Below are 115343 nucleotides of genomic sequence, written 5' to 3' on the forward strand. Positions count from 1 at the left end.
CCTTCAATTGCTTTATCTAAGTATGAGTCGTCTTTTTCCATAACATCGCTAAAGAAGATATTAGGTGATTTCCCCCCAAGCTCTACCGTTGAAGGAATAATATTTTCGGCTGCACATTTTAAAATATGTGAGCCCACAGGGGTTGAGCCTGTAAAGGCAATTTTAGCAATGCGCGTACTGGTTGCCAGTGCTTCACCTGCTTCTTTACCAAAGCCGTTTACCACATTTAAAACACCTCCTGGGAGTAAATCGCCAATAATTTCCATTAACACTAAGATTGAGGCAGGTGTTTGCTCGGCAGGTTTTAATATTACACAGTTACCTGCTGCAAGTGCAGGCGCTAATTTCCATGCGGCCATTAATAATGGGAAGTTCCACGGAATAATTTGCCCTACAACGCCTAGAGGCTCATGAAAATGATACGCCACCGTGGTTTCGTCTATCTCGCCAATACTGCCCTCTTGAGCACGCAAACAACCGGCAAAGTAACGAAAGTGATCGGCGGCTAGTGGAATATCAGCGGCAAGGGTTTCACGAATCGCTTTGCCGTTATCCCATGTTTCGGCCACTGCAAGTAGCTCCAAGTTTTGTTCAATACGGTCGGCAATTTTTAATAGTATATTGCTGCGCTCGGCGACTGAGGTAGTGCCCCACTGGGTTTTTACTGCATGGGCTTTGTCGAGTGCAAGGTTTATATCGTCTTTATCTGAGCGCGGTACTTTACAAAACACCTTGCCATTAACTGGGCTTATATTATCAAAGTACTGGCCGTTGACTGGGGCAACCCACTCGCCGCCAATGTAATTACCATACTGCTGTTTAAATGTGACGAGTGCGTCTGGTGAACCTGGGTTTGCGTAAATCATATGTGTGTTCTCTTGTTGTTGTTAGCTAAAAGTCTAAGCCGAAATTTGTTAGAGTAATGTAGCAACTTGTTTTATATTTAATCGGTATTGATTGACATTAGACCATTAAGCGCTTAAAAACTTGCTTAGCTGTCCAAAAAAGTTGTCTGTGAGTCCACATTAAAAACGCTCTATAACGATTAAAAAAGGCTGAACATGCACACATCTCAGTTAAATAAAAAACGCCAACAACTTGATGTACTGATTGAAAACAAAGTGACCTTTGCTGCCGATAACTCTGAGCTAAGTATTTACGATACCTATAAAAGTGCGCAAAAAGTGGCGTTGCACTCAAACGAATTACTGTTTTGTGCCATGCTCAGTGGTAAAAAAATAATGCATGTTGAGAGCAGTCAATACCACAAAGCGTTTTTACCACATGAATCGTTTGTATTAGCACCCGAGCAAGGCGTACTAATTGATTTTCCGCATGCATCTATGAACGCACCCACAACCTGTTTAGCCATTGAAATAAGCACCGATAAAATAACCAATGTGGCTAATGCGCTTAATATGCAGCAAAATTTTGCAAACGATGCCTTGTTTGAATACAACCCTAATTTAGTGCATACCCAACATAATACTCAAACGCAGCAGTTATTAGAGCGCATGGTGCATTTATTTAGTGAGCAAGGCGCTGAGCGACACTACTTGATTGATTTATCGTTAAACGAATTGATCACCCGTTTATTACAACAACAGAGCCGTGATTTATTGCTGGCAAACTGCGATAAACTACGCCTAAAAAGTAACGTGAGTGATGCACTGCATTATATTGAAGAGCATTTAAGCGAAAACCTCGACATAAACACCCTTTGCAAAATAACCTGTATGAGCCGTAGTAAGTTTTATCAGCAGTTTAAACTTGCTTTTGGTACAAGCCCTGCGCTTTGGCAACAACAACTTAGGCTTAAAAAGGCCCGTACGCTTTTATTAGAAGGCCACGCTATAAGCAAGGTGTGCTACGACCTGGGTTTTAATAGCGCCAGTCATTTTAGCCGTTTATTTAAGCAAACTTTTGGTATTGCACCAAAAGCGTGTCGCCACTAACCTAACACAACAGTTTTTGTTATATTAAACAGCCTAATATGCTAGATTGTTTGCAATGTTGTAAGTAGTAATGAGTCACCGATGAGTAAACCCACCCGCTGGACATTAAAGAGTATTGCCAAAGAGTTAGGTGTGTCTAATGCTACGGTATCAAATGCGTTTAATCGCCCGGATCAACTCTCTGCTAAACGCCGCGAAGCCATACTTAAAGCGTGCAAAGAGCTGGGGTATTATGGCCCTAATAAAGCGGCGCAGTCTTTGCGAAGTGGCACCTTTAATATTGTTGCATTAGTCCTTCCTGATAGCGTGGAATACATGGTATCAGACCCTGTTGCGAGCAGTTTTATGCGGGGAGTAACCTCGGTACTTGAAAAAAACAATATTAATGTTTTATTGTTTTCAGGCAATAGTGACAACCTCAACAGCGTTGTTGATTTTGTCGATGGTTTTATTTGTTATGGTCGCCCGCGCAATAAAGCACTAGTAGAGCAACTAAAAACAGTCTCCAAACATGTGGTGACGGTTGATTTTGACATTGCCCGTAACGCCTCAATTAATGTTAATAACGAGCAAGCCAGTTATGAAATAGCCAAACATGTTTTACATAATCAAGATGATAAAGTGGCTATATTAGGCTTAAGATTACTTGATGAAAATGTATTGTGCCGGGTATACGAACATCACGAATTTGAAACTGGCCAATCTATTTCGCATCAACGTTTGCGTGGCTATCAACGCGCCTTAAGTGAGGCTAATATAACGGTTGCCGACGACCGCATTTGGAATATTCCTGAAAGCAGTGAGCGCTTTGCAAATATTGCCGCAAAAGAGGTATTAACAGCCTCCCCTCGCCCTAACGTGATTATATGCATGAGCGATTTAATTGCCCTTGCCACCATGCGAGAAGCCATAAAACAAGGGATAAAAATAGGCAGTGAGCTGCGTATTGTGGGGTTTGATGGCATAGAAGAAGCCGCTCGTTTTGTACCTCGCCTCACTACAATTCATCAAAATAGCCAAGAAAAGGGCGTTATGGCTGCTAACTTATTTATTTCTAAAGAAGAAAAACAATATGAAGTAGGTTACGCACTCGATATTGGTGCAAGTAGCTAAGCACTGTTAATAAAGCAAATAAAAAAGCCAAGCAGAAACTGCTTGGCTTTTGGTTTTCAACAAATAAAGCTATTAAGCCAATAAACTTTGTAAGTTTAGAGTGCTTTCTTGAGTGCCATTAAGCTGCGTAATAAGTGCAGTACGGCTTGCAAAGTCAATCCTCAAAGAAATTGATTGTTGTTCAAGCTTCCACATTAAACAGCAAACACTTGCGCCGCCTTGAGCCGAAAATTCACCTGCAAATGCGGGATGTTCATTACGCATTTTAATTAGCTCTATGAGCCCTTTTACTACCGGTTTATTAAGGGCTTGCTCTATTTTAGCCGCGTTCAAATATGGGCGATTTATATCACGGCCAACATTGGTTTTTGCTAACAGTTCCATATCGTTTTCACAGGCAAATAAGCCGCCGTAATAAACTTGCGGTACACCTGGCGCAAAAAATTGAATTGCGCGCGACAGCAAATAGTCAAAATCATTAGCGCCTAATGCATTGTAATAAGTACAGTTTACTTGATATAAATCGACATTACTGGCAGCCGCGCCTGTTGCTTGGCGGCTTTGATTGTTACTATTTGCATGCATGGTTTCTACTAGGTTATCAATTTGCTCTGCATTTAATAAGCCTGGTTTTTCGCCCATTGGGCCTGCATCAATTATGCCTATGCCATCATGGGTGTCTAGTACCGTTAAACAATTACGCGGCGATATTTTTAGCCATTTGAGTAATGCATCCGCATTGTTATTAAATAAGCTATGTAGAATAAGTGGTGGCAACGCAAAGTCATAAACCGTATTAACGCGCTTAGCTACATCTACTTGTGTTTGATAATGGCTATGAATTTCTGCAATGGTTTCCATGCCTAAATCGTTGGCTTGCTTTGATAAGTTATCTAAGTAGCCAAATGTTTCATCTAGCATAAAACAATTAGTACCCGCCTGCTTAATGGCATAACCCGCTGCATCTAAACGAATAATATTAACGTTGTTAGCAGAGAACTTAGTAAGCACATTATTTAAATACGCAATTCCTGCCTCTACTTTTACGTTTATATCAATTTGATTATCGGTAAAAGTGGTCCAAAAATCATACGTTTGACCATCACCGCATTTCATTGGCGTAAAACAACTGCCTGGGCGTGGACGGTAAATAGCTTGCTGCTCAGCCTCGCTCATGCCATTGGGGAACACGTCCTCTTTGGTTAAAAATAAATCCCAAAATGCTGACGCTTTACCTTTAGCCAGTACATCTTGAAACTGAAAAGATTGCGCCGACACATGGTTCACTATGAGATCAGCCATTAAATCATGGTCTTTACCGAGTGCCTTTATGTCGTCCCAAGTACCGATTCGAGAATCAACTTCACTATGATCAATCGGGTCAAAGCCTGCATCGCTGCCATCAATTGGGTTATAAAATGGCAATAAGTGCACACCACCAAAAACGCCCTCTAATGGGCCATGTAAAAGAGTGGTAAGTGCATTTATATCTTGGCCAGTAATTCGATCAGCGTATGTGATCAATTGAACTTTATTCTTCATCATTGTGTGATTACCATGTTGAAACTTAATCGATTAAGATATATCTTTAACTAGCACGTACGAATTTACAAGTTATTTTTATAAATTTTACATACAAATATCGTGGCGACATTAATACTATAATCAGTAACTGACTGACTTACTGGGTGTTAAGAACGCATTTAACGAGGAAAAGCACATGACAAAATCACACACACACGTAAGCAGCGATCCGTTGCAACAAATTCGCTGGCTCACATATATGATGTTTTTTATGTTTGCCATGACCTCCGATGCCGTTGGCATGATCATTCCCGAGCTCATAACTGAATTTGGTTTAAGCATGACCCAAGCCAGCGCATTTCACTATGCGCCTATGGCACTCATTGCCTTTAGCGGATTATTTTTAGGCTTTTTAGCCGATAGCCTCGGGCGTAAAAAAACGATTATGCTTGGGTTATTACTATTTTCTGCGAGTTGCTTTTTATTCGCCATTAGTAGCAGCTTTATATTTTTTATTTTTTTGCTTTGCTGTATTGGCTTAGCTATTGGCTTATTTAAAACCGGCGCTTTAGCGTTATTAGGTGATATTTCTCATAGCAACGCAGAGCACACTAAAACCATGAACAAAGTAGAAGGCTTTTTTGGTATTGGTGCCATTGTTGGGCCTGCACTTGTTGGTGTATTACTGGTACAAAATGTAAGTTGGACTTATTTATATATTATTGCCGGTATTATGTGCTTAATTTTAGCGTTTTTAGCGTGGCGTGCAGAGTATCCGAGCGTTGTTAAAAGCACTGAAAAGCCCGCTTCACTTGCTACCACCATGAAAATGATAAAAAACCCCTACGCGCTTGGCTTTTCGCTCGCCATTGCGCTTTATGTTGCAACCGAGGTTGCCATTTATGTATGGATGCCGACATTATTAAAAGACTACACGGGCTCTTGGCCCCTTTTGGCAACCTATGCACTCACCATATTTTTTATACTGCGTGCCGCAGGTCGTTTTATTGCGGTGTGGTTATTAAACCGCTATAGCTGGCAAGGTGTTATGGCTTACTTAAGTTTAGGTATCGCATTATGTTATGTGGGTACTTTAGTCGGTGGCGTTGATTGGGCTGTTGGTTTATTGCCGCTTTCAGGGTTATTTATGTCGATGGTTTACCCGACCTTAAACTCCAAAGGAATATCGTGCTTCCCGGTACAACAACATGGCGCAGTTGCTGGGGTTATATTATTTTTCACTGCACTTTCAGCCGCATTAGCACCCTTGTTCATGGGTATGATCAGCGATTACTTTGGTCATGTACGTTATGGTTTTTATCTTGCAACCGGCTTTGCCATTATTTTATTTTTAGCGATGCTTTTTAACTATTTCCGTGACCCATCAGCCAGCGCTTTACAAGAGAGCAACCTAATAACTGAGTAAATCAAAAAATTGGGTGCTAAAAAAACACTATATAAATCAATAGATGAGTAAAAAAAACAGCAAATAAAGAATAAAATAATTTGCTTATTGTAAAAGATTTGTTATTTTTACTTAATCGATTAAGTAAAAATAACAACCCCTTCGGGCTCACAAAACGAGGCGTTCACATGACAACACACAACACACCTTTATATTTAATGAGTGCTTTAGCGCTGGCTGTAAGCCAAGGCGTTTATGCACAACAAGAAGAGCAAAACACACAAGCGCAAGCTAACAAAGGTCTTGAGACTATCGTTGTAACCGGTGTACCACGTCGTACAACCATTATGGCATCAAGCTCATCAGTGAGCAGCCTATCGCTTGCTCAAGTTGAAGTATCTACACCCCGTTCAACTGCTGAAGCGTTTAGAATTATTCCGGGCGTACGCTCAGAATCAACCGGCGGTGAAGGTAACGCAAACATTGCTGTACGCGGCTTACCTGTGGCCTCTGGTGGTGCTAAGTTTTTACAATTACAAGAAGACGGTTTACCCGTTATGCAATACGGTGATATTGCTTTTGGTAACGCTGATATATTTATGCGCCTAGATAATACCGTACAAACTATCGAATCAATTCGTGGTGGTTCGGCCTCGACTGCAGCAAGTAATGCACCGGGCGGCATAATTAACTTTATTTCTAAAAATGGTGAAAACGAATCAGGCAGTATTTCTACAACACTGGGCCTTGATTACGACACTATTCGTACAGACTTTGAATACGGCACTTACCTTAGTGATAGCGTACGTTTTCATGTAGGTGGTTTTGTGCGCCAAGGTGAAGGCCCGCGTGAAACGGGTTACACATCAAATAAAGGTGGGCAAATTAAAGCCAACCTTACAAAAGACTTTGAAAACGGTTACGTGCGTCTTTATTACAAACATTTAGATGACAAAAGCGTGGGTTACTTACCAATGCCAATGTATGCAAATGGTGACTCAATCCCAGGGTTTGACGCACAATCGGATACCCCGCATTCGGCATTATTTACTAAAACAGTACGTTTAAATGGCGAAAATCAAATTAGTAGCGGCGATATTCGCGATGGTATGAACCCGCAAGTTGACTCAGTGGGTTTTGAAGCCGTGTTTGACTTAGATAACGATTGGCGTATTGAAAACCGTTTTCGTAAATCCTCTGTGAGCGGTAACTTTAATTCACTTATTCCTGCTGAAGTAGGCAGCGCGACTGCTATTGCACAAAGTATTGGCGGCGCAGGTGCAACGCTTAGTAATGCAAATACCGGGGCTGCATTTAATGACGATTTAGCCATGCGTATTCATACGTTTGACGTCACAATGAACGACTTTGACTCTATTGTGAACGACTTCAAACTAACTAAATCACTAAACGATGATACAAGCGTTACGTTTGGTTACTATGCTTCAACGCAAAATATTGCTATGTCATGGTTATGGAACTCTTACCTAATGGAGCTTAAAGGCGATAATGCGGCGCTACTAAATGTAACAGCTGCTGATGGTACAGCGTTTTCTGAAAATGGTTTATATGCATACGGAACGCCTTTTTGGGGTAACTGTTGTCAGCGTGATTACGATACAGAATACGATACCCGCGCCCCGTACGTTTCATTTTCAACAAAAGTGGGGGATGTAAGTATTGACGCCAGTGCTCGTTACGATAGTGGTGAAGCACGCGGCAACTATGCAGGTGCCGTTACCTCAACGGTCGATATGAATCGCGATGGAGTGATTTCAGTTCCTGAACAAAATGTAGCAGGCATTGATACCGCAAATGCTAGCCCAGTAAATTACGATTGGGATTATGCATCCTATTCAATTGGGGCTAACTACCAAATAGACTCAAGCCTTGCGACATTTGCACGATTGAGTAAAGGTGGCCGTGCAAATGCTGACCGACTTTTATTTGGTAAAGTACGCGCTGATGGTTCGGTTGCTGATGAAGATGCCGTTGATGAAGTAAACCAGTATGAATTTGGGGTTAAAAAACGTTTTGATTCACTCTCAGTTTTTGCAACAGCGTTTTATGCAGAAACAGAAGAGCAAAACTTTGAAGCAACATCGCAAACCTTTTTTGACCGTGAGTACGAAGCAAAAGGGATTGAAATTGAATCAACTTACTTCATCGATGCATGGGATTTTCGTGGTAACTTAACATGGACTGATGCAGAAATTGCTAAGGATGCACTTACCCCTGAAGTGGTAGGTAATACGCCACGCCGCCAAGCTGATTTAATCTACTCTTTAATGGCTCGTTATAGCTTTGATAAAGGTGCTGCCGGTGTCAACTTTATTGGTACTACTGATGCTTACGCTCAAGACAATAACGACCTTAAATTTGACGGTTACACTCAAGTAAATGGCTTTGTAAGTTACGATTTATCTGAAAACCTTAATATTGCACTTAATGTAAATAACTTATTCGATACGGTAGGTATTACAGAAGCTGAAGAAGGCTCAATTCCAGATAATAACATTATTCGCGCCCGTACTATTAATGGCCGCACAACATCAATAACGCTTAAATACGCGTTTAACTAACCATCTTTAGTGTAACAAACGCTGAAGCTATGTTTTTCAGCGATTGTTACACTAACTTTAATTAGTTTTAATAATTCTCCCTTGAATTTTGACCTAGCTCTGCTGGGTTTTTTAGGATTTACACTATGACCAAATTACTTAGCCTCGGCGAGCTACTTATTGATATGCTGCCACAAGATTCTCAAAACAGTGCTTATTTGCCCATTGCAGGAGGTGCCCCTGCCAATGTAGCGGTAGGTTATGCAAAGTTAGGCGGCAAGGCTGCTTTTTGTGGCGGTATGGGTGATGACTACTTTGCTAAGCAATTAAGTAAATCGCTTGAGCAATATAAAGTAAGTACAGAGTACTTATTTACGATTAAAGACTCTCAAACGGCCGTAGTTATTGTGAGTTTAGATGAAACCGGTGAACGCAGCTTTAATTTTTATCGCCACAATACCGCCGATTTACTGTTAACGAGTGATCACTTAAACCATATCAAATGGGATGAATTGAGTACCCTACACTTTTGTTCCAACACGTTAACCAATCCAGCCATTGCAAACACCACCGTGTGTGCTTTAAAGCTGGCTAAAAACAACCATAAACTCGTTAGCTTTGATGTAAATTTACGCTATAGCTTGTGGCAAAATAGCAATGACATTGAACACAATGTACACGCGTGTTATGCCTATTGCGATATTGTTAAGCTATCGCGTGATGAGCTGAACTTTTTAGCTGAGCAAACACAGCATGCACCTGATGATTACTTACAATCTATTTTAAATATAGGTGTTAAATTGGTATTTTTAACCGATGGCCCTGCACCGGCAACGGTTTACCATAAGGCGTTTATATTAAACGAATCGGCGCCAATCATTAATGCTGTGGATACTACCAGTGCCGGTGATGCGTTTATTGCAGGCGTGTTATATTATTTAAATCACACCGATGAAAATAGCCCGCTCATCGAAAAAATTAATAATGAGCATCTAGTAAAACACGCTTTAAATTTTGGTTTGCGCTGTGGCTCTAAAGCCTGCTTAGCCAAGGGGGCATTTCCCGCATTACCTACACTTCAAGAGGTATAATACCAATCCGCAATAATACTTAATCATTTTATGGGGCTAAACGTGTCGCTATCTGCGTTAAAAAATTCTCATTTTGAACAACTAAATAGCACACTTTTTGCCTAGCTATCAACACGTTTTTCCTGCCTCAAAATAGATCACTTAATTAAGCGAATTGGTATAAATACTTTAAAAATAAAGGCCGATTATGGCCTTTATTTAAGCATCCGCTTCTTCATCATTACTTTTTAACCATTCTAAAGCCGCAGTGGCGTTCTCAAAATATTGAATTTCACCTGATACAAACCAACTGCCTAATTTAGCGATGGTTGATTGCCAGTCTTTGTTGCCGTATATGGCTATTTTTTTAAACTCTTTGTTGTGTTTTAAGCCAAGTTTTAAATCATCCCATGCGGCTCTAAGTTCCCAGCCATCAAGCTCAGTACCATCTATGAGTACATTAACAATAGGATGTTTAACTTCGCCAAGCGCAGAGTCTATCATCGGCGTGATCACTTCATAATCTTTATGAGTGAGTGTGCCTATGGCTTTTAAGGTTAAAAAAAACTCGCAACCAGAGCGCTCAATACCAATAGATAAGCCGTGTGTTAAATTTACCATAACCCGAACTCCGCAATAATATGAGCATCAAGTATAGGTGATAGCTTAGTAACCAATAGTGAAGTAGATCAAAAAACAGGCACATATACTTTTATTGTGCCCATTTTAATTAAATGCTTAATTATGCATTTTTAAGCCGTGCTATTTGGTTTTCAACATCTGTTAAATGACCGATTTTAAGCCACACTCTGGCTCCTTCACTGCCTGCTGTTGCTTTAATTTCGCTGTTAAGCGGCACTCTTAACCAGCTGTGCTTTACTAATGTATCGCCCTGCTCTTCAAGCGAGCCTTCAAGAACTAAAAGCTCGCCCCCACCTAAGGCGTTTAACGATATTTCACTGTTAGGTGCAAATGCTAAAATACTCACCTCTTCAAAGGCATCTTTATAAAGAGAAGCCACATTTACATTACTAAACTCAGGGTGAGGAACACCGTGCATGGTATTAGTTTGCAAGCGAACATGCTCTGTGTCCTCTGGCTGAAACTGCCATAATTTTACAAATATAACGCACCCGTTTTCAGAGCTTGGTGTATGTTTTGACTCAGGCGGATTACGAATATAAGAACCCTTGGGGAAATCACCATGTTCATCTTGAAAAACACCTTCAAGCACAATAAATTCTTCACCGCCGGTATGTGTATGAGCAGAAAAATGGCTGTTTGGCGCATAACGTACAATGCTGGTTGCGCGTGCAACCTCATCGCCCACTCTATCAAGTGGACGCCTATCAACACCCGCCATCGGTGAGGCTATCCATTCTAACGATTCGCTATGTACAACAACACGTTCGCTAAAATCAGCTGCAATTTTCATATTTGACTCCATATCTAAACAGCAATGCTTGGACGTTGAGCGACCTTTTCTTGCCATGCTATTAAATGTGATAGCTCCTAGGAATAGCTATTTTTGCAAAGCCTGCAAACACCAGACCGGCGTACAAAGTAATATCTGCAACACTAAAATTCTCACCGGTAACATAAGCAGAGTTGGCTAACACTGTATTAAAATAAACAAAGCCTTGGCGCGCTTTTTCACCTTGCTTTTCTCCACAAGCAACATTTTGATAGGTTTCAAGCGCTGGGCCTAAACCATCCGCTGCATGATAAAAGTAAGTGGCTACAGCATCAAGCACCATAGACTCCGCACGCTTTTGCATCATATTAATCACCACGCGTTCTTTTGCCTTAACACCGGTTAATGAAGGGCCTGCAAAAGCGGTATCAATATATTCAGTAATCGCGGTGCTTTCTGTTATGAACGTTCCATCATCTAGCTCTAAAACAGGTACGCCTGCTAAGGGTTTTTAGTTAAAAAAGCCTCAGTACGGTGCTCACCATTTAATAAATCGACAGCAACAAACTCTACTTTATCAGTCGCCTTTTTTTCAGCAAGCGCAATACGTACACGTAATGGATTAGGAAAGTTTTCTACGTCATAAATTTTCATAATTATCTTTTTATATTTTTACCACAGTTTGAACTAATACTGGCAAGAATAAATTACCTACCTTCTGATAGGTAATTTATATTAAGATCTCGACCTTTGCAAACTAAAAATAAAAGAGCTTGAAAATAACTACCTACTGGTTGATAATTTTTTGCAGCGATATGAAGGAAGTTTAAAATGACAAAAAAAGCGGCTCTGTTAAAAGCAGCAGAAAATAAAGTTAGACTTGGTGGCTATAGCAATTTTAGCTTTAGAGAGTTGGCCAGTGAAGTTGGTATTAAAAGTGCCAGTGTGCATTATCACTTTCCAACTAAAGCTGATTTAGGTGCAGAGCTTGCGCATCAATATACCGATGCCTTTATCGCTGTACTTGGTGAACCAGAGACACACAAAGCAAACGGTAAAAACCCTATTGATATTTACACTCAGTTATTTAGAAATGCACTCGTGATTGATAAAAAAATGTGTTTATGTGGCTTGCTCGGCGCAGAAAGCGACAGCCTACCTGATAAAGTGCGGGTTGAAGTTCAGCGGTTTTTTAATAAAAATTTAGCCTGGTTAACCCAAGCACACGCTGCGAATGGTGAAGAAAACCCTGCTCGCGCGGCAATACAAACAGTGAGCTTATTAGAGGGTGCGATGATGATTAGTAAAACCCTAGATGATATCAGCTACTTCGAACAAGCCACTTTTTAGCGATTGGCGATCAAGTATAAAAAAAGCGAGCCTTCATAAGGCTCGCTTTTACATTTTTAAGATTACGATTTATTAAGCCGTACGCACTTTATGCTTTGAATGCACAACAGCTAATACAATAAACCCTATAACAGCCACCGCTGCACCAATCGGTTTACCTAAATCACTTGATAAGTTTAACCCTATTGCCGCGGTCATTATGTATGACAAGGTCACTGCTGTAGCGATTACTGCTGGTATACTAGTGATCCAGTGGAATGTACCACGGTCAAATAAGTACTTGGTCGCAAGCCACAACACACTAGTAGAAAGCAGCATATTTGAGAATGCGAAGTAGCGCCAAATCACAGAGAAATCGAGCTTAGTCATAAAGTAGGCAATGGTTAAAATAGGGATTGCTAGCAATAAACGATTACGTAAACTTTGCGGAATACTAAACGCATCAACCACAGTCAAGCGCAGTGAACGAAACGCCGTATCGCCTGAGGTAATAGGGAAAACAGCAACAGCAATAATTGCCATAATACCGCCAAATACACCTAAGTAGCTGTTTGCAATATGGTTAACCACCAAACCTGGGCCACCAAGATCAAGCATAGCTTTTAAACCCGCATAGCCTTCAGGGAATGCAGCAATACCCGCTAATGCCCAAACACAACCTACAATGCCTTCACACATCATCGCACCATAATAAACTGGGCGTACGTATTTTTCGTTGGTTAAACAACGGGCAATAATAGGGGCTTGCGTTGAGTGAAAACCACTAATAGCACCACAGGTAATGGTTATAAATAGCAGCGGCCAAGTGGGCAGTCCATCAGGATTTGGTGCTAAGAAGTCATGAGCGTGATCAGCCTCAAAGTATGCTAAAAAGTCGCCCGCTACTGGTAAATGTGGTGCGTTTATTAGCAGTGATACCGCAATAGCTACTGTCATTACGATCATTAACAAACCAAAAATAGGGTAAAACTTAGTGATGATTTTATCAATGGGTAATAACGTGGCTAAAAAGTAGTAAGCTAAAATGGCCAAAACCCAAAAGGTATTATTTGCAAATATTGTATCCTTAAATATATCAAGGTTACTTAATAATCCTGCCGGGCTCATAATAAATACAACACCAACAAAAAATAGTAGCATCGCAGTAAAAATAAGCATAAAGCCTTTAAATACAACGTTGTAGTAGTGCCCAGCTATTTCCGGTAAGCTTTTACCGTCTTCTTTTATACTCATTACTCCTGAGAAGAAGTCGTGTACAGCGCCACCCAAAACATTACCAAGCACAATCCATACAAGCGCAACCGGACCATATAATGCACCCAATATTGGGCCAAATATGGGGCCTACGCCTGCTATATTTAAAAATTGAATCAAAAATGCACGAACAGGGTGAATTGCAACGTAATCAACACCTTCGCTAAAGCGTTTTTGTGGTGTGTCGACCGTTGAATCCATGCCCGCTTGCTTTTCAACAAACGGGCTGTAAAACTTATAGCCTAATATTAAAATAGTTAGGCAAATAAAAAAGATGATCATAAAGCACGCTTCTCTTTTTGTATGTGTGTATAGGGCCAATTATTACAGCCCAAATTTTAAAATAACAATTGAACGTAGCATATGAAAAAGCACGCAACAATGAGACGTTTGGCTAATGCTCTGGCAAAATCAAATTTATTCAAAAAATAAAACTAAGTAACAGCATAAGTTACTTATAAAAAAGCGTTAAAAAACGTTAAAAGTACTTATATTGCGACTAAAATCTATACGCCAATTTGCAACAATAGCTACACCTGAATGATTAATTAGCCTACGATAAACATTATTACTACTTTAAATGTACTGCCGTTGGCCTACGTGGCTTTACAAAAAAACAAGGATGCCCTCAATGACACAGTTTACTACGCCCGATTTATACGATGAACATCGCGACCATGTGCAAGTCGCTGACAGTGGCTTGCAACACTTTGGTAATAAAACTCTCTTTTATGGTCAAGTAGTGACTGTCACCTGCCCAGACGATAACTCGTTTGCTGGCAATATATTACATGAAAATGGTGAAGGCAAAGTGTTGGTTGTGAATGGCTTTGCTAGTAAACGTTTTGCCTTCATTGGCGATATGATTGCAGAGCGAGCCCTAAAAAATGGCTGGCAAGGCATTATTATTAATGGTTGTTGCCGCGATATTGAAATTCTTGCCACGCTTGATTTACCCGTGATGGCACTAGGCGCTACGCCGCGCTGCACCACTAAGCGCGGTTTAGGTGCCAAAGATCACCCGGTTAATATGTTAAACACCACAATTAATACCGGTGATTGGGTGTATGCTGATGTCAATGGATTAATTATTAGTAATAAAGCCTTGTTTTGAACAATAAAAGTGACTGTTCGCGATCCACGAGCGGTGCTGGCAAAGACACAAAAATATCCGGTTAGATATAAACGAAAAAAACACCACTCGTTCTTAAACGAGTGGTGTTATTATTTAACAACGGCTTTTTATTATAGATTATGGATAACCCTATTCAGCATTAACCATGTCTTCAAACTTCATACCGGTTAATTTAGTTAGTACTTTAATTACATAAACAAAAATACCAATGAGCATGAGCATAGACGGAATAGCAATTACCGGATAACTCAGTAACGTCATTTCGCCAAGCTGTTCGTTAAACTCAACGGAGCCTGCAGGGCTGGTAACAATCCATTTAGCAAGGATGTAATTCATCGTAGATGAAAACACAAAGGTAAGCGCTAATAAGTAATTAGCATTAGTAATCTTTTGTTTAAAGCTTTGTGTATTGCCTCGTGCATCTAAGGCATCGTAAATAGTATCTAGCTTAAATAAAAGTGAGTTTAATAAAAGTTTGGCTAGCAGGGGTTTACCAAAAAAACCCGACATCAACACGGTAAAACCAATGATTGCCGGAATAGCTGCTTCTTTTATAGCTAACCACTCAACGTTTAGCTCAAACAAGGCAATACCACCGGTAAGCAAAGTACTTAAAAAGCCTAAAAGCGAGATGAAGTTTAATGAGCCCGCTTTTATAAAATCATAAATCCCATAGCTAATGGGGAATATAAGCGCGACAATTAAACCAGCCACACTGCCTAAATATTCAGGGCCAGAAAACTTCATTAAAATGACTGAAGGGATGATGATATTAAAGACTATTTCGATAAGCGGATTATTTTTTTTACGCTTATTTGTAGCTTGATTATTACTGGTCATTTTTAGTTCCAAAAAATATTACTGCTGCCATTAATTTCCCCTTATGTGGAATAAATAATGCTAAACATTGCTTCTTTGCATAATACTCGCAATACGCTCGCCATTCTAGCATGGCACTTAGTCGTATTATTTTATTATGTAGCGCTTACTCTGCAGTAATATAGGTATAAATTTAGGCGTTAATTAAATCACCAGTCGTATTTTCAGCCCTCAAAGACTATATTAAAGCTACAAAAAATGTAACTCTTCACCAAGAAAAACTATTTTCTAAGGATCATTTTTAGCTATTTGCTGATCCTGCCAGTATGCCAAGCTAGAGCGATTACCCTATCGCTCTAGCTTTAATGAATTTAAACAGCATAAATATCACTGAAATAGTTGAGCAAACTAAAATTCAGTTACAAGAAGATAAAACACTCTCGCCAGCGTTGAAGATGTCTATTGAACTCATTCTTGTTGTCGTTGTTATGCTAGCTAACCTGAACTCCGGATAATAAATCCATCTCAAGCAGCTACTTTCAGCGCTAACTGCGTTGAATTTACTTGCAATAGGCGACTATTGACACGTAATTTCGCCTTGTTTTCACTAAAAACCTCTAGCTAGAGATAAATAAATAAAAATATCTTTTATTTATTTATTGTGTTAGTAAATCTCTTAACCAGAGTTCAGGGGCGCTTACCCATCACATTTAAACGCTGTAATTGATACTCATAAAATGTAGGGGTGGCATGTAATGTTTTTGTAATTACATCTTTCGCCCAATCAGGTAGTGATTTATTTAAGCTATAGAACACCCATTGATTTTGCTTACGATCAGCAAGAAAACCGCATTGACGTAATACAGCTAAATGCCGTGAAATTTTAGGCTGGCTTACATCAAGTGCCGCCACTAATTCACATACACATAACTCATCTTCATGCGCAATAAGCAGTATTGTCTTTAAGCGGGTGTCATCAGCAATACATTTAAAAAAATGCAGAGGATTTAGTTTATTAATACAGTGTAGTCTTGTTTTGCATACAACAACAATATATGAAAAGAAAGACATATGGAGTAGTGAAAATATGAAATTTCATATATACAGGTAAAGTTATCTATTTTCCGCGTCAACTCAAGTTTGGCTTTTTAGAGATGTGCCCAATAAAAAACACGCAATGATCACTCATGGCGTGTTTTTATAAACAATATAAAGGGGTTAATTAAATAACCGACAACTCTACTTCAATATTGCCGCGAGTTGCATTTGAATATGGACATACTTGATGTGCTTTCTCTACCAAGGCTTGTGCCGCTGCTTTGTCCATATCACCTAGTGATACAGCCAACTTTACAGCAATACCAAAACCGGCATCAATCGCACCAATAGACACTTCAGAGTTAATGTAAGTATCACTTGGCAGGGCAATTTTTTCGCTACCCGCTACAAACTTAAGTGCACCAATAAAACAGGCAGCATAACCTGCTGCAAATAATTGCTCTGGGTTTGTGCCTTGTCCGTCGTCGCCACCTAGCCCTTTTGGGGTTGATAGTTTTACATCTAAACGGCCATCGTCAGATTTAGCTACACCTTCACGGCCACCGGTTGCAGTTGCTTTTGCCGTGTAGGCAACGTTTTGTAATACATTCATAGTGAACTCCAAAGTTTATCAATTAATTTATTTTGCATGCAAAATAGTAAGGCAAGTGATTAGAGATTGCAAATACTTTGCATGCAAATTAAAATGTTTTTTGAATTTAAGGTATTTAGGAGTTAGGTATGTCGTTTGAGCAATTAAAGTTAAAAAATCAGCTGTGTCATAGGTTATATATGGCATCAAATAGCATTGCACGCGCTTACCGTGAGCCTTTGGCTGCACTTAACTTAACGTATCCGCAATATGTAGTAATGATGGCGCTGTGGGAGCAAGACAAAATAACCATAGCGCAGCTAATAGATAAAACCGCTATTGATGGCGGCGCTATGACCCAAATACTCAAAAAAATGACCGAAAAGTCTCTGTTAGCCGTTATTAAAGACGAGCACGACAAGCGCAAGCGCCTAATTCAGCTTACCCATCGTGGGCAAGCCCTTAAAAACGAAGCCGCTGATATTCCAAAAAATATATTATGTAAGTTTGAAAGTGTAGACCCTACGCAAGCCAAACAGCTTATGCAGCTGCTTGATTTAGTAGTAAACGATTTAAATACTAAAAGCGACGATGAGTTAGCCAACTAACGCGGTTATTTTTTGTTGAATAAACGCCCTAAATGCGGTGATCACCGGAGTCATTTGGCGTCGGTCGGCGTACATCATATAAAGCGGTAGCGGATCGCTTTGCCACTGTGGGCATAAATGAACGAGCTCCCCGCTTGCTAAATTATCAATGACATCCAAGTACGATTTATACGCAATGCCTTTGCCCTCTAGCGCCCAGCGCCTCACCATTTCACCATCGTTTACTATATGTTGGCAATTTAGATGTACTTTTTGTACTGCGCCATTTTTATAAAAACGCCACTCTTTAAACACTTCACCAAAACGCATAAAGGTAATGGTGGTATGCTGCGTTAAGTTAAGGGGGTGTGTAAGCAATCCATTTTTTGCTACATATTCAGCAGAGGCCACTAAAATACGCGCATTATTTAAAAATAGTGGCGCTGCAATTAACTGCGACTCTTTTGGTACACCAAAGCGCAGTGCAATATCAATTGATTGGCTATAAATGTCGCTTACTTCGTCACTTAAGTGCAGTTTAAGTTTTACATTCGGGTATTGCGCTAAAAACTCATTAAGCCATTCACTTAGTTTATTTCGCCCTAAATCACACGGGGCCGATACCTGTAGTGTCCCTGTTACTTCGCCTACTGCAGTTTGCACTGCGGCTACCCCTTGTTGAATAAGCGAAAGTGAATCTTTGGCATAAGTTAAAAACTGCTCTCCTGCCACACTTAAGCGTAAGCTGCGGGTTGAGCGAATAAACAGTACGTTTCCTAAATCTTTTTCTAGGCGCTTAATAGCTGCACTTACCGCCGCTGGGGTTTGCGCGTTTTGCCGTGCGGCTTCAGAAATACTGGCGCAACTAGCTACATCTATAAAAGTTTGAATATCGTTAAATGATCGCATATTTTCAATTAAAATTTGAAAGTGCTTTAGTTTTTCATGTCTTTTTCTATTTTTCAACTGAGCTATAGTACTTATTAAGTTAAAAGTACTTAGTTAAAATCATCAGGAACGCACATGAAAGCATTTGGATACAGCAAAAACACTAAAACGCTTACAGCAAGCTCTATACAAGAAATTGAGCTTGATACCCCAACCGCTACCGGGCACGACCTACTTATTGAAGTAAATGCTATTTCAATAAACCCAGTAGATACAAAAATACGTGCAAATGTAGCGCCGGAACAAGGCTACAAAGTATTAGGTTGGGACGGCGTAGGCATTGTAAAAGCCGTTGGCGAGTCAGTATCGTTATTTAATGTGGGGGATCGTGTATTTTACGCCGGCGATTTATCGCGCCAAGGCAGTAATGCGCAATTTCAATTAGTTGACGAGCGCATTGTAGGGCGTGCGCCTAAAACATTAACCGGCGCACAAGCCGCAGCACTGCCTCTAACCAGTATTACCGCCTACGAAATGCTGTTTGACCGCCTGCAAGTGCCTAAAAATAAGCAAAATACTCAGCAATCTATTTTAGTTATTGGCGCCGCAGGTGGCGTTGGTTCTATTTTAGTACAGCTTGCCAAGCAACTTACTGGGCTAAATGTGGTTGGTACTGCATCACGCGAGCAAAGCGTAACCTGGCTTAAAGAGTTAGGCGCCGATCACGTGCTCGATCATTCTAAAAACTTAAACGAGCAGCGCAAAGAGCTCGGTTTAGCTGAGTTTGATTACGTTATTGGATTAACTCATACCGACCAATACCAAGACCAAATAGTGGAGTGCATTAAGCCCCAAGGTAAATTTGCGCTAATAGATGACCCTACATCGTTCGATATTTTAAAATTTAAACCTAAATCTATATCGGTTCATTGGGAATTTATGTTTACCCGCTCGCTATTTACTACACCCGATATAACAGCGCAGCACACCTTACTTAATGAAATTAGTGAGCTGATAGACTCAGGTACGCTTAAAACCACACTTGGGCAAAATTTAGGCCCAATAAACACCGCTAATTTATATAAAGCGCATCAAATTTTAGAATCGCACACCTCACGCGGTAAACTTGTTTTAGAAGGCTTTTAAACATGATCAAGATTAAAAAATTACTTTTAGTTGCAGCCTGCAGTGCTGCGTTTTTAACCAGCAGTGTGTTTGCTAATACCGCTAATCAAAATGCTGATTTAAAAACAGTCGCCACATTTGGCGCGCAACACCCACCGGGTAACATTGCTATTACGCCATCGGGTCGTAAGTTTTTATCGGTACATGGTTTTTACGGCCAAAAACAAAAAATTATGGAGCTATTAAGTGATGGCACCACCAAACCCTACCCTAATGAAGAATGGGCATACGCGTATAAAAACGGCAAAGGGTTTTACGATGTACTTGGCATAAATGTATCAGCCGATGGCGTATTATGGATGCTTGATACATCAGGCCCTGATCATGCTGGGCGTTTAGTCGGTTGGGATACCAATAAAGAGCAACTATATAAAATAATTTACTTAGCTAAACCCACCATTACCGACACCTCGTTTTTAAACGATTTAGTCATCGATAATAAACACGGTGTTGTATACATTGCCGACACCGCACAAGGCAGCCAAGCCGCTATTATTATCGTAAATTTAAAAACTGGTGAGGCGCGCAGAGTATTACAAAATAGCTCATACACCACAGCCGAAAACATCGACATGGTCATTGAAGGGCGCACCATGAAACTAGGCGGTCAACCAGCTCGTTTAGGCGTAAACCCAATCACACTCGACCCAAGCGAACAGTGGCTTTACTTTGGCTCTATGTCTGGCACGTCGGTTTACCGTATTGCCACAAGCGATATTAACAATAAAAGCCTGAGCGCAAGCGCCCTTGAGAGTAAAGTAACGCGTTACGGCTCTAAACCCATGTCAGATGGCATTATTGTTGATGGCGGCGGCAATGTGTATGTTACCGACATAACCAATGGCGCAATTGGCGTAGTAAAGCCAAGTGGTAACTACCAAGTATTATTTAAAGACGAGCGCTTAAGCTGGCCAGATGGCTTTAGTTATGGCGCCGATCATAAAATATACTTTACCGTAAATGAGCTACATCGCTCGCCAGTATTAAATAACGGTAAAAATGCCAGCCAAGGAAAATTTAGTGTGCTGTCGTTCGACCCGCTAGTAAAAGGTAAGGTAGGTCGCTAATTACAGCGTAAAAACCCAAGCCACGCACCTGCTGCGTGGCATTTTGGTGCAACTTTTAGGCCTTTTAGCCCCAAAGTGGTGCTAAGCGTTTAAAAGTTATTTTTTAGTTGTTTAATAAATACCTGATTTATATTCATAAAATATTTACTTAACAGTTGGCATAATTCTTCCACAGTAACAATGTGTTCAGTGAAACTTTCAAGGAAAATACCATGGCTAACCTATACCACACCCTCTACCTACTCTGGCGTTTAGACATTAGCGTATGGCAGGTAAACGATCCGAGTAATACCCATACTACGTGCGACAAAGAGCGAGTTTACAGCCAATAGATTTGGTATTTATATACTTTGCAAGCACAGCCATTGCGTTGTATTGTTAAGTAACTAAAAACAATATAATTGGAACGTGTATGCACGCCTTAGAAGTAAGTTTTGATGGCTTAGTTGGCCCTACTCACAACTATGCGGGTTTATCGTATGGTAATGTTGCCTCGTTAAACAATGCGGCGAGTATTTCAAACCCACAAGAAGCTGTGTTACAGGGCCTTGAAAAAATGAAAGCCATGCACGACAAAGGCTTAACACAAGGTGTGTTTGCACCCCACGCACGCCCCGATTTAAACGTACTACGTCGCCTAGGTTTTACTGGCAACGACTCGCAAGTTATTCAAAAAGCATTTAAAGCCGACCCTATTTTATTGCGCGCGTGTTATTCGGCCTCTGCAATGTGGACCGCCAATGCCGCCACTGTGTCACCTTCGCCAGATACCCTCGATGGCAAAGTGCATTTTACTTCAGCTAATTTAAACAATAAGTTCCATCGCTCGCTAGAGCCAGCTACCACTACCCGCTTACTAAAAGCCATGTTTAATAACGATAGCTACTTTGCACACCATACACATTTACCCGATCAGGGCTTTTTTGGCGACGAAGGGGCCGCTAACCACACCCGACTTTGCGACAGCCACGGCGAGCAAGGCCTAGAAATGTTTGTATTTGGTGCAAGTGCCTTTAACAGCCAATTACCAAAACCGGCTAAGTTTCCTGCAAGGCAAACACTTGAAGCCTCAGAAGCCATTTGCCGATTACATAATTTAAAAGAATCGAGCCAAATTTTACTGCAGCAAAATCCAGATGTAATAGACCAAGGCGTGTTTCATAACGATGTAATTGCAGTAGGTAACGCAAACGTATTGCTTTGCCACCAGCAAGCATTTTTAAACCAACACGATGCCCTGCAAGAAATTCGCGATGCCTACACCGGCAGCAAACAGCTATACATAATTGAAGTACCTACTGATAAGGTAAGCATTAGCGATGCAGTAAGCAGTTACTTGTTTAATAGCCAATTAGTAAGCCTAGATGATGGCTCAATGCTATTAGTAGCGCCACAAGAGTGCCAACGTAATAGCGCAGTAAACGCCTACATTGAAGAAATGATTTTAGCGGATAACCCAGTAAACCAAGTGCAGTTTTTTGACCTGCGCCAAAGTATGCAAAATGGCGGCGGCCCTGCCTGCTTACGTTTACGTGTAGCTCTTAACGAGCAAGAACTTGCTGCGGTAAACCCAGAGGTTATTTTAACCGATACTAAATACACTCAGCTTTGTGACTGGGCAAAGCGTAACTACCGGGATAAGCTAGGTGCAAGCGACTTTGCCGATTCAGCCCTACTTACCGAAAGCTACCAAGCACTGGATGAACTAACCCAACTGCTTAACTTAGGCTCGGTGTACGACTTTCAATTAGAAGGTTAATACTCGTCAGCAAAAAGCTAATACAAAAATAGCGAGCCAAGGCTCGCTATTTTTATTTGTGCTTATGCTAATAGTGTTTAAAGGTTTTATTTACCGTTATTAACCGTTACTGCCGATGCCATCGACTCAGATATATGTAGTGTTCGCTGCGGAAACGGAATACTCAGCCCCGCGCCTTCTATGGCTTCTTTAACGCGTTTATTTAAATCCCACACGGTTTGCCAGTAATCGCCATTTACAGCCCATGCACGTAATTGAATATTTACTGCGCTTTCGCCTATTGAAGTAACCATTACTTTAGGCGCTGGATCTGCGAGTAATCGGCTTTCTGATTCGGCAACTTCTTTAAGTACATTTAAGCCAACATCAATAGAGTCGGCGTACGAAATTCCCACCACTATATCCATGCGCCTTTTACCGTTGCGGGTAAAGTTTTTAATGTTGCCGCCCCACACTTTACCGTTAGGCGATGCGATATAAAGGCCGTCGGTGGTTTTAAAAATGGTCGTAAATAAGTTTATTTCGTTTACTGTGCCAAGCGTACCGCTCGCATCTACAAAATCGCCTATTTTAAATGGCCTAAGTATTAATAGCATAATGCCAGCGGCAATATTACTTAAGGTGTTTTTAAGCGCCAAACCAATCGCTAAACCCGCCGCGCCCATTAGCGCTATTAAACTTGCCGTATTAACGCCAAAAATATCTAAAATAAACAGCCCAGCAATTATGTAAACTAAATACCCCGCAATGCTCGATAAAAGCGGCAGTAGCGTTTCGTCTACTTTTTTTAATGGCGACTTAGAATTTTTAATCGCTTTTTTTACTGAACGCGCAATAAGCGCACTCGCAACTAAAATAGCCAAGGCTAATACCACTTTGTAACCTAAAGTGATGATTGTTTCTGAATGGCTTTGCCAAAACACAATAAGTTTATCTTTCATACATATTCCAACTATGGGCTGATTATCAGCAAGAATTAAATCTATACACTTCAAAAGAAGTGGCGGGAGTATATAGTAAAAATTTTAAAGCGATAGCATTAAAATAAGGGGAAGGTGTGCCTAAATCAGCAAATTAATTGGGCAAAGTTTTTCTTTTTTTCGCTTAAATTTTCACACTTAAAACCTTTGTGCTCACAAACTAGTTAACCTATGGCGTACATACTTTTGTTCAAAAATGCGCAAAGTAAAATAAAGATTAATTTCAAGTAACTATTCAAAAAACCAGTTCAATCTAAATTCAGCTTAGCCCTTCTACAATCCGCTTTATAAACTAAAGGAGTAAATCATGAATTTTAAATCAACATTAGTCAGCAGCGCCGTTCTTTTTGCATTAGCCGGGTGTGGCTCTTCAAGTGATGACAATGACACAACACCGCCACAATCTAGCGACAAGTCAACCTTTAGCCTTGGTGTGTCAGATGCGCCGGTTAGTGGTTTAAAAGCGGTTAACGTCGTGTTTGATTCAATCACTATTAAAACACAAGGCGATGAAGAATTTAGTTTTGAAACCCGAAGTGAAACTGACGCATCTCAACCACAAATGGTTAATTTGCTCGATTACACCGGGGATGATGTTTTTGAGCTGCTTGACGATCAAGAAGTGCCAGCAGGCGAATACTCGTGGATCCGCGCTCAGGTTATAAATGGCGATACTAATAACCTTAGTTTTACATCTCACGTAGTATACGAAGACGACAGCATTGCTCCGCTCGTGGTAAAAAGAAAAGGGAATGATGGTGTAGGCGAAATACAACTCGATGGCTTTACACTTAACCAAACTGATAACGACTTTGTTTTAGAATTTGACCTAAAAAAATCGCTGGTCGATCCCCAAAATAATGAGGCGATCTTTTTAAAACCTAGAGGCGTACGATTACAAAATCTTTCTGAGTCACAAGAAATTGAAGGCACAGTAAGCCAAGCGCTTATTAATAACTGTGAAACAGACAATATCGCCACTGCTGCTGCAGATTCAACGTTTGGACACGCCGTATATTTATATTCATCAGATGCTCAAATACCTAAAGATATATACGAAATAGATGAGCAAACCCCAGAAGATGCCCCACTTGCGACCGCAAATGTTGTATTTGACCAAGACGATAACCAATATGAGTTTGAGCTTGCTTTCATTACACCGGGAGACTACCAACTTGGCTATACGTGCACCGCACATATAGACGATGCAGAGCTAGAAGATACTGATTTCACTGTTTATCAACTTAAGCAAATTAGTGTACCGCAAACTGAGGACCTTTCAGTTAGCTTTGACATAACACAATAAACGTATAGCGCACTTTAAGGTGCGCTTTTTTTATAAAAAGTATAACAAAAACGAACTCTCCACCTTTGCAAAAACCCATTAAAGCCACTCACCTAACATCATCCAAATAATTCATTCGTAAAGTGACCTGCATTCAAGCCCCGTTAACCCAGAACTGGTACAGTTAATAGCACGTATTAGTTAAACCGTTCTTATCATTTTGAATATGTAAACATAGGAGAAATAATCATGGCGAAACAAAAAGTAGTTCTAATTACAGGTGCCTCTAGTGGCATAGGTGAAGCGAGTGCAAAAACATTAGTTAATAATGGCCACAAAGTGATCTTAACCGCGCGCAGCGAAGATAAACTCAATAAACTAGTTGACGAGTTAGGCCATGAAAATGCATTTAGCGTTTCAGCCGATGCCACTAAATTTAATGAACTTGAGAATGTAGTGAGTAAAGGCGTTGAAAAATTTGGCCGATTAGACGTAGCATTCGCTAACGCAGGCATGGGTGTATCATCACCTGGTACAGAGAATGGCGACCCCAATGAGTGGTCAGCCATGGTTGACCTTAATATTAAAGCATTGCTTTGGACTGCTAAACTCACTTTGCCTCATTTACGTGAAAACCAAGGACATTTTATTTTAACCAGCTCTGCAGCAGGGCGAAGACCCATTGACGGCTCTATTTATGGTGCGACTAAATGGTTTGCCCATGGCTTTGGTCAAAACCTTGCAGAAGAAATGAAACCTTGGCATGGCCGATGTACAACCATAGCCCCAGGCATGGTGAATACACCATTTTTTGATGAAGCAAAACCAGATAAGCTCGACCCTCAAGACGTGGCCGATGCCGTTTTGTTTGCCATTGAAGCTAATCAGCGTAATAGCGTACGCGAAATCTATTTAATGCCCACCAACTAATAATAAAATGTAAAGGCCAATGTTTATTGGCCTTTACTATAAAAGTGCTTACCTGTGTTTTATTCAAATCACTATCTATTCAATCAATAAAAAATCACTTATTGAAACGCCGCTTACCATGCTAAATCACAATTTTATGTCTATTATATAAATAAAGTAATTTAATAACTGGAACCCATTTAATGGCTCCCAATAAAACTAATAATATACCGACTCATCAATATGTTACAAATGACCCATTGCACCAGCTTTTTGATGCTGTCGATTCTATCTCAGTACAAGGTTACGATGAGCAAAGACGTGTTATTTATTGGAACAAAGGCAGTGAATTGCTTTATGGGTATACACACCAAGAAGCCATTGGCAAAAAACTCGAAAATTTAATTATACCCGCACCAATGCGAGAGCCCGTTATTAAAGCGCATAGTAATTGGATTAAGTATGATATTGAAATTCCCGCATCAGAACTCATACTCAGACATAAAAATGGCAATGATGTAGCCGTATTTTCAAGCCATGTTATGTTTACCAATCAGTACAATACCAAACAAATGTACTGTATTGATATTGATCTGTCTGAGGTTCACAAAGCACAAGCAGAAGCCGTATTTAATGCCACCATGCTCAAAACTTTATTTGAGGCAATTCCTGATTTATTTTTTGTACTAGAGCAAAATGGCACTATTACTGACTACCATGCAAACAATGAAAACGATTTATATATTTCACCTAACCAGTTTATTGGTAAAAAAATGGTGGATGTATTACCTGAAAAAATAGCGCAAAAGTTTCAGGTTCATATAGAAAAAACGATAGCACAAGACAGTATGGTCAGTTTTGAATACGAATTAAGCATGCCTGAAGGCGTAATTTATTACGAAGCGAGATTGCGTTTATTGCCCAAAACAAACCAAATTATGGTGATTATTCGTGATATTAGCGAACTACACCGCTCCGCTGAACTAATTCGCCATCAGGCCCACTTTGATAGTTTAACCGATTTGCCTAATCGCTTTTTATCTCTAGACCGCTTATCACAAATATTACTGGAAGCACAAAAGAGCCACGAAAAAGCCGCCGTGTTCTTTTTAGATCTTGATGACTTTAAAAAAGTAAATGACTCTTTAGGCCATGAAGTGGGGGATAAATTATTAATTGCGGCAGCAGCAAGATTACAGCAAACACTTAAAAAAAATGACACAATAGGCCGATTGGGCGGCGATGAGTTTATTGTTTTAATATCCAATTTAAATGATGAAAGCGATGCTTTAGCGATTGCTGAGCGGTTACTTCAAGCATTTAAGAAACCATTTAAACTTGTAGGCAGAGACTTAATACTGACATTAAGTATTGGTATTGCTATTTCCCCTAAGGATGGCACCTGCGCCTCGGTGTTGTTACGAAATGCCGACACCGCTATGTACCAAGCAAAAACCATGGGGCGAAACACGTTCTCTTTTTTCACCCCACAAATGAACGTCGCCATGCGCCGCCGCTTTGAAATAGAAGAGCAAATGCATGGTGCACTAGAGCGTAATGAATTTGAGCTTTATTACCAACCACAAATAGATGTAAAAACAAACACTATCGTTGGCGCTGAAGCTTTGCTTCGTTGGCATAATATAGTGTTAGGGGAAATCACCCCAGATGAGTTTATCCCAATTGCAGAGCAAACCGGCTTAATTGCGCCTATTGGTGTATTTGTTCTTCAACAAGCCTTACGCTTTTTAAATGAATGGCAATCAATTAACAAGCAAAACTATACCATGGCGATTAATTTATCACCGCGCCAATTCAGAGACCCGGAACTGGTCAATATAATTAAACACACTCTGCATAAAAATAGTATTAATAATGAATGTTTAGAGCTGGAAATTACCGAAGGGGTGCTGATGAATAGCCAAGCGTCAATTCATGATGCCTTATTGCAAATTGATGAGCTGGGCATAAAGCTGTCAATGGACGACTTTGGCACAGGGTATTCATCATTAAGTTACTTACGAGAATACCCTTTTGATGTGCTAAAAATTGACCGCAGCTTTATTACTGGTATAACAGATAACAAGGCAGACTGTAATTTAGTGAAAGCGGCCATAGCTATGTCACACAGCCTAGAAATAAAAGTAGTAGCTGAAGGGGTAGAAACCAAAGAGCAGCTAGATTTACTCAACGAGCTAAACTGCGATATTGCTCAGGGATTTTATTTAAGTAAGCCCTTGCCGGCCGCCAAGCTGCTCAATTTTTCATTGCGTTACTTAAAAGCACTTTAGTTAAAAAGTGCTTTTATAGTTATGTTTTAGCTCATGATTTTAAAGAGTAAATCGCGCACCGTAGCAGGCTCAAACGGTTTGTCACATATTGTATCCACACCCGCTTGAGCAATATTAGCTAAATGGGTATCGTTAGCTTCTAAGCTCACCATCAGAATTGGAATAGGCGAGTACGCATTCGATTGCCTTACCGTTTCAGCTAATTTTTTACCATCCATTTCTGGCATATTGTAGTCTGTAACAATTAAATCAAATGATTGGCTGTTTAACATTTCAATCGCTTGTTTAGCGTCTTCGGCCTCTACCGGTGCTAGAATTCCCATCCCCGCCAAGACACGTATTATATGTTTTCGCGCAAAACGGCTGTCATCAACCACAAGCACTCTAAGAAGCGTCACATCAAAGTGCTCTAGTTCCACTTGTTGCTCGGTATTACTATTACTGCGTATTGCCTGTAATAAAGAATCAGCTGTGCCATCACTTAAATACAGGCTGCTAATGACTAAATCAGGGTGATAATTTGATAAAGCAGCCAGCGCGTTTTCTTGAGTGCTGGCCGTTTCAATTTGTGTAACACCGCACTGAGCCAGTGATTTTTTTATTAGCTTTTACTGAACTTCAGAAGGCTCAACTAATAAAATAGATAAGTTGGCTATTGCCGTTAAATCACTCATTTCAATCCTGTTATTATTAATTCTATAATTTTTATAACGCTCATTATAAAGTAATAACTTACAAGAAAAAGCTAAAACAGCAACAAAGCAGCTTGTTTACCCAAACTCAACACACTCAGCTTAAAAACGGTAGTTTATGCCCGCATAATAACGTCTTCCCGAATAGCTTGAGTTTAATAACCGAGACTCTGTATCATTGCCTAGGCGCTTTACCGACTCAGATTTAGTTAAATTAATAACTGCAGCGGTCAAACTCAAATCCTCTAATAAATTAATCGAAGCATTTACATCAACTTGCTCGTATGGGTCTTGGTATACATTTAAGCCGCTGTTTAAACCCAACACGGTTTCACCGCGTTTATTATAAGAAGCACGAACATTAAAGGCATCTCCCTCATAATATATCGAGGTATTGTATTGATACTTAGCACTGCCTATTAATGGTGATTGGCCAAATTCTTCACCATTTACACTTACATCGGCTTTATTGGTTTTGTTATAAGTGTAGTTTGCATAAAAACCAAAACCACTATCAAAGGCATGCTGTATAAATACTTCCGCCCCTTTAGATACGGCATCAGTGCCGTTACCTACTGTGCTATATGGCGATACAGTAATATTTCCTGCCTCAACTATGCCCTCTTTACCAGCAAAATCTTGTTGTACGTCAATAACTAAGGGAACAACAAAATTATCAACAGTTTTATGAAACAGTGCTAAACCAATGGCAGAGCCTTCGCTGTAATAATATTCAATAGATAAATCAGCTTGCACCGACTCAAATGGCTTTAAGTTTTTATTACCGCCACTGCCACTAAAACCCGGGATTTCATTAAACTCAGCTCTATCGTCTGCCCACTCATCTGAGACAAACGTAATGCGTTGTTGTGCGCCTAAATCGGCATAATCAGGTCGTGACATCACTTTAGCAACCGCGCCTCGTACCACTACATCATCACTTATATCCCATGCAATATTAAAGCTAGGAAGAATTTGAGTATCGGTACTCTCTTGAGTAATAAGTTGATAGTCTTCAACAAATCGATCATCTCCGGTTACCGGCTCGCCGCTGTCATCATTGGTATGATCTAATAAATAAGTATATAGGTCGGTTGATGATGTCATGGTTTTAGTGCGCACCACCCGCACCCCTAAATTACCTCGCACGCTATTAAACTCAAAGTCACCTTGCAGATAAAACGCCGCTATTTGCTCTTCAATATCATAAATAAAGTTATCTTCTTTGCGTGTATACGGCACATAATGACTAGTCACAATATCGCGGTATTTTTGCCAATCAATCCCGGGCATTTGGTTTATATTAAAACCACCCGCAATGTTACCTTCGTTAATAAACACGTCTTGTGCTAGTGGCATACCGTTGTTCCACTGATAACTATCAAAACGTGTGATCCCCCCCTCGCTAGCTTCTGCTGCAGCAATATCAAAATTAGGATCTAAAAAGAAGGTATTACCGGTTTCGCGATGCAGCGTAGCTTCTCGGTACTTAACCCCTGTTTTAATTGTTCTTAAAATACCCCAATCGGTATAAATATCAAAGTCAGCTTGATAGTAATCTTCTTCGAGTTCACTGCGCACAAAGCTTGAATTTGACGAGCCTGGATCACGCCCACCGCCCACACCACTTAGTAAGTTAGCTAGCGTATTAGGGTCTATATTTAAACTAATATCGTTTTCATTAATTTGCCAACCCGCTGTTTGCGATGCATTTTCTATACGGCTTTCATTTTCACCGGCGTTTGAACTTTTATACGCCGCTTCCCAACTCTCCTTTGGCCCGCCTTCAGAGCGCGTATTGCCCGCCACAAAACGGGCTTTAAAATAATCGCCTTCATAGGTTAAATTAAAATCAAAGGTGTCTGAGGTCGACTCTTCACGCACATAACGGCCTCGCATCCACGGCAGTTGCATATCATTCTCTGCGCCACTCGCAGCTGCATCAAATTGCATCCCATTGATAATAGTGCCCGACTCATCCAAACTTACATCGGTTAAAAAGTCAGGATTTAAAGACCATTCAGGTATATCAATCACCGACTCAGTTCTATTTTTATCAAGTGAAAATCCAAAATAGTTAAAGCCAATTTCAACACGGCTGGTTGGGCGCCACTGCGTGCTAAATTGCACTCCTTCTCGCTCACGTAATTCGTTTACAATTGAGCCACGAACCACTTGAGGAAACCAAACATCGTCATAACTATTACCCTGAGCATCACTTATTGAGCCCCACTGATTATTATTATCAACCAGCTCGCCATTGGTATCTATCGGGTTATCACCGACAAAGCGCCATACGTTTGCATCTGTGCCTCCTGAGAGAGTTCGGTTAGTGCGTTTTTGTGAGGTGTAACCAAACAACACACCAAAAGTATCAGCATCGTTCTTCCAAGAATAAAGTGCGGTTACTTGGGGCTCAGACTCTTCAGTCACATCGGCATAAGTGCTTTCAATATTAATCACCCCTGAGTTTGCATCCATACTTAGCGGCTTACGACTATGCATTAATACCGTGCCGCCCACGCCACCTTCATCTAAACGTGCCTCTGGTGATTTATACACTTCCACGCTTTCAATCATGGCTGAGGGCAGTAATGCATAATCAAACGAACGAGATGGCTCACCTGGTGATGACGCAATAAAATTACCATTTAGCTGAGAAAAGGTTAGCTCAGATGATAACCCCCTAATACTTACCGATGAGCCCTCGCCTCCGTCACGGTCAATCACTACCCCTGGTACGCGTTGTAATGAATCTGCGACATTTTTATCAGGAAACTTACCAATATCTTCTGCTGTTATGGCATCAACCACAGAGCTCGATAAACGCTTTATATCTAAATTAGCCGCCATACTGGAACGAATACCACGCACCTCAATGACTTCCATATCTTTGCTTTTTAATGTTTTATCTTCTGCTTCATCAGCATATGCATGATTAATCACAGATAAAATAGAGATGCACAGCGTTGATTTAATAAAAAGTGGAAGAGAGTGATGTACAGCGTGGGTTATCCGATGAGCGGTCATAGTTTTAACAGTTCCATTTAAAATACAGTTAATACTTAAAGATGATCGTACTAGTTAAAGATGGTACGAAAAAAGTAGCTGTATTTTACATAACCAAGCTTAATAGCTTGTTAATGCAAACTGATAAGTAACTGAATACCTTGTCAAAAAATAGTCAACTCAAATAAAGGTAGGAAGTTAAGCAGCAAAATTGCTATTTAGCTGCTTTTTAAAATGGCATAAAAAGGAATGACGCGATTAAACAGCAATACACCGTTATTTATTATCACTAATAGCTTGAATATAATAGCCTAAACTCGCATGAGAAAGCTCTCCCATATGACTGGTAACTAACTCACCTTGGCTATTATAAAACAAAGTAGTTGGTAAGCCCGCAGCACCTGATCCGCGACTCACATTACTACTTTGATCAAAAAACACATGATTTAGGTCGAGTTGCTGTTCATCAAGGAACGCTTTTACCGTGTGTAAGTCTTCACCTTGGTTTACAAATGCCACCGTAATATTTGGATTATTTTTTTGAGCCGCTTGTAGCACCGGCATTTCTTTTCGACACGGCGGACACCACGACGCCCAAAAGTTAATCACCACCGGCTTACCTTTAAAATTTTGTAAGTTAACCTGCTGCCCTTGCATATTATGCACAACCGACTGCGGTAATTGCACACCCGTTTGGTAAATAGACAGCGCAAAGTTAGGAATAATCATTGAACAAAAACCAACAAACCCAGCAATAGCGTAGTGTTTCATTACCGCTTTTTTACCACGGGCATAAAACGCTAAAACCACTATGCCGCTGAGCCAACCATAATAACCAATAAAACCACCGTCGCTAATATTAAAAAACTGCCACCAATTACCTTGATAAGCATCCCACATAGTAAACACAAACGCTAAACGCGAGACTAAAAAGCCCACCACAATTGCTTTAAAAACCGTATCTAAAATCGCTTTTTGTAATGGATGTTGGCGCGTTAATAAATAGGTGAGCCCCCAAAAAATGCCTAACCCTAAAAAAATAATTAACTGAGAAATGGAAATAACCAAAGGTCCAAGAGAAATACTTAACATTGCTACCGTCTTCTTAATAATGTATTTAAGTACCTAAAATAACGAGTACCAGCGTGAATTAAATACCAACAATAACATAATGTAAGTTGTACTGATTATTAATAACGCATAATAGGTTATGTATACCAGCAGCAATACATAACCTATTTACCTAATTAACCTTGTTGCTGTATGTACTCCAATGCAGTCATTTTTTTATAGCTTACGTTTGTATGCATAACGTGAACTGGATCAGGGTCAACAATTTCAATTGGAATAGCATAATTACGCGCAATATCCAGCGCCATTTGAGTAATGTTCACGCTAAACGAAGTACCCATAAACACCATTTTATCGGCATCAATCATTCGCTGTTGTGCTTCAGTAATACGGTAAAGTTCCGTGTAATATTCATCAAATAGCAGCACATAGGGTTTAAACGAGCGATTGACCTTAGGATTATTATTTTCAATGTTAAACAGCTCAAGTAATGAGTCATTTAAACGATTTTCATCGACCTTATCCCAAGGTGCTGTTTGCGGTTTTACCAGACCATTTTTATGAAATAAGGTCATTTGATCAAGCCGCCCATGAATAGCAATATAATTTTTATTACCGGATTTGCCGTCTAGCCCGTCAATATTTTGGGTAATTAGGTTTTTGTCGCTAAGCCAATGATGCACCTCGTTAGGGCCATGATTACGATAGGTAGCAAAGCGATGATAATACCAAGCTAAAAATTCTCGCGGATTATTTTTATACATGGCACGGGTTGCCATTTGCATGGGTGTATAATTTTTACTGCCAATGGTCCAAAAGCCATCCTCACCACGAAAAGTTGGAATACCACTAGCAGCACTCACACCAGCTCCTGTAATGTATAACGTATTCATAAAAATATTCCTGTTTACTTGCAAAGCTCACCACTCGCCATCACAGCGTTTAGAACCCTTTTGATTTTTAGCCAGTAAATTAATTTGTGTAATTGCGCGTTCCATTTTAATTCGTGCTGAGCTATTGGCTGAATGAACGGCTATTTTTGGCGGTACAAAGCCATCAATAAACACTGCCTGCTCAATCCAAAGTAAAACGTCATAGCCAGTGCCTTTATTATCATTCCCTAAATCATGGTCAAGGCTAAGCAGCTTTACTTTACCAGTCTTCAAAAGTTTAATCACTTCACTAGGCCAATAGGCTCTGAACCAACCGGTTGGTGTTTCTCTTTCATCATCTAAATATACATTCATAGGGTTATCTCACTGAAAAATGTATTCAGACCCTCAAAGCAGTAACTAGGGCCTGTTTATCTTTCGAGGTTGAATTTGCAGCAGTCTGTTTGGTAATTAGGCAAGACAGAGCCTATGTAGTGTGGTTGTTCCCCATAAATAGGCGATAACGTAGCATAAATGCCAAACAGGCGCTGCCCGAAGGGTTTCTGCCTAGGGGTCATTTACTCTTTGTTGCCTACATGGATGTAGGTAAGGGGCGTGAGCAGGACGCGGAAGCTTTGCTCGGTTTTTACTTAGCCCACTAGGTTACAAACCTCGCGCCGCGATTAAATGGCCCCTAGATTGAACAAATTTTAATCCTGAAAGGTCAACAGGCCCTAACATAGTTATTTTCCACAAGGAGCTGGTGCTTGATTACGTATAAACGCTGGTATGTCAAAAATATCAGAAGCTTGAGGTTTAGCTCTTGCAGCTGGCGATTGTTCGGTTTCGCTACTAGGCGCATTATCGAAAGGTTCAACAATCATCTTAGCGCTTGCACCGGTTGCGATGATCAACAGTTCATAATTCATTGCTAAATTTTCAATTTTAGAAACACCACAAATAACTAACGCGTTTGGGCTGACCCGCTGGCGCACTGTATCGGTAATGAGGTTATAACTACCGAGTGAAATTTCATCTTTGCAATTTACTTGTATTATTACACCCGTACTTGATGACATATCTACCTGATTAACTAACGGGTTATTGAGTGCACTATCCAATGCAGTCGTAAGCTCGCTTTCTTCATCACATTTACCAACACCTAGGACTGCATCACCCTGGCAATCCATAATTTTAGCAAAGTCATTTAAATCAACATTTATAAGCCCTTGAAAACAAAGCATATCGATGAGTGATTTTATCAGTGAGTGGAGTATTTGGTTTGAGTGTTTAAACGCATCAAATAATCCTATATCGTTACCAAGCACTTCAATAAGTTGATCGTTAGGGAGCGTAATAACCGCATTAGCATGCTCTTTAAGCTCATTTAAACCTGCTTGCGCTATATTATTTCTAAACTGTCCTTCACTACTAAATGGCAGTGTAGCAACAAATATAATGGGCTTACCTTGCTCACTAGCAAGCTCTGCAATATACGGGCTAGCGCCAGTCCCAGTACCGCCACCCAACCCTGTTGCACACAGAATTATATCGCAGCCATTAATAAGCGTTAAAAGCTGCTCTTTACTCTCTTCCGCCGCTTGCAGCCCAACTTTAGGGTCGGCTCCTGCACCATACCCATGAGTGAGCTCTGCACCTATCAGTACTGCTTCATCACTCTGTGTATGCTCAAGCACTACTTTGTCGGTATTAACGCTGTACAAGTGCGCCTGCTCAGACTCGCGTTGTTCAAAAATACTGTTAAGCGTATTACAGCCACACCCACCAATGCCAAATACACCAATCGATAAACCATCATTTTGCTGAATTAATTGAAACATAATACCTCCTTAACTTTTAAAGGAGCATAACAAATAGGTGCGTCAAAAATTGACGCACTCAAATTAATTAGCGTTATTGATAGTTACTAGCAGCCGCTTTAAGCTTTGTGGTAATTCTTTTTCTAATGCGCTCAGGTTTAATAACTTCCAGCCAATGAGCACATTTAAATAGCTCATCGGTTAATTGCTCGGTATCAATAGTTTGATAGGTAAGTAATACATTTTTTTCATCAATATGTTGCTTGTCAGTCAGCTCACCAAGCTCAATAAACCCTTGATTAACCGCCGAGTGGCTGGGTACTTTTACAATTAACTCAATCGCTTCTTGCTTCATACCTTTATTAATCGCACTGCGTAACGACTTTAACTGCTCAGCACTTGGCTCACGTCGTGTTTTTTGCAGGATATGAACATTGCGAATGCGATAAACCGGCATCTGGTAACACTTATCGTGAAGCGACCCCACCATAAACTGCGCCATCAACACGCCACCTTGCTCAACTAAGTTATAAAAGCTTAATTCAGCAAACTTTAACCAATGTGCCTCATCGTACAGCACTCTATAAAGCTCAGCGCTCACAGCACGCTTATGCTTAATCGCATGCTCAATTTGCGCAACTAATTTGCTATCAATATTCACTTTTAACGACGGTTTAGGCAGGGTTGCAAGCCAGTCAGGCACATGCCCATTAACACGTTTAAGCGCTTGTTCTGCTTTAATATGTACCGAGCGTTTAACATCGCTCGGTATAGATTGTGGTAGTAACTGCTCTAGTAATAAATAATGCTCAGCCACTTCGGTACTCATTACTCTTGAGTTGCTACTTCGCCACTGCGCATTGATAGACCAGCCATAGGGCTTACTGCGGCTATCTTTTTCAAGCCCAAAGCAACCTTGCTCGTAAAGTGATTGTAGATCGCGTTGCAGCATACGAATTGAAATATCAAAGTCACGTTCAAGCAATTTTTGCTGCAACTGTTGGGTCGAGATAGAGCTTGGTGCTATTGGCACAAGCTCTAAAATTGATAAATGGCGGTGTGAGTTCATTAAATTATTTAACTACTTTCTTGGTAAATAACTATAACCTTGCTGCATTGACGGTATCGGATAACCATCACTGTCAACTAACAACCGTCCGCGAAGATGATGCTCATCCTGAGCTTGGCCTACAAACTCCCATCTATTTGGCTTCCCTTTATTCGCTCTAGTAGAAAGAGTAGAGCCAGCTTCAAACCAAGCCTCAATTTTATAAACTTGGATTACAACCCCATCGACTACTGCTAATGCTATGTTGTACTCATTTTTTTCTCTAGTTTCCACTGATACACCATGCCAAAACTGTCGAGTCATATCATACATCTCAGGTTCGGACAATGTGGGTGAATATGTTTGATTTATATAAAATAAAATACACTTTTCTTTAATATCATCAACTAGAACTGGCTTCACCGAATGTAATCTTTCAAGCTCTTCAATTGTTAGGCGCCCTTTAACTACCCCATGCCCTCTGACCACATTTGTCAGATTCTCTAAACCCAATGCATCAACGATAGCTGCCTCAACTTCAAAAGCTGTTTGTTCATCTAATCCATATCTTAATATTTCAACTCTGGGCTCTTCATTAACAGCTCTAATTTCTGCTATTTTTCTTGCTTTATCAGACTCTTTACCTATTTCTTTTAGATGATCAAAAGCTCTGTTATTGTGAGACGCCTTTCCTACATAAAAAATCTTATCATTACTTGGGTCAATTAACCCATATACATAACAACCGAGTTGCTCTTTTACTAATTTTGAAAATTTCATGTTTAAATCCATTCTTTATGATAATCATATACTTGGTAGATAATAGCCGAGCATTATCTCTAAGTAACATATGTAACCTAGCGTATATGATATGACTACAAAACTTTAATAAGTCAGTACTTTATTGTGTTAGACCTCAAACAAACCCAATTTTTTGTTTACCGCCTCCTTTAAGATCGTTTTGCTCTTGTAAAACCGATAACATTCGTTCTTGAGTCATTCGCTTTTTTGAAAACTTCATTTGCCTTTTTACAATCGCGAAGTCACCAGGTGTGAGCTTTGTAAGCTGGAATAACTCATGCATTAAGTGCTTATTTAACACTCCTGGGCCTAATGTATCTTTAAATAATTGCTTAGCCTGTAGCGGAGTTAAATAGGTCAAACTTAAATTAAAATCAAATCGCCTCATTACCGCTTTATCTAAATTTTTAGCAAAGTTAGTCGCAGCAAAAAGTGGGAGTTGAAATTGCTCCATATGACATAGTAATTCATTAACTGTTTGCACTTCCCAATGAGCCTTCGCTTGTTCACGGCTACATAGCAAGCTATCTGCCTCATCAATAAATATTGCACTTCTTTCTTGTGTAGCTTGTTTGAATAGTTGAGCAATGTTTTGCTCACTTTCGCCAACCCACTTGCTTAATAAGTCAGATGCTTTAACTGAAATAAGTTTAAAATCAGCTTTTTCGCATAAATAATTTACAAAGGCTGTTTTACCGGTACCTGGCGGGCCCGTTAGCAGAGTGCGTGAACTCGAATATTCAATTACAGCCTCTTCAACCTGTTCGAGTGATGCATACTCAGACTCTATATTCACCATTTTAGGATTAAACTTTTGCGCTGCTTGATAAGTTAATTCGTGAGCCGAAAAGCCGCATGCAGTTAAAGTATCTTGAATATTCTCTGCTATGCATTCACGCGCGGTTTGTGCTTTAAATCCACATAATCTCGCTACATGTACAGCCTTAGCAATATGAGCTGGCAGTAAGTTTTGTTGAGCAGCTAATTTGCTAATAAAACTATTACCAACACTCAAACCTTTAACATATTTGCCAATCATTTTTTCTTTAGTCGTTTTGTTTAGCTCAGGAATTTCGTAAACAATATTAAATCGCCTAATAACGCTCTGAGGTAAGTCTTCTAGATGATTAGTGATCCAAATACTCACTACAGGGTGGTTCTCAATGTAGGTATGAAGTAGCTCTTTAGAGAAGCTTTTAGAAAATAAATCGCGCTCAAAAATGTTTTCACATTCATCAAGTAACAACATTGTTTTTTTACGCTTGCCTACCAACTTACTAACCACATTAAAGTGCTCTAAACGTAGCTCAGAGCTTGCGCTTCGGCTATCGAGCTCGTTTGTTGGGTTTATTAAGTTACTACCTTTAGCTTGTACCTTAAGCAACTGTGAACCACAGGCTTGCGCTATATATTTCGCCAATGAAGTTTTGCCCGAACCTGGCACACCATAAAATAAAATACTCAATGCTTGCCCACCCGTCTTAGTCGCATTTTGCGTAGCTTTCAGTAAAGTATTTAAATCTAAGTGAGATAAATCAGCAGCGCTAAGTTCAGAAGCTTCACAAGGAGTGACCAAGTTAGATAAGATATCACTTTCACTATTTAACTTACCCTCGAGAAGGCTTTTAGCAATTGCGTTTGGTAATATTAAAAACTCATCTTCCCCAGCAAATATCTCCATATCCATTGAATACATACCAGATTCAATAATTAACCCAATTTGCTTGTTGAGTAGTGCCTCATCAATATCAAGAACATAAGCTATTTTTTCTAAAATAACGCTCGCGTAATCGTCGCGTAAGTACTCAACAAGTTCGCGCAATGGTTTACTGAGCGTCATACAGCACGAAAAAATAATTAACGGAGTGACCGTTTTTGGTAGTCCAAAGGCTTTACAGAATATATGAACATTTTTTTGTAACGTTTTTGGCATTGTGTTGATTGCTAAATGCTCTAATCGCGTGATCAAATCATCAACATCTAAGCCTTGTGAATTAGCATAGTTAAAGCCAGAAACGCTACATAAAGCCTTTTTAAATAGCTTATCGTGCCAAAGCTCTTCTGTGTCGAATTCTTCCAATAATTCAGTGGCAAAGTGTGCAACAATTCGTTTTAATTGAGGGGTTGTGTTCATGCTATGTACCTAGTGGTTATTAACTGATGTAGCTATATTACTAAGCAGAAAAAAGTAACGTACCCACAAACCTGCCTTAAAATAAACGCATAGTACATTGATATTGTTAACTTTTTATTTTTTTATTTTCTTTCGGTTTGTTTTTTTATTAACCCCTTGTTTTTTAGGCCCTGCAGAGGCATAAATAAAGCTATAAAGTTTTTTTGGACCCTTATGAAAAATATAAATCTAGGATCGGCAAAGAACCCGATAGTTCTCAAAAATAAGCATCAAGATATCGAGTCAGAAAAGTACTATGCCAGACATAAAAACGGAGAAATGTATATCCATAGGCCTCTTCTACAGATGCATACTATAAATAATCATGAACTTGATAATAATGACCCTGAAAGTGGACTCTTTGCTTTTCATAAACTAAGAGATGACCAAGACTGTTTTACGAAAAATGTTATCTCCAATCCTCACTTACAACCATTAGAGGTAAAAATCTTATTAGCACTCTATGAATTTTTTCAAGAACATTGGTCTTATGAAATGGTTTATATCTGTAGTACCAATGAAATAAATCTTAATAACTTTGGGGACGATGAGGGTTTTTGGATAGCTGAGGGAAATAAGGAGTCTTTAGCAGAAGTAAATAACGTCCCACTTTATCAATTATTAGGAAAAGCACTCAATACAGATATTAGCAACGAAAAACTTAATAAAATACTCATAAGATTAGATAGTTTTCACTATATCAGTGTCACACCGGTTACATTCGAAAACTCAAAAATTGATATCAGCCAAAAACATAATAAAAACCAACGTGCTTATTTAAAGGTAATACAATTAAATGAATTGATGGACTCAAAGAACCTAGAAAATACTTGGCTTATAAAAGCTAACACTTAATTGTTAGCTTGTTAATTTATCTTATACTGATTGCTTATACCCTCACCTTACATACTAAATCGTACCAATTTTAACACAGCTCAAATCTATTCTTTTTTCACACTGGGCTTCGATATCAAAAGGAACAACCCACAGCTTTAATTTTCCATCTTTGTAATTAAAGCTATGCTCAAACGGTTTTTTAAACGCTTCTGTTTTAGGATAAATAAGTACCAAATTCCCTTTGCCATTTAAGTAAGTATGACCATAACCAAGCATTTGATAAAAATCAGATTGAGATAGACCAAACTTATCTTTTCGTTTAGAGTTTTGCTCGTTTATTAATTTCCATTTTGTATCAAGTACAATGTCATTATTTTTATCAATAGCACCTTCGCGTGAGATATATAAATCAGGCTTTAATGCAAAATAAGAGGTATTAGCATAATCAACTAAAGACTCAGTGCTTACCTGAGCAGATACTTCCCCGGAACCTATAATATGCTGTTTCAAATACTGAGCAACGAAGTTTTCAAATACCGCTTCCATAGGAAACAGCAACGAAAATGCACTACTCTTGCCCTGCAACGTTAAAGGAGAAAATCCATCAATAATTAGCCTTGCCCACACGAGGGGTGCTTCGTAATACTTCATTCCTCTATCTAGCTTAACGCTAGCAAAGTCATTTTTAATATTCCTGCTTAATGGTATATCTGCAAAAGCAAATAGCAGCTCTTGCAGTAGTTTTTGGTTATTAGCACTGCGGCTATAGCCTTTCACTTTTACAAGTGCAGTGTGGATTAACCGATTAATCGGCCTATCTTGTAAATACTCTTCGTATTCAATATAAAACTTATGTTTGTTAATAAAGTTGTGTTTAACTTGCTTACCCACTAAAAGTTTACCTTTTAAAAAGGCAACGTTATCTTCTTTTAGTACATAGTCGCTTTTAAGGCCGCGCTTTATTAAGGTATTTACAGAGGCTAAAAACTGGCTAATAAAAACCTCTAGTAAAGGTATTTTATTTTCAGCTAAATTGGCGTTATTAGTTTGTAAGTGCCTAAACTGCCTGAGTGATTTAAGCATCATTAGTAATGACGCACGCGAGGCGCTGTCATCACTATTTTTAGCTACTTTAGGCAATACTTCTATTTGGGTTCCATCGGGTGTAAAAATCACTCCAGCATAGTTTTTAACTTGTAATACTTCACAGCTATCAACTTGCTTTAAGCGCATAAATCGGCTTTCTGAGTCATCACATAAACATAAGTTTTTTAGATAATTATATGCTTCTCCAGAAATAGATTTTATCTGTAGCGATGCTTTTACTTTGTCACTTTCATCATCACCATTACCTAAATAGCCAAACTCAAAAACAGTAGTTTGCTTTTTAACTTCCGACATTACTGAGCACTCGAAGATGTAACTTCATCTGCATCATCACTAATGTTCACAGGACTTTTAAGCAATGTATCGTCATAAATAGCTTGATAAGCTTTCGGGCTATTCCATACTGAATCTTGAGCGTTAAAATCAGCTAAGGTGTATGTGGTTTTCGTGTTTTCGTAGGTTTCTAAACCATGATTTGCACCAAAAATTTTACTATATTCTTCGTTTTTCGATTTCACAAAAATATATTGTTCTAATTCACTTTTTTCTTTTCGGTTGTCACCTAATACTAAGCGAATTTTATTCCAGTCTTCAAAAAAGTACTCTTCAAGTAGCGGGATGATTTTATTTTTAAACGTGCTTTTAAGTTCAGTAAATGCGCTTGCTTCTGCATCGTCCTCACCACTATCTAAAGCGTTTAAAACAGGGATTAAAAAAGCATGCCCCAATGTATGCTCTCGGTCGTAAAGCACTTCAATGCGCTTATTCATTGTTTCAAGCAGCTGCTCAAGATCAATATCTTTAACTTCTCTACCTTTAAACAATTCTGGCTGTGGCATCATTTCTGTAAAATCAAAACGACGGCGCAAAGCAGTATCCATCATTGCCAACGATCTATCAGCTGTATTCATGGTGCCAATAATATAAAGGTTATCAGGGACTGAAAATGGGTTTCCTGAATGAGGTAAAGTTACTTTTAATGTTTCTAGATTATCTTTTCCGGCTCGCTTAGATGGCTCAATAAGCGTAATAAGTTCGCCAAATATTTTTGAAATATTACCTCGATTAATCTCATCAATAATTAAAACATAATTATCTTTAGACTCTGGAACTGGCTTCTGGCCAAATGATATTTCACTTTTTTCCATAAGCTGAAAAAAGTCTGCTTCTGAAAACCTATCAAGCTCGTAAACTGTTTTTTGAACTAGGTTGGTATTACCATTTAAAGAATGAATATCAAGGTCAAGATCTGTTTTCAACCAATCAACTGGCAGAGTATGGCGAAAGTCATTTCTATCTAAAATCCCTTGTTCTTTATATTCGTAATCCCCCTTAACAACACCAACAGCCTGAATAGTCTTCGCGCTACTTATACATAATAATAAGTCACCTTCATTAATTGCAGAACAAAACTGAGTAATAGTATTTTTATTTTGGCTAGTTAACTCTTCAAAGTAAGTATTTTCTTCAGGAGAGCGCTTATCTTGTGCCATATCACCGGTATACCCCCAACCAATTGCAGCCACTTTATTTTCAAAACAATAGTTTTTAATCTTGCTAGGTTTTACACCATCAATAGATATCTTCCAAATCCTCGGATTAGCATTAAGCTCGAGGCTTTTCTTAATATTTGTGTTCGCTGCATCATCACTGATTTTTTTAAATACACCTGGTAGAACTTTATATTCTATTTGCTTTTCTTCATTTGTAAGAGCACGCAACCCCTCAACAAACTCTTCATACCCGTAGCTTTGGTGAAATGTTACAAAGCGAATACGGTTATCATTAGTAAGTGACTTGTACAGTGTTATCAACTCTTTTCTTTGCGCAACTGTTGCACCTAACTTTTGATCTATTGCTAACGCTTTATATTTTTCAGGTTCTGCGGCTTTTACTGCAGCTTCAATTGTATGGTAAGTTTTGCCTGTACCTGGTGGGCCATATAAGATTTGATTTAAAGGGGAAGGTATTATTTTGTTAGCACATTTATCCATGTCATCTCTCGTAACCATTTCTGAATCCTCTTCATCTTGTAAATATACTATTGGACTATTTTTATTACCTTCCATTTCAACTGTAAATTTATTTTTTATGCCATTTAAAAGGGGCTTGAGATCAAGCGCATCATCTATAAATAAGACTCTATTATCTTTCGGTACACTGTCTTTCTTTAAAGATATCCTCAATTGATTTCGAGTAAATCTTAGTGTAATTAACGGTGTTCCTTTATTTTCATTAGAACCCTTAACACCGAACCTAAATGCACGTTTATTATTATCTTTTGCGTTATTAATTGTATAACAATCACATTTTGGGAAATATTCACGAATCAAGTTAAAAGAATCAACAAATAATTTTTGCTGCTGATTACTCTTTAACAATAGGAAGCTCTTACTTTTATCATCCATATGAATAGTGAAAAACTCTTCAAATTCCATTTGCTTACCTTTTAATATTTTATAAATTGAACAACAAAAACTAGCTGAAATAATAAACAACGACGTATTTACACATCTCTATTTATTAATATTCTTTATACTTACAGTAAAATGCGCATTTAGGCAATTAGTTATTACGTTTCAGAACCTTACTTAATTTTCGTCTTTTCATCTTTCTAATCACTTTTACATTTTGTGCTTGTTCAAATAACTCTATGTATATCTCATCACTGTTTATTATTTAAAAACAATCCGGGAAGTACTCTCGCAATAACTTCATCATATTGCGTTTTTGCTTAAAGTCCTTAATGAGAGCGGCAATCATGTCATACAATAGCGTGCAATCAGCATTGGTATGTTTTAAGTTTTTTTCTATTTTAATTAATAGATTAGTTGCTTCGCGGTAGGCGTTGTTATTGGTTTGTCCAATCATGTCGCTGATTGATTTATGATACAAGTCAATCGACTCTTGCGGGTATTGCATTAAAATTATATCGGCTAATTTAATCAACTGGCTCGACTTAACCTTATGTTTTGCAGCTAATGAACGTGCTTTTTCAATGTCATTTTGATCAATATAAAAATCCAGTAACTCGCTCGGGTAATTAGTAAAGCGATAGTTCTCTTGGTTTGAAAGAGATAGTAATAATTGCTCTACTTTTTGCGCAAACTCCGCATCAATAATGCCAGTTTTTTGTTGTAGCGTTTGTAAATCTTTAAAGCCATTAAAACTCGGGTTATCAATAAATAACTGCCACGCTATTACCCATGCAGCTTTAAACTCTGACAACTCAAGGCGAAGTTCTATTTCATCACGTTTACATGCCAGCACTTCATGGGGCTTATTTGCCCGTTGATACGCTTGCTGTAAATAGTACTCAGCATCTAACAAATCATTCCGCGCTTTGCAAAGCGCCATTACTTTTAAATAATCATCTGAATCATGGGCTGTTAGTTTAATTAAGCGCAGTTGCTCTTGCCAATCATCCTGCTCTTTCGCTTGGTCTATTAATACCGACGTAAGGCGTGTAACTGCGCTTTTTTGTCTCCAGTCATCAAAATCAACGCCTGTTTGCAGTCGTTTTTCTATTACTGCTGCACACTGTGATAAAAACAAGGTATTAACACTTGGCGTTATATCAAAGTCATGCGGCACGCTAGGAAATACATCGTATTTATAGTCTGCAAAATGCTCAAAAATCCACTGCGCTTTTTGTTCATCAGACCAAGGTAGTTGATTAAATAGCTCGCTCAAGTTTTGGTTAAGCTGCCCTTCGATTTCAAAGCGAAAGCCGCCAGAATCATCTATTTCTTCAAGTACATCATTTAAACGCACCAAGGCTTTAAGGGTTAATTTCCATTGCTGTTCAACGGGCAGTTTTGCTATTGCAGGCAATATCAATTCAAACAATGAGTTTGCCTCAGCAAAGTAGCTATTCACTTCACTCCAGCCCCATACTTGCTTATTAGGCAGCGCTTTGGTGATAAGTTTACTTAGCTCCCCTGCGCCCAATGCCTGTTTATCGTTTGTCATCATCATTACCCACTTGTCGTATTCATGCTCTGATTCGTCTAAAAAAGCCATGATTATATTGGTAAGTTCATTAGTGGGTTTATCCATAAACCACGCGATGAGTTCAGTGCGCTCATTGTCTTGCGCTGTTTCATCATTAGCATTTACGTCGGCTAACTCAGCTGCGGATAAACTGTTTACTTTGAGTGCCACGGCAATGGCGTGTTTGCATATCTCTTGATAATCGCCTGCAGGGCAGGTGCAGCTTGCCAAACATTGCCCAGCCGCGTTATTTTCTAAAGTGACTTTGTATTTAAACTGCCCCGCCACGGTTGCCATTGCCTGGTTATCAATAATAAGCAACTTGCTAACATGGTTTGACGCATACAAGCCATAACCCAGATCTAAGCTTTTGCTGCCCGCGCGTTGCTTTATATCATTTAAATCAAACATGGTAGTCAGTCCTTATCCACATAATTAAAATGCATTAACCTTTTTCCAACTCTTACTAAAACATAATCTAATTGCGATTCTAGCCATAGGCTAATTCACACCTCTTTATTTGCTTTCACGCTCTGCGCTTGTTCAAATATTTCTTTGTATACTTCATCGCGGCTGATTGGTGGGTATTTAAATTTTGCCAGCACTAAGATCAGTTCTACTTTGAGTGATGATTTAATGTCTTCGCGGTGGTTCCAATCTACAAATTTCACTTTGTCGTCTACGATTACTTTTACCGCTTGAGCGAGCTCTATTAGCTTATCTTCGGGGTAGTCAAAGTCGTATTTAACGGCAAGTGCTTTTAAAGCGTCGTAAAAGCCTTTTTCTTCTATATCAATGCCTAGTTCGTCGCCGGCGTTCATTTCGTCGCGCACGCTGTAAATCATATCAACCATGCTTTCTGAAAAGTCATCTAGTACGCTGCTTACCAGTACATCGTCTTCTTTTCGCTCGTTGTAGCGTTGAACTAGCGATTCAAAGCGTTTAGTAAAGTCGATGCCTTGGGTTTGGTTTACTTTTTTAAGCTCGCCAATGGCTTTGGCTAACATTTGTTGCAGTATTTTAATTTTGGTATTGGGGAGCTTTATTTTTTCTATTTTGGCAATGTAGTCGTCATTAAAAATGTCGATTTCGCCACCATCTTCATTACCGAGTTTAAATACCTCTTCAACGCCGTCGCTTTGTAGGGCCTCGCTTATCATTTCACGTACTTTGGCGTTCATTTGCGCGGTATCGGGCGCTTCACCTTTGGTTAGCTTGTAAATAATAGAGCGAATAGCGAGGTAAAAGTGAATGTGGTTACGCTCACTTTCGTTAATTTTTTCACTGCCACAGCATACATCGTAAGCGGCTTTTAAACGTTTTACTAAATCCATAAAACGCTTTTGGCGTTTTTCAGTAATTAGCGCAAACTCAGCGGCGTGGTTTAAACAGTTTAACTGGGCAACGGCTTCACCGGTAAAGTATGGGCTGCAGTCGAATTTATGAAATAACTGGGCAAGTAGCGCTAAGTGATTTTTTACTTCAATAACCGAGGCCGCAATGTCTTCAAAATTGGTTTCGTCTGTTTTTGAATACTGCGCTAGTGCTTTATTCATTTCAGATTTAATACCAATGTAGTCAACCACTAGGCCTTTATCTTTGCCTTCAAACTGGCGATTAACGCGCGAAATAGTTTGTATTAAGCTGTGCTTTTGCAGTGGCTTATCAATGTACATGGTATCTAAAAATGGCACGTCAAAACCGGTTAGCCACATATCCACCACTATGGCTATTTTAAAATTTGAGTTAGCATTTTTAAATTGTTTATCAAGCTCTTTACGCTCGTCTTTACTGCCAAGTAAATTATATAACCGTTCAACGTCGTCTTTACCACGGGTCATCACCATTTTTACTTTTTCAGAGGGGGCTGCAATACGGCCCTCGCTAATAGCGCGCTTTCGCTCGGTATCTGATAGTGTTTGCGCGTCATCGGTATCTACTACATCAAACCACTGTGGGCGTAATTCTTCTAGCTCTTGATACAGCTGATAGGCAATGCCACGCGAGCTACACACAAACATCGCCTTTCCTGCAATGGTAGAACCTTCCTCAACGCGTTTTTCGTAATGTTCAACAAAGTCCCTTGCTAATACACGTATGCGGTCAGGATCGCCTAAAATGCTATTCATATTAGCGGTGGCTTTTTTACTGTCTTCTATTTGCAGCTCGTTACTGCCTGCATCGGCACATTCTTTGTAATAAGCTTCAATCTCAGCCAGCTTGCTATTGTTTAAACACACCTTAGCGGCGCGGCCTTCGTACACAATGCGAACGGTTATTTCATCTTTAACCGACTCAGTCATGGTGTACGAGTCAACCACTTCACCAAACACATCTAAAGTCGCGTCTACTGGGGTGCCGGTAAAACCAACATAGGTAGCGTTTGGCAGTGAATCGTGCAGGTATTTAGCAAAACCAAAGGTCTTTTTTACACCCTTTTCGGTAATGGTAATTTTTTGATCTAGATTTACTTGGCTACGATGCGCCTCATCAGAAATACAAATAACGTTAGTGCGGTCGGTTAATAACTGGGTGTCTTCGGTAAATTTATGAATGGTGGTTAAAAATACCCCGCCACTATTACGCCCTTCAAGTAACTCACGTAAGTGAGTACGGCTGGTCACTGTTTTTACCGTGTCATCGCCAATGTAGGTTTTAGCTTTGCCAAATTGCTGCGAAAGTTGATCGTCTAAATCGGTTCGGTCGGTAATTAAAATAATGGTGGGGCTTTTAAGCTCAACGCTTTTCATCAACAAGCGTGTTAAAAATTGCATGGTGTAACTTTTACCGCAACCCGTTGCGCCAAAATACGTACCGCCTTTACCATCGCCTTGTGGCTTTAAGTGGCGTTTTATATTTTCGAACAGTTTATTAGCCGCATAATATTGCGGGTAACGCGGCACAATTTTTATCTCTTTTTTGCCTGCGTTTTTATTATCAGAATCCGGGAAAAACACAAAGTTGCGCATTACATCGCGCAAACGCGCTTTATCAAACAAGCCCTGCAATAAGGTATGTAACGAGTTAATCCCCTCTTGCGCGGTTAGCTCTTGCCCCGTTACTTTTCCCCACGAGTAAAAAAACTGATACGGCGCAAATAAGTTACCCATTTTATTGTTTACGCCATCGCTTATAACGCACAAGGTATTAAACACAAATAACTGCGGAATAGCGCGCCTGTAGCGTACCGTTAACTGCTCATACGCTTCAAAAATAGGGGCTTGCTCGCGTATTGCGCTTTTAAATTCAAACACCACCAATGGCAAGCCATTTACATATAAAATGCCATCGGGAATACGCAGTTCAATGTTGTCGTAACTGGTGGGGCTTTCTATTTCTAACTGGGTAACAAACCGGTAAATATTGTCGTCTTGCAGATAAGTAACGCTGGCTTCACTTACTTTATCTAAAGTAGCCATAGCACTACCTGCTATTAGGCTACTTTTAATGCCTTGCTCAACGTTATCGTAATCTAGCAGCTGAACATATAAATCTTTTTGCGCTGCGCTACCTGCAACCCTGCCTCGCTCGCGTGTAAGCAAAAAGCCATCACTTAGCCACTTACAAAAGGTTTTATTGCTCTCGTATAAATCACTGGCAGGCAGCTTTTCGAGCTTTGCAATTATTGAGTCTACTTCGCCGGTGGTAATATTATTTTTAGCATAACGCTTGGTTAAAAAAGCACGGAGGTCTTCTTTAATTAATACATCGCTGTTACTACGGGTGAGCTCACCACCTAATAAATGCGGGTAGCCTTGCTCGCCTAATAGCTCAACCACCGCTTGTTCTAATTTGGCTTCAGTAAATTTCATAATTCAGTCCTTTGAGCTAGCTACCTCAGTTTAACAACCCTAATAAATTAGGCTTATCATATGCTGCTGAGCCTTCTAAGTAATCATCTACAACACTAGATACCTGCTTAATTAATTGCTTATTTCTAGTAAAAAAACCTAAAGGAATATGTACTGGGCTTAAGTCTGGTATTAAAAGGTGATAGCAAACTCCTGCAAACTCATTATCCAGTAGCATAACTTCAACATTGCCATCAAATAAACCGTTTAAAACACCTGAGCTAGTCGGTAATTGACCAAGCTTATGCTTCCACGCTTTACTTCCATTGACTACAGCATTAGGCCTGTCATCGCATGGTAGGTACATCATAAAATCATAACAGTTTTCGTTCTTATTCTTTTGGTGCGACAACAAACTGTCTTTAGCTTTAGTAAAGCTTTCACTCATTCCCCAGTAACGCGTATTCGCACCTATCCATTTTAATTTTTTTAATCCACCTTGCTGTTTTGAAGGCTTAAGCCTCTTTAGCTGCTCCTCAATCTTTCTCCAAGGCTGACTACTATACAATGAGCCTATTAATAATTCGTATGGTTTACTTCCTGAACTATTAGCCATTTCAGCAATCATTGAACGAAAATCAATTTCATCACTTTTAACAAAACGCTCTACTGACATATCCTTAAACGCATCCCAAGCATGTTTTATGCTCTGCAGGTTGTCACTCAACCTAAGGTTATCCGTATCCTGAGCTATCGCTTGGCTAATTTCCTCATCATTCTCATATATCTTATTTACGTAAAATGGCTTAACTTTATTATCAAAATCTATCTCAAACGTTCGTTTTACTCTATGAGCAACACTTCTTTTTCTTGTTACTTTATCTACGGAATAAAGGCTTGGTAGTGATTTACCCTCAGTCCTAATTTTGCCTAAGTCACCCGACTCTACTAAACGGTGGAAATGTTTACTAAACATGCTTTTTGCATGCTGTTCGCTCATGCTTTTAATCTCATTATTAGCCGCTAACCTAAGCCCGGTGTTCCAACCTCCATGTTGCTTATTGACTTTATTAAACCCTAGTAGCTCAAAAGAAATCGTCGATGAGCGAGATTGAGGCTTTTCTACCATAGGTTTATCGTCTAAAGAAGAAAAATACCCCTTACTTAATACCGTCAGTGATAATCTGCCATCCTCTAAGTAAGTCACCTCATTTTTATTAATTGGCTCCTCTAACGCTACATCAAGCTCACGTGGATTGAATCCAAAAAACGATGCTAACTCAAATTTAGACAATGGAGATATATGCAAAGCACGAAGCAGAAAATCTTTTGTAAACGCAAACCCTTGCTTACTCAAGTAAGAGTATTCAATACTGTATGTTTCAGCTGGAACAATATAATCAACTTCGTTAAATTCTATATAATTATTTTCCATAACAATTACACCGCCTTTTTATGCTTTTGAGGGGTTACATCAACGAAAGCATAATCACCTGGGGCGTTATTTTCTTCCATAAATTTAATTACACGACCAAACGGTAAGTCGCTATTTTTTCCTTGCCACATTCTCTTATCACCTACAATTACAAGTCTGTCCATCGCTCGCGATAATGCAACGTTTATTCTGTTTGGTGATCTTAAAAAGCCTGGGCTTTGTCTTTGTTCAGAACGTGACACTGATAAGATAATTATCCGGTTTTCTTTACCTTGATAACTATCAACAGTATCAATTTTCAGTAGCGACATAAGTGACTCTGAAATCCCTGATTTTTTAATTTTTTGTCGTATACGCTTTTTCTGCTCGCCATACATACAAATAACCCCAATAGCAGCTTCACCTTCTTTTACTTGCTTACTAAGTTTATTAATAAACTCTAGATTTTCGTCAATTTTCTGTAACAAGCCCACAATTGCTTGAGCTTCAGTATCATTAAAAATACTCGTACCAGAGCCGTCTTGGTGATGCGCTTTCTTTCCTAATGAAGAAGTATCTAACCACGTTGAAACAGCATCTAATTGAGGAGTAACATCTGCGTAAATATCTGGGATTTTTCGTTCACCATTCTCAAGCTCGCCTTTATAAAAACATTGCGATACTAAAGTTCCAATGGCCGGTGCCATTCGGTATTGCACTAGTAATTTAGCGCCTATCTGCTCGCCGTAATAAGAATTAAATGCTCGAGCAAAGTCACTTTCAATTAACTCATCAACATCACTGCCCGATTTAATCCCTAACTTTCTAGCTAGTGCTTGCTTATGCGGCTCTGAATACAAAGGGGGTAGTTGTTGATGATCACCAACCAATAAAACCCTTTTACCGGCTTGCATGGCTATTGCCAATTCACTCGCTATTGAGCGTGCAGCCTCATCAATAATAACCCAATCATACTGGTTACTTGCAATATCTATATGCCAATTACCTATACCCACACATGTACCAGCTACGAGTTGGCGAGACCGAGCAAAAAATTCATCTAAGTTTGCATTACCAGAATTCATTACTTTTAGCATATCTTTCGATAATGCTATTAAACGCTTAACGCTATGAGCAACATTAGCCTGTACTGCATGCTCATAATTCAAGTTTTTAACTAAGGTATCGCCCACTGTACTTAAATCGTCGTGCCAATCTTTATTCGTTCTGATATCTCTAGGTAATCGACTATTAATTAAAGTTTTACGTTCGTTGATTTGCTTTTTAAGCTCTTTTTTATCTTTCGGCTCTAGCTCTTTGTTCTCTAGTTCTTTTAATGCACTGAGTTGTTCATCAATAATCGAGAGAACTCTTTTATCTAGTTCTACAAATGCCTCTAAATATTCTTTAGGTGCTTTTAATGATTTAGCTAAAGACATTACACGATTTTTTAAATGAGAAGAAAATTGCTCCGCTTTTTTATTAACCATATTGTGTGAAAACACATCTCGTAGCGAGCAAGAAACAGCCGCCTCACGGCTACTAAACCTCACCACATCTAACGGAGTATCCAATCTACTACAGTGTTTTCGAATACGTTCTGCCGCAGTATTTACCGCCTCGTGTGATTGGCTAACTAATAAAATACGCTGCGTTCCTAACTTCTCCACTAAATAATGTACAAAAGCAGCAATAAACTCTGTTTTACCCGTGCCTGGCGGTCCTTGCAACATTGAAAGCGGACCATAGCGTAATAATTTTTGAAACGCGATTCGTTGCTTATCGTTTAGTTTTATTGTGTTGCCATTATCATCGCTTCTGTCGTAGCGAGCAAAGTCCTCGCTTGTAACATTATGTTCGTAATCAATAGGATCGTGCTGGCAATCAGGTTCAAAATAGTCAGCTAAATTTTCAATAACCGAGTCGTTTTCAATTATGCGGGTAAGCGCATTTTTACGCTTAACAAAAGAAGACTTATCGGCCTTACTCCTAAAAAAGATCACATCTTCTTCTTTTAGTTTGTTAACTCGATACGAAAAGCTTGAAAGAGTAACTTTATTTAAATCCGATTTTGATAAATTAACTTGCCCAATAACAAATTCATCATCCCCATCTACAATAATGGCCTCAACATCATCTTTTGCAGTAAAAGCATCAGTCGGATCTTTGTCTGCTTCATACGGCAAAACAATAAACTCTTTGTTATCTTTGTATGGCGTTGGTTCACTGACGAGCTCAACATAAGGGTGAGACTCCGACTCAGTTTGTATAATAGCTTTCCATAACTCACGTGTAGAAATTGGCTCAACTGCACTTTCATCACTTTTAAGCTCCGAGCCAACTAATGGTTCAACGCGATTATCGCTCGTAGTATCAGCAGGTAAGTTGGCTGCTTTACGTTTTAATTCAAACTGCTTGATTGCATTTTCGAAGCTATAAAGCTGCTTAATTCTACGATTTAAAGTACCTAAATTACTTGCCCTACCTTGTGTAACTTTAATTGCAAAAGGCACCTCAAAGTCTGCACTGGTAATATCTCGTCTTGAAATACTCTCTCTTTTAATAGGCGGCATACCGTGTTCAAATTCAAACTGTGTTCTATTAAAAAATAACTTTTGTATTCCACCTAAACCGCAAAAACTTAAAACTAAGTCTGCTGGGTTTTTATTGCTTTGTTCAATTGATACATACAACTTACCGTTATCCGGATAAATAGTAATATCCTCAAAATCAGTACGCGCGCCACCAATCTCAATATTTATGGTTTCAGCTTTAACTTCTAAACTTTGTTCTGGATTTAAAAAAGCGTCCTCAAAGCGCGTAAGCTCCTTAAAACCATAATCAACATCTTGCAGCTCTTTAATTATTGCAGTGCTTACTGCAGGATGGCGTGAACTTTCTTCACCCCAGTCAATTCTCAATAACTCTGCGCATATTTTCATAACGGCAAAATTATCTCGCTCAAATGCCGTGCAGTTTTCGCTATTTATAGGGCTATATTCTGAGTTGTATACCTCGTTAGCATCATGATGAAAATCGAGTACATCAATAATAAAAACATCGCCGCCATTAACTATAATATTCTCTGGTTTTAAATCACCGTGAGCAAAACCAAGTGAATGCATATGCCTCACATTTGATATAAGAGCTTTGGCAACAATATCTGCCCCCCTAAACCTCAAGCTTGTATCAAGGGCGTTTCCTTCAATCCATTGTGCAACCAAATATAAAGCGCTATCTCGTGCGGTTATACCAATATCAACTATTTTTGGCACAAAACTCAAATTCAAGTTTTGTAGTTTTTCAGCTCGCTCTAAAAAAAACAGCGTTCGCTGGCCAAGCCCAGGGCTTATATCGGTTGGATTAATATTGTTCCAAACCTTAACTAAACCACTTTCGGCTTTGTAAACTTCTTTACTATCGGTTTCTTTAATAAACTCAAGTTCAGGGTGTAATCTGCTTATTTTGCTATGTTGTACAAAACGCTCAAGCTGATTACTCGAAAACGTAAATGCTTCTTCTTGGCTTGGCGCGCTATCAATTAACGCATCAAATAACTCACCTGCATTAGCATAGCTTTTATCAGTAAACGCATTAAGCAATACAGGGCCAAACCACTCATCACAATCACTAAGCTGTTGAGATATACTTTCCTCAAATTTAGGTGTTAAACGCTCAGCCTTAATAATTGCCCAAGCAATAATGGCCAAACGAGAAACGTCATGGCTATAAGGGCTTCTAAAGCTTTCTTTCTGCTCATAAACCGAAAGCTCATCACGTATTTCACCAATCGTTTCTTTTTTACGCTCAAAAGCCGAAATAAAATTAGAAAGCGCCACACGCTGTCCTGTACTCAACCACACACTATGGCTGCCAATATCTCGGTGGGCTAAATGTAATTGGTGTAAATCAGCAAAGCGGGCAATTAACACTCTCACTAGGTTTATTCGCTCATCAATTGATAAGTTTTCCCCGTAGGTAGTAATAAAATCGTTAAGACGCTCTTGCCCTTCGGGTAGCTCAACTACCTCGTTGTATTGTGAAGTTATTTTATCTTTAGATGGGATAGTAAGTGACGAAACGCAATGATCGTATAAGTCACGGTTTTCACGTTTTATTTTGGTTAACACTTCGCGTTCACGCGATACTATTTTATAGCGGCCATCTGGCGTTTTAGCCTCTGTATTAGTAAGTTTATCAAATTCCCACCGCCGTATAATGGCATGATCGTTTTTATCCGACTCACTCTGCGCATAAAACTCTGTATAAATTTTATTAGGGTGTTTAAATATTTCGTCTTGCCCAACCCAGCCATCAACCGTTAATGGTTTCGATTCTACTTTATTAGCACTGAGTAACTGTTTCTCTAATAAAGGTATATCGTTAAGCAAAACAGCAGAATCAGGATGAGGTCTAAAACGATCATTAAAAACACGCTCATTGGTACATAACCTACAAAAATCATTTAAGCTCATTGTCTCGGCTAAATCATTTTTTTGTAACTTAGTAAAATCGCTCGTACCGGTCATAACCACTAATGGGTATACACGCGGTATATGCTGACCATTACTAAATTTGCCCCTAAAAGGCTTGAGTAAATTATCTAACAAAAACTTTTTATTGCGGGTTATTTCAACAGGCGACTTGCCCCTGTCATCATTACCAAAAAACCACTTACCGTTATTTGAGGTAATAGGTTGTCCATTCCAATGCTTTAATTCCACAATTAAAATATTGCAGTGAGTTACAATCAGTAAATCTATTTCGCCTTGCTGATTTTTATTAATAAACCTAAAACCCGCATACCCTTTCCAACCCTCATTAAATGAGGTTTTTAGTGTGTTGAGCGCGTCAAAACCTTGGCTTTTTTTATTATTTTTACCCTTGTTGCTTTGTTTTTTTGGTCCAGTTAATACATTTTTTATTTTTTCAATTGCATCTATTTCATGACGTTCAAGGCCGCCCTGCCAATATTTTATATCCATATTTACTTCTTATTAATTCTAATTATTTAAATGGTAGTTACTTAGTTGTATTTAATTTTGAGCATACAAAAGTAAGCTCTTTGCTTTTATGTGTTATATATTGTTATCACTAACATTTGCCGAGTCAGGTATTTGTAATTCGCCTGAAATGAGTTTAGGTAACAGCGTATCTCTTAGTTCTGTTAGTATATTTATTTCTTTGTTTTTCAAGGGTATAGTTTTGTAGAACTCTTTTACTAATATCGAGTAATTTTCCTGGATGTGGTCCGGAGGTATTACTATCATCCAATCCATTATCGCTTTTTTATCTCCTCTTGGCATTTTTGAGCCTTTGGAGGTTGTCATCATATAGTCGAAGAAAACATCCTGAAAAAGCAAATTAAATAAGTATCCCGTATTTTTTGGCTCTAAAGCTTCAAATCCTAAAACATCATTAGAACGTCCACCACTTGATGTTGCTAACCATATCTTTTTAAAATATGGTCTGATATTAGAAATTAATATATGTCCTGGATGGAACCCAGGTATAGTTTTAACTTCCGGTATCTTAGAAGCTTTAGTAATTCCACCTCTATTAGGGCGCATATTATCTGTTGATATGTAATTATCAAACGTTAAATCATCACCATTTACTCGCTCAGATGTAAACTTTGCAATTTTTGATAAGTTATTAACACTCCAGCCTTTTGGTATCCAGCCTAGTTGTTCGTTGTGTTCGAACTCATTGGGGAAGTGGGCGTGGGTGTTGGCGTGTTGGGCCAATATTTTAGGGTTGGCGTTAAGGCTTGCTTTAACGGGTGTTTCAGCGGCTTTTTCTGATACTTGCACTGCTGATTGTGTTTGTGAAAGTGCTTGTAATTCGTGAGCGAGCGCAATGAGTGATGCTTTGAATTCGGCCGCATTTTCTAAGCTGTTCAGTGCCGCTAAGCGGCGCTGTGCTTTTTGTTTTAACTCATCAGGCAGACTAGTTTCAAGGTTGTCTAATTTAAAATCAGCGCTGGCAAGTAGGTTGTCAAACACCGGATCAAAATCAACAAACCAGCTTTTAAACAATGCCTGCGCCATTTTTTCTAAGGTTTGGTTGGTTTGTTTGTTTAGATCGATCTTATCATCTAAGCCACCTAAGAATTTAGCAATTTCCTTTTCATTATCCACGCCAATATTTCTAACCATCAATGAGCTTAAATGGTTACGATTTAGTGTCGGTACACCACTACCCACATTAAAAATTGAAAAGTCTATACTTTTAAATAAATAATAAACAAATCTTGGATGATGCCCCTTAAAATCCTTTACCCAAAGAGTTGTGTTTAATGGCCAAAAATCATCTTGAATATACTGACCACCACCTATTGAGCCACTTCGACCAATAACAACACCTGGAGCTATTACTTTTGCTTCATTATGATGCCCAGCAACTCCAGTAGAGGCAACAACAGGGATAGCACCTTCAATACGATCACCTTTAGGTAAATCGAACCCCCTTTGAAGCGTAACAAATTCATTCAGCGGGATTTGATTACTTACCATAACCCAGCGCCTCCAAGTTTTTACGAATGGCTTTATCAAGCTCATCGCTTTGGTTCATTTGGTTGTAAAGGTTTTGGCTGAGCTCGGTCATTTTAGTCTCAAACGGAATACCGTCGTCTGCAATATCGGCAGCACCGACATAGCGCCCTGGGGTCAGTACGTAGTCGTTTGCTTTAATATCAGCAAGGGTGGCTGATTTACAGTAACCGGCGATATCTTCATATTTTTGCTCGTTATCTGTCGCAAGCTCTTCGCCGCGCCAAAGGTGGTAGGTTTGGGTAATTTTAGCGATGTCGTCGTTGGTTAGCTCTTTTAAGGTACGGTTAACCATAGAGCCCATTTCGCGTGCGTCTATAAATAGGGTTTCGCCTTGGCGGTCGCGGCGTTTTAGAATGCCTTTTTCGTTATTACCGCGTTTATCTTTACTTATAAACCATAAACACACCGGAATTTGTGTGGTGTAAAACAGCTGCCCTGGTAGGGCTATCATACAATCGACTAAGTCGTTTTCGATTATTTTTTGGCGAATATCGCCCTCGCCACTGGTGTTAGAGCTCATTGAGCCATTAGCCAGTACAAAACCTGCGGTGCCATGCTCGCTGAGTTTTGAGATCATATGCATGATCCACGCATAGTTGGCATTACCGGTAGGCGGTGTTGGGTAACCTGCCCAACGGGCATCGTCGACTAATTCGTTATCGGCGCGCCACTGTTTTTGGTTAAACGGTGGGTTTGCCATGATGTAATCGGCTTTTAGGTCGGGGTGTTGGTCTTTAAAAAAGGTATCGCCTGCTATATCGCCTAAGTTGCCCGAAATACCGCGCACGGCAAGGTTCATTTTAGCCAGTTTATAAGTGGTGTTAGTGTACTCCTGCCCGTAAATAGACACGTTTTTTTGGTTACCGTTGTGGCTATTTATAAATTTAAGCGATTGCACAAACATACCGCCCGAGCCACAACAAGGGTCGTAAATTTTGCCTTCGAATGGTTCTATCATATCGGCGATTAGGGTAACAATTGACTTAGGCGTGTAGAACTCGCCCCCGCCTTTACCTTCAGAGGCGGCAAATTTACCTAAAAAGTATTCGTAAACACGGCCAACTAAGTCTTCTTCTGTTTTTTCGTTTTGGTTAGCAATGGTGTCGATATTATTAATGGTATCGATAAGTGCTGAAAGCTTACTGGCATCAAGCCCTAAGCGTGAAAAGTAGTTATCGGGCAATGCGCCCGCGAGTGATTTATTGTTTTTTTCAACCGCGTGCAGTGCGGTATCTATTTTAACGGCAATATCGCCTTGCTTGGCGTTGGCTTGAATATACGACCAGCGTGCATCTTCTGGTAGGTAAAACACGTTATCCATCGCGTAAAAGTCGACCATGTCGATGTATTCGTCGCCGTACTCGGCAATAATGGCTTTTTTACGCGCTTCAAACTTGTCACTAATAAATTTAAGAAAGATTAAGCTTAAAACAATGTGCTTATATTCGGCTGATTCAACACTGCCACGCAGTTTATTGGCGGCATCCCAAAGGGACTCTTCAAACCCGACTTGTGTTTTTTTTGCGGCTTTTTTTGTAGCAGGCTTTTTTGATGCAGCGTCCATGTGGTCTCTCTTTGCAAGAATATCAATATAAATTATTGGCTTATCATACAGCAAAGGTCGTGGGTTTTTGAGTGTTAATTATAAAATATATGAGGAGGTTTTTATCGATAACAATACGCACTATGCGAGCAGTTTAATTGTTGCGACAGTGTCGCAACTTTAGCTTCGTAACCCGATGAAACATAAAAAACCAATCAACAAACTACCCCGTCAATTTGACATATTTCTCAGCCAGTTCATCTAAGCTCTCACGATGATTAGGGTCGGGCTTTATGCAGTCAATGGGGCATACACTCACGCAGGTCGGCTTGTCGTAGTGGCCCACACATTCAGTGCATTTTGTAGGGTCTATTTGGTAGATTTTGGCGCCCATATAAATTGCTTCATTTGGGCACTCGGGGTCACACATATCACAGTTAATGCATTTGCTGTTTATTAGTAACGCCATGATTAAACTCTCTATTATGAAACAGCTTGTTTGAAAGGGTTGCGGGTGTCTTGGTTTTCATCCAAATTGCGCATCAGTATGGCGTGCTCTAAATCGATGTTGTCAGGCAGTGGAATTTTTACGATATGGCCTGAACCTTTGGCATCAGTAATGCTTTCGCCTTTTTTGTTTTCCATACGTTCAAGCACAAAGCTAATATTACCTTTTGGCGTCATTAGCTCTAATGAATGGCCAACGCAAAATTTATTTTTTACATCTATTTCAACCAAACCAGTGGCATTACGCCCTAGTACTTCGCCGACAAATTGCTGCTTGGTAGAAACTGAATGGCCGTATTCGTAATTTTGATAATCTTGATGGGCGTGGCGTTTTAAAAAACCTTCGGTATAACCGCGGTGAGCAAGGTTCTCAAGAGTTTTAAATAAGTCTGCATCGAATGGTTTACCTGCAACCGCATCGTCAATCGCTTTGCGATACACCTGAGCGGTACGCGCAACATAATAAAATGACTTAGTACGCCCTTCTATTTTAAGGCTATGCACCCCCATTTTTGTTAGCTGCTCTACGTATTGCACGGCGCGTAAGTCTTTTGAGTTCATGATATAAGTGCCGTGCTCGTCTTCAAATGCAGGCATATATTCACCCGGGCGACCTTGCTCTTCTAGCATAAATACATCGTTACTTGGCGCGCCTTCACCTAACGTAGGTATAACCGTTTTAGGGTCAATTTTATGTACCATTTCGCCGGTTTCGTTCTCAGTGCCGGGTTTAACATCGTACTCCCAACGACACGCATTAGTGCAGGTGCCTTGGTTAGGATCGCGCTTATTAATATAGCCTGAGAGTAAACAACGCCCTGAATAAGCCATACACAGCGCGCCATGAACAAATACTTCTAGTTCTGTTTCTGGGCACAGTGTGCGTATTTCGCTGATTTCTTCAAGCGATAGCTCGCGAGACAAAATCACCCGCTCAATGCCTTGCTTGGCCCAAAACTTTACGCTTGCGTAGTTCACTGCATTGGCTTGAACCGACAAATGAATTGGCATATCGGGCCATTTTTCACGCACTAACATAATTAACCCAGGATCTGACATGATCAACGCATCGGGTTTCATGGCAATAACAGGTTCTATATCACGTAAATACGATTTTACTTTCGCATTGTGTGGGGCAATATTAGACACTACATAAAACTTTTTATTTAGCGCATGTGCTTCGTTAATCCCTATTTGTAATGTATCTAAATCGAATTCATTATTGCGAACCCTTAAACTGTAACGAGGTTGACCGGCATAAACCGCGTCGGCACCATAGGCAAAGGCATAACGCATGTTTTTTAAGCTGCCTGCAGGGCAAAGTAGTTCAGGAATAAACGGGATTGAGGAAGAAACAGCTGACATGTGCGCTCCATACATCGAACCGAGTTCAAGTCGGTTGCATGAATAATTATACCAACCCGCAATAATACTTAATCATTTTACGGGGCTAAACGTGTCGCTACCTTCGTTAAAAAATCTCATTTACGACTGCATGGATGCAGAAGGTAGAGCAATGCAGGAGCAATTGCCGAGAACAACTAAATAGCAATTTTTTTGCCTAGCTATCAACACGTTTTTCCAGCCTCAAAATAGACCACTTAATTAAGCGAATTGGTATTAAGGAAAATAAACCGCGCAAGTATAATGAGGGGGCAAAAGAGAAACCTTGATCAAGATCATCAAAATTTCTCTTGTGCGCTAATAAATGAAGAGCAGCAGATTTAAGTTATTTTTTACTGCTTAATTGGTTCGAAAATTGACTAACCGCATCAACAACTTGTTGCGCGCCTTTTTTAATATCACTCATTACATCACCAGATTCTTTGGAGAGCGCTAGGCCTTGTTGCGCTTTATTTTTACCTTGCTCTATTACAGCCACCGTTGATTGGGTTAAATTTTGGTTTTGCTGTACAACATCCACTATTTCTTCAGTCGCTTTACTGGTTCTTGAGGCAAGTAAACGCACTTCATCAGCCACCACTGCAAATCCACGGCCTTGCTCGCCGGCGCGCGAGGCCTCAATAGCCGCATTTAGTGCCAATAAATTAGTTTGATCAGCAATACTGCTAATGCTCTGCACTATGCTCGCGATGAGTTGCGATTGTTTATCTAATGCTGAAATTTCTTGAGCAGCTTGCTCCATTTGCACCGACAATTCGTTCATAACCTGCACTGTTTTTTGTACCACTTCAGCACCTTTGTCCGCGTTGTTATCGGTTTCGATAGACGTGCCATGCGCAATACTCGCCGCTTGCTCTGTAGCCAGTTCTCTTTTTACTTGATCAGTGATCACTGTGGCAAATTTAACTACTTTGTAGAGCTCATTTGCTTCATTAAAAATAGGATTATATGAAGCCTCTAACCAAACTACATGGCCGTGCTTATCAATACGTTTAAATCTGCTCGCAATAAACTCACCATTACGCAAACGTTGCCAGAAGGCCTGATACTCTTTACTACTCGCTACTTGCTCATCACAAAACATACTATGATGCTTACCCACCACGTCTTGCTTTGAATAACCCATACTTTTTAAAAAGTTGTCATTAACACGCAGCACCATACCTTGAGTATCAAATTCAATAACCGCCGTTGAGCGATGCAAGGCTTTAATTAAATCTTCGTTTTCTCTTGAGCTTTCAATTATTTGTGTAAGCACAGTGCAATGCAGGGTTAAATACTCAAGCTGGCCTTGCTCGTTTTTTATAGGATGTAAAATGCAGCGTAACCAGTCTCGTTGCCCGTTTTGGTGTAGCAACTGAATAGCACCTACATAGTGCTCACGCTTACTTATTGCTTGTTTAAATAAATTAAAATCAGGATTATTCTGTGCATTTTCAGGAATAAAGTTAATAATATTCTGGTTAAGCAACTGACTATTTGAATAGCTGAATGTACGTTCAAAATTCTTATTTTGTCTTATAACATGACCTTGCATATCAAGCTCTAAAACTAGCATTTCACTGTCTAAGCTTTGTCTAACCTGCTCTCTAACTAAAAGTTTGTCTTGTAAATCAGCAACTTGATTTTTTAAAGATTGGTTAAAAAACATATGGTTATCCTAGTATTGAGATGTATGAACTATACATTGAGCGTTTATTGTAATTATTACTAACAACTAAAACTGTTTGTTAACATAGACGTGAATATAACGGAAGTATTTAAAACTAATATACGTAATAGCATGGTTATAAGCTCAAAACTAAACGCCCTTAAATCAAAATAACATGGTTGATATAATAAATTAGGTTTTTTTCGTTAAAACGCGTATAATTCGCGCCCGTTAATATTCACACTTTCACTTAAAAATTATTGGAGCACAAAGATGGCTTTAGAGCGTACTTTTTCAATCATAAAACCTGATGCAGTTGCTAAAAACCACATCGGCGCAATCTACAACCGTTTCGAAACTGCGGGTCTTAAAATCGTTGCAGCTAAAATGGTTCACCTTTCACAAGAGAAAGCTGAAGGTTTCTACGCTGAGCACAGCGAGCGCCCTTTCTTTGGTGCTTTAGTATCTTTCATGACTTCTGGCCCAGTAATGGTTACCGTTCTTGAAGGCGAAAACGCTGTTCTTAAAAACCGTGAAATCATGGGTGCTACTAACCCAGCTGAAGCGCTTGCGGGTACTTTACGTGCAGACTACGCTGATAGCATCGACGAAAATGCGGTTCACGGTTCAGACGCTGTTGAATCTGCTGCTCGCGAAATCGCGTACTTCTTCGCTGACGAAGAACTTTGCCCACGTACTCGTTAATTCGAGTTCACAGCTAACCCTGTGATGCAAAGTATGAAAAGGGCTTTCGAGCCCTTTTTTAGTCATTACGTAAAGTATTAATCGTTTAGTTATGATGTTTTACTTAATGATTATAGTGGGTGAATTATGTACAATTCGCCCTTGTAAATTTTTACCATCACCGCCACCGATTGAGGTTGTTACATGACCGAGCAAAAAAAGATTAACTTATTAGATTTAAACCGAGATGCAATGCGAGAGTTATTTGTATCATTCGGTGAAAAGCCATTTCGTGGCGATCAGGTGATGAAATGGATTTATCATTTTGGCGTAGATAATTTCGACGAAATGAGCAACGTGAACAAAAAGCTAAAAGAAAAGCTTAAAAACGAGTGTGAAATCGTTGCACCCGAAATTTCAGTTCGCCAGCAAGCCAGCGACGGTACTATTAAATATGCATTAGTACTAGAAGGCGGCCAAGAAGTAGAGGCAGTTTGGATCCCAGAAAAAGATCGCGCCACCTTATGTGTATCGTCTCAAGTGGGTTGTGCACTGGAATGTACTTTTTGCTCAACGGCACAACAAGGCTTTAACCGTAACTTAAAAGTGTCGGAAATTATTGGCCAAGTATGGCGTGTAGCCAAAGACATTGGCCTTGATGGCAACAGCGAAAAACGCCCTGTCACTAACGTCGTTATGATGGGGATGGGCGAGCCATTACTTAACGTCAAAAACGTCGTACCAGCGATGGAGCTGATGATGGACGACTGGGGCTTTGGTTTATCTAAGCGCCGCGTAACATTAAGTACCTCGGGTGTAGTACCTGCCCTTGATTTATTGAAAGAAAAAATCGACGTAGCACTGGCTATTTCACTTCACGCCCCTGATAACGCACTGCGTGATATTTTGGTACCCATTAATAAAAAGTACCCAATTGAAGAATTTTTAGCGGCCTGTCGTCGTTATATCGATGGCTCTAAAGCCAATAAAGACGTGACTATTGAATACGTTATGCTTAATGGCGTTAACGACAGTACCGACCAAGCACATGAACTGGTTAAAACGTTAAAAGGGACGCCATCTAAGGTAAACCTTATTCCGTTTAACCCGTTCCCGGGTAACGAATACACGCGTTCAAGCAACAGCCGAATTGACCGTTTTTCAAAGGTATTACAAGCTGCGGGGATTACCTGTATTGTTCGTCGTACACGAGGGGACGACATTGACGCTGCCTGTGGTCAATTAGCTGGCGATGTGGTTGATAGAACAAAACGTATGGCTAAAAAGAAAATGCGTGATGACAATGCAATTGCAGTAAATATTCATCAAGCCTAAACGTTATAAAAGACTCCGGTGCCTTTGTGATAACTCGTTTATTTTTAAATAAATGATGCAACACAAAGGCTTTGAGGTAAGATAGAGGCTATGGAAATAAATAAAGAGACAAGGCAATGCGATCTTTACTTGCTTTAGCACTATCAACACTACTTTTAAGCGGTTGTGTTACTGAAAATAGTTACAACGGCAGTGACAAACCCGTCGTCGAAAATAAAATAAACAACGCAGGCGCAGCGCGTACCCGCATTGCTTTGGCATTACAATATTTAAACACCGGCAATAATTCCCAAGCAAAATATAACCTTGAGCGTGCGAGCGAATATGCACCAAACCTCCCCGAAGTTCATTATTCTTTAGCTTATTACTACCAACAAGTTGGCGAAAATGCATTAGCCGACAAAGCCTATCAAAAAGCGTTGACGATTAAGCCTGACGATCCGAATACCCTAAATAACTACGGTACGTTTTTATGTAGTATTGATGAGTATGATCGCGCTACCGATCAATTTTTAAAAGCGATTGAAATTCCGAGTTATATTCGTGTAGCACAAAGCTATGAAAATTTAGCCTTATGCGCCATTGAGTTTAATGACTTTACAAATGCAGAAAGCTACTTTCAACAAGCGCTAAACCACAGCTCGCAGCGTACATCGACCCTAATTAGCTTAGCCGCCCTTTTTTATGCTAAAAGTGACTTACATAAAGCCAGCGACGTTTTAAAGCACCATGACGATACTGGCCGTGTGTCTGCACGGGCTTTATTACTTAGTTATTTAATTAAACAGCGTATGGGTAGAATAGAAGATGCTGAAAAAATTGCAGCTACCATTTTGCAAACATACCCAAATAGTATTCAAGCTAACGCCATTCGTGACAACCAATTAAGGCAAACAGAGTTTGAAGTACTGCGCGAAAAGTACCGCCAAGCACAACTTGATGAATTACAAGAAAGCAGTAATAACAATCAAATTATTGTGGAGCCAAAAATAAAAATTATTCGTAAAAAAAGTCCAACATCTGCGGTAAGCTATGATGATTCAGTAAAGTAAGCTGCAAAAATACAACAAAGACACAAATACCTTTTTAAATTAGGGTCTGTTGACCTTTCAAGGTTAAATTTGCAGCAGCCTGTTTGGTATTTAGGCAAGGCAGAGCTTATGTGGTGTGGTTATTCCCCATAAATAGGCGATAACGTAGTATCAATGCCAAACAGGCGCTGCCCGAAGGGTTCTGCCTAGGGGCAATTAACTCTTTGTTGCTCGGTTTTTACTTAGCCCACTAGGTTACAAACCTCGCGCCGCGATTAAATTGCCCCTAGTTTGAACAAATATTAATCCGCAAAGGTCAACAGACCCTAGTAAAATAAGAGTAAAAACGAGTGTATCGGTTGATATCGCTCGTTTTGCTGTAAACCAATTTAGCATTTCAGTGTGATTCAATGCTAAACTGCTATATGTTAGGTGCATTAAAGGGCTTTAAAAATAAAAACAGCAAAAATTTTAAAAGGACAATAGTAACGTTTTTATAAAACCGCAGCTGATGATACCCTTTAAAAGCGTGCATTCCAGTAGCAAGAATAAACGAACACTAAAAAATAAAAACAAAGTCTTACTCTGGTTATTAAGCCAAAACATTAACTTTTACTCGTGGATCCAGACTCATACATATTATGAATGAAGATAATACACAACCGCAGAGCGACGGACCCTCTGTAGGACAAATGCTAAAATCGCATAGAGAAAACGCAAATATCAGCCTTGCTGAAATCGCCTCGCTATTAAAGCTAACAGAATCACAAGTTGAGCATATTGAAAGCGACGAGTATCATTTACTCGGTGCAAAAACGTTCGTTAAAGGCTATATAAAAAATTATTGCCGCATACTAAGCATAGATAGCAGCGCTATTTTAGCCATGCTGCCTGCTTTTAGCACATCAGATAAGCTAGTAGATATGCAAAGCTTTTCAAGGCGCACAGAAAAAGAAGCGCATGACAGTCGACTGATGACGGTAAGCTATTTAATACTAGCCATTGTTATTGGTTCATCAGCTGTATGGTGGTGGCAAAATGCAACGCCTATTGATGAACAAACTAACACTATTAATGCTAATAACTCGCTTATTTCGGAGCAACAAGAAAACACAAAACTGTTAGCTGAAGCCGCCGACGAGGCACTTTTAAATGACATTGAATCTGCAGAAGAAGTGAATTCAGCATTACAAAATGAGCAACAAAAAATTCAAGCCGCGCCAGTTAATGATGCACAGAGCACCAGTGAACCAAAAAACAGTGATTTAAGCACCATTTTTATGATGTTTAACGATGAGAGCTGGGTAGAAATTCACGATGCCAATGATGAAAAAATTGCTTTTGGTGTAAAAAAAGCAGGCTACGAAATGACCCTAACCGGAGTAGCGCCTTTTTCAGTGGTATTAGGCAAGCATGATGTTGTTCGTATTACCCTAAATGGTGAGCCAGTTGATATTTCGGCCTTTCCTAAAAACCGTTTAGCTAAATTTAAATTACCCTTAGCAGAGTAGTCGCTATGTTTTCAGAATCTCCTATAAAACGCAGAAAATCCACCCGCATAAATGTGGGTAATGTTCCTATTGGTGATGGTGCACCAATTGCCGTGCAGTCAATGACTAACACAGACACAATGGACATTGATGCCACAGTAGCTCAAATTCAAGCGATTCAAGATGCCGGTGCTGACATAGTGCGTGTATCTGTACCAACTATGGATGCCGCTGAAGCATTTAAAAGTATTAAAGAGCAGGTATCGATACCACTGGTTGCTGATATTCACTTTGACTACCGCATTGCATTAAAAGTAGCAAAGTATGGCGTTGATTGTTTACGTATCAACCCAGGCAATATTGGCAGTGAAGAGCGTATTAGAGCGGTTGTCGACTCAGCCCGTGAGCACAACATTCCAATTCGTATTGGCGTAAATGGTGGATCACTTGAGCGCGACCTACAAGAAAAATACGGCGAGCCAACACCTGAAGCCTTACTTGAATCGGCTATGCGCCATGTAGATATATTACGTCGCTTAGACTTTGATCAGTTTAAAATTTCGGTGAAAGCGTCAGACGTATTTTTAGCGGTTGGCGCGTATCGCTTGCTCGCAAAAGAAATCGACCAGCCACTGCATTTAGGGATTACTGAAGCAGGCGGCATGCGCTCTGGTTCAGTTAAATCGGCTGTTGGTTTAGGTATGCTATTGGCTGAAGGTATTGGTGACACACTGCGTGTATCACTCGCAGCGGATCCAGTTCAAGAAATAAAAGTAGGCTTTGATATATTAAAATCATTGCGTATTCGCTCTCGCGGCATTAATTTTATTGCTTGCCCTAGCTGTTCGCGCCAAGAGTTTGATGTAGTGAGCACCATGAATCAACTTGAAGAGCGTTTAGAAGATATTATTGAGCCAGTTTCAGTGTCAGTCATTGGCTGTGTGGTTAACGGGCCAGGTGAAGCATTAGTGAGTGATATTGGCCTTGCCGGCGCAAACCGACGCTCAGGTTTATACATTAATGGTGAGCGACAAAAAGCACGCATTGATAACAACAATATTGTTGATCAACTCGAAGGCTATGTACGCGATTTCATTGAACACAAGCAAAAGCAAACTCCTATTGATATAAAAATCGTAGAGTGATGCGTTGTTACAGGCACTATGTATTTTATTGACCTTTTTTAATCGCGGCATTCACAACGTAGTATAAATTACGTACGGCCCGCTGCGCTCGCAATTACCTTATAGTTAGGGTTATAATGCAGGGTCGATTTTTTAGTTTTACGTGGTTGCAGCCTAGGGCTGCACATAAACAGATTTAGGATTTATCAGTGGCAAAACAAATTCAGGCAGTTCGCGGTATGAACGATTGCCTGCCAGGCGATACGCAAGTTTGGCAGAAAGTAGAACACATTTTACGCGAGACCGTATCATCGTTTGGTTATCAAGAAATTCGTTTTCCAATTGTAGAATCAACCGACCTATTTAAACGCTCTATTGGTGAAGTAACCGATATAGTAGAAAAAGAAATGTACACCTTTGCCGATCGTAACGGCGACAATTTAACTCTGCGCCCTGAAGGGACTGCAGTGTGTGTACGTGCAGGTAACGAAAATGGCCTGTTATACAATCAAGAACAACGCCTTTGGTACATGGGTCCTATGTTTCGCCATGAACGCCCACAAAAAGGTCGCTACCGTCAATTTCATCAATTTGGTTTAGAGACTTTTGGTATTGCCAGCGCCGATATTGACGCCGAAATTATTTTACTCACGGCGCAACTTTGGGAAGCATTTGGCATTACTGATCATGTGCGTTTAGAGCTTAATTCATTAGGTTCAAACGAAGCGCGCGCACAGTACCGCGATGCCTTAATCGCCTTTTTAGAACAACATACCGATGTCCTAGATGAAGATTCAAAACGTCGTATGTACTCTAACCCACTGCGCGTTTTGGATACTAAAAACCCAGATATTCAGGCAATCTTAGTCGATGCACCAAAGCTATCTGAACATTTAGATGCTGAATCAAAAGAACATTTTGAAAATTTATGTGAACGATTAGATGCCGCAGGCGTCAAATACACGGTTAATGAAAAGCTGGTACGTGGCTTAGATTACTATAACCGTACGGTATTTGAATGGGTAACCGACAGCTTAGGTGCACAAGGTACTGTATGTGCCGGTGGTCGTTATGATGGCTTAGTAGAACAATTAGGCGGTAAATCAACCCCTGCGGTAGGTTTTGCAATGGGTTTAGAGCGCCTAGTTTTACTGCTTCAAGCACTTGAATGTGTAGGTGACATACGTCGTAGTGCTGATGTATATTTAGCAGCTATGGGCGATAAAGCCAGCATTCAAGTCCCTATTATTGCATCTACGTTACGTCGTGATGTACCTGGATTACGCGTTATGGTGCACGCTGGCGGTGGTAACTTTAAAAAACAACTTAAACGTGCTGATAAAAGCGATGCGCTCGTCGCAGTCATTATCGGTGAAGATGAATTAGAGCAAGGCGTTGTGACTATTAAATACTTACGTGAACGTAAAGAACAAGTCACACTAGAATTAGAACAAGCTAAAACGCTACTTGCAGAACTGATTAATAGCTAAAATTATATAAAGCGTAAGTAGTTAAGCGCTTTAACAGAGGTAAGCATGGAAATTTATTCAACAGAAGAACAACAAGCAGAAGCGATTAAGCGCTTTTTTCGTGAAAACGGCCTTTCACTAGCATTAGGCGTTATTGTTGGTTTAGGTGGTTTATATGGCTGGAAAGCATACAACCAAAATCAAATAACGACTGCAGAGCAAGCATCTGATGCTTACACTAAACTTGTCGAAGGCGACAGCGTATTAGCGTCTGCTGATGCATTTATCAGTGAAAACAAAGACACTCAGTACGCAACTTTAGCGGCATTTGTTGCTGCAAAAGAAGCGGTAGATGCACAAAAATTAGATGTAGCGAATGAAAAGCTAAGCTGGATTGTATCAAATGTCGATAACGCGCAGCTAAAAGCCATTGCCACTACGCGTTTAGCGCGTGTGCAAATTGCTCAACAACAATACGATGACGCATTAACTACATTAAATTCACCATTGCCAGAGGCATTTAATGCAAATGTGGCTGAATTAAAAGGCGATATTTACACTCAGCAAGGCAATAAAGAACAAGCACGCGTAGCCTACCAAGCCGCGGTTGATGCAGGTGGATTAACCAGCAATCCTCTATTACAAATTAAGTTAGATGACCTAGCAGTAACTAGCCCAGCGGCATAAGGTTTTAGGCATGAGAAAAATAACAACAGCAACGCTCGCCCTATGTATGGCAACCCTAATGGGATGCTCTTCAAGTGATGACGAAGAAGAACTGGTGCTTCCAGAAATAGCCAATCAATTCGAAACTGACATAGTATGGCAAGAATCTATTGGTAGCGGTGTAGAGCATTACTTTTCACGCTTATCACCCGCTGTTTATAAAGAGACAGTGTATGTTGCTAGCCGTGAAGGCCAAGTAGAAGCCTTATCACTTGCCAATGGCGATACCCAATGGGAAACCGACGTTCGTCAAGATTTATCGTTTTGGCCTTGGAGCGATAACGTAAATGCAAAATTATCAGGTGGAATATTACAAGCTTATGGTAAAATCTATTTAGGTTCAGAACATGGCTATGTCATTGCACTTGACCGTGAGACTGGTAAAGAAGTTTGGCGTAAAAAAGTACCTGGCGAATCACTCTCTAAACCCGCTGCAGGCGATGGCTTAATCTTTGTTAATTTAGCCTCAGGTAAGTTACTTGCGCTTCACCCAGATACTGGTGAAGAACGCTGGAGCTTTGAGCAAGAAGTGCCACCGCTGACTTTACGCGGTCAAAGTTCACCTACTGTGGCTAACGGTGGTGTATTGGTTGGCCTTGAAACAGGTAAGCTCAGTTTTTTAATTTCTGAGAGTGGCTACTCGGCATGGAGTGCAGAAATTGCAGTGCCAAAAGGCGCATCAGAGTTTGAACGTTTAGTTGATGTAGATACGCAGCCGATCATTAGCGGTCCATTTGCTTATGCTATTGCATACAATGGTAACTTATCAGCAGTAGATATTCGTTCAGGGAATGTTGTATGGAAACGTGAATACAGCAGCTACCGTGAAATTAGCATGGATTTGCAAACAATTTACGTTGTTGATAGTAACGGCGTTGTTTATGCACTTGATAAAGATTCAGGCATTGAACGTTGGAGCCAACCCGCTCTTCGTGGCTGGTACTTAACAGGCCCAGCGGTTGCCGGTAATTATTTAGCGTTAGGTGACCAAGAAGGCAATTTGCATTGGTTAAATAAAGACACTGGCGAGCTAGTATCTCGTGAAGACTTTGACAGCTCAGGTTTTTTTGTTGAGCCCGTTGTCGCTGACGATAAATTGATTTTATACACCCGCGATGGTGAAGTTAGCGCGGTAAAAATACCGAACTAACTGTCTACTATTAGTGTAAGGCACTAATAGTTAATTATTTTTTGTAAGGCTTCGCACTGCGAAGCCTTTTGTTGTTTTTTAAAGAGGTAGTTTATGCTTCCCGTGATCGCTCTTGTAGGGCGACCCAATGTGGGCAAATCCACATTATTTAACCGTTTAACACGTACTCGTGATGCACTCGTTGCCGACTTTCCTGGCTTAACGCGTGATAGAAAATATGGCCAAGCAAATTACGATGGCTTTGAATTTATCGTGGTAGATACGGGCGGTATTGATGGCTCAGAAGAAGGTATCGAAACCGAAATGGCTGATCAGTCATTACTAGCCATTGAAGAAGCGGATATTGTTTTATTTTTAGTTGATGCTCGCGTAGGTATGACAGTGGCTGACCAAGCTATTGCTAACCACTTACGTAAGCAAGAGAAAAAATGTTTTGTTGTTGCCAATAAAACAGACGGCATTGATGCCGACTCAAACTGTGCTGAGTTTTACCAACTTTCACTTGGTGAAGTTCATCATATCGCTGCCGCACATGGCCGTGGTATTACTTTACTGCTTGAGCAAACTCTTCAGCCTGTTATTGCTGAACTTGCCGCTCTTGATGAAGATGTAGCCGATGACGATGAAGAACTTATCGACTTATATCAAGAAGGTGAAGAAGATGACACCGATCACCAAGCGTTTGCCGACAAGCCGGTAAAGTTGGCAATTATTGGTCGTCCAAATGTAGGTAAGTCAACCCTTACTAACCGTATACTAGGTGAAGAACGCGTTATTGTATACGATATGCCAGGTACAACGCGCGACTCTATCTATATTCCGATGACCCGTAATGATAAAGAATATATTCTTATCGATACAGCCGGTGTGCGTAAACGCAAAAAAGTAAGTGACGTGGTTGAGAAATTCTCAGTCATTAAAACACTACAAGCAATCGAAGATTGTAACGTGGTGCTATTAGTGGTTGATGCCCGCGATGGTATTTCAGATCAAGATTTAAGCTTATTAGGCTTTGCCCTTAACTCAGGGCGCTCATTGGTGATTGCCGTGAACAAGTGGGATGGCCTAGATAACTACGTTAAAGATCGTATTAAAACTGAGCTTGATCGTCGTTTGGGCTTTATTGATTTTGCCCGCTTGCACTTTATCTCTGCGCTACATGGTACGGGTGTTGGCCATTTATTTGAATCAGTTGACGAAGCATATGAGTCGGCAACTAAACGTATAAGCACCGCTATGTTACGTCGTATCATGGATATGGCACAAGCAGATCACCAGCCGCCACTTGTTCGCGGTCGTCGTGTTAAGCTTAAATATGCGCATGCTGGAGGTTATAACCCACCGCGTATCGTCATTCATGGTAACCAAGTTCATGATTTACCTGATAGCTACAAACGCTACCTAATGAACTACTACCGTAAAGCACTAAAAATTATGGGTACGCCAATCAAAATTGAATTTAGAGAAGGCGATAACCCATTTGCAGGGCGTACTAATAAAGTAACCTTGTCGCAAAAACGTAAAATTCGCGCGTTTAGTAAAGAAAACCGCAATAAAAGCTAGGTGCTAGGTGCTAGGTGCTAGGTGCTAGGTGCTAGGTCAAAATTAAATAGCGTACAATAAAAGTACGCTATTTTTTTATCTAAAATAAAGTAACAGTACTCGTAGAAGGGTTATTTGACATCAAAGTGCAAAGCGTATGGTTGCCCCACATACCCTTGGTAAGCTTTTATGTGCTGTTTAAATCATTATTCTTAAAAAATTATTTCTCCATTTTTATATAAATAAAATAAGTAAGGAGAGCAATTAAACACACGCCTTAATGTTATAAAACCAACGCATTAATTGAGTGAACTTGTTATTATCGTAAAATAGGCACGCATATGACAATTAAAACTCTAAAAAGTGAAATTCAACATGTTTAAAAAAACAATCTTAGCTATTGCCTTAGCAGCCACCTCGCTGCCAAGCTTAGCCGACAGTAACAGCGATTTAAAAACCATTATTGATAACCACTGGCAAAACGCCAAAGCTGAGAAAATATTTTTTAGAACCGATCCTGATGGTTGGAAGCCCAACGGTACCCTACCCGATTGGAGCGAGCAAGCCATTGCAAAGCGCCAAGCTTACAACAACAGCGTACTAAAAAACTTAGCCGGCATTGATCCTAAAACGCTCAATAGCGAGCAGTTAATGAACTACCGCTTGTTTAAATATGAGCGAGAAACCGAGCAGCAAAGCTACCTTTACCAAGATAAATACTTTCCGGTTAATTTTTTAAGTGGCTGGCATACTTACTTTGCAGAAGCGCCGGCTAACATGGCCTTTTTAACCGCCGAGGATTACGATGCCTTTTTAGTGAGCCTTGGTGATTACCCGCGCTTTAATCAGCAAAACATTAATTTAATGAAGCAAGGCATTCAAACTGGTTTTACCCACTACTGCGAAACGTTTAAAAATTATGCCCAAAGTATTAACGCCCATATAGTTAAACAACCTGAGAATAGCGCCTTATATGAACCATTTACTCGCATCCCTAATACATTTAGCGCAGCGCAAAAAGAAACTTACCAAAATAAAGCTAAAGCGTTAATTGCCTCAAAAGTCGTGCCTGCTTACGAGCAATTTTATGACTTTTTTGAAAACGAATATATGCCACATTGTAGAGCGCAGCCCGGTATTGCAAGCATCAAAGGGGGCCTTGATTATTACAAATATACAGTAAATTATTACACCACAACAAATGCGACCCCCAAGCAAATCCATGAGCTTGGCCTTAAAGAAGTGGCACGCATCAAAGCGCAAATGCAAAGTATTATTGATAAAGTTGGCTTTGATGGCAGCTATAGCGAGTTTTTAGAATTTTTGGCAACCGATGAGCAATTTTACGCAACCGATCCCCAAGACTTGCTCGAAAAAACCGCCTTTATAACCCAAAAAATGTATGGCAAACTCCCTACTTACTTTGGCCACTTACCGCGCAATACTTTTACTATTAAAGGCTCAGCGAGTCGTGGCGCATTTTATATGCCACCGGCAGATAATCGTTCACCGGGGACTTACTTTTTAGCCTCAACTCCAAAACTGCAGCCTTTATATAATTTAGAAGCACTTAGCCTACACGAAGCCATACCTGGGCATCATTTACAAAACGCCATTGCGATGGAGTTAGACGTTCCTGAATTTAGACGCACACTGAGCCACTCTGCTTTTGGCGAAGGCTGGGCACTTTATACAGAGCGTTTAGGTAAAGAAGCGGGCTTTTACCAAAGCCCATACAGTGACTTTGGCCGTTTAGGCTACGAAATGTGGCGCGCAGTGCGCTTAGTGGTTGATACCGGTATTCATGCCTTTGGCTGGAGCCGCCAAAAGGCGATTGATTATTTGGCTGATCATACCGCTTTGCCACAAAGCGCAGTGGAAGATCAAATAGACCGCTATATTTCTTGGCCAGGCCAAGCGCTTTCATACAAAATGGGCGAAATTAAAATACGCGAACTACGTGCCAAAGCAGAAAAACAGCTAGGCGCACAATTTGATATACGCAGCTTCCACGATACCGTTATTGGACAAGGTTCACTCCCTATGGCGGTACTAGAAGATGTAATTAATGACTGGATAGCACAGCAAAAATCAGCTATTTAAAATAAAGCTAGAACAAATTGAGAGGCGGTATTGTTGCCGCCTCTTTTTAAAGCCCTATTAAACACCTCAAAACTAATCCCTACCCACTTTTACTTCGTAAAGTTAATGATTTTAAAAACCAGAGCTTAAGTATGAAAAAACGTATTCTGTATTGGCTGCAAAATGATTTGCGCATTGATGACAACCCCATACTCAATGATTTATCACAACAACAATGTGAACTTGATATCGTATTTGTGATCAATCCTGCTTGGTTTAAAAGCAATAACTATCAACAAAAACCCTATGGTGTACATAAACAACGCTTTCTAATACAAAGCCTATACGAGCTACAGGAGTCTGTTTTAGGGCTTGGCCAAACCTTGCATATTTTAGAAGGCGATCCGGTAAGGGTATTAACACAGCGTATTAATGAGCTTGGCATTGATGAAGTAGTTTATAGCGAGCAAATAGGCGTTTATGAGCAACGCCAAATTACCGCGCTTAAATCGAAATGCGCTACTGTGGTATTTAAATCTGTGATGCAAGATACCTTATATCAACAGCAACAACTGCCCTTTGAACTTGCTGATTTACCAACCGGCTTTACCCCTTTTAGAAAAAAAATCGAAGCCACTGGTATCAGTTTATCCGCAGTGCCGTTCTCAGCAAAAAGACTTCCACCGCCTATTATTTTATGTGCTAAACAGCCTATATCAGAGCCGCCAACAGGAAACCCTTTACTCCAAGGTGGACACAAAGCCGGCCTTGCGCATTGTCTACAGTACTTTTCATCAGCTTTACCAAGCAGCTATAAAATCACCCGTAATGAGCTGGATGGCTTTGATAACTCGACTAAATTTAGTAGCTGGCTGGCTTTTGGTTGTATTAGTGCCAAGCAAATTTTTTGTGCAGTAGATGCCTATGAAGCGCAGCATGGGGAAAATGAATCAACATACTGGATCAAGTTTGAATTGCTCTGGCGTGAGTATTTTAAGTGGCATGCAATTAATGTGAAGCATCAGTTATTTACTTTTAAAGGTAAAAAACAAAGCTCGCCACTTACCACTTTTAGCCCGAACCGTTTTGCAAAATGGTGCCAAGGCAGTACCCCATTTCCGCTAGTTAACGCTATTATGAAAGAGCTTAACGCAACGGGCTTTATCACTAACCGTTCACGACAAATTGCAGCCAGCTGTTTGGTCAACGAACTACAACTAGACTGGCGCTATGGCGCTGCTTACTTTGAACAACAACTTATTGATTACGATGTAGCCGCTAATTGGGGCAACTGGCAATATATTGCTGGGGTTGGGGTCGATCCGCGCGGTGGGCGACACTTTAATTTGGCAAAACAAACCCAGCAATACGACCCACACGGTGTATACATTGCCAAGTGGCAAGGAAATGAGCATTGCGATGCACAATTAGATGACTTAGACGCCGCTGATTGGCCAGTGTAAAAATAAAACCTCGAACATGATATTGGCTAGCTGACTCTCGTTATAAGCCTAAGGTTAAATCTTGGGCGAGAGTGCCGCTGGGTTTTTCTACTACGCGGTTAACTTCAACCCCGTTATGCTTAACAATAAAAGTGGGGGTATATTGTAAGTCATGCGCTAGAGCAATACCTGCCTCATCACGTTTATCATAACCGACTGTAACAAAGGTTATTTTCGAGAGTTTAACCTTAGACTCATCGAGTAACTTTATAAATCGAGGTACTTCGCGAGCACTGTCATGACACCAGGTACCTAAAAGCACTAACACCTCTTTACCTGCTAGTTTTTGCATCAATGCAACGTCTTGCGGTGTAGGCGAAAATGCTTGGTATTGCTTGGCAAATTTATCGTGATCGCTTAATAAACGCTTAGCAGTAACAGCGTCTGAGTGTGGTTTGAGCGTTGCTTTCACTGCCAGTGGTAGACTCAAAATAAAGAGTAAAATTAATTGTTTTAACATAAACCTATACCTAACTAGCTTTTAGCTACTATACCCATAATCGAGCTTAAGTGAATACACTTACTTACTTTTATCCATAAAATCATTCACTTGCGATAAAACGGCTAAGTACTCACGTTTGGCTTCTTTGTTTTGTTCTAATTTATCTAAATCACCGATTAATGTTACTAATTGCGTATGTGAATAACTCGATGTTGTTCTAAACTCGTTTGTCGCCCCCACACCACTGAGTCGTTTTCTTTCATTCATACGATAACTATCTTCATTTTTCTCGAGCCAAATATCGTTAATAACACGAATATTGCTCTCACTGGTGGTTGTTTCTTTCAATTCCTTTTTTAGTTCGTATTGAGATATTTCGGGATTAAACTGATAAACTTTTTTATCTACATCCACCTCATGAGCCTGATCAAGAGCAACCAATTCGTTATTTTTTACAGCGGTACCAATAGTGTAATTTTCTTGTTTATCATAATAATCAGGGGGGATGTCAGAGCGGTTACCTGCTTCATAATTAAAACGCGTGCTCGACGCTTTATCTTGAGTAACCCCAGTTAATCCTGCTGACTTTTGGTATTCTGTATTTTGACTCAGCTTTGTGGTGCTTGTTGCTATGTAATCCCCCTGATCCATTGCAAAAGAGAATTTTGCATCAAAATCAGCTAACTTAGAAATACCATCACCTAAGGAATTTTTATTACTGCTACCTAGCCCTTGATAACGTGGATCACGGGTGATCATATTGTCAACCAAATCAGCTACTAGCTCGCGTCCATTAGTAAACTGCTTTGTAGCAACCAACTCAATTTCGCTATAGCGCTCAGCAGCTGATGACATACTACTAAACGCACTTTTAAAAACAGCCAACCCTTGTTTCATTACTTCATCACTTTTGTGACCAAACGCAGAACGTGTACTTTTCTCAGAGCTATTGAGCTGGCTATCTTCTAAACTCTTATCGAGCGCTTTTATATATTGTTGCATTTGGCTTTTGTCTTGCGCGCCAATGGTTGACATATCAAGCGAAAAATCAATATTGTTTTGTCCGTTTACCGATTCAAACTCGAGTAGTTGCTGCTCAGAATCCTCATCAAGGGTATAACTTAAATTAAGCTCATTATCTATACCAAGGAGCGCTCCATCAGCATCGGCAGTATTTCCCTCTGACGTTGAAAAATACAAATCAAAACCCGAAAGCTGTTTATTATCAAAATTGCTTAAAAAGCTTAAATCTAAATCAGTTTGGTTTGCGGGTACATAACGACTGTAAGCGCTTTGTTTAGCTTTAAAAAATTCATCTGCCATTTCGCCTACACCAGAAAATACTTGCGTTAATGCCTGATGTTCAGCCTCTGATAGGTCGCCATCTACTTTATAACTTACACTAAATTCGTCGGTGGTTTCGCCGGTTTCTTCATCGTAACCTTGCGCAGAATGAAAAGTGATTTTAATAACATCACCTTCTTTGGTTTTTACCGACAGCTCAAATCCATAGTTATCATCATCCTCATATCGCTCGCGGTTAAAACTTTCCATAAAGGGGTCTAGCGAGCGTTCAACACGCTGCTGACTAGACGCTAAAAAGGTTTTTTGATTGAACCCAAGCTGCCCCAAGTTTGATAAAATATCGCTAGTGTTAGCATAAGCGCCCTGAATATTTTTTACCGAGCTGTTTAAACGCTCAATTAACTGATCACTACGTTCATTTTTTAATAGGCCCTCTTGCTGAGAACTGATAACCGTTCGCAGCGCAACCTCTTCACTGGAGAGTTTATAATTTGAGCCACTGGGTGCGCTAGAAATAGTGAGTAACGAGGATAATTGCTGATTAAGTATTTCATCGACTTGTTGGTCACTAAACTGACTGAGCATTTCATCGGTGATTGTTGCCGTGCTTGGCGCTAAGTGAGCTCTCGATTGTAAGCCTGTGGACACATTGATGTGGTTTAAACTATTGACTGATTGGGCAAGCAACGCATTTAGGTTAGCATAATTGCCTTGTAGTTTATTAACCATGATTATCCTTAATCTTCAGTACAATACAAATACGGTATCGGCCAACGAATTAAAAGCTTTAATTCGTTTTTATTATTTAAAAATAAAGTATTTACGCAAAAAACATTCTTTAAAAGTAATTAGCAGGTTTTGGCAAGCAGCGACTTTAATATGTCTGGTACAAATTTTCGCTGCGCGGTAATGGCATAGAAGTGCTCAAACGCATCGGGTAAACGCTGATATTCAACTAGTAGGCCTTGTTCAATTTCATCCTTTACTACAACTGATGGCAATACCGATAACGCACCACTATCACGGGCAAGTAATCGCAGCATAGCCATATCATCAGCCTCTGCTTTTATTTTTGGCTGATACTGCCAACGAGCACACAAAGCATTAAATGAATCTCTAATGGCGGAGGTTTTAGCGGGTAGCACCCACTGTGCATCCTTGTAACCTGATGGAAACTGGCCGCGTGTTTTTTTATCAGCTGGGCCAACTATAGCTAATGGCTGACGAGATACCAACTGACTTTGCCAAAGCTGATCGTAGTGCTCAAGCCCGATGGGTTTATTGGTTAAAACTAAATCCAGTTCGTGCTCTGCCAAACCATTTAGCAGCCCATCCATACGCCCTGCAGTCAGTGAAAATCGTACTTCGTCATTGCTCATTAAGGGGTTAATAAATTCTTCGATAAAGTTACGAGAGAGCGTATTGAGCACCCCGATTGATAAATGCTGAGTTTGGGAAATCAGCCCTTTATGAATAAAAGACGACAGTTCTTCCCCTTTGGTGAATATATCGTTGGCGTACATTTGCACCCGCTTTCCCATATCGGTTAATGCGAGTGTGCGGCCTTTACGTTCAAATAACTCAATATTAATGGTGTGCTCTAATTGTTTTATTTGCGTAGAGAGCGCTGACTGCGACAAATGCAGTTCTTTCGCGGCTTGGGTTAAGTTACCAATACGAGCAACCGACCAAAAATAATATAAGTGATGATAATTTAAACGGCTCATTACTGTTCTCTTTTATAGAACGTTTATATGCATTATATCTATTTTTATTTAGTTATCTAGTTTGCCATACTTTGCTCACTAAATAAGGAGCACTGAATGAGTGAGTATATTATTTCGTTGTTACTGCTAATAATGCCTTTGAGCATATTTATAGCAGCCTGGTTAATTGGCCAACAATCGCGCGCTTCAAATGGTCATGTGCTGTTTAAAGTAATGGTGTTTAATAGCATTGCATTTATAACAGCTATTACGCTTCATCAAATTTATGCTTTTGATTTACTCAGTTTCTTATCGCTGACCATGACCCGAATTATTATGCTAGGACTAATCCTGTTCATAACGCTGATATTAATTCGGTTTTGCAAACACTATATGCAAGGTGAGCCACGCGTAAACTACTTTTGGCGATGGCTACTACTTACCATCACTGCCGTATTAATTGTGGTTATGAGCAACCACTTAGCGCTATTTTGGCTAGGTTGGGTGGCGATAAGTTTAGCACTGCACAAGCTATTAATGTTTTATCCTGAGCGCCCTCGTGCGGTACTCGCCGCTCATAAAAAGTTTATTGTGGCACGTGTTGCCGAATCCTTATTACTCGTCGCATTTATTATTTTATCGGTTACTCACAATAGCCTATACATTAGCGATATCACTACTTTTTATCACACCACCACACTACCGCTATCTTTGGCTGAACAACTCGCGGCCTTTTTAATCGCTTTTGCAGCTTTAATCAAATGTGCTCAGTTGCCTATGCATGGCTGGCTAATCAAAGTGGTTGAGGTGCCTACACCCGTCAGTGCCTTATTGCATGCTGGGGTGATAAATTTAGGTGGCTTTTTATTAATTTTATTTGCGCCTTTGTTTATTCAAGCTGCGGCTGCACAGTGGTTAATTTTAATTATTGCTGGTTTAACCACAGTGATCAGCGCATTAATAATGACTACCCGAATAAGCGTTAAAGTAAGGCTTGCTTGGTCTACCAGTGCGCAAATGGGATTAATGCTCATAGAATGTGCGCTGGGATTATTTGAACTGGCTCTGCTTCACCTTGTTACTCATTCAACCTATAAAGCCTTTGCATTTTTAAACTCAGGCAACGGTGTAAACGAAGATCTGATTCGCCGCCACATTCCAAAACAATCACCCACGTGCTTTGCTTGGTTAACGGGGGCATTGGTGTCGATTACCCTAGTTAGCGCTGCATGGTTCATTAGCGGCTATCAAGGCGCGGTCAGTGTGTGGCTACTTTTAGCATCAGCTTTAACTATTTTACTGGCCAACCAACATGGCGCTTCTAGCGTGCAAACTTACAGTAAAAAACTGCTAGTCGCACTATTAATTGTTATTAGTTATGTGGTTGCTAAAAATATATTTACTTTAGCACTAGAGCTTGAGCAGTGGCGCGAAGCTGCATTTAGCCTCGCCGATAGCTGGGTAATAGCCCTTATTTTAACGTTAATGATTGCCAGCTACTTTTTACGCTACCAGTCTTGGCGACCACAGGTTAAATCACTTTCCACCCTATTATTTGCAGGTTTGTATTTAGATGAGTGGTTTACGCGGTTAACCCTAAAAATATGGCCGATAAATTTACCTAATAATGGCCACACCGATTTAAAAAATCATGCAGCTGGAATCACCGTTGAGGAATCAAAATGAGCAATCAAACGCATTCAAATCACACGGCTTTATCGTTAAGTGACACTGAAAACAACATACTTAATAAAGTATGCGGTTACATAGCACCAAACTGGCCTTTAGATCAGATGATTGCCGTTAACCCATTTTGGGAAATGCGCCACCTGCCTATTGAAGATGTAAGCGCACGCATTGATACCTTATGTAATGCCAATATGCTAATGCCTAAAGACTTTTATCAGCACAAGTACGACAACGGCATTATTACTGATAACCACTTGGCCGATGCAGCCAAGTTACTTAACAGTGACTTTACGCATGAGCAACTCATACAAACCCTTCACATTGATGTTCCTTTAGTGGATTGGCACAACATTGCAGATTTACTCGACCAGCAGCGCAATAAACATAAAATGGCTTGGCATGATGAAATTACCCATCAATTGAGCCAGTTTTGTGCCGCGCATTATCAGCAGCTTGGCCCTATGCTTCATGGTGATGACACATCACCACAATCACCTTTATATCGCCATTGGTTAACCGTTATACAAGCGGATAAAGGCATTAGTATTGTAATGGATGAAAAGCATTTAAATGGCTACTTTAAACAACTGCCCACTTGCGCTGATGAACTGATTGCACTAACACTCTCAACGCTTAACATAGATAACGACTCGTTAGAGTTATACGCGCACTCATTGCTCTTAGATATTAACGGTTGGGCATCGTGGTTGGCGTATTTGCGATTCCAAGGCCAACTTTACGCTAAACCCAAAGATGATATGAAACAGCTACTGGCCATGCGAATGGCATGGGACTTGGTTATTTGGCAGTATCTGGCAGATCATGATAGTGCTTCATTTAAACAACTACAAAGTCAGTGGCAGCAAGAAAAGTCACTCGTAGTTGAGCGCCTGCATGCACACAAATTAGCACAAAAGCCATTATGGGTGTGGGCAAAAGCACTGGAGCTAAGCTATCAATACCCGCTTAATCATGCACTGCAAAGCGCCACTAAAACCCCAGTGAACAACGCTCAATTACAAGCGGTGTTTTGTATTGATGTACGCTCAGAGGTTATTCGCCGCGCGCTTGAATCGCAAAGTAAAAATATAGAAACCTTCGGCTTTGCCGGTTTTTTTGGATTGCCACTAGAATATCAAGAAAATGGTAGTGCAATTACTCGTCCTCAACTACCAGGGCTACTCAAACCAGCAATACATGCCACACAAACACACAAAGACGCGGCGCTTGAAGCATCTCGTCAAAATAGTGCTACATGGCAAAGTTGGTCAAAATCAGCCCCCTCATCGTTTTCTATGGTTGAATCGGCAGGCTGGCTGTATGCATTTAAATTAATAAAAAATACCTTTTTATCTAAAGGTAAAGCTAAAAAGTGCGCAACCACTAACTGGCAACTAACACAAAACCAGCAACAACTGACCCTAAAAGACAAAACCGACTTAGCTCAAAAAGTGCTTAACACCTTAGGAATAAAAGAGTTTGCGCCGCATGTTATGTTGGTGGGCCACGCCAGCCATACAACTAATAACTTGCACAGCGCTGGCCTAGAATGTGGGGCATGTGGAGGGCAAAGTGGCGAAGTTAATGTACGCGTGCTAGCAAACTTACTAAACGATACCCAAGTGCGCCAAGCGCTTAAAGAGCGAGGGCTAACACTGGCACAGAGCACGCAATTTATTGCCGCTATTCATAACACAACCACGGATGTCATCACCGCTTACGATACCGAGCTTAATGACAATCTAAAAAAATGGCTAACCGTTGCCACGCAAACCGCTCAGCAAGAACGTTTAATAAATATCGACCCACAGTTAGTTAATAAAACCGCAGATGAAATTAACCATGCTTATCATCAACGTGCCCGCGATTGGTCGCAAGTACGCCCAGAATGGGGGCTTGCTAATAACGCCGCCTTTATTGTTGCACCACGAGCATGGACTCGCAGTGTTAACTTACAAGGACGCTGCTTTTTACATGATTATGAATGGGAAAACGATAACGAATTTGCGGTATTAGAACTGATCATGACCGCCCCCATGATAGTAACCCATTGGATCAATAGTCAATATAATGCCTCGGTTACCGACAACCATAAATACGGCAGTGGTAATAAAATACTCCACAATGCAGTTGGCGGTAATATTGGATTATTTGAAGGTAATGGCGGTGACCTTCGTATTGGCTTAGCCATGCAATCACTGCACAACGGGGATAAATGGATGCACGAACCGATTCGCCTTAATGTATATATTGCTGCACCGCAATCTGCAATCGCGGCAATTTATAACAAGCATACGATGGTGAAGGAGCTGATTGATAACCATTGGCTCACTCTCATTCGCTGGGGCGATGATAATACTCTCGAGCAGTTCGAAAATGGATATTTCTCAACTATTTCAGCCTCTAATGAACAAATATAAGCTATGCCAAAGATAGTCATTGCCACGAAACATAAAAAAGCCCCTTTAGTGGCCCCTGCTCTAGAGCCACTTGGTTTTAAGGTATTCACTACTGATTTATTTGATACCGATACACTTGGGATGTTTAGTCACGAAGTACAACGTCATGGCAGTGCCAACACAGCGGCACTGACAAAAGCTCAGCGCGCATGTGAACTCACAGGCGAGCAATTTGGGCTTGGCAGTGAAGGCAGTTTTGGTGGTGGGCCGTATCCGGGTTTAATGAACTGGGACGAAGAAGTTATTTGTTTTTATGATAAACACAATAACAATGCTATTTATGGATATGCTGGCGGGCCATTTTCGCCGAGCAGCTTAACTATTAACAGTGAAACTAATGCTGAATCAATCGCTACTGCATGTCAGCACGCCACATTCACATAACGAAGTGGTACCGGGTAATGTAAAAGCGCATTATCAGCCTCATGCACCAGCCATGTTGGCTAATACTGAAGATTTCGCTAAAATTTTAAGTGAAGACTCTCAGGGTAAAAGTCACTATTTAATCTATTCGACTCAAGTGCAACAGCAATTATTAGCGAGCGACATTCCATCCGAACGTATTACTAAGCTAAGTAGTTGCCCTGTTGAGTATGCTAAAAACATGTATAAAACGCTGCATTATATCGATAAGACAACACCGATGAATATTTATATCGAAAAGCCGCCAGTAAGCAGTAAGTGGGGGGCTGTGAATGACCGCCTTAGCCGTGCCACCACAGTATTTGCAGGATAAGTTAATTAACCGTTAGGTATTCAATAACAGTGGTTGCTGCCACTGGTTTATAAAAGTAATTCCCCTGAAAACGTTTACAGCCAATATCCACTAACATATCAAACTGTGCCTGTTCTTCCACGCCTTCAGCTATAATACTTAAGTTATGGCTGTTGGCAATGGCAATAATACTTTGCACCATACTATTTGATTTAGAGTCCACCAAAATATCATCTACAAAGCTTTTATCTATTTTCAGTTCATCTATGGGTAAGCGCCTTAATAAACTTAGTGATGAATAACCTGTACCAAAATCATCCATCGAGAAGCGTATCCCTCTAGATTTTAAGCTATTTATCGTATCAATCACATGCTCAATATTATCCATAAAGAGGGATTCTGTTATTTCTAAAATGATACTGTGTGGAGCTACATTGTGCGTCTCTAAACTGTGTAATAATGTAGGAATAAATACACTACTTTGAAATTGCATTACTGAAATGTTTATTGCCAATTCAAGAGGGGGATCGCTGTGTTGCTGCATTTTTGCAAACTCACCAATAGATCGCGCTAAAACAAAGTCACCAATTTTAAAAATTAAATCACTTTGTTCTGCAATAGCAATAAACTCAGCGGGAGATACCATACCAAGCTCATCATCCTGCCAACGAATAAGTGCTTCAATAGCATGAATTTTACCCTGCTCATTTACTTGGCACTGATGCACCATAAACAATGACTGCTCGTTTAACGCCATATTAAGCCGCTCTTCTACTTTTAAACGGCGCAAATAAGCTTGTTTAATATCTGCATGGTAATGGCACAGCCATTGCCCTGTATCTTTTGCCCATTGATTAGCCAAATGCGCACTGCGGACCAGCTTACTTTTGGTTATACCATGCTCTGGGTAGTTGGCCACACCAACACTCATATTTAAAGGACGTTCGGTATTTTTGGTTTCATATTGTTCAATAGAAGATGCTAATATTTGTTCAAAAGCGCGCCTATTTTGCTCATCCGCTAAATGCGGTGTAATAATGCAAAACTCATTACCACTGTTTCTAAAAACTAGGTATGGAGCTGCGAATGTAGCTTGCAACATTGCGGCATAGGCTTTAATTGCCTTATCGCCATACTCCATACCAAAGCGATTATTCATTGAGCGTAAATTGGTAATGTTTATGATTGCTAGACTAAAAGATGTGTCTTTTTTTTCTTCAAAGCTATCACGCAGTGCTTTTCGATTGGGTAACTTTGTTAAATCGTCGTTCCGAGAAAGGTAAAACAGTTCATCAACTCGTTTTTGCTCAGCACGAGCAATAAACCTAAAACCAAAATATAAGAGCGTACAAATTAGTAAATAGATTAAAAAGTACCAGCATACCTTCCAATAAAAGACGCTTTTTATTGGCTGCATTGCCCGATTTGAGAGTGTCCATAATTGATAGCGATTATCAAATTTTGCAGATGTTAAATAAGGCTTACCACCTACATGTGTATCAATAGTAAACACCTCTTCTGAGGATTTAAATATTTCTTTATCCTTGCCCGTTTGCTTTATCAAAGCATTATCAGATAACCCTAATGCCTGCTTAATTTTGGTTTTTGTATAGCTAGCTATATCTGCATCTTTTACGGAACTGTATTGAATAAAACCATCGATTTCTCTTGCTAGCATTATGTAATCGTCACTATTACTTTGCAAAATATTGAGATATTTAGCGCCTCTTGATACCGCCATCCCTGCAGTCATTACGGCAATTACAGTGCCACTTTTGTCTCGTAATGACTTCCTTATTGGAATAACCCATTCTTGTAACGATTGATTAAAATAAGTTTGCCCTAACACCATCTTGTCTGAGCTAAGGGTTTGTGAAAAACTTTGGCGGGTTTTTTCATTTTCTTTCAGATTAATCATTGTTGAGGCATTTAAATTTGAGCTGTAGTAAATAATTTCCCCTTGGGGATTAAACAGTCCAAAGCCTAATAACACGGGGTTTTCTAGTAAAATATTGTCGAGAAGTTTAATTGTTGATGTTTTTTCGGTTAAGTTATTGTTTGAAAGGATGTCTCTGCCAATTAGATCCAGCATAAGCTCTTTATTTCTAAGGGTACTTTTAAGTGCTTGCGCAGAAAACTCGACACGGTTTTGGGAACTTGTGCGGTATTCTTTTTCGATATTTCGCCATTCATAAGCCAACAAAACGCTTAATAGGACTAGACCGCCCAATAGCAAAAAACAAAAGAGTTTCCATAAATTATTTTTTATTAGTGCCATCTAATTTCTCACAACCCGTTTGGTAGTGTGTTATGTATTCGGGCCCTTAAATGCACTTTATGGCTAGCTTGGTTTATTTTCAAGCTATTTTATTGCAAAGTTGACAAAAACACATAAATAAATGCCCACTATTTAACATTAAAAATAAAATAAATTAACAATAAAGTTGGTAAGTGTTTTATTTTATTGTTAAGACAAGGCTCGTATACGTTTGAACCCCGTAAACTGTATTTACGTTTATCGCAGAGATTATTGAGCGACTATTATAGTTTAGTTATTAAATATAATATTGATTTAAAACAATAGCTTTAGTTATAAACTGCAAGCCAAATTAACCCTTGCATCAAGCGCTTTAGTTTAGTCACAATTTTGCAATAATCATCAGTGATAATAGCTGCATTATTAGTCAACAAAGCTTTATAAGACCCTCATGAGCGAATCTATGGTGCAATTAACCTTTGCACTACCGTCATTTGAAGATCCTATGTCTGCGGCAATGAGCCACAGCATGGAATTTGAAACGCTATCGCAGGATGCTAACAGTCAGCATCAAATCACACTGCAATGCGTTTTACCTGAAGCGGCCCATGAAAGTGATATTATTTCACTAAGCGCAACTTTACCAAATGCACGAGCGGCTCAATACTACACAGAAAAAACACTCAATTTATCTGATTTAGAACAAAGGCGAGTCAACCTGACTTTGAGTCAAATAGCACATAGTCATGATTTTGTGATGCAAATGATTTTGCATGGTAAACACGGCACGTTAAAAAATAGTTTGCAGTTTGATATGCATATTAACCAATTTGGTAGTGGTTATACTGCACCTGCAACTTATTTAGCGCCGCCTAAGCCGCATCGGGTACGTCAGTATTTCGCTAATATGGGAACAGCTTTACTTTCGTTTTTTTAGTTATTGGCGCACAATTTTCTATTGATTTTATTACTCAATCAGCAAAGCTCACTTTACCCATAGTGATATCTAAAATACCTTGGTTGTTATTATTTAAGCTTTGACGTTGCCCTGCCAAACATTCATTTGCCAAAATAGCAAACAGCACGGCCTCTTTGGCATCAGGATTTACGCCTAAACTCTCGGTGTTTTTGAACGCCTTAATGTTTGGGCAATGTATTAGTAATTGCTCCATTAATAACGGATTATGAATACCTCCACCACTGGCATACACTACACAGTCTTGAGTATGTTGAGCACAGCCATTTAACGCCTTAGCAATCGTAGTGGCAGAAAGGGCATTTAAAGTCGCTAAAACATCTTCGTGATTTAGTCTTTGTGTCGTTGAATGCATTTGTGCCGCCCGTAAATAAGCTAAATTAAACACCTCAGGTCCGGTTGTTTTAGGCAGTGGTAATTTAAAAAACGCGTTATCTGTAAGCGCAGCAAGAAGCTTTGTATTCACTTTACCAGCTTTGGCAAGTTTAGCTCCCTCATCATAATGCAGCCCTTTAAAATAATGCTGTACATAAGCATCCATAATAGTATTGCCAGGGCCAATGTCAGAGCTAAAGACCGCTCCAGTATCGCCGTTTTTAGGTAAAAATGTTAAATTAGCAATGCCCCCCATGTTGAGTAAAATACGATTTTCATTTGGGCTGGCAAAAAACAAATAATCTCCATACACAGCTAATGGTGCGCCTTCACCACCAGCAGCAATATGCTTTTGCCTAAAGTCACCTACCGTGGTAATGCCTGTAGTAACCGCTATTTGATCACTGTCACCAACTTGTAGCGTGCCATTTTTAAAATCGTGGTGGTTATGTTGGGATTGCGGGCAGTGATAAATAGTTTGCCCGTGACTGGCTATTACATCAATATCGACTGGATTTACTTGCCACAGTGCTAAACACTGATTAACCATAGCACCATGGAGTTTACCGACCCACGGATGTAACAAAGTCAGCACTTCTAAATCGCATTCGCGCTTAGCAAACACCTGTTTTATTTTAGTTTTATACTCGTCGTTGTACTCAACCGTGGTGAATTTTAATACCTCTATTTGGGTATGCAAACCCGCTCCGGTTATTTTACATAGCGCCACATCTAAACCATCTAAAGAGGTACCACTCATTAGGCCAATAATTAATCGACTGGACTTTTGAGCGCTGTTATAAAGGGCGGCGATATGAGGATGCATAGTGACTCTGTGTAGGTACTTTTTATTATATTTTAAAAGAGTTTAAAGCAAAGTTATAGCTGTATACACTTTAATTTTAAAAAGATAGTTTCATTGTTTAAACGCCTATTGTTTAAACGCCTAAAGCTTGCTAGGTTATTGGTTGATAATAATAAACTTATTTACCATATGATGATTTTACGTGAGTTCAAGCAACACGATACCTTTCAAATAGTAACCATTTTGAACGTTCAGCAAGTAGCACGCTATTTATCCTCTAAAATTCCATTTCCGTATACGCAGGTAGATGCGAATTGGTGGGTAAACCAGGGAGCAAAATGTGGCATCATTAAAGCCATCGAAGTTGACGGTCTGTGCGTTGGGTGTATTGGTATTACCCTTGGTGAATTTGAGTATAGCCGCAGTGGCGAAAATAGGCTATTGGCTTAGTTAGCAATATTGGGGGCAAGGTATTATCACCCAAGCCATTCTAAAGAAGTGTTTAAAAGTACTAATTTAAACCGTATTTATGCGGCTGTATTTGCTGGTAATGCTGGCTCAATGAAGGCGTTGCTTAAAAGTGGCTTTAATACCGAGGCTATTTTAAAACAAGCAATTTATAAAAATGGTCACTATTTTGATAGCTATATATTTAGCATGCTAAAAACAGAGTAATTATTCTAATTAAATGTTGGCAAAGGTTGAATTAACCCCCTCTCGCCCAAAGCTCGTGTATCAAGGTACAAATTTTATCTGCCTATCCGCGCATTATTGTTGAGCCGTGTATTGTTTTAAAGCTTAAACATTCGGTAATAGGTGGTTTTTTCACTTTATTTTGGAGATTTTTATGTCTACAACTAGCCGTCAATTTACTTTAGCCTCACGCCCACATGGCGCCCCTACCAATGAAAACTTTGAATTTAAAAGCAAAGAGCTTCCATCGTTAAAAGAAGGCGAAGTACTGCTGCGTACAATTTACTTATCACTAGACCCCTACATGCGTGGTCGTATGAGCGATGCTAAATCGTATGCCGACCCCGTCGAAATTGGTGATGTAATGGTTGGTGCAACTGTGTGCCAAGTAGAAACATCTAAAAACAATAAATTTAGCGAAGGCGAATGGGTATTAGCGTACACAGGTTGGCAAACTTACGCCATCTCAAATGGCGAGGGCTTAATGTCATTAGGTAAAGAGCCAACAAACCCTTCATACGCATTGGGAATTATGGGTATGCCTGGCTTTACCGCCTACATGGGTTTACTCGATATTGGCGCCCCTAAAGCAGGAGAAACCGTGGTCGTTGCTGCTGCAACAGGGCCTGTCGGTGCAACGGTTGGCCAAATTGCTAAAATTAAAGGCTGTAAAGTCGTAGGGGTTGCCGGTGGCAGCGAAAAATGTGCTCATGCCGTTGAAAAGCTTGGCTTTGATGCCTGTATTGATCACAAAGCCGATGACTTTGCCGAGCAATTAGAAAAAGCATGTGACCAAGGCATTGATGTTTATTACGAAAATGTGGGCGGCAAAGTGTTTGACGCCGTATTACCCTTACTTAATACCGCAGCACGTGTACCGCTGTGTGGTTTAGTATCGCAATATAATGCGACAAGCTTACCAGAGGGGCCTGACCGTATGGGTATGCTAATGGGGCAGTTGCTTACTAAACGTATTAAAATGCAAGGCTTTATTATTTTTGACGATTACGGCCACCGCTATGACGAATTTGCACAAGACATGCAAAAATGGCTACAAGACGGAAAAATTCAATACCGCGAGCATCTGGTAGAGGGCATTGAAAACACCATCAATGCATTTAACGACATGATCAGTGGGAAGAACTTTGGTAAAACCGTAGTAAAGATTAACAGCCCACTATAATAACATTCAGGCTGTGTTGTAATTCAACACAGCACAATAAGGAAGAAAATGATTAAACTACACCATTTAAATAAATCTCGCTCTAAACGTATTATTTGGTTATTAGAAGAGCTTGAGGTCGATTACGAAATTGTTGCTTACCAACGTAACACTGAGACTTTTTTAGCCCCTGATGAGCTTAAAAATGTGCATCCGCTGGGTAAATCGCCAGTTATAGAAGACGACGGCTTAGTGATTGCCGAGTCTGGCGCTATCACAGATTACTTGATCACTAAATATGGCAAAGGTAAATTTGCCCCAAAAGCAGGCACCCCTGATTACGTTGACTACCAGCAATGGTTACACTTTGCAGAAAGCTCAGCAATTTTACCGCTTTTACTTAAAATGTTTGTGCAAAAAGATGGCGCTAAAACCCAGTTTTTAGAAGGCTATGCTGATGCTGAAACCGCTAAAGTGATTAGCTACTTTAACAGCCGTCTTGAAGGCAAACGTTATTTAGTGGGCGAAACCCTAACCGGTGCCGATTTTATGATGTCGTTTATTGTTGAAATCGTTAAAAATGCAGACCAACTAGAGCACTTTAAAAATCTGGTTAAATACGATGAGCAATTACAATCTCATGAAAAATTTCATACCGCTAACGAGTTAGAAGCCAAGTACGACTAACTTACCTTTCGCTTTGATTGTGGTTTCACAGTCAAAGCGATACCCGCTTTTCTATTCAGGTCTATCAAGATAAATTTTTTTAAAATCATTAAAATGTGTTTCAAAAAGTGCAATTAAGTTTGGATCAAAATGATTACCTGCACCTTTAATTATTTCCGCTTTTGCGTCATCTATACTCCAAGGCTCTTTATAACAACGGCGACAACATAACGCATCAAACACATCAGCAATCGCAGTAATTCGTCCCTCTAAACTGATTTCTTGCTGTTTTTTTGCGTGCGGATAACCGGCTCCATCCCAACGCTCGTGATGATCAATCGCAATGTTTGCAGCCATATCAATAACAGGATTAGCTGTCCCTTTGAGAATTTCCCAACCCTTAGTGGTATGCTGTTTCATAATTTCCCACTCGTCAGCGTTTTTTAACATCCTCGCTATCACCACTGGGAGAGTTTATTATTATGTTTTTAATGTTCATGGGCAGAATAGGTCCGCTTACTATCGCCTATTTTTTAGCAAGTCCACGCACTAAAAAGCTAAGATACCCTAGCGCGCAACTCTCTATTGGTTAACAAACATTAACGCGGGTTAATTAATTAGCCCGCATTAAATACCCGCTAACTCTCGCTCAGTAATACACTCACCCGATGCCATTTCAAACTCGCGACACACTAATGGGCGGTTTTCGTAAATAGAGCACATTAGCGTGTTACGATCGAGTGCTTCGCACCAGCCATCATCAGCGCGTTTCATTACTTCACTGCCCCATTTATCATAGGCAATAAAATTAAATGGCACTCCAGTGTCGGTCACTATGCGTACTTCTAATTGGCAGCAACATGCTTGGCAATTAGCACAGGTTACGGGCTCTGGCGCTGAGTTTATATTTTTAACAGAAATAACGGTATGCGGCATAGTGGCTTACTTTTTAGGATAAGCCACTATGATACAGGAACTACGACCAATTGCATTAACGAGCGAGTAATGTCGCTTTAATTTCGCTGTAACGCATCTGCTCGCACAGTGCAAAACCACTTAGTTGGCGCACTTTATTGCGCGCAAACAGTGGCACACTCATTCCCGCTAAAAACCGGCATTGGGTTTCAATGCCCACATTGTGCACACCTTTAGTTGCCATGTGGGCTAAAAACTCATCGACCTTTTGGCATATAAGCGCTGTATCAATCTTTGCAGGGGTGATTGAATATTCAAGCTTAACCGAATCCCCACGGCACACCGAGCAATGTCCACATTGCTGTGGCGCATTCGCATCATCAAAATAACGGGCTAAGTTATAGCTTAAGCAAGATTGCAGCTCAAAAAAGCGCACCAAAGCAGCAATCCGTTTTATTTCAGCTTGCTCTTTATCGGTAAAATAATCGTGTAACTGCTGGGCAAGTGCAGGGTTATTAATCACCTCGCTATGCACTTTGTACACTTGAGTAATACGTTTGGTTTCAAGCGTGATAAGGTTTTTTTCAGCCAAATAATCAAGCGCGGCTACCACACGTTTACGGTCAACCTGCGCGGCTTGCGTTAGGGAGTCAAAATTAAGTGTACCCCATATTTTTTTAAAGTCGGTATGACTAAATATTTGTGTTAAAAAAGCTTGGCGCTGCTCATCAAACTGACTAAGTAACTCATTTTTATCAACCAAAAATTTATACTTAAAATCGGCATAATAGGCATACTGCGGCGTTATTGCGCCTTGCATTTCAAGCTGTACCAGCAAGGTTTTAAGGGCAAGCTGGCGAATATTACTCTCGCTTGAAAGGCTATATTCTTGCATTTCCCATTGCTGTTGAGCTTGGCGAATATCGTTAATAACATATTCAATACCGCTGAGCTCTGGAGTATCGCCGTAAATAAAGTTTTCTACTGTATTTAAGCCATCTAAATTAGCCAGGGTATAACAATTTGATGGGTTGCCGTCACGCCCTGCGCGGCCAATTTCTTGGCTGTAGTTTTCTATTGATTTAGGTAAATCGTAGTGAATTACAAAGCGTATGTCTGATTTATCAACCCCCATACCAAAGGCAATGGTAGCAACCACCACATTTATTTTACCCGCCATAAAATCGTCTTGAATTTGCCCGCGTAGGGTGTCTTCAAGCCCTGCATGATACGCCACTGCTTGTAGGCCCTGTACGCTGAGCATATTAGCCACTTGCTCAGCACTTTGCTGCAGCGTGACATACACAATACCGGGGCCGGTTTGCGCACGGACAATTTTAGTAAGCTCATTGTTTTTATCCGCCGTTTTAACACTTAGCACATTTAAATCTAAATTAGCGCGATAAAACCCCGTTTGCACAATACATTGTGGCTCAATAGCAAAGCGCTCGGCCATATCGCGTTTTACTTTTTTAGTGGCGGTAGCGGTTAATAGTAGCACTAACGGAATATTTAGCTCTTCACGGTAACGAGGTAGTTTTAGGTAATCGGGTCTAAAGTTATGCCCCCATTCAGATATACAATGCGCTTCGTCAACAACCAACATAGAAAGCGCCACTTGGCTTATAAACTCCCTAAAGCGTTCGTTTTTAAAGCGCTCAACCGACACCATTAACACTTTAACTTTACCACTTCGTACGTCGTTCATTACAGTGCTACTTTGCATTTGGTCTTGGCTTGAGTCGAGGCTGGCGGCATAGATGCCTTTGCTATTTAAAAAGCTAATTTGATCTTTCATCAAGGCCAATAACGGCGATACCACCAGCGTTAAATGCGGTAAATGTAAGGCTGTGAGTTGATAGCACAACGACTTACCCGATCCTGTAGGAAATATTGCCAGTGATGATTGGCCATTTAGCAGCTGCTCTATGGTCTGTTGTTGCCCTGCTCTAAACTGATTAAAACCAAAATGTTGCTCAAGAGACTGAACTAGCGAGGTACTCATAAAAGCGTCCTTTTTATGTCGGTGCCCATAAATGCTGTAAATGCGCAGTAGATGAAATATTTGCATATCAGTATACATCAAATGACGTGATTTATTGCTGACATATCCTTTAATTAGGCGCACACTATAGCCCCATAAAAACGTGCTTTGCCAAAATAATTTTTTGATACCCAAGTCATTTTAAAAATCAACGTACAGAAATTGCTTCGGTATATTATTTTTAAGGGCATTGTCATGGATATAACCATACCAAAAATCGTCATCATCGGCGGTGGCGCTGGTGGGCTGGAGCTAGCAACTCAATTAGGGCACAAATTAGGAAAGAAGCAACACGCAAATATATTACTCATCGATAAAAATCGCACTCATATATGGAAACCGTTATTGCACGAGGTTGCAACTGGGTCTATTGATGCCGATTTAGATGGGGTTGTTTACTCCGCGCATGCTGCCAAACATCACTATAACTTTCAACTTGGTACCTTTTGCAACCTCGATAACAACAATAAAACCATCACCTTAAGCCCTCTATATGACGAGTTAGGGCATCAAATTTTACCTAAACGCACTGTTCACTATGATCATTTAGTTATTGCTATTGGCAGTGTGAGTAACGACTTTAATACGCCAGGCATTAAAGAGCATTGTTTTTACCTAGATTCAAATCAACAAGCAGAGCGCTTCCAACACGCGCTGCTGGATAACTTTACTCGCCTTCATCAAGACGATGACCCATTACACTCATTAAATATCGCCATTGTTGGCGGTGGAGCAACTGGGGTTGAGCTCTCGGCTGAGCTGTATCATGTTTCTGATTTACTAAAAATATACGGTTTAACCAATATGTCGGCTAAGCGTTTACATATTCATCTGATTGAAGCGGGTCCCAGGATTCTTCCGGCGCTGTCTGAGCGAATTGCCAGTTCGGCCAAGCGTGAGTTATTAAGATTAGGCGTCACCGTACGAGAAAACACCCAAGTTAAACAGGCAACCGAACATGGCTTTATCACCAATGATGATGAGCAAATAAATGCGGATATTATGGTGTGGGCGGCGGGCGTAAAAGCACCTGACTTTATTAAAGAGCTGGGTATTTTTGAGCTGACTCGTAATAACCAAATAAAAGTAAACGAGTACTTACAAAGCAACCTTGACCCACAAATATATGTGCTCGGTGATTGCTGCGCGTTTACGCAAGATGATGGTACGCAAGTGCCGCCACGCGCACAATCGGCACATCAAATGGCACAATGCGTTGAAAAAAACTTAATCGCCACATTACGTGAGCAGCCCCTTAAAAAATTCGAGTATAACGACCATGGCTCACTGGTTAATTTATCGCGCTACAGCACAGTAGGCAGCTTAATGGGTAACCTAACCAGTAATAGCTTTTTTATTGAAGGTAAAATTGCCCGCTTTATGTATATTTCATTATATAGAATGCATCAGCGCGCTATTCATGGCAGTGCCAAAACCTTTGCTTTGTGGCTCAGCGAAAAAGTGCTGCGTGTTGTGCGTCCTAAAATGAAGCTGCACTAGCCAAAATTAAAGACAGTGGTAATTTAAATTACCACTGTCTTTAATTTTTAATATTAGCTATATAAAGTACACAAAAATTTTAAGGAAACAGGCTATGTCGGATAAAACGCTTATTTTTAATTTTGATGGTACCGGCAGTGAACCCCGAGACGCAGATCAGTTTAGTACAGAGCATTTTAAAGAAGACGCCAGTATTTCTAATATTTTAAAACTACACTTATTGCTCGGTGGTAAACTTGATGATTCTCCCACCACCCCATTTTCCAAACAGTTAAGTTTTTATTATCAAGGCATAGGCACTAAAGGTAGTCGTTTAAAACGAATTTTAAATCAAGCACTCGCCCCACGTTCAGACGATGTAGCCAGCATTTTAAATCAAGCTATTAATGATTTTAAACAGCATTATCAAAGCGGCGATACTGTGTTACTTACCGGTTTTAGCCGAGGCGCTGCATTAGCGCGGCGATTTGCAAAGTGCTTAGAGCCTCTCATACATGAAAAGGTGTATTTATGTGTGTTTGATACAGTGGCCTCAATTGGCATGTCAAAGGTGAGTAAAGCCACTTGGGGTGCAGAGCATGTTATTTTTGAAAATCACACCATTGCCAGTAATGTCTCTGAGGCGCTGCACTGTGTAGCGCTTGATGAAAAACGTCGCGCCTTTGAACCGACCTTAATGAACCAGCAAGCTAACATTACCGAGCTGTGGTTTGCAGGAGCCCATTCCGATGTGGGAGGCGGCTACTATCGCGATGGACTTGCCGATATTTGCTTGCGTTATGCACTTGAGTGGCTCATCGCTCAGCCACTGTCAGTTTCATTGCTAACCAGTCATGACATCGATTACGAAAACCTTTTACCTGAGAGTAACTTGGTTGCCCAAGACGATGTGACTGTTATTCCCGATCCCCTGGCGTTAAGTCATCAGCAAAATTACTTTTGGCTAAACCCATTTTTTAAACTTGTTGATAGGCAGTGCTGTGTATTAATTGACGATGAAATCAGCCACGCCGCCCCATTAATACATCACAGTGTTGCACAGCGAATTAATAAACTAACCAGCTATCGTCCCGAATCGTTAAAAAACTTACATTATAAAATGATTTACAGCGACGACAGCACGTTAAACTTTATGGGACTCAGTGCCCATATAATGCTAGGCAACCAAAATATGAGTTTACTTAGCATAAACCAAAGCCAAGATGTGATGGTATATGCCAGTGAAGCCTACAACGCCACCGGCTTAATGCTTGCCCAAGGTGCGACCTACCGTTTTACACCTTATCCTAATCAATATTGGTATGACGATGGTATAAAGTGCTCTCCTTCTGGGTGGCATCGCGATAACGTGCAGCTCGGCGTTAAAGAAATCCCCATGGCATTACTTGAGCCATTTAGACGTTTAGCTACAGCGCAGTGGTTTAGTTTAATCGGCACGATTGGCCAAAGCGATGAACACGCCTTTGAAATTGCCGAAGGCGTTGAAATAACCATTAAAAAATCGGGAGAGTTTTGCCCATTTGCTAATGATTTAAGTCGTTTTTATGGTGCAAATGCCGGTAGGATAAAACTTAAAGTAACGCGATTAAGCTGATAAATAACCCAAATAATCAGTGCACTTTATACTGCAAAGTGCACTGAGCTAGGGATAGCTGGTGGAGGTTATTGCTTTTTTATTTTATGGCCTTTCACGGCATAAAATAATATGAATAGATAACAAGGTAACAACACCGAGTAGCCTGTTTGTAACGAGGTAAAGCCACTCAGTGGCCCCCATAATTAAAAGCGCAGAACCAGTACTAGTAAGTTTACCCAATCCTGATAACGCTAGTGGGAACACCGCAGGCCAAACAATCGCGTTTGCAAAGCCTAAAAAGGCAATCAGCAGTAAAACATCAGGCAAATTAGCGCCGCCTAAAGGCACCAATGACCGCGATATTATTAAACTATACACACCAGAACTGGTAGTCAGAGATTCAACAGCCCCTCCTATAGCTTTATAATTAATTAGCTGGCACGCGCTGCAAGTCCCCCTTCAGCGCTTAAAGCAGCAAAAGCGGCCTAATTTTTGAACGCATAGTCTGTACCACTGAGTTTATTAACAATAAAACGGCACATGTTGTAAATTTTACACTTAGGGTCTGTTGATCTTTCAAGGTTATATAACTCAGTTAACCTCTCTAATACCAATTCGCTTAATTAACTGAGCTATTTTGAGGGAGGAAAATCGTGTCGATAGCAAGGCAAAAAATTTCGTTATTGAGTTGTTCTAAATGAGACGTTTTTAACGTCTGTTCTACCCCCTCAAAATGATTAAGTATTATTGCAAATTGGTATAAATATACAGGAGTAAAATATGGCCAAGTCAGCCCAATTGTATAGAATGGCAACCGATGAACATATTTGCCCATTTGGTTTAAAATCTAAAGATTTACTTGAACGTCAAGGCGTTGAAGTAGACGATCATTTACTCACCTCAAGAGCCGATACCGATACCTTCAAACAAAAATACGGTGTAAAAACAACACCACAAACATTTATAGATGATGAGCGTATCGGTGGTTATGATGAACTCAGAGAATACTTTAATAAATCCCCTGCAGGCCAACAAGGCACAACGTATACGCCGGTCATTGCTATTTTCGCGGTTACCTTGTTGCTAAGTTTAGCCTTTTCGTTGAGCGGTGCAGGATTAAGCATGTATACGCTTGAGTTATTTGTTGCGTTAACCATGGCGGTACTTGCCATTCAAAAGCTGCAAGATTTAAACAGTTTTTCGAATTCCTTTATCACTTACGATTTACTCGCCATGAAAGTGATCCCCTATGCCTATGTTTACCCATTTTTAGAAGCTTTTGTTGGCGTGGCCATGATTGCAGCACTTCCAGTTTACTTGGTTGCACCTATCTCTTTGTTTATTGGTAGTGTCGGGGCAATATCCGTGATTAAAGCCGTGTATATAGACAAACGCGAACTTAAATGTGCCTGTGTTGGCGGCGATAGCAATGTACCGCTTGGCTTTATCTCACTAACCGAAAACCTATTTATGATAGCAGCCGGTATTTGGATGCTAGTTAAATAATAAAAAGGCGCGATAGGTTTAAAACCTACCGCGCCCTTCATGTTTTGATAGCGGGCTACGAGCTAAGGGGGAAGCATTCCTGTTTTTATATTTTCTCATTACTCCTCATTTTCTTCTCTGTGTTCAAATAGGGTTTAGTAAATTATTCACAAAGAGGGCAAAGAGACGCTGCGCTAAAAGAGCAGGCGCTAGGTTCAGGGCTGATATCAGGCTGTTTGTAAAGCTCGCTACTCGTCGCTCGAAGCCCGTTGTCTTCTCTGTGTTCAAATAGGTTTTAATAAAACTTTTACAAAAAGGTTATGAGACGCAGCGCTGAAAGAAAAGGCTAAAGGCGCTAGGTTGTGTTCGCTGCTCGTGACTCGTAGCCCGTAGCCCGAAGCCCGAAGCCCGAAGCCCGCCTTATTTCAGCAAACACTTAGCCAACTCGCAACAAAAGCCCTATTTGATCGGTGCTATTTAAGCCGCGATTAAATAGGACTCTTGTCCTGCATGTTTGTTACTGCGTTTAAACGAGCCTTTGCCTTTTTTGGCTTTAACCACTTGCGGTTTAAATACTTTAGAGGTTACCAGTGCTGCCAATGCGTTGTGTTTTATCACGCCGCGCCCAGTGTCTACTGCGGATTTGTTAACCGCTTTTGCTTTGCTTTTTTTCGCCATTTATTTTTTCCTATTAATAAAATGAGTATAACGAGGGATACATACCCCACCATGTTATTGATGGCGATTGTATGCTTAATTTTCAAGCATGCAATCATTTTTAATGCTGTTTTAAATAACCTGAACTTTGGTTAAGAGATTTACTAACGTATTGAATCAAAATTGATATTTATGTTTATTTTCTCTAGCCAGAGATTTCCAGTGAAAACAAGGCGAAATTACGCGTCAATAGCTCGCCTATTGCAAGTAAATTCAACGTAGTTAGCGCTGTAAATAGCTGCTTGAGATAGATTTATTATCCAGAGTTCAGGTTAAATATATTTTAGCCATAAAAAAAGCGCCGTTTATAACGGCGCCTATTTAGCTTATAAAATTAAAAACTAAAGCTTACTTTTGCATAGTAACTACGGCCATCAAAACCGTATGGTACGGCACGTAAAGGGTATTTAAATGCCCCATTTGAAATAGCGTTTAATACTTCATCATCGCCTAATTCATCCGGTGTTTCATCAAATACATTGTCTGCACCTACCGATAACGCAAACATATCGTTAATTTGATAACTTACATTTAAATCCACTAATACGGCTGATTCTACCGTACTGGTTGCTTTAAATGAGCCATCTGTTGCAAGTTCAATATGGTCATTACCAAAGTACTTCACATCGGTTTCGCCAAAGTAATTAAAGCGGATCATTGAGCTATACGCGTCACGCTCATAATCAAACGTTAGCGTTGCGCGTTCGCCCGGCTGCCCATCAGTTAAAAAACTACTTTGAATATCATCAAGTGCTACATTTTCAGGAATACCCGGTGCTGCATTAACACTGTCAATTTTAGTTTCATTTAAATTACCAGCAAACGTAGCAGAGAAATTACCGCCATATAAATCGGTACGGTAGGACGTAATAATGTCAACACCCTGCGTTGTTGAATTCACTGAGTTTGAAAAGTAGTTCGCTTGTACTGCACCCGTTGCCTGTAGCGCGGCAACTGCATCAGGACTAAATGCCACATCATCAGCCGATAACAAGCTGCCCAGTGTAATACGGTCTTCAATTTCTACACGGTAAAAATCCACAGTTAACGATAAATCGCTCGTTACATCATAAACAAAGCCTGCACTGTAGTTCGTTGATGTTTCAAGCTTTAAGTTATCAACGCCTAATGCAGCTGGAAAGGCAGAGCCTGTTGTTGCTGTAAACGACTGGCTTAACGTGCCGTCAGAACCTAAGTTAGTGGTAAACGCAGTGTAACCGCTTTGCTGTAATGATGGCGCTCTAAAACCTGTTGATAACGCACCACGTACCGCAAAATCATCGTTAAATTCATAACGCGTGGCTACTTTACCAATTATGTCGTCACCCGCATTAGAGAAATCTTCGTAACGAAGTGCTCCGCTAACATTCCACGCATCGGTAACCATGGTTTCTGCGTCAATATAAACGGCGTAGCTATCGCGATCACTTTTATTTGATGCTTCAGGGCGAAGGCCGTTGTAGGCTTGAAAACCACATTGTGCAAATTGATTCGGATCGTTCACTGATGGGTATGAAGTATCTGTGTTAGCAGCGCCACACGCGTATGAGGCTTCTTCACCGGGTACAATTTCATAGTTTTCTTTACGGTATTCAGCACCAATTGATACGTACACAGGCTCACTGCGGCCAATATCAACAATCCCGTTCACATCCGCGTTGAATGTTGTTTGGTCAAACCTAAAGCCACCCGAATACCCCTCAGTTGGTCCTGCATTTGCAGCAATATCGGCATCACTTGCACCTGGGTTATTAAATAAATACTCAGCAGCATAAGAGGCATTTAATGTATTGCGTGATGTAAAGTCGTATTGGTTTTCACCATATACCGCCGATACATCGTAATTCCAATCAGGGTTAATATCGCCTCTAAAACCAATTGAAACAGAGATATCCTGTGCTTCATTGTCTATTTGCGGTAAAAATCCATCGCTATAGACTTGAATTACGTTTTTAGATGCTTCATTAAAGTTACGATAAAAGCCGTTACCTAGTGCAGTACGCTCGGAGTAACCACCAAATGAATAAAGCTCACCCTCACTTATTGGCAATGTCATATTGTAAAATACCGAAGTAAATTCACTCTCTGCATTACCTTGCCCCCAACGAACTTCGTCCGATAAAGTACCTGGTGCGACATTAAGCGAACCTCCAGTATCTCGCTCGGCACGATTGGTTTTATCTGCATCGCGGTACTCAAGCGATAAATTAATAAAACCACCTTCGTTGCCTAGTTCAAAACCACGATTTAAACCTGCAGAAATTGTTTCCCCATCGCCTTCTGCCGTTTTACCGTATTGCACATAACCTGTGGTTAAATCTGTTGAGTTATTAAGTGATAAATTGATAACCCCCGCAATCGCATCTGAGCCGTACTGCGCCGCCGCACCATCACGTAAAACCTCAACCCCTTTTAAGGCAATAAGCGGGATCGCATTCATATCAGTCCCCGCAGAGCCACCGCCCACGGTACTAGTTAAACCAAAAATAGATTGATTATGGCGGCGCTTACCGTTGACTAAAACCAGCGTTTGATCTGGCTGTAAACCGCGTAATGTTGCTGGGCGAAATAAATCGGAACCGTCAGAAACTTGTGTACGAGAAAAGTTAAACGATGGCGCTGTCGCTTGCAAGCTTTGCCCAAGCTCGGTAAAGCCGCCTTTGTTTAAATCATCCGCGTCAATTAAATCAATAGGTGATGACGACTCTGTTGCTGTTCGGTTAGAAACTCGCGACCCTAACACAGATATTTGCTCGATATTCTTTTCAGCTTGAGCAGGCGCTTCTTGTGCATTAACCACACTTGGTGCACTGAAAGCAAAAGCAACCGCTACTGCCAAGGTGTTTAAACGATATGTTGACATAATGATGACCCTGTTTTGTGTATTCTTATAATATGTGTGGGGTATATTCCTGCATCCCATTGCTAACATCCTAGCAACATACACAAACAAAAAGAAACAGAAATTTGATAAAATTAGCATAAGAATGCAAATAGCTTTAAAAACAGGAAAATAACACCTATAAAAGCTCAAAATACAACCAAAGTTGCAATTTAATATCACACCACCTAAGGTTAATACAATGTTAACATTGAGATTTTATGCATAATTAACCTCAGATCTGCATAAGAATTAAAGCCGAGTCACTTTTATACTCGGCTTTTTAGCCTGAAAAGTATAGGCAATTAATCCAGCCATTAAATTAACCATAAATGAGATGCCGCTGCGGTGCCTTGTGTGGTCTATTTGAGCCATATTTTTCAGCTGGTCGAACACTGTTTCAATGATGAAACGCGTTGATAACATCGCTCTATCCCAAGATGATATTGGCTGACGTTTCATATTACGTCGTTGACCTGTAATAAAATCAATCCCTTGCTCAGCAAGTTCCGCTTTTAGGTTTGCAGATACATAACCTTTATCTGCGTATAAACTACCTGTAACCTTATCGACCATATCTAATATCGGCTGTCTATCATCAACATTCCCAGCTGTCTATCATCAACATTCCCAGCTGTCACTTTTACAGCTAATAACCCCCTTCATCATTCATGATGAGGTGAAGTTTAAAGCCATAAAACCAGCCTATTGGTGCTATGGTGTTTAGTGTTGCTCGTGACTATTGGGGAGGGTTACGAGCAAAGTGAGCCGTTACTTACAACAAAACAACGCCATCAATTTGCACTCAATAGTATTAAATCAAACAGTGGCAGCTTATATCATCCGCGTATTGTCGATGCACTTGAAGCCAGCCACGCTAAACTCATCGCCTCTGACAGCTCTATTGGTTCAATAAAGGTGATGAGCGCACAAGAACTCAAAGAAAATATGACATTGGCAAACTCACTGCACAGCCATACAGGTATTATGCTTTTGCCTAAAGGACATATTTTCAATACGAAATCGATTGTTAAGCTAGAACAACTCGAAGCCAAAAAGCCAACTCCGTTTAGAATTATGGTTAAAACGGCTAAATGATTGATCTAAAATACTCTTTTATTCGTTATACTAAGCCATAATAGTTACTTTCAAATATATTGCTTGAAGGAGCACACAGTGTCGCGATTTTCTGCCGTTACCGATAATCCCCACGACGGGCGTTTTAACCAAAAAACAGGTATTTTATTAACCAACTTAGGTAGCCCCGATGCCCCCACAGCAAGCGCGTTACGTGTTTACTTACGTGAGTTTTTGTCAGATCCGCGTATTGTAGAAATACCACGTATAGTGTGGATGATAATTCTCCATGGCATCATTTTGCGTATTCGCCCAAAACGCTCAGCTAAATTGTATAAAAGCATATGGACCGAAAATGGCTCGCCACTGACCCACATTACACGCCAACAAAGCATTAAATTAAATGCCTTATTAAAACAGCACGGCTATACCAACACCGAAGTGGTTATGGCGATGCGCTATGGTAATCCATCAATCGAAGCGGGCCTTGAAGAGCTCAGAGATAAAGGCTTAACCCGTATTATTGTGTTACCACTTTACCCACAATATTCAAGTCCAACCACAGGCTCAACATTTGATGCCGTGGCAAATGTATTAAAAAAATGGCGCTGGGTGCCAGAGCTACACTTTGTAAATGGGTATCACAAAAACCTAACCTACCTAGAGTCGCTTGCTAACAGCATTAGCGAAGATTTAGAAAAACACGGCATGCCACAAAAAATGGTGTTTTCATATCATGGTATGCCTAAACAGTTTTTAGATAATGGCGACCCCTATTACTGCCTATGCCAACAAACCACGCGTTTAGTGGTAGAAAAGCTAGGCCTAGATAAAGACAAAGTGATCACTACTTTCCAAAGCCGTTTTGGTAAAGCTGAATGGTTAAAACCTTACACAGATGCAACTCTTGAGAGCTTACCTAGCAAAGGAATTAAAGATGTGGCTATTATCAGCCCTGCCTTTAGCGCCGACTGCCTAGAAACACTTGAAGAATTAGAAGGTGAAAACCGAGAGATTTTTGAAGAAGCCGGCGGCGAAAAATACCGTTATATAGCAGCGCTTAACGACCGTGACGATCACATCGACGCCATGTTTGATGTGTTAAAACCTATGCTTTAAAGGCAGCAAAGAGCAGGTGTTAGGGATCAGGTTTCAGGCAGAGACTAGCCAAGCGCGATGGTTGACGGTAGGTGGGAGTTTACCTCGCGCGCACAGTGCCAAACCCGTTGCTCGACACCCGAACCCCGCACCTAATAGCTTCCCTAAACCTAGCGATTACGTGTCACTATTAATGTGATTGCTCCGGCAATTATTCCCCAACAGGCAGAGCCCACCGACCATAAAGTTAAATCTGAGGCCGTGACTAAAAAAGTAATAATGGCTGCTTCAGTATATTCAGCACTATGCAAAGACTGCTGCAAACTATTGGCAATAGTGCCAAACAAAGCAATACCCGCCAGCGCCAATACTAAGGCCTGTGGCAGGCTTGCCACAATTGCCACTAACATAGCCGCACATAACGCCATAATTATGTAAAACACGCCACCAGCAATACTTGCCCAATAACGCTTATCAGGGTCTTTATCGGCCTCTTCGCTCATACAAATAGCCGCTGTTATGGCTGCTAGATTAATAGAATAGGTACCAAAGGGAGCCGTCACACAATTTATTAACCCGGTCACAGTTAATGACGATGATATAGGCGCCTTATAATTATGCGCTTTCAAAATAGCGAAACCGGGTAAGTTTTGTGAGGTCATAGTGACTATATATAAAGGAATACTTATACTTACAAATGCCTGCAAACTAAAGCTTGGTGCAATATAAGCAAAGCTGCTTGCCTGCCACTGCACGGTGCTGGTATCGATATTTCCCATATACCAGGCTAAAAATATACCCGCTAACAATACACTTAGCATTGCAAAACGAGCAAAAAAGCGCTTGCCAATAAAGTACACCACCACCATTAAACCAATCACCAATGGCATGTCGTTCATAAAATTAAATACATCAATACCAAATGTGACTAATACCCCCGCTAACATAGCACAGGCCAGTTCACTGGGAATACGGTTCATGATTTTTTCAAACCAACCGGTAATGCCAGACACCAGCACCAATAAGGCTGATAGCATAAATGCGCCTATCGCTTCATGTAAGTTGTAGCCCTGGGCACTTGAGATCAGTAATGCTGCACCGGTGGTCGACCATGCAATTAAAATGGGCACCTTATAATAAAACGACAGCACAATAGAGGTACCGCCCATTACTAGCCCCAGCATTAATATCCAGCTTGCCACAAGTTCAGGTGTACCACCTAAGGTGATCACCACTTGATAAATCAATGCAATAGAACTTGAAAAACCAATAATGACCGCAACAAGTCCTGCCATAATTCGACTAAGTAACTGATCAGTCCCTGCCATAATTCCCTCTTTTAATAGGTGTTTAACGATACAACATACTTTGCCTATTTATACTTTGCAATTAGCCCTTTGAATAATGAAAAATGAGCACGTTACTAAAAAATTTTATTGGTCAGTTTTACTTGTCAAAATCGGTGTGATTTAAAAAACATGCCACAGGGTGCGCCATTACTACAAAAAAACCATCCTATTAAACCCAAAAAATACCTAAAAAAGGTAAAGTAAATACTTACAATAAGTTATAAAAAAGCAATTGCCACTTTATGGTTGCAATTTAAATTTGATCTAATTCTTTTTTAAGATAAAACTTAACAATTACTAGCATGGGTTGGTCAAGGTACGAATGGCAATTTATACAGCTCAATGAGCAACCGTATGTATTCAATAACAGCCGTTGATTGTGGAGCAACAACGTTCGTACATGAACTGGGTCATAACCAAGGTTTAGCGCATTCTCTTAAGCAAGGCGATACAAGCGGTGGCGTATATGTTGATGGCATGGGCCACGGTGTACAAAATGAATTTGCCAGTATTATGGCCTCCCCACATGTGTTTGGTAGTGCAACTCAGTACGATTATTTCTCAAACCCAAATTGAAGCGTAAACAGCATTCCATTTGGTATGACCAACCAAGCATATGGTATTCGTACTGTAACCGATACAAAAATAAGTATTGCTAACTTTAAATAAGTAACGCAAACAGTAACTAAAGTGAGCCTACAGCCTATTTTTTAATTATTTCCCCTTAGAGCGTATTTGCGCTCTTTTTTATTTAACCTGAACTCTGGTTAAGAGATTTACTAACGTATTGAATCAAAAATAATATTTATGTTTATTTTTCTCTAGCCAGAGATTTCCAGTGAAAACAAGGCGAAATTACGCGTCAATAGCTAGCCTATTGCAAGTAAATTCAACGCAGTTAGCGCTGAAAATAGCTGCTTGAGATAGATTTATTATCCAGAGTTCAGGTTATTTAGTTTAAACATTAACAAAATTTAATGTTACGTCCACCTTTACAATATTTGGTAATAAGTACACTTACCCCATATAAATAACTAGGAGTAAGCTATGAATAATTCACTAATTAAAAGTACTGTTAAACTCATTTCTTTATCTGCAATTTCACTTGCGTTGTGTGCATGTGGCAGCAGCTCATCAAGTAATAAAACTAATGTCATTTCTAAGGTTAATAACTTTCCAAGCGTTATTATTGGCCAAGTATCTGAAGTCACAAGTAATGCAATTACCATAAACAGCCACACAGTGCCTGCAAGCTCTGCCAAGGTAGAGCTAGATGGCAACAACGCCAGCCTTTCAGACATAAAAGTAGGTATGTACATTGAAGTAGAAACCAACGGCTCGCAAGCAACTGAAATAGAATACGATCCGCTATTAAAAGGCCCAGTGTATATTGATGGCGATACCCTAAGCATTGCAGGCATTACTTTAAATAATGCTCAAAACACAAACTTTAGCCAAGGTGAATTACTTGAAGTAAGCGGATACATCGACTCAACGAATAGCATTACAATGACTTACCAAGCAGTAATTAGTAACAGTCAAGAAGAACTTGAATTACTAGGAAATATAAGTAATTTAAACACACAATCTGGCACTTTTAATTTAGGTAACCTACTCATTAACTACCAACAAGCCGAGGTAGAAGGTGCGTTAAATAACGGCCAGTTTGTAGAGGTAGAAGGTGTTTTAAATGAAGGGCATATTATTGCAACAGAGGTAGATGCCGAGCAAAACCTTAATTTTAATGATGACACGCAAACAGAGCTTGAAGGCGTAATCACCTTTGTAAATAACGATGAAACACTAATAACTATCAACTCAAAATGGCAAGTTGCTATTAATGATCAAACTCAATTTGAAGATGGCACAGCCACTAATTTAATCACCGGCCAATGGGTTGAAGTAGACGCTCAGTGGCAACAAAATAACAACCAATTGTTAGCCACAAATATTGAATTTGACAGTAGTAACACCGAGTCTACCGTAACAAATTATACGTTTTCAGTATCAGGGCAGGTCTCGGTTAGCGACAACATCGCTACTATAAATGGCAATAACTTTACGCTTACTAATCAAACACGTTACGAAGATGGCTTAACTGCACAAACTCTAAACGGGCAATGGTTGGAGCTTGAAGGCACTTACAACAACAGCCAAGCTCTTATTACTGAGGCCGAAATTGAAGAAAACACCAGCACGCTACACTTAAAAGGCAATGTTACATTAAATACAAATAACCAAGCTGAAATATGGGGCTACATAAGTGAAGATAGCTCTCTATCGCAATTTACAAACCAATACGTAGAACTTGAGTGCCAGTGGGTAAACACTAACCAAGCAAGAGCCTGCGTACTAGACGATTAAATACAATAAGTTATATTTGACTTTGCAAAGGGCCTGTTTGCCTTTCGCGGTAACATGCCCTACTAAAGTTAAACATGTCCTTAAGTTTATTTGATAAACTAATTTGCATTAAAATAACGTTCAAGCCACAAGAGCCTATTTATGAAATATATTTTATTAAGCGCGACCCTTTTTGTTAGCGCATTTTGCCAAGCAAGTAACCCTGCCATATTTAATAAGCTTAATACAGCTAAAGCTCCTTCGGCTCAAAGTATTTTAAATAAAATAGAAACCAAGTATGCCAATCAAGGTGTAATTGTGGAATTTGAACTTGAGTTTGAAAAAGGCATTACAGTTTACGAAGTGACTTTATTTGATGAGCAAAATAAACGCTTTATTGAGTTAATCGTTAACGCACAAGGTAAAGTAATTGAACAAGAATACGAACAGCCAGAACTTGACGAAGAAGACGAAGTAGCCGCAGCCAAGATAATGAAGCAAAAAAACTACCGCATGCATCAACTGGTAAAATCAATAAGCCCAGCCCCACCATATTACTTATTAGAGTCGCAATTAGAGCAAGATACTGGCATAACCTATCTAGTTGCTACATTTATTACAGAAAAAGGCAGACACAAAAAAGCCATTGATTTAGCCACAGGTAAAAACTTACCTCTGCTGCAATGGGGTAATTAATGAAGCTGCTTTTAGTCGAAGATGATAAACAAAATCGCGAATTTTTATATAAAGCATTTAACGAACAAGGCTACACTGTAGATACTGCAGCCGACGGCCAACAAGCATTGCTTATGGCTACCTGCGAAGAACACGACATAATAATACTTGACCGTATGTTACCAAAACTCGATGGACTACAAGTACTAGCAGCACTTAGAGCAACCGGTAAAAACACTCCCGTACTTATACTTTCAGCACTTGATAAAGTAGATGAAAGAGTTACAGGTTTAAAAGCCGGTGGAGATGATTACCTTACCAAACCTTTTGCGTTTTCTGAGCTTGCAATAAGAGTAGAAAAACTCATAAAACGTCCTTCGCAATCCACGCAAAAAACAACCACCGTAGAATTTGAAAATGTAAGCCTAGATTTTCGCCACTACAAAGCTCAAATAAACGGAAAACCGCTAAACTTACAACCAAAAGAATTTAAGTTATTACACTTTTTGTTAGAACATCAAAGTAAATTAGTTACTCGTACCTTATTGTTTGAATCAGTGTGGGAATACCATTTTGACCCAGGCACCAACGTAATTGATGTACATATTGCTAGGCTTCGTAAAAAACTTTTACAGCATAACGCCCATGTAAACATCGAAACTATACGAGGTGTAGGCTACCGCTTACAAAAAGCGCACGCCAATGAATAACAAGCATTCATTATGGTGGCAATTTAACCCACGGGTAAGCTCGGTTTGGCGCTTAACCCTCGCCTTTGCGACCATTACCTCTGTGGTATTGGTTTTATGTATTGTGCTTATTTATCAGTTATTACTTGGAGAGCAAACACGCCAAGTAGAAAGGCAGTTAAACGCCGAGCAAGTGCGTATAGAGGGGCTAGCTAATAAATTTGATAAAGCCTCGTTTTTTAAGCAACTTAATGTTTTTAGAAACGAAGGCGATATTTTAATTTTTTGGCAAAACGACGAAACTCAAAGCCAAGGGTTGAGCTTTTTTCCAAACGATATACCTAAACTACCAAAAACCGTTGAGTTTCCAGTACTCGATACGCAGCGCGGCCAAATACGCTTATTAACCACAGGCATAGTAAAAACAAAACACGGCAAAGTAGTTATTGCTACAGCTACTGAGCATTTAAGTCGCTTAATTACAGAGTTTAAAACCATTGCTACATGGGCGTGTTTACTTAGTTTAGTACTCACATGTGTATTTGGTTATATATTTGCTAGACAACATTTACGCCGCGTAAATTATTTTAATAACGTGGCCGAGCAAGTACAAAAAGGCGATTTATCGGCGCGAGTAGTGCATAAACAAAAAGGTGATGAATTTGTTACTTTAGCCAAGCATATCAATACCATGCTACAAAGCATTGAAGAAAACTTTGCTTTAGTACAAGGGATTACCGACAACATTGCCCACGATTTAAAAAACCCGCTAACCCGCTTGCGTTTACATTTAGAAAATGAAGCCATTAAGCAACCAAGCCTAGGCATAGCAATAGAGCAATTAGAAAGCGTATTACATACCTTTGATGCCATGCTAAAGCTAACACGTTTAGAACATGGGCAATTTCCACTAAAATTAGAGCCCGTTAATGGCTTTACTTTAATGAGCGACATAATAGATATTCTTGAACCCACAGCAGAGCAAAACCAGCAGCACATAATACTGCATAAAAACCACGAGCCTATTTTTGAAGGAGACAAAAACTTACTGTTTCAAGCATGTTATAACTTGCTACAAAACGCCATTAAATATGCAGGTAACCACGCTAAAATTACAATAACGCTTTCTAAAAGCAGTATAAAAATTAGCGATAACGGTAAAGGGGTAAATAAACAACAGCTAAGCCAGTTAACCAAACGCTTTTACAGAAGCGACCTTGCAAGGCAAAAAGACGGCTTTGGATTAGGCCTTGCCACTGTAAAAGCTATTTGCGATCGCCACCACTTTACACTTACCCTGCAAAGTGATGAAAACGGATTTAGCAGTACTATTAGTCATTAACAAATAGAGTAAGTTAAAAGCCTAAAAATGCGCAGCTAATTAATGCACTGCTATTTTTTTATTTAATAGCAGGCATTAACGCTTTGCCATCGCTATCCACTTTACTCATTAGCTTTAAACCCATCACCTTAGCAAGCACAGGGTAAATATCTAAATTATTCACTCGTTCAATGCTCACCCCTTTTTTAAACGCCGGCCCGGTAGCAATAAATGTTGCTGCCATATCATCGGTATAGGCATAGCCATGCGTTCCTAAGTACGGCGCTTTAGTACCGTTACTAAATACCGCAGGCGCATTGGTTTGCACCACAATATCACCCACTCGGCTCCCACTATTATAATGGTAGCCTTCAAGCTGCTCGCTACTTAAAACACTATAACGCCCCTTAGCCGCTTTTTGTAAGCGTGCTTTATACGCGTCAATATCTGCATTTTTAGCATCGCTTTTAGTATAAATAAGTAAACGAGGACCGGTATTTACAATAATAAAATTATCATCTTTAGGTAAACTGCTAACAATAATGCTTTGCTCAGGATCAACCTGTGCCATGCCATGATCAGAAACAATTACTAAGTTTATATCCTGAGATAATTTGCTCAAGCGAGTACGTAATTGCCCCATTAAGGCGTCTAACTTATGAACAGCGTCACGTGTTTGTACTGCATCTGGGCCAAACTCATGCCCCATACTATCAACCAGCGAAAAGTAACTGGCTACAAAGCGTGGGCGCTGCGCTTGAGGCAAACTTAACCATTGTACAATTTGGTCAATTCTGTCTTGGTAATCACCTTGTTTAGAATAATGAAAATAGTAATCAGGCGTCATACCATTAAAGCGCGCATCCGACTCAGGCCAAAAATACACCGCCGATTTCAGCCCATGCATTTTTACTAAATTCCAAAATGGAGTACCACGCACCCAAGTACTGTCTTTTTGGCCTTTTCCCATGCTGTAGCATTCATTATTGCGCGCTTTGTCACAAAATTTATTGTCAACAATACCGTGGTTAACGGGTAGTAAACCAGTAATCACCGAAATATGATTTGGAAACGTTTTAGTAGGATAAACAGGCTGCATTTTTTGCGCTCTAACCCCTTGCTCAGCCATTGCTTTTAAATTGGGTGCACCGTGCTTTTCAATATAATCCCAACGCAAGCCATCAATTGAAATCATCACTACAGTTTGCTCTTTGGCTGCAAACGCATTACTCATCCCTAATAAAAGGCAAAAACAGACTGCCTTTGTGATCCACAACTTCATTTTAAACACCTATAGATGTATGTTAATTTTATAAAAAATAATACTAAAGCAAGTTGTTACTTTATGATACATGCTGATAGATTAAAGATGGCTCACTAAAAAATATAACTGTGCACTTAATAAGAGCCCAACGTGCAAAATTAAAGGATTGCCATGATCGACTTCAGCAGCAAAATCACCCCAGCGCGTATGCAGCGCACGACGGCCAATTTACAAATGGCGCTTGAGAGCGATCGTGGCCGAATTATTAATAGTGCAGCCATTCGTCGGCTGCAACAAAAAACCCAAGTATTTCCGCTTGAACGCAATGCAGCCGTGCGCTCGCGCCTTACTCACTCATTAGAAGTACAACAAGTTGGTCGATTTATTGTGCAGCGTGTTTTTGCCAACTTAAATTACCAACAGCAAAAAGAATATGGTTTATCAGGCTTAGAACGCCCGCTAGAAACCCTAGTAGAAATGGCCTGCCTAATGCACGATATTGGTAACCCGCCATTTGGTCACTTTGGCGAGGCCGCCATTAATAATTGGTTTAATGCTAACTTGGCCAGTATTACGCCTGAGCGTTGCCAAACAGCCAATAGCAGTATAGGCGTTATTTTTAAACATTTAGCGCAAGATATTTGCAGTTTTGAAGGCAACGCCCAAGGCATACGTATTATTCACTCATTGCTGAGCCTAAATTTAACCTACAGCCAAAGTGCGGCAATTTTAAAGTACACCCGCCCTGCCAGCTTAGCGAAGCAAGATATCCCACAAAATAAAAACTACATTATGAAAAAAGTGGGCTACTACTACAGTGAAAAAAGCTTTGTAGAGGCACTGCAAACTGAGCTCAAAATGGAGCCGAATTGCCGCCACCCAGCCAGTTACATAATGGAAGCCGCTGACGATATTTCTTATTGCTTGGCTGACATAGAAGATGCGGTAGAAAAAGACATTATCACCACACAGTTATTATGCGAGCAACTAAAAAAGCAGTATCAAAAAGCATTAATTAACCTTGCTCTTAACGACACTCAACACCAAAGCTTTGTGGACGACGCCATAAACTACGCCATAGAACGGGCACAAGCACAGCCCTTTAATTTTAATAGTGAGTTTTTTATTTATTTACGCGTGTCATTACTGCACCCGCTAGTAAACCATGCCGCAAAGCGCTTTATTGAAAACATAGAGCCAATTTATCATGGCGACTTTAACCATGCATTATTAGAAGATCGCAGCTACCTGCATGCAGCAACCCAAGCGCTCAAACAAGTCGCGCTTGAGCATGTATTTTCGCACAAAGAAGTCGAAAAACTCGAACTGCAAGGCTACCGTATTATTAATGGCCTACTCGATTGCTATAAACCTTTGCTGCTTTTGAGTAGCGATGACTTTAAACGTGCATTGCATGGCGACAACCGCTTATTAATAGAATCGAGACTCGTTAAAAAGCTCTCTAAAAAGCATTTAAGTAGCTATCAGCATGCCATAAATGCGATGCAAGAAGAGCCCGATCATTTTGCCGCCTATGAATTTTATTATCGCTGTCGGTTAATTCAAGACTACATTAGCGGTATGACCGACCAATTTGCTTACGACGAGTACCGAAGCTTAATGGTAATTGACTAATTTAGGCTTAGCGCGCGAAATTGCTAAGCCCTAGATAATTTTTTACTTTACGCTTAAAATTAGTGCATTGATGCTTAACCGCTTTTGAGTTTTATGAAACCGTTACTGAGTTGCTTACTTTTTTGTTTTGCTTTGTTTTATAGTGCCAGCAGTGCCGCTTATAACGAAGCTATGTGTATTCTTATAAAACAAGAAATGCAGCAACACAGCAATAATAAAGCCAGCCGTAAATACCGTAATGCTGCGCGAGACTTTGAAAAAAACTGCAGTGTTCCGCAAGCGGCACGCACTTTGCCAGTAGCAAAGCCTAAAACGCAGCCGGTTATTGAACAATCGACCCCGGAGGTTGTAAAACCACAACAAATAGAACCCACTTTACAGCCAACGTTGCCAGACGCTGCAACTGAGCAAAGTGCAACTGCACCCCAAAATAATGTAATCGAACAAAGCGCCACTCAAACTATAGAGCAAGCTAAAAAAAATGCCTCAGTAGCATCAACCACAACAGCACCTAATGAGTCACAAGTCAATGTAACAGCTGCGGCTGCACAAAGCGGCGCTTCTGAAAAAAATGCACAGCCCAGCAAAATACCGGCCAGTGAATTATCAAACACTGAGGAAAATACGCAACCAAAGGTAAAAAAAGCCACCGTTGAGCCTGCACAAACCGCCGTACCTATCACTATAAATACCAGCGAGCAAACAGCCGTTATTGCCTCTTCTATTCCCAAAGGGGCTAATATAATCTCGCTAGTATTACCAAGTGTGGCACTATTGTTAATTGTGGTAATTACGGTTGTGGTATTAATGCGCCTGCGCAATATTAAGCAAAATAAACAAGTGGCTGATACTGGCATACCATTGCAAATGCCCCCAAGTCACGACAATGATCAAACTCACAGTGTTGTTACTGAGCCGATG

At 40.1% G+C, this 115343-nt stretch carries 84 protein-coding genes and 8 pseudogenes (2 of these 92 cut by a window edge); 46 read left to right on the top strand and 46 right to left on the bottom strand.

Features of this window, described 5'->3' with window-relative positions; genetic code table 11:
• Positions 1 to 866, bottom strand: partial view of an aldehyde dehydrogenase family protein gene (locus MTN97_RS01625; protein ID WP_016900596.1) — the 5' portion only. 655 nt of this gene lie to the left of the window's left edge; the window shows 866 of its 1521 coding nt (coding positions 1-866); the start codon lies at positions 864 to 866; the stop codon falls past the left edge of the window.
• Positions 867 to 1061: 195 nt separating this feature from the next.
• Here MTN97_RS01625 and MTN97_RS01630 point away from each other — a divergent pair, with 195 nt between their 5' ends.
• Both MTN97_RS01630 and MTN97_RS01635 read left to right on the top strand, forming a co-directional pair.
• Positions 1062 to 1955, top strand: coding sequence for an AraC family transcriptional regulator (locus tag MTN97_RS01630; RefSeq protein ID WP_248473503.1), 894 nt, complete (start codon positions 1062 to 1064; stop codon positions 1953 to 1955).
• Between the two features lie 81 nt (positions 1956 to 2036).
• Entirely contained in the window at positions 2037 to 3068 is a 1032-nt protein-coding gene (locus tag MTN97_RS01635; protein ID WP_016900594.1) for a LacI family DNA-binding transcriptional regulator, read from the top strand.
• Between the two features lie 72 nt (positions 3069 to 3140).
• Here MTN97_RS01635 and gtfA read toward each other — a convergent pair whose 3' ends face one another.
• Positions 3141 to 4613, bottom strand: coding sequence for a sucrose phosphorylase (gene gtfA, locus MTN97_RS01640; RefSeq protein ID WP_248473504.1), 1473 nt, complete (start codon positions 4611 to 4613; stop codon positions 3141 to 3143).
• Between the two features lie 175 nt (positions 4614 to 4788).
• Here gtfA and MTN97_RS01645 point away from each other — a divergent pair, with 175 nt between their 5' ends.
• The 3 genes from MTN97_RS01645 (at position 4789) to MTN97_RS01655 (ending at position 9649) form a co-directional block, all read left to right on the top strand.
• A complete protein-coding gene (locus MTN97_RS01645) occupies positions 4789 to 6018 on the top strand; it encodes a sugar MFS transporter (RefSeq protein WP_036983784.1) in 1230 nt (409 codons plus the stop codon).
• 167 nt (positions 6019 to 6185) lie between these two features.
• Entirely contained in the window at positions 6186 to 8579 is a 2394-nt protein-coding gene (locus MTN97_RS01650) for a TonB-dependent siderophore receptor (RefSeq protein WP_248473505.1), read from the top strand.
• Between the two features lie 125 nt (positions 8580 to 8704).
• A complete protein-coding gene (locus MTN97_RS01655) occupies positions 8705 to 9649 on the top strand; it encodes a carbohydrate kinase family protein (protein WP_069439127.1) in 945 nt (314 codons plus the stop codon).
• A gap of 198 nt (positions 9650 to 9847) precedes the next feature.
• Here MTN97_RS01655 and MTN97_RS01660 read toward each other — a convergent pair whose 3' ends face one another.
• From MTN97_RS01660 to MTN97_RS01670, 3 genes and pseudogenes are all read right to left on the bottom strand, one after another.
• Positions 9848 to 10249 carry an STAS/SEC14 domain-containing protein gene (locus MTN97_RS01660; protein ID WP_013463012.1) on the bottom strand — a complete coding sequence of 134 codons (402 nt, stop codon included), beginning with the start codon at positions 10247 to 10249 and terminating at the stop codon, positions 9848 to 9850.
• Positions 10250 to 10370: 121 nt separating this feature from the next.
• Positions 10371 to 11063 carry a cupin domain-containing protein gene (locus MTN97_RS01665; protein WP_248473506.1) on the bottom strand — a complete coding sequence of 231 codons (693 nt, stop codon included), beginning with the start codon at positions 11061 to 11063 and terminating at the stop codon, positions 10371 to 10373.
• A gap of 14 nt (positions 11064 to 11077) precedes the next feature.
• Positions 11078 to 11696, bottom strand: a pseudogene (locus MTN97_RS01670) (glutathione S-transferase family protein).
• Between the two features lie 177 nt (positions 11697 to 11873).
• Between MTN97_RS01670 and MTN97_RS01675 the strand changes: the two are divergent.
• Entirely contained in the window at positions 11874 to 12392 is a 519-nt protein-coding gene (locus MTN97_RS01675) for a TetR/AcrR family transcriptional regulator (protein WP_248473507.1), read from the top strand.
• 72 nt (positions 12393 to 12464) lie between these two features.
• Here the strand turns inward: MTN97_RS01675 and MTN97_RS01680 are convergent, their stop codons facing one another.
• Entirely contained in the window at positions 12465 to 13928 is a 1464-nt protein-coding gene (locus MTN97_RS01680) for a carbon starvation protein A (protein ID WP_013463008.1), read from the bottom strand.
• Between the two features lie 349 nt (positions 13929 to 14277).
• Between MTN97_RS01680 and MTN97_RS01685 the strand changes: the two genes are divergently transcribed.
• Positions 14278 to 14760 (top strand): putative 4-hydroxy-4-methyl-2-oxoglutarate aldolase, encoded by a 483-nt coding sequence (locus MTN97_RS01685; protein WP_036983776.1) that lies wholly within the window; start codon positions 14278 to 14280, stop codon positions 14758 to 14760.
• Between the two features lie 150 nt (positions 14761 to 14910).
• Here the strand turns inward: MTN97_RS01685 and MTN97_RS01690 are convergent, their stop codons facing one another.
• From MTN97_RS01690 to MTN97_RS01700, 3 genes are all read right to left on the bottom strand, one after another.
• Entirely contained in the window at positions 14911 to 15621 is a 711-nt protein-coding gene (locus tag MTN97_RS01690; RefSeq protein WP_016900505.1) for a VC0807 family protein, read from the bottom strand.
• Between the two features lie 666 nt (positions 15622 to 16287).
• Entirely contained in the window at positions 16288 to 16620 is a 333-nt protein-coding gene (locus tag MTN97_RS01695) for a metalloregulator ArsR/SmtB family transcription factor (RefSeq protein WP_248473565.1), read from the bottom strand.
• Positions 16621 to 16822: 202 nt separating this feature from the next.
• The gene (locus MTN97_RS01700) at positions 16823 to 17251 is read right to left on the bottom strand and encodes an organic hydroperoxide resistance protein (protein ID WP_036983765.1); all 429 of its coding nucleotides are present in this window, start codon (positions 17249 to 17251) and stop codon (positions 16823 to 16825) included.
• Between the two features lie 128 nt (positions 17252 to 17379).
• Here MTN97_RS01700 and MTN97_RS01705 point away from each other — a divergent pair, with 128 nt between their 5' ends.
• Positions 17380 to 17838 (top strand): MarR family winged helix-turn-helix transcriptional regulator, encoded by a 459-nt coding sequence (locus MTN97_RS01705; RefSeq protein ID WP_036983764.1) that lies wholly within the window; start codon positions 17380 to 17382, stop codon positions 17836 to 17838.
• On the opposite strand, the gene MTN97_RS01710 is transcribed toward MTN97_RS01705, so the two are convergent.
• Positions 17827 to 18726 carry a LysR family transcriptional regulator gene (locus MTN97_RS01710; RefSeq protein WP_248473508.1) on the bottom strand — a complete coding sequence of 300 codons (900 nt, stop codon included), beginning with the start codon at positions 18724 to 18726 and terminating at the stop codon, positions 17827 to 17829. The genes MTN97_RS01705 and MTN97_RS01710 overlap by 12 nt on opposite strands.
• A 114-nt stretch (positions 18727 to 18840) precedes the next feature.
• Between MTN97_RS01710 and MTN97_RS01715 the strand changes: the two genes are divergently transcribed.
• The 3 genes from MTN97_RS01715 (at position 18841) to astB (ending at position 22716) form a co-directional block, all read left to right on the top strand.
• Positions 18841 to 19851 (top strand): zinc-binding alcohol dehydrogenase family protein, encoded by a 1011-nt coding sequence (locus MTN97_RS01715; protein WP_248473509.1) that lies wholly within the window; start codon positions 18841 to 18843, stop codon positions 19849 to 19851.
• A 2-nt stretch (positions 19852 to 19853) separates the two neighbouring features.
• Positions 19854 to 20957 (top strand): major royal jelly family protein, encoded by a 1104-nt coding sequence (locus MTN97_RS01720; RefSeq protein WP_248473510.1) that lies wholly within the window; start codon positions 19854 to 19856, stop codon positions 20955 to 20957.
• Between the two features lie 412 nt (positions 20958 to 21369).
• Positions 21370 to 22716: an N-succinylarginine dihydrolase gene (astB, locus tag MTN97_RS01725; protein WP_248473511.1), complete on the top strand. Its 1347-nt coding sequence runs from the start codon at positions 21370 to 21372 to the stop codon at positions 22714 to 22716.
• Positions 22717 to 22802: 86 nt separating this feature from the next.
• Here the strand turns inward: astB and MTN97_RS01730 are convergent, their stop codons facing one another.
• Complete coding sequence (locus tag MTN97_RS01730) at positions 22803 to 23657, bottom strand: mechanosensitive ion channel family protein (RefSeq protein ID WP_121638287.1); 855 nt, start codon at positions 23655 to 23657, stop codon at positions 22803 to 22805.
• A 346-nt stretch (positions 23658 to 24003) separates the two neighbouring features.
• Between MTN97_RS01730 and MTN97_RS01735 the strand changes: the two genes are divergently transcribed.
• The 3 genes from MTN97_RS01735 to MTN97_RS01745 all read left to right on the top strand — a co-directional run bounded on the left by MTN97_RS01735 (position 24004) and on the right by MTN97_RS01745 (position 28181).
• Entirely contained in the window at positions 24004 to 25002 is a 999-nt protein-coding gene (locus MTN97_RS01735) for a DUF4382 domain-containing protein (RefSeq protein WP_248473512.1), read from the top strand.
• A gap of 228 nt (positions 25003 to 25230) precedes the next feature.
• Positions 25231 to 25911: an SDR family oxidoreductase gene (locus tag MTN97_RS01740; RefSeq protein ID WP_248473513.1), complete on the top strand. Its 681-nt coding sequence runs from the start codon at positions 25231 to 25233 to the stop codon at positions 25909 to 25911.
• A gap of 182 nt (positions 25912 to 26093) precedes the next feature.
• A complete protein-coding gene (locus MTN97_RS01745) occupies positions 26094 to 28181 on the top strand; it encodes a bifunctional diguanylate cyclase/phosphodiesterase (protein ID WP_248473514.1) in 2088 nt (695 codons plus the stop codon).
• Positions 28182 to 28207: 26 nt separating this feature from the next.
• Here MTN97_RS01745 and MTN97_RS01750 read toward each other — a convergent pair.
• From MTN97_RS01750 to MTN97_RS01790, 9 genes and pseudogenes are all read right to left on the bottom strand, one after another.
• Positions 28208 to 28855 (bottom strand): annotated as a pseudogene (locus tag MTN97_RS01750) (response regulator).
• Positions 28856 to 28975: 120 nt separating this feature from the next.
• The gene (locus MTN97_RS01755) at positions 28976 to 31903 is read right to left on the bottom strand and encodes a TonB-dependent receptor (RefSeq protein ID WP_248473515.1); all 2928 of its coding nucleotides are present in this window, start codon (positions 31901 to 31903) and stop codon (positions 28976 to 28978) included.
• A 255-nt stretch (positions 31904 to 32158) separates the two neighbouring features.
• Positions 32159 to 32974 (bottom strand): TlpA disulfide reductase family protein, encoded by an 816-nt coding sequence (locus MTN97_RS01760; RefSeq protein WP_248473516.1) that lies wholly within the window; start codon positions 32972 to 32974, stop codon positions 32159 to 32161.
• A gap of 155 nt (positions 32975 to 33129) precedes the next feature.
• Positions 33130 to 33846, bottom strand: a complete 717-nt coding sequence (locus MTN97_RS01765; RefSeq protein ID WP_036983748.1) for a Sir2 family NAD-dependent protein deacetylase — start codon at positions 33844 to 33846, stop codon at positions 33130 to 33132.
• A 27-nt stretch (positions 33847 to 33873) separates the two neighbouring features.
• Positions 33874 to 34200 carry a cyclic-phosphate processing receiver domain-containing protein gene (locus MTN97_RS01770; protein WP_248473517.1) on the bottom strand — a complete coding sequence of 109 codons (327 nt, stop codon included), beginning with the start codon at positions 34198 to 34200 and terminating at the stop codon, positions 33874 to 33876.
• A 368-nt stretch (positions 34201 to 34568) separates the two neighbouring features.
• On the bottom strand, positions 34569 to 35666 hold the full coding sequence (locus MTN97_RS01775) for a cell division protein FtsZ (RefSeq protein WP_248473518.1): 1098 nt from the start codon (positions 35664 to 35666) through the stop codon (positions 34569 to 34571).
• A gap of 73 nt (positions 35667 to 35739) precedes the next feature.
• Positions 35740 to 36714: a helix-turn-helix transcriptional regulator gene (locus MTN97_RS01780; protein ID WP_248473519.1), complete on the bottom strand. Its 975-nt coding sequence runs from the start codon at positions 36712 to 36714 to the stop codon at positions 35740 to 35742.
• 12 nt (positions 36715 to 36726) lie between these two features.
• Entirely contained in the window at positions 36727 to 37473 is a 747-nt protein-coding gene (locus tag MTN97_RS01785) for an LEM-3-like GIY-YIG domain-containing protein (RefSeq protein ID WP_248473520.1), read from the bottom strand.
• A 136-nt stretch (positions 37474 to 37609) separates the two neighbouring features.
• The gene (locus tag MTN97_RS01790) at positions 37610 to 39628 is read right to left on the bottom strand and encodes an ATP-binding protein (RefSeq protein WP_248473521.1); all 2019 of its coding nucleotides are present in this window, start codon (positions 39626 to 39628) and stop codon (positions 37610 to 37612) included.
• A gap of 213 nt (positions 39629 to 39841) precedes the next feature.
• Here MTN97_RS01790 and MTN97_RS01795 point away from each other — a divergent pair, with 213 nt between their 5' ends.
• Entirely contained in the window at positions 39842 to 40522 is a 681-nt protein-coding gene (locus MTN97_RS01795; protein ID WP_248473522.1) for a hypothetical protein, read from the top strand.
• 54 nt (positions 40523 to 40576) lie between these two features.
• On the opposite strand, the gene MTN97_RS01800 is transcribed toward MTN97_RS01795, so the two are convergent.
• The 11 genes from MTN97_RS01800 to MTN97_RS01850 all read right to left on the bottom strand — a co-directional run bounded on the left by MTN97_RS01800 (position 40577) and on the right by MTN97_RS01850 (position 62468).
• Positions 40577 to 41905: an McrC family protein gene (locus MTN97_RS01800; protein WP_248473523.1), complete on the bottom strand. Its 1329-nt coding sequence runs from the start codon at positions 41903 to 41905 to the stop codon at positions 40577 to 40579.
• A complete protein-coding gene (locus MTN97_RS01805; protein WP_248473524.1) occupies positions 41905 to 44049 on the bottom strand; it encodes an AAA family ATPase in 2145 nt (714 codons plus the stop codon). Before MTN97_RS01805 ends, MTN97_RS01800 begins: the two co-directional genes overlap by 1 nt.
• 241 nt (positions 44050 to 44290) lie before the next feature.
• On the bottom strand, positions 44291 to 46015 hold the full coding sequence (locus MTN97_RS01810) for an SWIM zinc finger domain-containing protein (protein WP_248473525.1): 1725 nt from the start codon (positions 46013 to 46015) through the stop codon (positions 44291 to 44293).
• Positions 46016 to 46110: 95 nt separating this feature from the next.
• The gene (locus tag MTN97_RS01815) at positions 46111 to 49416 is read right to left on the bottom strand and encodes a type I restriction endonuclease subunit R (RefSeq protein ID WP_248473526.1); all 3306 of its coding nucleotides are present in this window, start codon (positions 49414 to 49416) and stop codon (positions 46111 to 46113) included.
• 25 nt (positions 49417 to 49441) lie between these two features.
• Positions 49442 to 50830, bottom strand: a complete 1389-nt coding sequence (locus MTN97_RS01820) for a hypothetical protein (RefSeq protein WP_248473527.1) — start codon at positions 50828 to 50830, stop codon at positions 49442 to 49444.
• A 5-nt stretch (positions 50831 to 50835) separates the two neighbouring features.
• Positions 50836 to 55794, bottom strand: a complete 4959-nt coding sequence (locus MTN97_RS01825) for an AAA domain-containing protein (RefSeq protein ID WP_248473528.1) — start codon at positions 55792 to 55794, stop codon at positions 50836 to 50838.
• Between the two features lie 93 nt (positions 55795 to 55887).
• A complete protein-coding gene (locus MTN97_RS01830) occupies positions 55888 to 57324 on the bottom strand; it encodes a restriction endonuclease subunit S (RefSeq protein WP_248473529.1) in 1437 nt (478 codons plus the stop codon).
• On the bottom strand, positions 57314 to 58927 hold the full coding sequence (locus tag MTN97_RS01835; RefSeq protein WP_248473530.1) for a type I restriction-modification system subunit M: 1614 nt from the start codon (positions 58925 to 58927) through the stop codon (positions 57314 to 57316). Before MTN97_RS01835 ends, MTN97_RS01830 begins: the two co-directional genes overlap by 11 nt.
• 202 nt (positions 58928 to 59129) lie before the next feature.
• Complete coding sequence (locus MTN97_RS01840) at positions 59130 to 59375, bottom strand: YfhL family 4Fe-4S dicluster ferredoxin (protein WP_083238652.1); 246 nt, start codon at positions 59373 to 59375, stop codon at positions 59130 to 59132.
• Between the two features lie 14 nt (positions 59376 to 59389).
• Positions 59390 to 60778 carry a tRNA 5-hydroxyuridine modification protein YegQ gene (gene yegQ, locus MTN97_RS01845; protein ID WP_248473531.1) on the bottom strand — a complete coding sequence of 463 codons (1389 nt, stop codon included), beginning with the start codon at positions 60776 to 60778 and terminating at the stop codon, positions 59390 to 59392.
• Positions 60779 to 61142: 364 nt separating this feature from the next.
• Positions 61143 to 62468: a methyl-accepting chemotaxis protein gene (locus MTN97_RS01850; RefSeq protein WP_248473532.1), complete on the bottom strand. Its 1326-nt coding sequence runs from the start codon at positions 62466 to 62468 to the stop codon at positions 61143 to 61145.
• 273 nt (positions 62469 to 62741) lie between these two features.
• On the opposite strand from MTN97_RS01850, the gene ndk reads away from it, so the two are divergent.
• The 11 genes and pseudogenes from ndk to MTN97_RS01905 all read left to right on the top strand — a co-directional run bounded on the left by ndk (position 62742) and on the right by MTN97_RS01905 (position 76564).
• On the top strand, positions 62742 to 63173 hold the full coding sequence (gene ndk / locus MTN97_RS01855; protein ID WP_036983708.1) for a nucleoside-diphosphate kinase: 432 nt from the start codon (positions 62742 to 62744) through the stop codon (positions 63171 to 63173).
• 183 nt (positions 63174 to 63356) lie between these two features.
• Complete coding sequence (locus MTN97_RS01860; protein WP_010389431.1) at positions 63357 to 64487, top strand: bifunctional tRNA (adenosine(37)-C2)-methyltransferase TrmG/ribosomal RNA large subunit methyltransferase RlmN; 1131 nt, start codon at positions 63357 to 63359, stop codon at positions 64485 to 64487.
• A gap of 116 nt (positions 64488 to 64603) precedes the next feature.
• A pseudogene (gene pilW, locus MTN97_RS01865) lies at positions 64604 to 65506 on the top strand (type IV pilus biogenesis/stability protein PilW); the annotation flags it as partial.
• 653 nt (positions 65507 to 66159) lie between these two features.
• Entirely contained in the window at positions 66160 to 67029 is an 870-nt protein-coding gene (locus MTN97_RS01870) for a RodZ domain-containing protein (RefSeq protein ID WP_248473534.1), read from the top strand.
• 5 nt (positions 67030 to 67034) lie between these two features.
• A complete protein-coding gene (gene ispG, locus MTN97_RS01875) occupies positions 67035 to 68153 on the top strand; it encodes a flavodoxin-dependent (E)-4-hydroxy-3-methylbut-2-enyl-diphosphate synthase (protein ID WP_036983705.1) in 1119 nt (372 codons plus the stop codon).
• A gap of 188 nt (positions 68154 to 68341) precedes the next feature.
• Entirely contained in the window at positions 68342 to 69622 is a 1281-nt protein-coding gene (gene hisS / locus MTN97_RS01880) for a histidine--tRNA ligase (protein ID WP_248473535.1), read from the top strand.
• A gap of 45 nt (positions 69623 to 69667) precedes the next feature.
• On the top strand, positions 69668 to 70288 hold the full coding sequence (locus tag MTN97_RS01885) for a tetratricopeptide repeat protein (RefSeq protein WP_248473536.1): 621 nt from the start codon (positions 69668 to 69670) through the stop codon (positions 70286 to 70288).
• A 10-nt stretch (positions 70289 to 70298) separates the two neighbouring features.
• Positions 70299 to 71477, top strand: a complete 1179-nt coding sequence (bamB, locus tag MTN97_RS01890) for an outer membrane protein assembly factor BamB (RefSeq protein ID WP_248473537.1) — start codon at positions 70299 to 70301, stop codon at positions 71475 to 71477.
• 93 nt (positions 71478 to 71570) lie between these two features.
• The gene (der, locus tag MTN97_RS01895; RefSeq protein WP_248473538.1) at positions 71571 to 73040 is read left to right on the top strand and encodes a ribosome biogenesis GTPase Der; all 1470 of its coding nucleotides are present in this window, start codon (positions 71571 to 71573) and stop codon (positions 73038 to 73040) included.
• Positions 73041 to 73394: 354 nt separating this feature from the next.
• Positions 73395 to 75122: a DUF885 domain-containing protein gene (locus tag MTN97_RS01900; RefSeq protein ID WP_248473539.1), complete on the top strand. Its 1728-nt coding sequence runs from the start codon at positions 73395 to 73397 to the stop codon at positions 75120 to 75122.
• Positions 75123 to 75253: 131 nt separating this feature from the next.
• The gene (locus MTN97_RS01905; RefSeq protein ID WP_248473540.1) at positions 75254 to 76564 is read left to right on the top strand and encodes a DASH family cryptochrome; all 1311 of its coding nucleotides are present in this window, start codon (positions 75254 to 75256) and stop codon (positions 76562 to 76564) included.
• 40 nt (positions 76565 to 76604) lie between these two features.
• Here the strand turns inward: MTN97_RS01905 and MTN97_RS01910 are convergent, their stop codons facing one another.
• From MTN97_RS01910 to MTN97_RS01920, 3 genes are all read right to left on the bottom strand, one after another.
• Entirely contained in the window at positions 76605 to 77063 is a 459-nt protein-coding gene (locus tag MTN97_RS01910; RefSeq protein WP_248473541.1) for a thioredoxin family protein, read from the bottom strand.
• 60 nt (positions 77064 to 77123) lie between these two features.
• Entirely contained in the window at positions 77124 to 79079 is a 1956-nt protein-coding gene (locus tag MTN97_RS01915) for a hypothetical protein (RefSeq protein WP_248473542.1), read from the bottom strand.
• A 119-nt stretch (positions 79080 to 79198) separates the two neighbouring features.
• Positions 79199 to 80077 carry a LysR family transcriptional regulator gene (locus tag MTN97_RS01920; protein ID WP_248473543.1) on the bottom strand — a complete coding sequence of 293 codons (879 nt, stop codon included), beginning with the start codon at positions 80075 to 80077 and terminating at the stop codon, positions 79199 to 79201.
• A gap of 96 nt (positions 80078 to 80173) precedes the next feature.
• Between MTN97_RS01920 and MTN97_RS01925 the strand changes: the two genes are divergently transcribed.
• The 4 genes from MTN97_RS01925 to MTN97_RS01940 are packed head-to-tail and all read left to right on the top strand — an operon-like array spanning position 80174 to position 84940.
• Entirely contained in the window at positions 80174 to 81742 is a 1569-nt protein-coding gene (locus MTN97_RS01925; RefSeq protein WP_248473544.1) for an NADH-quinone oxidoreductase subunit L, read from the top strand.
• Positions 81739 to 84165, top strand: a complete 2427-nt coding sequence (locus tag MTN97_RS01930) for a DUF2309 domain-containing protein (RefSeq protein WP_248473545.1) — start codon at positions 81739 to 81741, stop codon at positions 84163 to 84165. The genes MTN97_RS01925 and MTN97_RS01930 overlap by 4 nt, the downstream gene beginning before the upstream one ends.
• A gap of 3 nt (positions 84166 to 84168) precedes the next feature.
• Entirely contained in the window at positions 84169 to 84588 is a 420-nt protein-coding gene (locus MTN97_RS01935; protein ID WP_248473546.1) for a hypothetical protein, read from the top strand.
• Positions 84542 to 84940: a Sua5 family C-terminal domain-containing protein gene (locus MTN97_RS01940; RefSeq protein ID WP_248473547.1), complete on the top strand. Its 399-nt coding sequence runs from the start codon at positions 84542 to 84544 to the stop codon at positions 84938 to 84940. Before MTN97_RS01935 ends, MTN97_RS01940 begins: the two co-directional genes overlap by 47 nt.
• Before the next feature lies 1 nt (position 84941).
• On the opposite strand, the gene MTN97_RS01945 is transcribed toward MTN97_RS01940, so the two are convergent.
• Positions 84942 to 87197 (bottom strand): EAL domain-containing protein, encoded by a 2256-nt coding sequence (locus MTN97_RS01945; RefSeq protein ID WP_248473548.1) that lies wholly within the window; start codon positions 87195 to 87197, stop codon positions 84942 to 84944.
• 430 nt (positions 87198 to 87627) lie between these two features.
• Here MTN97_RS01945 and MTN97_RS01950 point away from each other — a divergent pair, with 430 nt between their 5' ends.
• Positions 87628 to 88113, top strand: coding sequence for a hypothetical protein (locus tag MTN97_RS01950; protein WP_036983691.1), 486 nt, complete (start codon positions 87628 to 87630; stop codon positions 88111 to 88113).
• A gap of 34 nt (positions 88114 to 88147) precedes the next feature.
• Here the strand turns inward: MTN97_RS01950 and MTN97_RS01955 are convergent, their stop codons facing one another.
• Positions 88148 to 89353, bottom strand: coding sequence for an anhydro-N-acetylmuramic acid kinase (locus MTN97_RS01955; RefSeq protein ID WP_248473549.1), 1206 nt, complete (start codon positions 89351 to 89353; stop codon positions 88148 to 88150).
• A gap of 168 nt (positions 89354 to 89521) precedes the next feature.
• Here MTN97_RS01955 and MTN97_RS01960 point away from each other — a divergent pair.
• The 3 genes and pseudogenes from MTN97_RS01960 (at position 89522) to MTN97_RS01970 (ending at position 91874) form a co-directional block, all read left to right on the top strand.
• Positions 89522 to 90007, top strand: a pseudogene (locus MTN97_RS01960) (GNAT family N-acetyltransferase).
• Between the two features lie 172 nt (positions 90008 to 90179).
• Complete coding sequence (locus MTN97_RS01965; protein ID WP_248473550.1) at positions 90180 to 91208, top strand: NADP-dependent oxidoreductase; 1029 nt, start codon at positions 90180 to 90182, stop codon at positions 91206 to 91208.
• Between the two features lie 48 nt (positions 91209 to 91256).
• Positions 91257 to 91874: a glutathione S-transferase family protein gene (locus MTN97_RS01970; protein WP_248473551.1), complete on the top strand. Its 618-nt coding sequence runs from the start codon at positions 91257 to 91259 to the stop codon at positions 91872 to 91874.
• Between the two features lie 51 nt (positions 91875 to 91925).
• Here the strand turns inward: MTN97_RS01970 and MTN97_RS01975 are convergent, their stop codons facing one another.
• The 3 genes from MTN97_RS01975 to MTN97_RS01985 form a co-directional block, all read right to left on the bottom strand.
• Positions 91926 to 92303 carry an HD-GYP domain-containing protein gene (locus tag MTN97_RS01975; protein ID WP_248473552.1) on the bottom strand — a complete coding sequence of 126 codons (378 nt, stop codon included), beginning with the start codon at positions 92301 to 92303 and terminating at the stop codon, positions 91926 to 91928.
• 177 nt (positions 92304 to 92480) lie between these two features.
• Positions 92481 to 92789, bottom strand: coding sequence for a YkgJ family cysteine cluster protein (locus tag MTN97_RS01980; protein WP_076922970.1), 309 nt, complete (start codon positions 92787 to 92789; stop codon positions 92481 to 92483).
• A gap of 55 nt (positions 92790 to 92844) precedes the next feature.
• Complete coding sequence (locus tag MTN97_RS01985) at positions 92845 to 94773, bottom strand: ATP-dependent DNA helicase RecQ (RefSeq protein ID WP_248473553.1); 1929 nt, start codon at positions 94771 to 94773, stop codon at positions 92845 to 92847.
• Between the two features lie 234 nt (positions 94774 to 95007).
• Here MTN97_RS01985 and MTN97_RS01990 point away from each other — a divergent pair, with 234 nt between their 5' ends.
• A complete protein-coding gene (locus MTN97_RS01990; RefSeq protein ID WP_138627464.1) occupies positions 95008 to 96312 on the top strand; it encodes an NAD(P)/FAD-dependent oxidoreductase in 1305 nt (434 codons plus the stop codon).
• A 94-nt stretch (positions 96313 to 96406) separates the two neighbouring features.
• Complete coding sequence (locus MTN97_RS01995; protein WP_138627760.1) at positions 96407 to 97906, top strand: DUF2235 domain-containing protein; 1500 nt, start codon at positions 96407 to 96409, stop codon at positions 97904 to 97906.
• 68 nt (positions 97907 to 97974) lie between these two features.
• Here the strand turns inward: MTN97_RS01995 and MTN97_RS02000 are convergent.
• Positions 97975 to 98239: pseudogene (locus MTN97_RS02000) on the bottom strand (glucose/galactose MFS transporter); the annotation flags it as partial.
• Positions 98240 to 98668: 429 nt separating this feature from the next.
• Between MTN97_RS02000 and MTN97_RS02005 the strand changes: the two are divergent.
• Entirely contained in the window at positions 98669 to 99394 is a 726-nt protein-coding gene (locus tag MTN97_RS02005) for a MauE/DoxX family redox-associated membrane protein (protein ID WP_036983666.1), read from the top strand.
• Positions 99395 to 99850: 456 nt separating this feature from the next.
• Here the strand turns inward: MTN97_RS02005 and arfA are convergent, their stop codons facing one another.
• The 4 genes from arfA to MTN97_RS18070 form a co-directional block, all read right to left on the bottom strand.
• Positions 99851 to 100051 (bottom strand): alternative ribosome rescue factor ArfA, encoded by a 201-nt coding sequence (gene arfA, locus MTN97_RS02010; protein WP_013462885.1) that lies wholly within the window; start codon positions 100049 to 100051, stop codon positions 99851 to 99853.
• A gap of 373 nt (positions 100052 to 100424) precedes the next feature.
• Positions 100425 to 102953 carry a TonB-dependent receptor plug domain-containing protein gene (locus tag MTN97_RS02015; RefSeq protein ID WP_248473554.1) on the bottom strand — a complete coding sequence of 843 codons (2529 nt, stop codon included), beginning with the start codon at positions 102951 to 102953 and terminating at the stop codon, positions 100425 to 100427.
• A gap of 270 nt (positions 102954 to 103223) precedes the next feature.
• Complete coding sequence (locus MTN97_RS02020; RefSeq protein WP_282447284.1) at positions 103224 to 103547, bottom strand: transposase; 324 nt, start codon at positions 103545 to 103547, stop codon at positions 103224 to 103226.
• A gap of 73 nt (positions 103548 to 103620) precedes the next feature.
• Positions 103621 to 103689 (bottom strand): transposase, encoded by a 69-nt coding sequence (locus tag MTN97_RS18070; RefSeq protein WP_409418102.1) that lies wholly within the window; start codon positions 103687 to 103689, stop codon positions 103621 to 103623.
• Between MTN97_RS18070 and MTN97_RS02025 the strand changes: the two are divergent.
• Together MTN97_RS02025 and hemH are read left to right on the top strand one after the other, a co-directional pair.
• Positions 103676 to 104069 (top strand): annotated as a pseudogene (locus tag MTN97_RS02025) (two-component system response regulator); the annotation flags it as partial. The gene MTN97_RS18070 and the pseudogene MTN97_RS02025 overlap by 14 nt on opposite strands.
• Before the next feature lie 78 nt (positions 104070 to 104147).
• Entirely contained in the window at positions 104148 to 105167 is a 1020-nt protein-coding gene (gene hemH, locus MTN97_RS02030; protein ID WP_036983660.1) for a ferrochelatase, read from the top strand.
• A gap of 149 nt (positions 105168 to 105316) precedes the next feature.
• On the opposite strand, the gene MTN97_RS02035 is transcribed toward hemH, so the two are convergent.
• Positions 105317 to 106474 carry a benzoate/H(+) symporter BenE family transporter gene (locus MTN97_RS02035; protein WP_248473555.1) on the bottom strand — a complete coding sequence of 386 codons (1158 nt, stop codon included), beginning with the start codon at positions 106472 to 106474 and terminating at the stop codon, positions 105317 to 105319.
• A 318-nt stretch (positions 106475 to 106792) separates the two neighbouring features.
• Between MTN97_RS02035 and MTN97_RS02040 the strand changes: the two are divergent.
• The 5 genes and pseudogenes from MTN97_RS02040 to MTN97_RS02060 all read left to right on the top strand — a co-directional run.
• Positions 106793 to 107164 (top strand): annotated as a pseudogene (locus MTN97_RS02040) (M12 family metallo-peptidase); the annotation flags it as partial.
• A 378-nt stretch (positions 107165 to 107542) separates the two neighbouring features.
• Positions 107543 to 108859: a DUF5666 domain-containing protein gene (locus MTN97_RS02045; RefSeq protein WP_248473556.1), complete on the top strand. Its 1317-nt coding sequence runs from the start codon at positions 107543 to 107545 to the stop codon at positions 108857 to 108859.
• 141 nt (positions 108860 to 109000) lie between these two features.
• Positions 109001 to 109534, top strand: coding sequence for a PepSY domain-containing protein (locus MTN97_RS02050; protein WP_248473557.1), 534 nt, complete (start codon positions 109001 to 109003; stop codon positions 109532 to 109534).
• The gene (locus MTN97_RS02055; RefSeq protein ID WP_138627733.1) at positions 109534 to 110223 is read left to right on the top strand and encodes a response regulator transcription factor; all 690 of its coding nucleotides are present in this window, start codon (positions 109534 to 109536) and stop codon (positions 110221 to 110223) included. The genes MTN97_RS02050 and MTN97_RS02055 overlap by 1 nt, the downstream gene beginning before the upstream one ends.
• Positions 110216 to 111544, top strand: coding sequence for a sensor histidine kinase (locus MTN97_RS02060; RefSeq protein ID WP_248473558.1), 1329 nt, complete (start codon positions 110216 to 110218; stop codon positions 111542 to 111544). The genes MTN97_RS02055 and MTN97_RS02060 overlap by 8 nt, the downstream gene beginning before the upstream one ends.
• A gap of 39 nt (positions 111545 to 111583) precedes the next feature.
• Here MTN97_RS02060 and MTN97_RS02065 read toward each other — a convergent pair.
• A pseudogene (locus MTN97_RS02065) lies at positions 111584 to 112805 on the bottom strand (alkaline phosphatase family protein).
• Positions 112806 to 112958: 153 nt separating this feature from the next.
• Between MTN97_RS02065 and dgt the strand changes: the two are divergent.
• Positions 112959 to 114422, top strand: a complete 1464-nt coding sequence (dgt, locus tag MTN97_RS02070) for a dGTPase (protein ID WP_248473560.1) — start codon at positions 112959 to 112961, stop codon at positions 114420 to 114422.
• 93 nt (positions 114423 to 114515) lie between these two features.
• Positions 114516 to 115343, top strand: partial view of a hypothetical protein gene (locus MTN97_RS02075; RefSeq protein ID WP_248473561.1) — the 5' portion only. It continues 654 nt past the right edge of the window; only the first 828 of its 1482 coding nucleotides appear in the window; it begins with the start codon at positions 114516 to 114518; its stop codon lies beyond the right edge, outside the window.

It is taken from the genome of Pseudoalteromonas sp. 2CM36K (genome assembly GCF_023161865.1).
Lineage (GTDB): Bacteria > Pseudomonadota > Gammaproteobacteria > Enterobacterales > Alteromonadaceae > Pseudoalteromonas > Pseudoalteromonas tetraodonis.

Excerpts from the sequence above, each read along its gene's own strand:
- MTN97_RS01860 (WP_010389431.1), top strand. The coding sequence starts at position 63,357 with ATGACCGAGCAAAAAAAGATTAACTTATTAGATTTAAACCGAGATGCA.
- MTN97_RS01850 (WP_248473532.1), bottom strand. The coding sequence starts at position 62,468 with ATGTTTTTTAACCAATCTTTAAAAAATCAAGTTGCTGATTTACAAGAC.
- MTN97_RS01770 (WP_248473517.1), bottom strand. The coding sequence starts at position 34,200 with ATGAATGTATATTTAGATGATGAAAGAGAAACACCAACCGGTTGGTTC.
- yegQ (WP_248473531.1), bottom strand. The coding sequence starts at position 60,778 with ATGTCAGCTGTTTCTTCCTCAATCCCGTTTATTCCTGAACTACTTTGC.
- MTN97_RS01800 (WP_248473523.1), bottom strand. The coding sequence starts at position 41,905 with ATGTCGGAAGTTAAAAAGCAAACTACTGTTTTTGAGTTTGGCTATTTA.
- MTN97_RS01990 (WP_138627464.1), top strand. The coding sequence starts at position 95,008 with ATGGATATAACCATACCAAAAATCGTCATCATCGGCGGTGGCGCTGGT.
- MTN97_RS01915 (WP_248473542.1), bottom strand. The coding sequence starts at position 79,079 with ATGGTTAATAAACTACAAGGCAATTATGCTAACCTAAATGCGTTGCTT.
- MTN97_RS01650 (WP_248473505.1), top strand. The coding sequence starts at position 6,186 with ATGACAACACACAACACACCTTTATATTTAATGAGTGCTTTAGCGCTG.
- MTN97_RS01935 (WP_248473546.1), top strand. The coding sequence starts at position 84,169 with ATGCCAAAGATAGTCATTGCCACGAAACATAAAAAAGCCCCTTTAGTG.
- dgt (WP_248473560.1), top strand. The coding sequence starts at position 112,959 with ATGATCGACTTCAGCAGCAAAATCACCCCAGCGCGTATGCAGCGCACG.
- MTN97_RS01705 (WP_036983764.1), top strand. The coding sequence starts at position 17,380 with ATGTCGTTTGAGCAATTAAAGTTAAAAAATCAGCTGTGTCATAGGTTA.
- MTN97_RS02050 (WP_248473557.1), top strand. The coding sequence starts at position 109,001 with ATGAAATATATTTTATTAAGCGCGACCCTTTTTGTTAGCGCATTTTGC.
- MTN97_RS01690 (WP_016900505.1), bottom strand. The coding sequence starts at position 15,621 with ATGACCAGTAATAATCAAGCTACAAATAAGCGTAAAAAAAATAATCCG.
- MTN97_RS01665 (WP_248473506.1), bottom strand. The coding sequence starts at position 11,063 with ATGAAAATTGCAGCTGATTTTAGCGAACGTGTTGTTGTACATAGCGAA.
- MTN97_RS01930 (WP_248473545.1), top strand. The coding sequence starts at position 81,739 with ATGAGCAATCAAACGCATTCAAATCACACGGCTTTATCGTTAAGTGAC.
- MTN97_RS01825 (WP_248473528.1), bottom strand. The coding sequence starts at position 55,794 with ATGGATATAAAATATTGGCAGGGCGGCCTTGAACGTCATGAAATAGAT.
- MTN97_RS01785 (WP_248473520.1), bottom strand. The coding sequence starts at position 37,473 with ATGAAATTTTCAAAATTAGTAAAAGAGCAACTCGGTTGTTATGTATAT.
- MTN97_RS01830 (WP_248473529.1), bottom strand. The coding sequence starts at position 57,324 with ATGGTAAGTAATCAAATCCCGCTGAATGAATTTGTTACGCTTCAAAGG.
- MTN97_RS01925 (WP_248473544.1), top strand. The coding sequence starts at position 80,174 with ATGAGTGAGTATATTATTTCGTTGTTACTGCTAATAATGCCTTTGAGC.
- MTN97_RS01710 (WP_248473508.1), bottom strand. The coding sequence starts at position 18,726 with ATGCGATCATTTAACGATATTCAAACTTTTATAGATGTAGCTAGTTGC.
- MTN97_RS01810 (WP_248473525.1), bottom strand. The coding sequence starts at position 46,015 with ATGTTTGATTTAAATGATATAAAGCAACGCGCGGGCAGCAAAAGCTTA.
- MTN97_RS01765 (WP_036983748.1), bottom strand. The coding sequence starts at position 33,846 with ATGAATACGTTATACATTACAGGAGCTGGTGTGAGTGCTGCTAGTGGT.
- MTN97_RS01680 (WP_013463008.1), bottom strand. The coding sequence starts at position 13,928 with ATGATCATCTTTTTTATTTGCCTAACTATTTTAATATTAGGCTATAAG.
- arfA (WP_013462885.1), bottom strand. The coding sequence starts at position 100,051 with ATGGCGAAAAAAAGCAAAGCAAAAGCGGTTAACAAATCCGCAGTAGAC.
- MTN97_RS01955 (WP_248473549.1), bottom strand. The coding sequence starts at position 89,353 with ATGCATCCTCATATCGCCGCCCTTTATAACAGCGCTCAAAAGTCCAGT.
- MTN97_RS01740 (WP_248473513.1), top strand. The coding sequence starts at position 25,231 with ATGGCGAAACAAAAAGTAGTTCTAATTACAGGTGCCTCTAGTGGCATA.
- MTN97_RS01720 (WP_248473510.1), top strand. The coding sequence starts at position 19,854 with ATGATCAAGATTAAAAAATTACTTTTAGTTGCAGCCTGCAGTGCTGCG.
- MTN97_RS01685 (WP_036983776.1), top strand. The coding sequence starts at position 14,278 with ATGACACAGTTTACTACGCCCGATTTATACGATGAACATCGCGACCAT.
- MTN97_RS01700 (WP_036983765.1), bottom strand. The coding sequence starts at position 17,251 with ATGAATGTATTACAAAACGTTGCCTACACGGCAAAAGCAACTGCAACC.
- MTN97_RS01975 (WP_248473552.1), bottom strand. The coding sequence starts at position 92,303 with ATGTTAAAAAACGCTGACGAGTGGGAAATTATGAAACAGCATACCACT.
- MTN97_RS02005 (WP_036983666.1), top strand. The coding sequence starts at position 98,669 with ATGGCCAAGTCAGCCCAATTGTATAGAATGGCAACCGATGAACATATT.
- MTN97_RS01655 (WP_069439127.1), top strand. The coding sequence starts at position 8,705 with ATGACCAAATTACTTAGCCTCGGCGAGCTACTTATTGATATGCTGCCA.
- MTN97_RS01805 (WP_248473524.1), bottom strand. The coding sequence starts at position 44,049 with ATGGAATTTGAAGAGTTTTTCACTATTCATATGGATGATAAAAGTAAG.
- MTN97_RS01715 (WP_248473509.1), top strand. The coding sequence starts at position 18,841 with ATGAAAGCATTTGGATACAGCAAAAACACTAAAACGCTTACAGCAAGC.
- MTN97_RS01945 (WP_248473548.1), bottom strand. The coding sequence starts at position 87,197 with ATGGCACTAATAAAAAATAATTTATGGAAACTCTTTTGTTTTTTGCTA.
- MTN97_RS02055 (WP_138627733.1), top strand. The coding sequence starts at position 109,534 with ATGAAGCTGCTTTTAGTCGAAGATGATAAACAAAATCGCGAATTTTTA.
- MTN97_RS01735 (WP_248473512.1), top strand. The coding sequence starts at position 24,004 with ATGAATTTTAAATCAACATTAGTCAGCAGCGCCGTTCTTTTTGCATTA.
- MTN97_RS01965 (WP_248473550.1), top strand. The coding sequence starts at position 90,180 with ATGTCTACAACTAGCCGTCAATTTACTTTAGCCTCACGCCCACATGGC.
- MTN97_RS01675 (WP_248473507.1), top strand. The coding sequence starts at position 11,874 with ATGACAAAAAAAGCGGCTCTGTTAAAAGCAGCAGAAAATAAAGTTAGA.
- MTN97_RS01905 (WP_248473540.1), top strand. The coding sequence starts at position 75,254 with ATGAAAAAACGTATTCTGTATTGGCTGCAAAATGATTTGCGCATTGAT.
- MTN97_RS02015 (WP_248473554.1), bottom strand. The coding sequence starts at position 102,953 with ATGTCAACATATCGTTTAAACACCTTGGCAGTAGCGGTTGCTTTTGCT.
- MTN97_RS01910 (WP_248473541.1), bottom strand. The coding sequence starts at position 77,063 with ATGTTAAAACAATTAATTTTACTCTTTATTTTGAGTCTACCACTGGCA.
- astB (WP_248473511.1), top strand. The coding sequence starts at position 21,370 with ATGCACGCCTTAGAAGTAAGTTTTGATGGCTTAGTTGGCCCTACTCAC.
- MTN97_RS01745 (WP_248473514.1), top strand. The coding sequence starts at position 26,094 with ATGGCTCCCAATAAAACTAATAATATACCGACTCATCAATATGTTACA.
- MTN97_RS01995 (WP_138627760.1), top strand. The coding sequence starts at position 96,407 with ATGTCGGATAAAACGCTTATTTTTAATTTTGATGGTACCGGCAGTGAA.
- MTN97_RS01950 (WP_036983691.1), top strand. The coding sequence starts at position 87,628 with ATGAGCGAATCTATGGTGCAATTAACCTTTGCACTACCGTCATTTGAA.
- bamB (WP_248473537.1), top strand. The coding sequence starts at position 70,299 with ATGAGAAAAATAACAACAGCAACGCTCGCCCTATGTATGGCAACCCTA.
- MTN97_RS01815 (WP_248473526.1), bottom strand. The coding sequence starts at position 49,416 with ATGAAATTTACTGAAGCCAAATTAGAACAAGCGGTGGTTGAGCTATTA.
- der (WP_248473538.1), top strand. The coding sequence starts at position 71,571 with ATGCTTCCCGTGATCGCTCTTGTAGGGCGACCCAATGTGGGCAAATCC.
- MTN97_RS01780 (WP_248473519.1), bottom strand. The coding sequence starts at position 36,714 with ATGAACTCACACCGCCATTTATCAATTTTAGAGCTTGTGCCAATAGCA.
- MTN97_RS02060 (WP_248473558.1), top strand. The coding sequence starts at position 110,216 with ATGAATAACAAGCATTCATTATGGTGGCAATTTAACCCACGGGTAAGC.
- MTN97_RS01900 (WP_248473539.1), top strand. The coding sequence starts at position 73,395 with ATGTTTAAAAAAACAATCTTAGCTATTGCCTTAGCAGCCACCTCGCTG.
- MTN97_RS01645 (WP_036983784.1), top strand. The coding sequence starts at position 4,789 with ATGACAAAATCACACACACACGTAAGCAGCGATCCGTTGCAACAAATT.
- MTN97_RS01795 (WP_248473522.1), top strand. The coding sequence starts at position 39,842 with ATGAAAAATATAAATCTAGGATCGGCAAAGAACCCGATAGTTCTCAAA.
- MTN97_RS01755 (WP_248473515.1), bottom strand. The coding sequence starts at position 31,903 with ATGACCGCTCATCGGATAACCCACGCTGTACATCACTCTCTTCCACTT.
- MTN97_RS02045 (WP_248473556.1), top strand. The coding sequence starts at position 107,543 with ATGAATAATTCACTAATTAAAAGTACTGTTAAACTCATTTCTTTATCT.
- ndk (WP_036983708.1), top strand. The coding sequence starts at position 62,742 with ATGGCTTTAGAGCGTACTTTTTCAATCATAAAACCTGATGCAGTTGCT.
- MTN97_RS01630 (WP_248473503.1), top strand. The coding sequence starts at position 1,062 with ATGCACACATCTCAGTTAAATAAAAAACGCCAACAACTTGATGTACTG.
- MTN97_RS01870 (WP_248473534.1), top strand. The coding sequence starts at position 66,160 with ATGAATGAAGATAATACACAACCGCAGAGCGACGGACCCTCTGTAGGA.
- MTN97_RS01790 (WP_248473521.1), bottom strand. The coding sequence starts at position 39,628 with ATGAACACAACCCCTCAATTAAAACGAATTGTTGCACACTTTGCCACT.
- MTN97_RS01985 (WP_248473553.1), bottom strand. The coding sequence starts at position 94,773 with ATGAGTACCTCGCTAGTTCAGTCTCTTGAGCAACATTTTGGTTTTAAT.
- MTN97_RS01820 (WP_248473527.1), bottom strand. The coding sequence starts at position 50,830 with ATGGAAAATAATTATATAGAATTTAACGAAGTTGATTATATTGTTCCA.
- ispG (WP_036983705.1), top strand. The coding sequence starts at position 67,035 with ATGTTTTCAGAATCTCCTATAAAACGCAGAAAATCCACCCGCATAAAT.
- MTN97_RS01885 (WP_248473536.1), top strand. The coding sequence starts at position 69,668 with ATGGAAATTTATTCAACAGAAGAACAACAAGCAGAAGCGATTAAGCGC.
- MTN97_RS02020 (WP_282447284.1), bottom strand. The coding sequence starts at position 103,547 with ATGGTCGATAAGGTTACAGGTAGTTTATACGCAGATAAAGGTTATGTA.
- gtfA (WP_248473504.1), bottom strand. The coding sequence starts at position 4,613 with ATGATGAAGAATAAAGTTCAATTGATCACATACGCTGATCGAATTACT.
- MTN97_RS01840 (WP_083238652.1), bottom strand. The coding sequence starts at position 59,375 with ATGGCGTTACTAATAAACAGCAAATGCATTAACTGTGATATGTGTGAC.
- MTN97_RS01835 (WP_248473530.1), bottom strand. The coding sequence starts at position 58,927 with ATGGACGCTGCATCAAAAAAGCCTGCTACAAAAAAAGCCGCAAAAAAA.
- MTN97_RS01980 (WP_076922970.1), bottom strand. The coding sequence starts at position 92,789 with ATGCCGCATACCGTTATTTCTGTTAAAAATATAAACTCAGCGCCAGAG.
- MTN97_RS01970 (WP_248473551.1), top strand. The coding sequence starts at position 91,257 with ATGATTAAACTACACCATTTAAATAAATCTCGCTCTAAACGTATTATT.
- MTN97_RS01660 (WP_013463012.1), bottom strand. The coding sequence starts at position 10,249 with ATGGTAAATTTAACACACGGCTTATCTATTGGTATTGAGCGCTCTGGT.
- MTN97_RS01940 (WP_248473547.1), top strand. The coding sequence starts at position 84,542 with ATGCTGAATCAATCGCTACTGCATGTCAGCACGCCACATTCACATAAC.
- MTN97_RS01730 (WP_121638287.1), bottom strand. The coding sequence starts at position 23,657 with ATGAAAGATAAACTTATTGTGTTTTGGCAAAGCCATTCAGAAACAATC.
- MTN97_RS01635 (WP_016900594.1), top strand. The coding sequence starts at position 2,037 with ATGAGTAAACCCACCCGCTGGACATTAAAGAGTATTGCCAAAGAGTTA.
- MTN97_RS02035 (WP_248473555.1), bottom strand. The coding sequence starts at position 106,474 with ATGGCAGGGACTGATCAGTTACTTAGTCGAATTATGGCAGGACTTGTT.
- MTN97_RS01760 (WP_248473516.1), bottom strand. The coding sequence starts at position 32,974 with ATGTTAAGTATTTCTCTTGGACCTTTGGTTATTTCCATTTCTCAGTTA.
- MTN97_RS01775 (WP_248473518.1), bottom strand. The coding sequence starts at position 35,666 with ATGTTTCAATTAATTCAGCAAAATGATGGTTTATCGATTGGTGTATTT.
- MTN97_RS01920 (WP_248473543.1), bottom strand. The coding sequence starts at position 80,077 with ATGAGCCGTTTAAATTATCATCACTTATATTATTTTTGGTCGGTTGCT.